Origin of the sequence: Pseudogemmobacter bohemicus (genome assembly GCF_003290025.1) — a bacterium.
Classification (GTDB): Bacteria; Pseudomonadota; Alphaproteobacteria; order Rhodobacterales; family Rhodobacteraceae; genus Pseudogemmobacter; species Pseudogemmobacter bohemicus.
In genome coordinates, this window is the sequence record NZ_QNHG01000002.1 from 943021 (window position 1) to 1025261 (window position 82241).

General features: G+C 63.7%; 74 protein-coding genes, 1 tRNA gene and 3 pseudogenes (1 of these 78 running past the window's edge). 23 read left to right on the top strand and 55 right to left on the bottom strand.

What is annotated here, in order from left to right; genetic code table 11:
• From DRF71_RS12430 to DRF71_RS12455, 6 genes are all read right to left on the bottom strand, one after another.
• Positions 1–69: the start of a transporter gene (locus DRF71_RS12430; RefSeq protein ID WP_232831480.1), read on the bottom strand. 702 nt of this gene lie to the left of the window's left edge; 69 of the gene's 771 nt are visible here — the first part of the coding sequence; the start codon lies at positions 67–69; its stop codon lies off the left edge, out of view.
• 138 nt (positions 70–207) lie between these two features.
• Positions 208–744 (bottom strand): flavin reductase family protein, encoded by a 537-nt coding sequence (locus DRF71_RS12435; protein WP_112310827.1) that lies wholly within the window; start codon positions 742–744, stop codon positions 208–210.
• A gap of 71 nt (positions 745–815) precedes the next feature.
• A complete protein-coding gene (locus tag DRF71_RS12440) occupies positions 816–1985 on the bottom strand; it encodes a p-hydroxyphenylacetate 3-hydroxylase oxygenase component (protein WP_112311301.1) in 1170 nt (389 codons plus the stop codon).
• A gap of 35 nt (positions 1986–2020) precedes the next feature.
• Complete coding sequence (locus DRF71_RS12445; protein ID WP_112310828.1) at positions 2021–2704, bottom strand: alpha/beta fold hydrolase; 684 nt, start codon at positions 2702–2704, stop codon at positions 2021–2023.
• Positions 2705–2833: 129 nt separating this feature from the next.
• A complete protein-coding gene (locus tag DRF71_RS12450) occupies positions 2834–3160 on the bottom strand; it encodes a nuclear transport factor 2 family protein (protein ID WP_232831481.1) in 327 nt (108 codons plus the stop codon).
• Between the two features lie 63 nt (positions 3161–3223).
• On the bottom strand, positions 3224–4138 hold the full coding sequence (locus tag DRF71_RS12455; protein ID WP_112310829.1) for a VOC family protein: 915 nt from the start codon (positions 4136–4138) through the stop codon (positions 3224–3226).
• Between the two features lie 605 nt (positions 4139–4743).
• Between DRF71_RS12455 and DRF71_RS12460 the strand changes: the two genes are divergently transcribed.
• On the top strand, positions 4744–5478 hold the full coding sequence (locus DRF71_RS12460) for a TetR/AcrR family transcriptional regulator (RefSeq protein ID WP_112310830.1): 735 nt from the start codon (positions 4744–4746) through the stop codon (positions 5476–5478).
• A gap of 17 nt (positions 5479–5495) precedes the next feature.
• Here the strand turns inward: DRF71_RS12460 and DRF71_RS12465 are convergent, their stop codons facing one another.
• The 7 genes from DRF71_RS12465 to DRF71_RS12490 all read right to left on the bottom strand — a co-directional run bounded on the left by DRF71_RS12465 (position 5496) and on the right by DRF71_RS12490 (position 9888).
• Entirely contained in the window at positions 5496–6569 is a 1074-nt protein-coding gene (locus DRF71_RS12465; RefSeq protein ID WP_157971060.1) for a glycosyltransferase, read from the bottom strand.
• Positions 6570–6642: 73 nt separating this feature from the next.
• Positions 6643–6918 carry a hypothetical protein gene (locus DRF71_RS12470; RefSeq protein ID WP_112310832.1) on the bottom strand — a complete coding sequence of 92 codons (276 nt, stop codon included), beginning with the start codon at positions 6916–6918 and terminating at the stop codon, positions 6643–6645.
• Entirely contained in the window at positions 6915–7616 is a 702-nt protein-coding gene (locus DRF71_RS12475; RefSeq protein WP_112310833.1) for a hypothetical protein, read from the bottom strand. Before DRF71_RS12475 ends, DRF71_RS12470 begins: the two co-directional genes overlap by 4 nt.
• Before the next feature lie 17 nt (positions 7617–7633).
• The gene (locus tag DRF71_RS12480; RefSeq protein ID WP_112310834.1) at positions 7634–9028 is read right to left on the bottom strand and encodes an APC family permease; all 1395 of its coding nucleotides are present in this window, start codon (positions 9026–9028) and stop codon (positions 7634–7636) included.
• A 4-nt stretch (positions 9029–9032) separates the two neighbouring features.
• Positions 9033–9206 carry a hypothetical protein gene (locus DRF71_RS28065; protein ID WP_198672190.1) on the bottom strand — a complete coding sequence of 58 codons (174 nt, stop codon included), beginning with the start codon at positions 9204–9206 and terminating at the stop codon, positions 9033–9035.
• Between the two features lie 9 nt (positions 9207–9215).
• Positions 9216–9593, bottom strand: coding sequence for a hypothetical protein (locus tag DRF71_RS12485; protein WP_112310835.1), 378 nt, complete (start codon positions 9591–9593; stop codon positions 9216–9218).
• Positions 9586–9888 carry a hypothetical protein gene (locus tag DRF71_RS12490; RefSeq protein ID WP_232831482.1) on the bottom strand — a complete coding sequence of 101 codons (303 nt, stop codon included), beginning with the start codon at positions 9886–9888 and terminating at the stop codon, positions 9586–9588. The genes DRF71_RS12485 and DRF71_RS12490 overlap by 8 nt, the downstream gene beginning before the upstream one ends.
• Positions 9889–10269: 381 nt before the next feature.
• Between DRF71_RS12490 and DRF71_RS12495 the strand changes: the two are divergent.
• A pseudogene (locus tag DRF71_RS12495) lies at positions 10270–10389 on the top strand (IS5/IS1182 family transposase); the annotation flags it as partial.
• On the opposite strand, the pseudogene DRF71_RS28630 reads toward DRF71_RS12495, so the two are convergent.
• Positions 10387–10572 (bottom strand): annotated as a pseudogene (locus DRF71_RS28630) (hypothetical protein); the annotation flags it as partial. The pseudogenes DRF71_RS12495 and DRF71_RS28630 sit on opposite strands and share 3 nt — an antisense overlap.
• Before the next feature lie 331 nt (positions 10573–10903).
• On the opposite strand from DRF71_RS28630, the gene DRF71_RS28075 reads away from it, so the two are divergent.
• The 3 genes from DRF71_RS28075 to DRF71_RS12510 are packed head-to-tail and all read left to right on the top strand — an operon-like array spanning position 10904 to position 12806.
• Complete coding sequence (locus tag DRF71_RS28075; protein ID WP_198672230.1) at positions 10904–11200, top strand: hypothetical protein; 297 nt, start codon at positions 10904–10906, stop codon at positions 11198–11200.
• Positions 11197–11604, top strand: a complete 408-nt coding sequence (locus tag DRF71_RS12505; protein ID WP_112310837.1) for a DUF6950 family protein — start codon at positions 11197–11199, stop codon at positions 11602–11604. The genes DRF71_RS28075 and DRF71_RS12505 overlap by 4 nt, the downstream gene beginning before the upstream one ends.
• Positions 11604–12806, top strand: coding sequence for a phage tail protein (locus tag DRF71_RS12510; RefSeq protein WP_157971061.1), 1203 nt, complete (start codon positions 11604–11606; stop codon positions 12804–12806). The genes DRF71_RS12505 and DRF71_RS12510 overlap by 1 nt, the downstream gene beginning before the upstream one ends.
• A 15-nt stretch (positions 12807–12821) precedes the next feature.
• Here DRF71_RS12510 and DRF71_RS29440 read toward each other — a convergent pair.
• A pseudogene (locus DRF71_RS29440) lies at positions 12822–13379 on the bottom strand (tyrosine-type recombinase/integrase); the annotation flags it as partial.
• Positions 13380–13633: 254 nt separating this feature from the next.
• A tRNA-Leu gene (locus tag DRF71_RS12525) sits at positions 13634–13718 on the bottom strand.
• A 196-nt stretch (positions 13719–13914) separates the two neighbouring features.
• On the opposite strand from DRF71_RS12525, the gene DRF71_RS12530 reads away from it, so the two are divergent.
• The 7 genes from DRF71_RS12530 to gltB all read left to right on the top strand — a co-directional run bounded on the left by DRF71_RS12530 (position 13915) and on the right by gltB (position 23817).
• Positions 13915–14901 (top strand): complex I NDUFA9 subunit family protein, encoded by a 987-nt coding sequence (locus DRF71_RS12530; RefSeq protein WP_112310840.1) that lies wholly within the window; start codon positions 13915–13917, stop codon positions 14899–14901.
• Position 14902: 1 nt separating this feature from the next.
• Positions 14903–15706 (top strand): undecaprenyl-diphosphate phosphatase, encoded by an 804-nt coding sequence (locus DRF71_RS12535; protein WP_112310841.1) that lies wholly within the window; start codon positions 14903–14905, stop codon positions 15704–15706.
• 161 nt (positions 15707–15867) lie between these two features.
• Entirely contained in the window at positions 15868–17307 is a 1440-nt protein-coding gene (locus DRF71_RS12540; RefSeq protein ID WP_112310842.1) for an NAD(P)-dependent oxidoreductase, read from the top strand.
• Positions 17308–17358: 51 nt separating this feature from the next.
• On the top strand, positions 17359–18108 hold the full coding sequence (locus DRF71_RS12545; RefSeq protein WP_112310843.1) for a hypothetical protein: 750 nt from the start codon (positions 17359–17361) through the stop codon (positions 18106–18108).
• The gene (locus tag DRF71_RS12550; RefSeq protein WP_112310844.1) at positions 18105–18845 is read left to right on the top strand and encodes a hypothetical protein; all 741 of its coding nucleotides are present in this window, start codon (positions 18105–18107) and stop codon (positions 18843–18845) included. Before DRF71_RS12545 ends, DRF71_RS12550 begins: the two co-directional genes overlap by 4 nt.
• On the top strand, positions 18835–19275 hold the full coding sequence (locus DRF71_RS12555) for a GFA family protein (protein WP_112310845.1): 441 nt from the start codon (positions 18835–18837) through the stop codon (positions 19273–19275). Before DRF71_RS12550 ends, DRF71_RS12555 begins: the two co-directional genes overlap by 11 nt.
• 3 nt (positions 19276–19278) lie before the next feature.
• Positions 19279–23817: a glutamate synthase large subunit gene (gene gltB, locus DRF71_RS12560; protein ID WP_112310846.1), complete on the top strand. Its 4539-nt coding sequence runs from the start codon at positions 19279–19281 to the stop codon at positions 23815–23817.
• 766 nt (positions 23818–24583) lie between these two features.
• On the opposite strand, the gene DRF71_RS12565 is transcribed toward gltB, so the two are convergent.
• The 4 genes from DRF71_RS12565 to DRF71_RS12580 form a co-directional block, all read right to left on the bottom strand.
• Positions 24584–25507: a GGDEF domain-containing protein gene (locus DRF71_RS12565; protein WP_112310847.1), complete on the bottom strand. Its 924-nt coding sequence runs from the start codon at positions 25505–25507 to the stop codon at positions 24584–24586.
• On the bottom strand, positions 25504–29700 hold the full coding sequence (locus tag DRF71_RS12570) for a response regulator (RefSeq protein WP_112310848.1): 4197 nt from the start codon (positions 29698–29700) through the stop codon (positions 25504–25506). The genes DRF71_RS12565 and DRF71_RS12570 overlap by 4 nt, the downstream gene beginning before the upstream one ends.
• Before the next feature lie 149 nt (positions 29701–29849).
• Entirely contained in the window at positions 29850–30809 is a 960-nt protein-coding gene (speB, locus tag DRF71_RS12575) for an agmatinase (protein WP_112310849.1), read from the bottom strand.
• Positions 30810–30819: 10 nt separating this feature from the next.
• Complete coding sequence (locus DRF71_RS12580; protein WP_112311303.1) at positions 30820–31281, bottom strand: GNAT family N-acetyltransferase; 462 nt, start codon at positions 31279–31281, stop codon at positions 30820–30822.
• A gap of 235 nt (positions 31282–31516) precedes the next feature.
• Here DRF71_RS12580 and DRF71_RS12585 point away from each other — a divergent pair, with 235 nt between their 5' ends.
• The gene (locus DRF71_RS12585) at positions 31517–33223 is read left to right on the top strand and encodes a calcium-binding protein (RefSeq protein ID WP_112310850.1); all 1707 of its coding nucleotides are present in this window, start codon (positions 31517–31519) and stop codon (positions 33221–33223) included.
• A 148-nt stretch (positions 33224–33371) separates the two neighbouring features.
• On the opposite strand, the gene DRF71_RS12590 is transcribed toward DRF71_RS12585, so the two are convergent.
• A complete protein-coding gene (locus DRF71_RS12590; RefSeq protein WP_157971062.1) occupies positions 33372–33761 on the bottom strand; it encodes a VanZ family protein in 390 nt (129 codons plus the stop codon).
• A gap of 283 nt (positions 33762–34044) precedes the next feature.
• Here DRF71_RS12590 and DRF71_RS12595 point away from each other — a divergent pair, with 283 nt between their 5' ends.
• Together DRF71_RS12595 and DRF71_RS12600 are read left to right on the top strand one after the other, a co-directional pair.
• The gene (locus DRF71_RS12595) at positions 34045–35328 is read left to right on the top strand and encodes an efflux RND transporter periplasmic adaptor subunit (RefSeq protein ID WP_157971063.1); all 1284 of its coding nucleotides are present in this window, start codon (positions 34045–34047) and stop codon (positions 35326–35328) included.
• A 3-nt stretch (positions 35329–35331) separates the two neighbouring features.
• Positions 35332–38448, top strand: a complete 3117-nt coding sequence (locus DRF71_RS12600) for an efflux RND transporter permease subunit (RefSeq protein ID WP_112310853.1) — start codon at positions 35332–35334, stop codon at positions 38446–38448.
• 21 nt (positions 38449–38469) lie between these two features.
• Here DRF71_RS12600 and DRF71_RS12605 read toward each other — a convergent pair whose 3' ends face one another.
• From DRF71_RS12605 to trpS, 8 genes are all read right to left on the bottom strand, one after another.
• The gene (locus DRF71_RS12605; protein WP_112310854.1) at positions 38470–40770 is read right to left on the bottom strand and encodes a heavy metal translocating P-type ATPase; all 2301 of its coding nucleotides are present in this window, start codon (positions 40768–40770) and stop codon (positions 38470–38472) included.
• 106 nt (positions 40771–40876) lie between these two features.
• The gene (locus DRF71_RS12610) at positions 40877–41218 is read right to left on the bottom strand and encodes a tRNA-binding protein (protein ID WP_112310855.1); all 342 of its coding nucleotides are present in this window, start codon (positions 41216–41218) and stop codon (positions 40877–40879) included.
• The gene (proC, locus tag DRF71_RS12615; protein WP_112310856.1) at positions 41215–42027 is read right to left on the bottom strand and encodes a pyrroline-5-carboxylate reductase; all 813 of its coding nucleotides are present in this window, start codon (positions 42025–42027) and stop codon (positions 41215–41217) included. The genes DRF71_RS12610 and proC overlap by 4 nt, the downstream gene beginning before the upstream one ends.
• 33 nt (positions 42028–42060) lie before the next feature.
• Positions 42061–42564 (bottom strand): type III secretion system chaperone family protein, encoded by a 504-nt coding sequence (locus DRF71_RS12620; protein WP_112310857.1) that lies wholly within the window; start codon positions 42562–42564, stop codon positions 42061–42063.
• Between the two features lie 217 nt (positions 42565–42781).
• On the bottom strand, positions 42782–43129 hold the full coding sequence (locus DRF71_RS12625) for a hypothetical protein (protein WP_112310858.1): 348 nt from the start codon (positions 43127–43129) through the stop codon (positions 42782–42784).
• On the bottom strand, positions 43110–44036 hold the full coding sequence (locus tag DRF71_RS12630; protein WP_112310859.1) for a hypothetical protein: 927 nt from the start codon (positions 44034–44036) through the stop codon (positions 43110–43112). Before DRF71_RS12630 ends, DRF71_RS12625 begins: the two co-directional genes overlap by 20 nt.
• Positions 44033–44443 (bottom strand): hypothetical protein, encoded by a 411-nt coding sequence (locus DRF71_RS12635; protein ID WP_112310860.1) that lies wholly within the window; start codon positions 44441–44443, stop codon positions 44033–44035. The genes DRF71_RS12630 and DRF71_RS12635 overlap by 4 nt, the downstream gene beginning before the upstream one ends.
• 152 nt (positions 44444–44595) lie before the next feature.
• The gene (gene trpS, locus DRF71_RS12640) at positions 44596–45642 is read right to left on the bottom strand and encodes a tryptophan--tRNA ligase (RefSeq protein ID WP_112310861.1); all 1047 of its coding nucleotides are present in this window, start codon (positions 45640–45642) and stop codon (positions 44596–44598) included.
• Positions 45643–45730: 88 nt separating this feature from the next.
• Between trpS and DRF71_RS12645 the strand changes: the two genes are divergently transcribed.
• Both DRF71_RS12645 and DRF71_RS12650 read left to right on the top strand, forming a co-directional pair.
• Positions 45731–46420 carry a rhomboid family intramembrane serine protease gene (locus tag DRF71_RS12645; protein WP_112310862.1) on the top strand — a complete coding sequence of 230 codons (690 nt, stop codon included), beginning with the start codon at positions 45731–45733 and terminating at the stop codon, positions 46418–46420.
• Positions 46421–46570: 150 nt separating this feature from the next.
• Entirely contained in the window at positions 46571–47416 is an 846-nt protein-coding gene (locus DRF71_RS12650; protein WP_112310863.1) for an EamA family transporter, read from the top strand.
• Between the two features lie 3 nt (positions 47417–47419).
• On the opposite strand, the gene murJ is transcribed toward DRF71_RS12650, so the two are convergent.
• Genes murJ through DRF71_RS12665 form a run of 3 tightly spaced genes read right to left on the bottom strand, consistent with a single transcriptional unit; the run spans position 47420 to position 53017 of the window.
• On the bottom strand, positions 47420–48970 hold the full coding sequence (gene murJ / locus DRF71_RS12655; RefSeq protein WP_112310864.1) for a murein biosynthesis integral membrane protein MurJ: 1551 nt from the start codon (positions 48968–48970) through the stop codon (positions 47420–47422).
• 38 nt (positions 48971–49008) lie between these two features.
• The gene (locus DRF71_RS12660; protein ID WP_232831526.1) at positions 49009–51795 is read right to left on the bottom strand and encodes a [protein-PII] uridylyltransferase; all 2787 of its coding nucleotides are present in this window, start codon (positions 51793–51795) and stop codon (positions 49009–49011) included.
• A gap of 46 nt (positions 51796–51841) precedes the next feature.
• Positions 51842–53017, bottom strand: a complete 1176-nt coding sequence (locus DRF71_RS12665; RefSeq protein ID WP_112310866.1) for a penicillin-binding protein activator — start codon at positions 53015–53017, stop codon at positions 51842–51844.
• Positions 53018–53118: 101 nt separating this feature from the next.
• On the opposite strand from DRF71_RS12665, the gene rsmI reads away from it, so the two are divergent.
• From rsmI to gshB, 3 genes are all read left to right on the top strand, one after another.
• A complete protein-coding gene (gene rsmI / locus DRF71_RS12670; protein ID WP_112310867.1) occupies positions 53119–54012 on the top strand; it encodes a 16S rRNA (cytidine(1402)-2'-O)-methyltransferase in 894 nt (297 codons plus the stop codon).
• Between the two features lie 76 nt (positions 54013–54088).
• Positions 54089–54448: a YraN family protein gene (locus tag DRF71_RS12675; RefSeq protein ID WP_232831484.1), complete on the top strand. Its 360-nt coding sequence runs from the start codon at positions 54089–54091 to the stop codon at positions 54446–54448.
• 84 nt (positions 54449–54532) lie between these two features.
• A complete protein-coding gene (gshB, locus tag DRF71_RS12680; RefSeq protein ID WP_112310869.1) occupies positions 54533–55477 on the top strand; it encodes a glutathione synthase in 945 nt (314 codons plus the stop codon).
• Between the two features lies 1 nt (position 55478).
• Here the strand turns inward: gshB and DRF71_RS12685 are convergent, their stop codons facing one another.
• The 4 genes from DRF71_RS12685 to cobU form a co-directional block, all read right to left on the bottom strand.
• Positions 55479–56984, bottom strand: a complete 1506-nt coding sequence (locus DRF71_RS12685) for a YifB family Mg chelatase-like AAA ATPase (RefSeq protein ID WP_112310870.1) — start codon at positions 56982–56984, stop codon at positions 55479–55481.
• A 107-nt stretch (positions 56985–57091) separates the two neighbouring features.
• Positions 57092–57973 carry a glutathione S-transferase N-terminal domain-containing protein gene (locus DRF71_RS12690; RefSeq protein WP_112310871.1) on the bottom strand — a complete coding sequence of 294 codons (882 nt, stop codon included), beginning with the start codon at positions 57971–57973 and terminating at the stop codon, positions 57092–57094.
• 73 nt (positions 57974–58046) lie between these two features.
• Positions 58047–58607 (bottom strand): histidine phosphatase family protein, encoded by a 561-nt coding sequence (locus DRF71_RS12695; protein WP_112310872.1) that lies wholly within the window; start codon positions 58605–58607, stop codon positions 58047–58049.
• The gene (gene cobU / locus DRF71_RS12700; RefSeq protein WP_112310873.1) at positions 58604–59158 is read right to left on the bottom strand and encodes a bifunctional adenosylcobinamide kinase/adenosylcobinamide-phosphate guanylyltransferase; all 555 of its coding nucleotides are present in this window, start codon (positions 59156–59158) and stop codon (positions 58604–58606) included. Before cobU ends, DRF71_RS12695 begins: the two co-directional genes overlap by 4 nt.
• A 97-nt stretch (positions 59159–59255) precedes the next feature.
• Between cobU and coaBC the strand changes: the two genes are divergently transcribed.
• On the top strand, positions 59256–60449 hold the full coding sequence (gene coaBC / locus DRF71_RS12705; protein ID WP_112310874.1) for a bifunctional phosphopantothenoylcysteine decarboxylase/phosphopantothenate--cysteine ligase CoaBC: 1194 nt from the start codon (positions 59256–59258) through the stop codon (positions 60447–60449).
• On the opposite strand, the gene DRF71_RS12710 is transcribed toward coaBC, so the two are convergent.
• From DRF71_RS12710 to DRF71_RS12755, 10 genes are all read right to left on the bottom strand, one after another.
• On the bottom strand, positions 60446–61267 hold the full coding sequence (locus DRF71_RS12710; protein ID WP_112310875.1) for an ABC transporter permease: 822 nt from the start codon (positions 61265–61267) through the stop codon (positions 60446–60448). The two genes, coaBC and DRF71_RS12710, sit on opposite strands and share 4 nt — an antisense overlap.
• Complete coding sequence (locus DRF71_RS12715; RefSeq protein WP_112310876.1) at positions 61264–62145, bottom strand: ABC transporter permease; 882 nt, start codon at positions 62143–62145, stop codon at positions 61264–61266. The genes DRF71_RS12710 and DRF71_RS12715 overlap by 4 nt, the downstream gene beginning before the upstream one ends.
• Positions 62138–63208: an ABC transporter ATP-binding protein gene (locus tag DRF71_RS12720; protein ID WP_112310877.1), complete on the bottom strand. Its 1071-nt coding sequence runs from the start codon at positions 63206–63208 to the stop codon at positions 62138–62140. Before DRF71_RS12720 ends, DRF71_RS12715 begins: the two co-directional genes overlap by 8 nt.
• Positions 63209–63284: 76 nt before the next feature.
• The gene (locus DRF71_RS12725) at positions 63285–64403 is read right to left on the bottom strand and encodes an extracellular solute-binding protein (protein WP_112310878.1); all 1119 of its coding nucleotides are present in this window, start codon (positions 64401–64403) and stop codon (positions 63285–63287) included.
• A gap of 663 nt (positions 64404–65066) precedes the next feature.
• The gene (gene mnhG, locus DRF71_RS12730; RefSeq protein WP_112310879.1) at positions 65067–65498 is read right to left on the bottom strand and encodes a monovalent cation/H(+) antiporter subunit G; all 432 of its coding nucleotides are present in this window, start codon (positions 65496–65498) and stop codon (positions 65067–65069) included.
• The gene (locus DRF71_RS12735; protein WP_112310880.1) at positions 65495–65776 is read right to left on the bottom strand and encodes a K+/H+ antiporter subunit F; all 282 of its coding nucleotides are present in this window, start codon (positions 65774–65776) and stop codon (positions 65495–65497) included. Before DRF71_RS12735 ends, mnhG begins: the two co-directional genes overlap by 4 nt.
• On the bottom strand, positions 65773–66264 hold the full coding sequence (locus DRF71_RS12740) for a Na+/H+ antiporter subunit E (RefSeq protein ID WP_112310881.1): 492 nt from the start codon (positions 66262–66264) through the stop codon (positions 65773–65775). The genes DRF71_RS12735 and DRF71_RS12740 overlap by 4 nt, the downstream gene beginning before the upstream one ends.
• Entirely contained in the window at positions 66261–67886 is a 1626-nt protein-coding gene (locus tag DRF71_RS12745) for a monovalent cation/H+ antiporter subunit D (RefSeq protein ID WP_232831485.1), read from the bottom strand. The genes DRF71_RS12740 and DRF71_RS12745 overlap by 4 nt, the downstream gene beginning before the upstream one ends.
• Positions 67886–68245: a Na+/H+ antiporter subunit C gene (locus DRF71_RS12750; RefSeq protein WP_112310883.1), complete on the bottom strand. Its 360-nt coding sequence runs from the start codon at positions 68243–68245 to the stop codon at positions 67886–67888. Before DRF71_RS12750 ends, DRF71_RS12745 begins: the two co-directional genes overlap by 1 nt.
• Positions 68245–71148 carry a monovalent cation/H+ antiporter subunit A gene (locus DRF71_RS12755; protein WP_112310884.1) on the bottom strand — a complete coding sequence of 968 codons (2904 nt, stop codon included), beginning with the start codon at positions 71146–71148 and terminating at the stop codon, positions 68245–68247. The genes DRF71_RS12750 and DRF71_RS12755 overlap by 1 nt, the downstream gene beginning before the upstream one ends.
• 457 nt (positions 71149–71605) lie before the next feature.
• Here DRF71_RS12755 and DRF71_RS12760 point away from each other — a divergent pair, with 457 nt between their 5' ends.
• Positions 71606–74275, top strand: a complete 2670-nt coding sequence (locus DRF71_RS12760; protein WP_112310885.1) for an HAD-IC family P-type ATPase — start codon at positions 71606–71608, stop codon at positions 74273–74275.
• Between the two features lie 104 nt (positions 74276–74379).
• On the opposite strand, the gene DRF71_RS12765 is transcribed toward DRF71_RS12760, so the two are convergent.
• From DRF71_RS12765 to DRF71_RS12795, 7 genes are all read right to left on the bottom strand, one after another.
• The gene (locus DRF71_RS12765) at positions 74380–74844 is read right to left on the bottom strand and encodes a PTS sugar transporter subunit IIA (protein WP_112310886.1); all 465 of its coding nucleotides are present in this window, start codon (positions 74842–74844) and stop codon (positions 74380–74382) included.
• A gap of 44 nt (positions 74845–74888) precedes the next feature.
• Entirely contained in the window at positions 74889–75464 is a 576-nt protein-coding gene (gene hpf, locus DRF71_RS12770) for a ribosome hibernation-promoting factor, HPF/YfiA family (protein WP_112310887.1), read from the bottom strand.
• Positions 75465–75721: 257 nt separating this feature from the next.
• Entirely contained in the window at positions 75722–76498 is a 777-nt protein-coding gene (gene lptB, locus DRF71_RS12775) for an LPS export ABC transporter ATP-binding protein (RefSeq protein WP_112310888.1), read from the bottom strand.
• Positions 76498–77004, bottom strand: a complete 507-nt coding sequence (locus DRF71_RS12780; RefSeq protein WP_112310889.1) for an LptA/OstA family protein — start codon at positions 77002–77004, stop codon at positions 76498–76500. The genes lptB and DRF71_RS12780 overlap by 1 nt, the downstream gene beginning before the upstream one ends.
• Positions 77001–77633, bottom strand: a complete 633-nt coding sequence (gene lptC, locus DRF71_RS12785; protein WP_112311304.1) for an LPS export ABC transporter periplasmic protein LptC — start codon at positions 77631–77633, stop codon at positions 77001–77003. Before lptC ends, DRF71_RS12780 begins: the two co-directional genes overlap by 4 nt.
• Before the next feature lie 13 nt (positions 77634–77646).
• Entirely contained in the window at positions 77647–78615 is a 969-nt protein-coding gene (locus tag DRF71_RS12790) for a KpsF/GutQ family sugar-phosphate isomerase (RefSeq protein ID WP_112310890.1), read from the bottom strand.
• Positions 78596–79210 (bottom strand): ribonuclease D, encoded by a 615-nt coding sequence (locus DRF71_RS12795; RefSeq protein ID WP_112311305.1) that lies wholly within the window; start codon positions 79208–79210, stop codon positions 78596–78598. Before DRF71_RS12795 ends, DRF71_RS12790 begins: the two co-directional genes overlap by 20 nt.
• Before the next feature lie 324 nt (positions 79211–79534).
• On the opposite strand from DRF71_RS12795, the gene DRF71_RS12800 reads away from it, so the two are divergent.
• Positions 79535–79756 carry a hypothetical protein gene (locus DRF71_RS12800; protein ID WP_112310891.1) on the top strand — a complete coding sequence of 74 codons (222 nt, stop codon included), beginning with the start codon at positions 79535–79537 and terminating at the stop codon, positions 79754–79756.
• A gap of 182 nt (positions 79757–79938) precedes the next feature.
• Here DRF71_RS12800 and DRF71_RS12805 read toward each other — a convergent pair whose 3' ends face one another.
• Both DRF71_RS12805 and DRF71_RS12810 read right to left on the bottom strand, forming a co-directional pair.
• Positions 79939–81357 (bottom strand): sulfotransferase family 2 domain-containing protein, encoded by a 1419-nt coding sequence (locus tag DRF71_RS12805; protein WP_112310892.1) that lies wholly within the window; start codon positions 81355–81357, stop codon positions 79939–79941.
• A gap of 6 nt (positions 81358–81363) precedes the next feature.
• Positions 81364–82241, bottom strand: an 878-nt coding sequence (locus tag DRF71_RS12810; protein WP_456300088.1) for a DUF5927 domain-containing protein, incomplete at its 5' end; no start/stop codon positions are given.

Sequence of the window (82241 nt, forward strand, 5' to 3'; positions counted from 1 at the left end):
GCCGACATGCAAAGTGTCAGAGCTCAGATGCTGAAAGTAGAACACCCCCAGCGTGGTGCCCAAAGGCATGATCGTATAATCGGCGGGGCCGACATCAATGGCCTCGCGCAGGCGTTGCCGCCAGCGCGAGGCCCGCCGCCAGCAGGCGGGTTGTCCGTCTCTTCATGGTTTCCTCCCTGGTATGAAGCGCGTTTTGTCAGATGCCTGTCAGCCGCGTGGCGGCTGGTCGGGATGGGGGCTGGCCAGCGCATAGGCGCCCTTGTGGAACAGAAGCGGCGCATGGCCCTCGGTTGCAAAGCTCAGCACCCGGCCGATCAGGATCCAGTGATCGCCGCCATCAAGGATCTGATGGCGTTCGTATTCGATCAGCCCGCAGGTGCCGGGCAAAAGCGGCGCGCCGCCGGCACCGGTGCCGGTCCCGATCCCGTGGAAACGGTCCTCGGCGGGGCGGGCAAAGCGCTGCGACAGCGCGATCTGGTCATGCGCCAGGATATTCACCGCGAAATGGCTTGCGGCCTCGAAGACCGCATAGCTGGACGAGGCTTTGATGATGCTCCACAGGATCAGCGGCGGGTCGAGCGAGAGCGCGCTGAAACTGTTGACCGTGACGCCGATGCGCCGGCCGCCCGCTGCCGCCGTCATCACGGTGACGCCGGTGGGGAAATGGCCAAGGGCAGTGCGGAAGGCGCGTGTATCGAAACCGGTCTCATCGGGCGGAGCCGGCGGGGTGAAGGCGGCGGTCATGTCTGTCTCCCGATTTCTGGGGGATGGGGCCGGCCGGTGATGGGCCGGACCCGGGAAAGAGGCGGGCAGGCTCAGAACAGCGCGGGGTCGGGTTCCAGCCCCATCAGGGCGCGGCCAAGGATCTGGGCGCAGATGTTGTAATCGGTATAGGCATGGGCGCCGGTCATATGGCTGTCGCGGAACAGGCGCTGCGCCTCGCTGTCATCGAACCAGGCTGTGCCGCCCGAGGCCGCGAAAAGCCGGTCGACCGCCTCGATGAAGATCCTGACCGCATAGGCCTGGTTGGTGCGCCAATACGCCATCTTTTCCGCATCCGGATAGACGCGGCGGGCGGCGTGGTCGCGCATGTCCTCCCAGGCCTTTTCCAGAAAAGCCCGGCCCGCCGCCACCTGATGCGCCGATTCCGCCAGCCGCATTGCCGCCGGGATGCTTTGCCCGACCTTTGCGCCGGTATAGGCGCGGACACGGCCCTGGGTGCGGGTCTTGTAAAGCTCGATCATCCGTTCCGCGATGCCGAGACTGACGGCGGCGAAGCAGCTGGCGAAGACATAGATAAAAGGCGTGAAATAGGTCTTGCTGTCAGGGTAAAGTGCCGCGCCGGCCGATTGCATCGACATCAGCGCAGGGACCGTTTCGATCCGGTGTTCGGGAACGAAGACGCGGTCGACCACGATGGTTTTCGACCCCGAGCCGCGCATGCCTTTGGCGAACCAGGTGTCGCGGATGGTGTAATCCCTGCGCGGCAACACGGCGAAGGAATAGGCCTTGCCCTGGGGTGTGGCGCGCAGAAAGCCAAGGATCGCCCATTGCGCATGGTCCGACCCGCTGGACCAGCCGAATTCGCCGGAAAATGTGATGCCGCCTTCGGTCTCTTCGGCGCGGCCATAAGGGGCGATGGAGCTGGAGGCCACCACATCGGGATCTGCCGCCCAAAGTTCGTCCTGCAGCTCTTTTGAACAGATCGCCAGCTGATGGCTGTGCTGCGCCAGCAAAGAGAACGCCCAAGCGGTCGAACCACAGGCGCCGGCAATCGCCGCGATGCAGTTTTCAAATTCCGGCACCGGCATTTCCAGCCCGCCATAGGCTTTCGGCTGGAAGGCACGATGCAGGCCGGTGGTCTTCAAAAGCGCGATATTCCCGGCCGGGACCATGCGGTTTTCCTCGGCGAGGCTCGCACGGGCGGCGATTTCGGGCAGGACGGCTTTGACGCGGTCAAGCATCGTCAGGGGCTGGTCAAGCATCATTACTCTCCTGTTGGTTTTGTTTTGGGGCTGGCTCAGGCGCGGGCGAGAAACGCGGTCGCGGCTTGCAAAAAGCGCGGATCCTCGGTCAGGCCGATATGGCCGGCGCCGTCGATCTGCAGATATTCAGCGCGGGGCATCGCGGCGCGCAGCCTGGTGTCGGGCATGGCGACAGTGTCGTCGCGACTGTTGACGATCAGCACCGGGGCGCGGGCCAGGGCCAGCCGCGCCTCGTCCAGCTGTGGATTGGCAGGGCGTTGCAGGATTGCGGCAAGGCATAGCGGGTCGCTCTGGCTTTTCGCGGCATAGGTCAGCAGCGCGGCGATGCCGGGCGCGGCGGGGGGCTTGCCGGCCAGTGCGACCAGCAGCGCCGGGCCTGCGGCTTCGGGCGCGAAGATATTGTCGCCAATGCCGCCCAGCACGAGGTGACCATTGGCCCGGGGCTTTCGTGCCTCCAGCTCCAAAAGCAGCTTGGCTCCAAGCGAGAAGCCGATGGCGCCATAAAGATCCGCAGGCAGGATCCGCGTAAGGTCCGAGGCCAGATCGGCGTAAGCCGCCGGATCATGCGCGCCGCCCGCCGGCCCATGGCCCGGCAGATCGACCGCAACTGGGGTGAAGCCCGCCGTTTCCAGCGCGCGCTCCCAGCCCGCCAGGGGCCAGGTCGCCTGGCCCGAGCCGCCCCAGCCATGCACCAGCGCAACCTTGCGCCCGCCGCTCATGCGCCCGTCCCCGAAGTTGCTCTGGTGGCGGAAGTCTGCGCGCGGGCGAGGTCGGGCGTGTCGGCACCGGCAAATATCCGCAGCCCCTCGACTCGGGCAAACCGCCATTCCCCGCCGGATTGCACGCAGTCAAACTTGAAATCGCACAGTGTCGACGGGGCACCCAGCGGTATCGGCCAGGCGCCATAGCCCGAGAACACCGTGATGGTGATCCGGACCAATGCGCGGCCCTCGCCGGAGTCGACGAGGCGCAGGTTGCTGCAAAGATGGCGGGTGGCGCTCGGCGAAGTAGCGGATCAGGGCATCCCTGCCCCGGGCTTCAAAGCTCCCGATCACCAGGGTGCCATCCGGCGTAAAGAAATCCGGGCCGGGGCTGTCGCTCTGTTCATCAATCACCGCCCAGAAACGGTGGATCAGATCGGCCAGCAGAATATGGGTGTCGGGCGTGATCGCCATTCTCTCCTCCCTTGATATGTCGTGCTGCCCGCCCCTCCTCCAAAGGACGGGCAGCGGGGCCGGTTACGAGCCGGTGGTCATAAAGGTCTCGGCCATCTCATAGCCCCAGCCGTTCATCACATCGGGCATCTGCTCGGGGCGGATATCGGTATAGAGCGGCGGCGTATCCGGCGCGAACTGCTCCATCCCCGAGGAGAATTCGTTGCGATTGCCAAAGGGATCAAAGGCATAGGCATAGTTGTTGGTGCCAAAGCCGGTCGATTTTCCGAGGCCCGCATTGTGCCGCCCCGGCCCGAATTCCCAGCGGTGGCCGGTATCCATCAACCGGTCCGAGAGGCGGAAGTAATGGTTGCCGTCCTCGGCCGCGAAGGCGACATGGTGCAGGCGGTCTTTCGGATTGACGCCGCGCATATAGGCGATGTCGTGGTCGTAATCGGAACCCCGCAGCCAGACGCCGCCCGGCTCGCCATTGACCGAGATGTTCAGCGAGGATTTGAAACCGATCTTCACGAGGAAATCACGCATCACCACGGGCGAAACCTCGCCCAGCAGATTGATATGATCCATGTCGCCCGGCGCATGGCTGCCGTCCGAGGCGAAATCGCTGATCCCGGCGCGGCGGGTTTTGGTGCCGGTGGCCAGCCGCATCCTATGGCCCGAGGGCAGGGCAAAGCACAAAGCTGCGCCCTCGCCGGGGCGGCTGTCGCCCGAGTGACGCTCATGCGCGACGCCCTCATCGGTCAGGATCCGGGCCACGCGGGTCAGGTCTTCCTCGTCATCGACGCCGAAGGTGAAATTGTCGACGCTGCGATTGCCCAGAACCAGCGTCAGATCGGCGGCATCGTCGCGACAGGCGAGGTGGATGCGCTTCTTGTCCTGCGACAGCACGTTCAGGCTGAGCACGTCACGATACCAGGTCAGTGCCTTTTCAAGATCGCTGACATAGATCGCGGCGTGGTCGATGCGGTTGATTGCCATGTGGTCCTCCCATTGGTCCAGGATGCGCGGCATCGGTCGGCGGCTGCCGGGCGGTCCGCGTTTGCGGTTGGCTGAAACCCGCGCGCCGACAGGATCCGGCGGCGTCAGGTTCTGGAAATCATTGAATTATCTGCGCGGACGGCGCAGGGTCGCGCCTCGCGGTGATGCTCTGTTCAGGGCAGAGCTATGTCCTGTCTTGCATTCCGGTGATCCTCCCCTTGCCAGTCCTCCCCGGCCGGCTTTCGTGCCGGAGGTTCGCCCCGGTGAATTCATATTGTGATTAAAGATCATTATGACAGTATGTCATTTTTGATCGTGCTGAAAAATGTGACACCGGGATGACGGGCCGGGGGCCATGACCGGCCAGCGGGAAGTGCCGGCGGCGGACGATGAAAGATATGTATTTCAAAGTGTTGTTTGCCCGGAGCCAGGGGCATCCGCCAGTTCCTTCCTGCGACGACCGGGGCCGCCACAGAGCCGCACCACGCGGGGAGTTCCGGTCACGCGCCGGGTCAATCGGCTGGGGGCGGCTGCCACGGCTCTGGCAATCGCCGGTGGTTCGGGTATCAGGTGGGGGCGATCAGACCGCTGATGCAGGAAGAAGAATGGCTCCGACCGGACCGCGCCGCGCTGCGGCGGGTACAACCCGATCCGTCAATCTGGAACGCCGTGCCGAGATCGGCGCCGAGCGGCGGGCGCGTTCGCGCAACGCGATCCTTGTCGCGGCCTGCCGGCTTTACGGCACTCAGGCCGGTCAGGCGACAAGGATCGAGGATATCTGTGGCGAGGCCGGCATCGCACGTGGCACCTTCTACAACCATTTCACCGATCTGGAACAGCTGCGCCATGAGCTGCTGGATGAGCTGACCCGCGAATTCGACCGCGCCGTCCATCTGACTTTCGACCAGCTTGAAGGGCCGGTCGAGCAGACCTCGGTTGCGGTGCGCTATTATCTGCATGCGGCGGCCAAGAACCCGGAATGGGGCTGGGCAATGGTGAATACCGGCACGCCCGGGCATATTTTCGGCAAGACGGTCTGGCAGAACTCTTATCTGACGCTGAAAGACGCGATTGATGCCGGCGCCTTCCGGCTGCGCGATGCAGCAACCGGGCGCGATATTCTGATGGGGACGATCAGCGCGGCGACCGTTTCGATTCTGCGCGGCGATATGTCGGAAGGCTATCCCGAGGAAATCGCAGAGCATATCCTGATGTCCTTCGGGTTGGGCGACTGCGCGGCAGAGGTTGTGAGCCGCCCGCTGCCGGTGCTGCCGGCGATTGCACATGAGATCATCGTGATCGCCAATATGCCGGCGCTTGGTGATATCGGGCGGGCGTAGCCGGACCCGGCCCGTGATCAGCCCGTGATCAGCCCGAAGAGATGCGCCGGCGCATTGGCGGCGCGCATCCGCGACAGCGCCTCCTCGCCCTCGTTCAGCCGGTTCAGCGCCTTCAGGCACATCAGATATTCGAAATCCATCCAATAGGCATAGATATCGAACCACAGGAACAGCCGCGTCCGCGCCGGCAGCGGGATCTTCAGCCCTTCACGCGCGAGGATCAGGGCCATTTCGCAGCGCCCCTCGGCCCGCAAGAGCTGCACCAGCTGGAACAGGCATTCGGCGCGGTCGGGGCAGACCTCATGGCCTTTCATAAAGGCCTGGATGGCGCCCTCGGTATCGCTGGTGCGGCGCAACTCGATCCCGAGACCCATCCAGGACAGGTAAATCTCATCTTTCCAGCCGCCAAGGTCGATCCGGCGGCGATACCAGTGGATCGCCTCATGCGGGGCGCCGGCATCGCGCCAGGAATTGGCGCAGTAAAAGGCATAGCGCGGCAGCAGATCGCGGTCGGCATCGGGCAGGTTCGCCACCGCTTTCGCCAGCATATTGGCGTCGCGCAGAAAGGTGACCGGATCGCGCGAGCGCGCGCCCGCTGATCGGCTGATCACCGCGTAATCGCCCGGGACATGCAGCACTTTCTCGGGCCCCGCGCCCCGAAAATACAGCCCCTCATGCACCACGCCGCGCCAGCGGTAACGGCCGTCATTCCTCAGGATCAGCTTGGTCGGGTAGGTGACGGCGCCGCGCTTCATGTTCAGGGTCAGCGAGTCGCAATCCTGCGGCATCCCGGGCAGCTTCCCCTCGAACCCGTCATCCGCATCAAAAATCAGCGCGAATTCGGCGCGGCCCTCGGCATCCTCAAGCGCATACTGGCGGTTGGCGCCGAAATTTTCCCAGTCGCGAAAGGCCAGCAATCCGGGGATGCCGCGCGCCGCGAAGAAATCGCGGATGATCTGCTGCGTCGCATCGCGTGAGCCGGTATCATGGATCACCCAGGTCGAAATCGTCACATGGTCGAGGATATTCGCCAGTGTCGCCGCGATGATTGGCGCTTCGTCGCGCACGATCATATTGAGACAGAGATCCATCCTCACCCCCTTGCCACCTGCGCCTGCTATAGCGCGGAACAGAGATGGGGCGAAGGGGCCTCGGATCCGGAGTTCAGGTGGCGCGCGCCTTGTGGGCGGCGATCTCATAACGGATGCGGGCGCGTTTATAGGCGTCGAAAATCGCCATGGCCCAGACGAAGAAGCCGCCGGCATAGCGCCCGACGAATGAGATATCCGGCCCGGCGGTGATCAGGGTGAAACCGCCGAGGAGGAAGATGAAGAAGAGAAAAATCAGCCCGCGCTGTGGCTCGCCATTCCAGACCTGGCCAGAGCCCGGGAGCACGATGGAAGAGGCCAGCACGATATAGGGATTGGGTGGGGTTTTCATGCGGTTTTCCCTGTGTTCTCTTGCCTGTTCTGCCACGCAGCCCCGGCGAGGATATCGGCGCGCAGATCGGCCAGCGCATCCAGAAGCGGCGCGAGGGTTTCGGGCTCCAGCGGCTCTTTCCCCATCTCGGCCTCGCGAAAGATAAGATAGCGGCCTCGCTCGGCCTCATCGGCGAAAAAGGTCAGACGCAGCCCCTCGGGCGCGAGGATCAGCTCTTTGATCCTGGGATCCTGCAACAGATGCAGGTGGCGAAACAGAAGATCGGCCTCGTCCGGCGACAGCGCGCGTTCGCTGCGCAGGCTGGCATCAAAGGGGAAATCCTGCGGCAGAATGGTCTGATGCGGCAATGCGTCAAAGGTGGAAAACGGCTCGACGCCTCTCGGGCGGACCATCAGGTCGATCCGCTGCGAGACCGGCAGCGCCCCGGGCTGGGTGATCAGCAGCCAGAGCGTGGGCAGCTTTCTCCAGGTCAGCGTGTCGGGGACCAGTTGCAGATCGGTCAGCACGCCGCCGATCTGGCCCGAGACCCGCGCAAAGCCCGTGGGCATCACCGCGCGCCTGAGCGCGGTCATATGCGGGGTGATCAGCTCAAAATACCCCTCGCGCCAGGCGCGACGTGCGCGGGTGGCGCGTGAAAGACGGAGGGCCAGGATGACCAGCCCTCCGCCAAGGATCAGGGCGATGATGCCCGCTTGCATCTCAATACCTGCCCAATTCAGTAACCCCGGGGTTTCGGCCAGGGCATGGTGAATTGCGCACCCCGGTTGACGAAACGATAGCGCCAGAAGTGGAACCACAGCGAGACGACGATATAGAAGGCGATCATCGCGACCAGCTGGGTGCCATAGCCAAGGAACACCGCGAAGAAGGTGATCCCGCACAGCCCGAGCAGCACATAGGCCGGCAGCGGGTGGAACGGGTGCTCATAGCCGCGCTTGATGGACTCGAGCGGCCATTTCTTGCGGAAGAGGATGATGTTCAGCGGCATGAACGTGTATTCCAGCAGCCCCGAGAGGATCGAGAAGGTGATCACCTGGTCGATCGGCGCCCCCAATGCGAAGATCAGCGCGATCGGCACCAGGAAGATGATCGCCCGATAGGGGGTGCGGTATCTCGGATGCACCGCCCCGAACCAGCCCGGCAGATAGCGGTCGCGGCCCATGGCGAACCAGGCGCGGCTTGCATCATTGATGCAGCCATTGGCCGAGGCCAGCGTCGCGAACAGCGTGCCGATCCCCAGAAGCACCATCAGGAAGGTCGATCCCGACAGTCGCGCTGCGTCAAACAGCGGCACCCCTGCCTGGCCCAGATATTCCCAGGGCATCAGACCGGAACTGACATACCAGGTCAGCGTTGCCGCAATCGCCAGCGTCATCACGCCCGCAAGTGTGCCGAAGGGCAGCGACCGCGCCGGCGAGCGCACCTCTTCGGCGGCCTGGGTCGTCCCTTCGATCCCGAGGTAATACCACAAGCCGAAATGCATCGCCGCCAGCACGCCAAGCCAGCCATAGGGCAGGGCAGCCGGGCCGCTCATCAGATCCTTATGCTGCAGCGGGCTGGTGGTGAAGATGCCCGAAGTCGCAAGGAACAGGATGATCACGGCGGTGAAGGCGATGGCGGTGATCACCAGGTTGAAGGTCAGCGTCGCCAGCACGCCGCGATAGTTCAGCCAGGCGAGGAACATGATCGCGAGGATGATGAAGGGCCGCTGGTCAAGCCCGCCCTCGTGGCCGGTCATCGTGGCGACGGTATCGACCAGAAAGCCCACCGTGATCGCATTCGCCGCCTCAAGCATCGTATAGGCGAAGACGAGGTAAAGCCCGACATTGAAGGCCATCAGCGGCCCGACGATATGTTTGGCCTGGGTATATTGGCCCCCGGCGGCGGCGACGGTCGAGGTGACCTCGGAATCGATCATCGCGACGCAGGTATAAAGAATGCCGGCGAACCAGCAGGCCATCAGAGCCGCATAGGCGCCACCTTTGCCAACGGCAAAGTTCCAGCCCATATATTCGCCCACAAGCACGATTCCGACCCCAAGCGCCCAGACATGGGCGGGGCCAAGCACGCGGGCAAGGCCGACATGTTCAGTCTGTTGTGCGTTTGCCATTCTCTCACCCCCGATGATGCTGTTCTTCGGTGAGCGCTTCGAGTTCGCCCTCGCGTGACGAGGTCAGGAACTCTTCGCTATAGGTGCTGTCGGTTTTGATCCAGTCGATCACGATGAACAGACCAAACAGCGCCGAGGCGGCCCAGGCCGCGTATTCCAGAAAATCCCACAGATCCATATGCTGCCCTCACTCGCCGAATTTTTCAGCGATAACGTCGCGGTATTCCTTTTCGGAAAACCGCAGCAGAATTGCGTAATAGCCCACGATGACCACGATCATCACGATCAGCGACGAGATCGAGAAAGAGTAGTCAAAGCGTGCCGTGATCAGCTCGGCTGCCGAAGCGGGGTCGCTGTAACCCAGTTTCTCCCATTGGCCGACCATGACCGGGTTCTGGCCAAGCGCCTCCCAGGTCGGGTTCTCGATGGCGACGGGCTCTTTCGAAGAGCCGGCCATGCCCATCCACAACGGGATGTAAAGCGCGCCAATCGCCATGATCAGCAGCACGATCACGTCGACGATCTGGCCGATCTTGCTTTGGACGGGGGCGGTGTATTTAGCCATTTTTCCGCCTCCGTTTCGCATCGCGTGCCTCATCAAGGAACTGGATATCCAGCCCATACATGAAATCCCGGTCTTCGCGGTAATGGCGCAGCATCGCCAGAATCGCCGCCGTGTTGAACAAGAGAACGATGGCGCCGCCGATCAGCAAAACCGTCCGCGCAGCACCCGAAGGTGCGAGCGACCAGGTGCCGATGGCGACAAAGATGATCGCAAACCACAATCCCAGAACGAAGGCCCAGGCCACGGCGACATCGCGCCGGTGCATGGTCTCGATCCGTTTCGTCAGATCTGACACGTTGCATCCCTCCCTGAGGCCCTGAAAAATGGATATTTCCGCGCCGGGCCCTGGCGTTTGTTTTCTGTGTTTGAAAACTTTTTCCCCACAGTGAGCGCGCGCTGCGACATTCTGTCAAGTTTCTTATGCGGGAAATTCAGGCTTTCTGCGCAGAAAACAGGCGTAATGAGAACTTTTGAAATCAGGCGGAATGCGCATGAACTCTGCATCAGCCTGGCACAGAATTCTTGTAAAATAGCATAATTTCAGATGAATATCGGAATGCCGCGATGCGGCAATCGAGGGTCGGCGCGCGACGGTCACCGTGCAATGCACCCGTGCCTGGGCTTTGTTGCGCTATGCCTTCGGCTCACGGAATCATGTTTGTGAGTCAGTGGCCCGATGAGCAACCCTGTCCCTGTTTTCCGAACACCGAACTGGTCGGGCGACAGTCGTGCCCTGAAGCGCCGTGGCGCGCTGATGGTGTGGCTCGTACCGGAGATGGGTCCGTCGGACAAATCAGCTGAGGGCGGAGGCTCGCTTTTCCGCCGGGCAGACTTGTCCCGGGGCTTCTGTGACGGGGATGCCGCCTGCGGTGAAGCCGTTCAGGACGGCAATGCGGGCCTGGAACTTTGCGACCTGACGGTCGAAGTCGCTGGAGGACAGGCGCTGGCCCGGCAGCCTGACGCGATGCATCCGGTCGTCGGGAAGACAGTCCACCGGATTTTTTCTGACCCTCCTCATATCTGGATCGTCGCGTCGCCGCAGGCGGGTTTGCGGCCACACGTGTCGGTGGGGAAGGCTTCCCGGGTCATGGCCGGATCGAGCCCGATCGTGAGCGAACCACAGCGCCTGAGCGCCTGGTTGCAGTTGGCCCGGTTCAGGCTCTTGTCGACCGGAGGTGCCGGTCTGCTCATGCTGCGGTATGATCTGCGTCTGGCGCCGGTCGAGGTGCATCGGGTGCTGACCGATCCGGTCTCGCATCTGGCCATCGCCGCGCCGGATCTGGAAAGGGGTGGTCGATGGGGCGCCCCGGGTGACGCCGGCAAAGGGTCTGGCAGGCGGGCGGATCACCATCACCGCCGCCTCGGCCGCCATGGCGCTGACGCGGGGCCTGCCGCAGCGCTATTCCGACGAGGCCATGCGCAAGCGCGGCGCCGATGACCGTCTGTTCCGCTATGCGGATGTGTCCGGAAAGGTGCCGGTCTATTGGGGCGAGGAGCGGTATGTGGCGTCAGACGCTGCCCCGGTCACCGGCGACTCGGGCTGGCTGGGCGGAGGAGGCCCCATCAGCAAAGGCGGCCGTGGCACCGGCGGAGGTCCCACGTCGTGACCCGGCATCCCGACTGGCGCGCGCGCCTGACCACTTTTATCGCAGACCATGCCCGGACCCCATACCGACCCGGACAGCATGACTGCATCCTTTTCGCGGGCGGCGCCCGGCTGGCCGTGCGCGGCGAGGATCTGACCGGGCCTTACATCGGGCGTTATGAAACCCTTGAAGAGGGGTTTAAACTCCTGCGAGCCCTTGGCCATGAAGATCATGTATCGGCCATCACCGGCGGGCTGGAGGAGATCCCGGTCGCTTATGCCCGGATCGGTGACCTGGTCGAGCTCGAGGGCGAAGACGGACTCGCCGCGATGGGTGTGGTCGGGGGTGAGCATATCTATGCGCTGACCCCGCGCGGCGCCGGCATCGTGCCCCTGACCTCTGCGCGGAGGGCCTGGCGGCAATGATGCGCTTCGCACTTCTTTGCCTCGCTTTTGCGCTGGTCGCAGGCCCGGCGCATGCCGGCCCGGGGGCCGTCGCCATTGGCGCAATCGTTAGGGCGATTACGACCTTTGCCGCAAAAGGCTGGTTCGCGGCCTTTCTTGTCCAGACCGGCGCCTCCATCGCGCTGTCGGTGGTGCCGGGCTGCACTTTGCAGCGGGTGATCATCGACGACAGATGGGCACCTTTGGGCGCGGAATCGCCGTCCGGCTGGGGGGGGGCGGTGGAGGGTCCCTATGCCGGCCATGCCTGGATCGATTATCGCGACGGCCGCCAGACCACGGCGCATCCGGGCTTTCTTTCGGCCTATGCTGCCGATCCTGACCGCCCCTGGTCTGCCGATATGGTCGGCCCTGGCACCTGCTACGCCACCACCTATTTTTTCTACAACCGCCAGTATTTCAACGGGCTGCCGCAGTTGCGCTTCGAGATGCTGGGCATCCCGGTCTATGACCCGCGTGCCGACAGTACGGTCGGAGGCTCCGGGCCGCAGCGCTGGAGCAATCCCGCCACCTGGACCCAGAGCGCCAATCTGGCGCTGCTGATCTACAATATCATGCGCGGCATCGATGTCGGCGCGGGCCTCCGCTGGGGCGGCGAATGCACCGCCGAAGATCTGCCGCCGGACAACGGGTTCGCGGCGATGAATGCCTGCGATCTTGCCATCCCGGACGGTGCCGGCGGCACGGTGCCGCAATATCGGGGCGGGATCGAAGTTGCGCTCGATGACGAACCGGCGGCGATCATCGAGGAGCTGCTGAAGGCGGCCTGCGCCCAGATGGCCGAGATCGGCGGCATCTGGAAGATCCGTGTCGGCGGGCCGGCGATGCCGACATATTTCCTGACAGATGACGATGTGCTGGTCAGCCAGGAACAGCAATTCGATCCGTTCCCTTCGCTCTCGGATACCTGGAACGGGATCTCCTGCACCTATCCCGACCCCGAAAGCCTCTGGGAATCGAAAAAGGCCCCGCCGCGCTATAATGCCACCTGGGAGGCGGAGGATGGCGGGCGGCGTCTCGTCGCCGATCTGCGCCTGCCGGCCTGTCCTTACCCCGAGCATGGTGCCGAACTCTTTCTCGTCGGTGATCGCGGCATGGTTCGTCGCGACCGGCGATGCGACCGCGCCCTGCAAGGGGGCCACAGGATCGACCTCGGCCTTCTCTGACCAGATGGCGAACCGGAAGAGGGCGCTGAGGGTGCTGCGGGTGCGCTTGGCGGTTTCCAGCTGCTTTTTCGCTTCCAGGCTGCGCAGGATTTCGAGGACGTCCGACGGTTTGATCTCCCGCACGGTCTTTCCGGTCAGCGCCGGGCCGGCGATGTCCCTGACTATCCATTCCTTCTTCGTGATAGTCCGCGCCGCGAGTGGAGGCTCCTTCCCCTTTAGCCATTCGAGGAAGTCCTCCCCCACGTCCTCGAAGCGCTCCGAGGCTTCTCGCTCGACGCTCCGGGCCTGCTCCCGGCGCATCTCGACCTTGGCCTCCCGCTTGGCGCCAGACGGATCGACGCCCGAGGCGATCTTTTCCTTCGCCTCTGATTGGGCCGATCTGGCAGCCGCGAGGGTGACCGAAGGATAGCGCCCTATGGTAAGGGTCTTCCGTTTGCCGCCGAAAGTATAGTCAAAACGCCACGTTTTGAGGCCCGTCGGAGATACGGCGAGATAGAGGCGATCCCGGTCGAATGTCTTGTAAGTCGCTTCACGGGGCTTCAATTGCCTGATTGTGATGTCTGTTAGTGTCATTGCGTGTCAGCTCGTAATTCAGCGTGTCATTCGATGGCTGTGCCCCGATTCTTGGGCAGCCTGCGACGAGGAGAGCGGGCGATAATTTTACCGCCGTTTTACCGCCGTTTTACCGCGCTTTCGGTTTGATTGGAGAAGAAACCGCATGACACGCGGCGACACACCATGACACAGAAAAACCCTGTGAAAACAAAACAGTGTCCCGCCCGTTTGACACGGGGAGACACGGTTTGACATGGTATGAAAGTAGTAAGTGGTGCCCAGAAGAGGACTCGAACCTCCACGCCTTGCGGCGCTGGTACCTGAAACCAGTGCGTCTACCAATTCCGCCATCTGGGCACGCTTCAGTGGGGGCGATTTAGCCCTGGGGCCAGGTGTTGTCAACACGGGCACTGGCGGAAAGTGCAAGATTTTTTGACAGGGATGTGAAAGGGTCTGGCCAGCCCGTGCCGCCCGGGGCTTTGGGCTTGCTGGCGGGGCGTCCCGGGGCTATGGAACGGGAGATGGACGCGAAGCCCGCAGGGGAGATTTCCGCATGAGCAAGCTGGTCACCATTTACGGCGGGTCGGGCTTTGTCGGCCGCTATATTGCCCGGCGCTTTGCCCGCCTCGGCTGGAGGGTCCGCGTCGCGGTGCGCCGCCCGAATGAGGCGATCTTCGTCAAACCCTACGGCGCTCCGGGCCAGGTCGAGCCCGTCCTGTGCAACATCCGCAACGAGGCCAGCGTGAAACGCGCGGCGCTTGGCGCGGATGCAGTGATCAATTGCGTCGGCACTTTCCGGCGCGGCGGCAAGAACAATTTCCAGGCCGTGCATGTCGACGGCGCCACCATCATCGCCCGCGCCGCGCGTGAGGCGGGGGTGGCAAAGCTGGTGCATATCTCGGCCATCGGCGCCAGCAAGGAAAGCGCCTCGCTTTACGGTCAGAGCAAGGCGGCGGGCGAAAAGGCTGCTCGCGAGGAGTTTCCGGCTGCAATCATCCTGCGCCCTTCGGTGATCTTCGGCACCGAGGATGAATTCTTCAATAAATTTGCCGGCATGGCGCAATTCGCGCCGATCCTGCCGATTGCCGGCGGCAAGACCCGTTTCCAGCCGGTCTGGGTGGATGATGTCGCGCTGGCCGCCGTCAATGCAGTGACCGGCGACGCGGAGGCCGGCATCTATGAACTCGGCGGACCCGAGGCGATGCCGCTCCGGGATCTGCTGCACCGGATGCTGCCGGTGATCCGGCGCCGCCGTCTGGTCCTGAACCTGCCCTCGGGCATCATGGCGCTGCCGGCTTTCGGTTTTGACATGGCCGAAACGCTGACCGGTGGTCTGATCGTCAACAGGATCGTCACCCGTGACCAGCTGAAGATGCTGCAATCCGATAATGTCGTGGCAGGGGATGCGCGTGGATTTTCCGATCTGGGGGTGACGCCTTCGGCTTTCGGGGCGGTGATCCCGGATTATCTCTGGCGCTTCCGGCCCTCGGGGCAATATGCCGCCATCAAGGATTCGGCAAAGAACCTGAAGAAGGTTTGAGATTTTGGACAATACGCTGATCGCCGCTTTTCTGGGTCTCCTGGAAGGGTTGACCGAGTTCATTCCGGTCTCATCGACCGGCCATCTGCTGTTGGCCGGGCATTTCCTGGGCTTTGACTCGCCGGGAAATACTTTCGAGGTTGTGATCCAGCTGGGGGCGATCCTGGCGCTGACCTCGGTTTTCGCGGTCAAGGTCGGACGGCTTTTCATGGATGCGCGCCATGACATGGCGGCGCGGCGCTCGATTGTGTCAGTAGCACTGGCCTTTTTGCCGGCGGTGCTGATCGGGCTGCTGGCGCATAGCTTCATCAAAACGGTGCTGTTTGAATCGCCGATGCTGATTTCGGTGATGCTGATCATCGGTGGCGTCATTCTGCTGGTGGTGGACCGCATCGCGCCGAAGCCGGAATATTTCGACGCGCTGAAGCTGCCCTTCGGCAAGTCGCTGGCGATCGGTTTCTGGCAGTGCCTCGCGATGATTCCGGGCGTTTCGCGCTCGGGGGCAACCATTGTGGGGGCGCTGATGATGAAGGTCGAAAAGCGCGCCGCGGCCGAGTTTTCCTTCCTCCTCAGCCTGCCAACCATGATGGCCGCCGTCTCTTATGATCTGTTCAAGAGCCGCAACGAGCTGGATTTCAGCGCTGTCTGGGATATCGCGGTCGGCTTTGCGGTGGCCTTTCTGGCGGCGGTTCTGGTGGTGAAATGGGTGCTCTCTTATGTCAGCCGCCACGGCTATGCGATCTTCGGCTGGTGGCGAATCATCGTGGGGACGGTGGCACTGATTGCTCTGCTGGCTGGCAAATAGGCGTGTTTGGAAACTTTGCTGACCTTGATTTTTGGTGAAACCAAAGTTTTTTCGCTGAAGGCTGGTGAAAACGTCATATAGGTCAGCATTGGTGACTTTTATTTGCCATCCCTCAGGGATAGGAAGGCGCACCCGGAACCCGATTTGAGGGAAGCGCAGCTATGGCCACGCAAAAGATGCTGAAATTTGTTTCGCTGGGCAAAGAGATGCCCGTGAAACGCGAAGCCTCGGACCGCAATCAGGATTTTGACGAGATCTACCGCGAATTCGCGGCGGAAAAGGCGGCGGAACAGGCCAGCCGCTGCTCGCAATGCGGCGTGCCTTATTGCCAGGCGCATTGCCCTCTGCACAACAACATCCCGGACTGGCTGCGTCTCACCGCCGAGGGCCGCCTGAAAGAGGCCTGGGAGATCAGCCAGGCCACCAATTCCTTCCCCGAGATCTGCGGTCGCATCTGCCCGCAGGACCGTCTTTGCGAGGGGAATTGCGTCATTGAACAATCCGGCCATGGCACCGTCACCATCGGCTCGGTCGAGAAATACATCACCGATACCGCATGGGAGGAAGGCTGGGTCCAGCCGGTCACCCCGCATAGCGAGCGCCCCGAGTCGGTCGGTATCATCGGCGCCGGCCCTGGCGGTCTTGCCGCCGCTGAAAGGCTGCGCCGCGCCGGTGTTCAGGTCACCGTCTATGACCGTTACGACCGCGCCGGCGGGCTGCTGACCTATGGCATCCCCGGCTTCAAGCTGGAAAAGCCGGTCGTCATGCGTCGGGTCGAACAGCTTGAGGCTTCGGGCGTCACCTTCGTGCTGAACTGCACCGTCGGCGTGGATCTGTCCTTTGACGAAATCCGCGCGCGCCATAATGCGGTGCTGATCGCCACCGGCGTCTACAAGATCCGCGAGATCGAGGCTCCGGGCTCGGGCGCCAGCGGCATTGTCAGGGCGCTGGACTATCTCACCGTGTCGAACCGGCTCTCTTTCGGCGACAGTGTGCCCGAATATGAGGATGGCAGCCTGAATGCAGCCGGCAAGCGCGTCGTCGTCATCGGCGGCGGCGATACCGCGATGGACTGTGTGCGGACCGCGATCCGCCAGGGCGCCACTTCGGTGAAATGCCTCTATCGCCGCGACCGCGCCAATATGCCGGGATCGCAGCGCGAGGTGCAGAACGCGGAAGAAGAGGGCGTCGAATTCGTCTGGCTCGCCGCGCCGAAGGGCTTCTCGGGCGGGTTGAGTGTCGAAGGCGTCATGGTGCAAAAGATGCGCCTCGGCGCGCCGGATGCCTCGGGTCGTCAATCGCCCGAGGTGATCGAGGGGGCCGATTATGTCGAGCCCGCCGATCTGGTGGTGCAGGCGCTTGGCTTCGAACCCGAAGCTCTGCCGAAGCTCTGGGGTGTTGACGCGCTGACGGTCACCCGCTGGGGCACGATCAAGGCCGATTTCCGTACCCATGCGACCACTATCCCCGGCGTCTATGCGGTAGGCGATATCGTGCGCGGTGCCAGCCTTGTCGTCTGGGCGATCCGTGATGGACGCGAGGCCGCCGATGCGATCATCGGGTCCTTCCTCCATTCCTCTGGCGCGGTCGCGGCAGAGTGAGCCTGCCCGACAGTGACCCTGCTCCAGTGTGATCCTGGCCGGAGAGTGACCATGTTCCGTATCGCCGCCCTGATGCTCACCTTAGCGGCAGTGCCTGCGCTGGCCGAGCAAAAGCCCTATGATGCTACGGCGCTTGCCACGCGGCTCTGGCCGCGTGATGCGAATTGCGCGCCAAAGCTCACCGTGCAGTTTTCGGATTGTACGGCCTCGACCTATTATCTCTGTCCTGGTCCGGGCGCTCCAGTGGGAGATCAGATGCTGCGCGCCGAGAGCAAGCTCGATGACGGTATCGCCCTTGCCTCGCTGACCACGCTGAATTTCGCGTTTCTTGCTGTGGTGGATGAAGGGCGTGATATCGTCGTCTGGGCCGGTGCCACCGCCGCGCCCGCGCCCGATCTTCAGGCCGCGCTGGACGGCAGCGCGCAGGAGTTTGCCGAGACTCTCTCGACCTATTACGACGATATGATCACGAAAACAGGGATCACGAACCGGCTGGAACGGGCCGGCGATGATGTGGAGATAGACGGCATCAGCTTTGCCCGTCTGACCCTGACCAGCCGCGCCGATGACGCGCCCGAGGGCGAATATAACAAGCTCGCCCTCTATTACAGCGCCGAACTGGGCTTCCCGATCAAGGGCGAAAGCGAAGACAGCTTTGCCGGCGAGGTCAGCCGAGACGACCTGATGCCGGTCAGCCTGATCTTGCCAGGCGAAGATGGCTTCGAAGTGAACGGCATTGTCACCGGATGCGAGGTAAGGTCGGGATCAGTCATTCCCGAATACGAGGTCTCACCGACATGAACCGCATTCTCTTCGCCACCCTGGCCGCCATTCTGACGGTTCCCGCCCTGACCGGCGCCGCTGCGGCCCGCACCTGGACCGCGCCCGAGGGCTGCGAGACCTTTATGACGGTGCAGGCCAAGGGCTGCCGGGTCTCGAATTACTATATCTGCACCGCCGATCCCGCAGGCGATCAGTGGCGGGCCGATTTCGACCAGGAGGGGCTGTTCTTCCGCTCGCGCATCAATTCCGAAACCGAATGGGTGGAAAGCATCAGCGAGGGCGAGGGCACGGTGCAATGGCTCGCCCCTGACCGCGCCGATCCGGCCTCATTCTCGGAACTGATCTCTTCGGGGATCGACACGTTCGAATTTTCGCTGACCCGCGATAACGGCTTTGATACCAAGGTGAACGGCTTTGACCGGCTGACCGGCCGCACCGTCACCATTGACGGCGTCACGCTGGAAGAGACCGAGTTCGAGGCGGCCGAGACCGATGCCGATGGCAATCAGGTGCGGCGCTCGCGTGGCAATGAATATATCTCGCGCGATATGCGCCTGTTCTTCTCCGGCCCTGGCCAGACCGATCTGGGCGATGGGCAATGGCTGCCGATTGATGGCGGCCCGATTGACTTCATCTTCCCCGGCGAGCCCGGCTTCGCCTCGCCCAGCCCGCTTTATGACTGCGATCCGCTGGTGACCGAAGCACCGGCGCTGCCTGGCACCGAGAGGCTTTGGAGGGCGCGTTATGGTGACTGAAGCAACTGGCCAATGCCTGTGCGGTGCGGTGCGGATCACCGTGTCGCATCCGCCGCAAGAGGTGAATGCCTGCCATTGCGGCATGTGCCGGCGCTGGACCGGGGTGGCGCTGGTCACCCTTGACGTGCCCGAGGCGAATATCCGCATCGAGGGCCGCAACGCGGTGCGCAGCTATGTCTCATCCGACTGGGCCGAGCGCTGCTTTTGCGGCCAGTGCGGGTCCTCGCTCTGGTATCGGCTGACTGCGCCCGCTGCGCCGCGCGATTATTACCTTGCGGCCGGCCTGATGGATGACCTGTCGGGCATGAGCCTTGCCAATGAGATTTATACCGATCACCGGCCAGGGGCTTTCGCCTTTGCCGGTCCGGCCAAACAGATCACGGAAGCCGAGTTTCTTGCGATGCTTCCGCCGCCAGCCCAAGAGGAGTGAGCCATGACGATCTATGATGAGACCTGGGTGAAAGCGGAAGAAGCAAAGCGCGCCTTTATGGGCGAGCACAGCCTCTACCGCGAGGATGACGAGCATTCCTCCTGTGGCGTGGGTCTGGTCGTGGCGGTTTCGGGCAAGCCTTCGCGCAAGGTGGTCCAGGCGGGGATCGACGCGCTCAAGGCGATCTGGCACCGCGGTGCGGTCGATGCTGACGGCAAAACCGGCGATGGCGCCGGTATCCATGTGCAGATCCCGGTCGATTTCTTCTATGACGTCGTGCGTCGCACCGGGCATGAGCCCGATCCGCAGAAATGGATCGCTGTTGGCCAGGTCTTCCTGCCGCGCACCGATTTTGCCGCGCAGGAGCGCTGCCGGACCATCGTGGAAACCGAAGTCCTGCGCATGGGCCATTACATCTATGGCTGGCGCCACGTTCCGGTCGATATCTCGGTTCTGGGCGAAAAGGCCAACGCCACCCGCCCCGAAATCGAACAGATCCTGATCCGCTGCGAAAAGGAAATCGACCGCGAGCAGTTCGAGCGCGAGCTTTACATCATCCGCCGCCGGATCGAGAAGGCGGTCACCGCCTCGGGGATCTATGGCTGCTATCTCTGTTCGCTGTCATGTCGCTCGGTGATCTATAAGGGGATGATGCTGGCCGAACAGGTCGCGGTCTTCTATCCGGACCTCCAGGACGAGCGTTTCGTCTCGGCTTTCGCGATCTACCACCAGCGCTATTCGACCAATACCTTCCCGCAATGGTGGCTGGCACAGCCCTTCCGCATGCTTGCCCATAACGGCGAGATCAACACGCTGAAGGGCAATGTCAACTGGATGAAATCGCACGAGATCCGGATGGCATCTTCGGCGTTTGGCGAGATGGCGGAAGACATCAAGCCGATCATCCCGGGCGGCACCTCGGATTCGGGTGCGCTGGATGCGGTGTTCGAGGTGATGGTGCGCTCGGGCCGTTCGGCGCCGATGGCCAAGACCATGCTTGTCCCCGAGGCCTGGTCGAAACAGACCGACACCATGCCCCAGGCCTGGGCGGATATGTATTCCTACTGCAACTCGGTGATCGAGCCCTGGGATGGCCCGGCGGCGCTGGCGATGACCGATGGCCGCTGGGTTTGCGGCGGGCTGGACCGCAACGGGCTTCGGCCCATGCGCTATGTCATCACCGGCGACGGGCTGCTGATCGCGGGATCGGAGGCCGGTATGGTGCCGGTCGATGAGCTGACCATCCGCGAAAAAGGCGCGCTTGGGCCGGGGCAGATGATCGCGGTCGATATGGCCGAGGGCAAGCTCTACCACGACACCGAGATGAAGAACAAACTCGCCTCGGCACAGCCCTATGGCGAATGGGTCGGCAAGATCACCCATCTCTCGATGGATATGGCCGAGCTGCCGGAACATGCGGTCTTTGCCGGGTCCGATCTGCGCAAGCGTCAGATCGCGGCAGGCTACTCGGTCGAGGATCTGGAGCAGGTCCTTGCGCCGATGGCCGAAGACGGTAAGGAAATGATCGCCTCTATGGGCGATGACACGCCGCCGGCGGTCTTGTCGAAAGTCTACCGGCCGCTGTCGCATTACTTCCGGCAGAATTTCAGCCAGGTGACCAACCCGCCCATCGACTCGCTTCGCGAGGGGCGGGTGATGTCGCTGAAAACCCGCTTCGGCAACCTGAAAAACGTGCTGGACGAGAACTCGGCCCAGACCGAGATCCTGGTGCTGGAGACGCCCTTCGTCGCCAATGGCGAATTCGACGCGATGGTGCGGCAGTTTGGCGAGCATGTCGCGTTCATCGACTGCACCTTCCCGGTTGGCCCGACGCTGAACGATCTGCAAAACGCGCTGGAGCGGATCCGCGCCGAGGCCGAAGACGCCGTGCGTTCTGGTGCTGGCCAGCTGATCCTGACCGATGAGCATCAGGGCGTGGACAAGGTCGGGATGCCGATGATCCTCGCGACCTCGGCCGTCCATAGCTGGCTGACCCGCAAGGGGCTGCGCACCTTCTGTTCGATCAATGTGCGTTCCGCCGAATGTATCGACCCGCATTACTTCGCGGTGCTGATCGGCTGCGGCGCGACCACGGTGAACCCCTATCTCGCGCAGGATTCCATTGCAGACCGCATCGGGCGCGGCCTGCTGGAAGGCACGCTGATCGAGGCGATGCGCAATTATCGCGACGCGATTGATGCGGGCCTGTTGAAGATCATGGCCAAGATGGGGATCTCGGTGATTTCCTCCTATCGCGGCGGCCTGAACTTCGAGGCCGTGGGTCTGTCGCGCGCCATGGTGGCCGAGTACTTCCCCGGTATGCACAGCCGTATCTCGGGGATTGGCCTGCACGGGATCGAGCAGAAGATCGAAGAGGTCCATGCCCGCGGCTGGCTGGGCGGCGCCGATGTGCTGCCGATTGGCGGCTTCTACAAGGCGCGGCGCTCGGGCGAGAAACACGCCTGGGAAGCACAGACCATGCATATGCTCCAGGCCGCCTGTGACCGCGCCAGCTATGATCTGTGGAAGACCTATTCGGCGGCGATGCGGTCGAACCCGCCGATCCATCTGCGCGACCTGCTGGATATCAAGACCTTGGGCAAGCCGGTGCCGATTGAAGAGGTCGAAAGCATCACCTCGATCCGCAAACGTTTCGTGACCCCGGGCATGTCGCTGGGCGCGCTGTCGCCCGAGGCGCATATGACGCTGAATATCGCAATGAACCGGATCGGCGCGAAGTCGGATTCCGGCGAAGGCGGCGAAGACCCGGCACATCAGCATCCGTTCCCGAATGGCGACAACCCCTGCGCCAAGATCAAGCAGGTGGCCTCCGGGCGCTTTGGCGTCACCGCAGAATATCTGAATGCCTGTGAAGAGCTTGAGATCAAGGTCGCTCAGGGCGCAAAACCCGGCGAGGGCGGCCAGCTGCCGGGGATGAAGGTCACCGAGCTGATCGCGCGGCTCAGGCATTCGACCAAAGGCGTGACGCTGATTTCGCCGCCGCCGCATCACGACATCTATTCGATCGAAGACCTCGCGCAGCTGATCTATGACCTGAAACAGATCAACCCGCGCTGTAAGGTGACGGTGAAGCTGGTTTCGGCCAGCGGTGTCGGCACGATTGCGGCGGGCGTGGCCAAGGCCAAGGCCGATGTCATTCTGGTCTCGGGCCATAATGGCGGCACCGGGGCCTCGCCCGGCACCTCGATCAAATATGCCGGTCTCCCGTGGGAGATGGGCCTGACCGAGGCGCATCAGGTCTTGTCGATGAACAACCTGCGTGAGCGGGTGACCTTGCGCACCGATGGCGGGCTGCGCACGGGCCGCGATGTGGTGATGGCGGCGATGATGGGCGCGGAAGAGTTCGGTATCGGCACCGCTGCGCTGATCGCGATGGGCTGCATCATGGTGCGCCAGTGCCAGTCAAACACCTGCCCGGTCGGCGTTTGCACACAAGATACCAAACTGCGGCAGAAGTTCACCGGCTCGGCGGATAAGGTGGTAAATCTCATCACCTTCTACGCGCAGGAAGTGCGGGAAATCCTCGCCTCCATCGGCGCGCGCAGCCTCGATGAGATCATCGGGCGGCCGGATCTGCTGGTCCAGGTGTCGCGCGGTGCGGCCAGCCTTGACGATCTTGACCTCAACCCGCTTTTGATCACGGTCGATGGCTCGTCCAAGATCACCTATGACCGCTCGAAGCCCCGCAATGCGGTGCCGGACACGCTGGATGCCGAGATCATCAAGGACGGCCACCGCTTCTTTGAAGATGGCGAGAAGATGCAGCTGTCTTACGCGGTGCGGAACACGTCCAGGACCATCGGTACGCGGGCCTCGTCGCATATCGTGCGCAAGTTCGGTATGCGCAACAATTTGCAGCATGACCATCTGACGGTGAAGCTGACCGGCAATGCCGGCCAGAGCCTTGGCGCTTTCGCGGTGAACGGGATCAAGATCGAGGTCCAGGGCGACGCGAATGACTATGTCGGCAAGGGGCTCTCGGGTGGCGTGATCGTGGTCAGGCCGCAAATGGCCAGCCCGCTGAAGGCCGAAGAGAACACCATTATCGGCAATACCGTGCTTTACGGCGCGACCGATGGCTTCCTCTTCGCCTCGGGACGCGCAGGAGAGCGCTTCGCGGTCCGGAACTCCGGCGCGAGCGTGGTGATCGAGGGCTGTGGATCGAACGGTTGCGAATATATGACCGGCGGTGTGGCGGTGATCCTTGGCACAATCGGTGCGAATTTCGGTGCCGGCATGACCGGGGGCATGGCCTATATCTACGATCCCGACGGGACTGCGGCCGATCTGGTCAACCCGGAAGGTCTGCTGACGAACAGCCTCGGCCACCCGCATTGGGAGGCGCAGCTGCGCGACCTGGTCGAGCGTCACCGCGCCGAAACCGGATCGCGCAAGGCGGAGCGGATTCTTGCGGATTGGGAGGTGGAGCGAAACAACTTCCTCCAGGTCTGCCCGAAAGAGATGCTGCCTCATCTGGCCCATCCGCTGACCAGTCTCGCGGATAAGGTTCCGGCCGAGTAACCGCCCCTGCAGCACGCGTTCCATCAGGTCAGGCAGGAAACGGCGGACGGGCGCCGGGCCGCCCAACATCCGCTGCTGCCTGAAAAACAGCTGGCACATATCCATGATGGGCGGTTGGCGTATTCCGGGATCACATCCGGGACGACCGCCATCCAGGGCGATGGCAGGGTGGTGGTTGGCAGCCAGTCACCGCAGCCACCTGGAAAGAGCGCGCGGCACAGGGCGCTGATCGCGGGCGATCACAAGACCTCGGTTCGGTCCAGGATGAATGCCGGCCGGCCTCCCTCAACCGGCCGGCAGGATGTCCGCGCGTGCGATTTCCAGTTGATGCATCTGAAAGCCCCCTGTTTGGTGGACGTCTTCTTCGCTCCCTTTACCGCAAGGCGGCGATGCTTGGGACGGGTGCTTTCATTGACGCCCTCAGGCGCGATGCCGTCGCACAGATCACCGGGCGGGGCTATCCTGTGGGCGCCGTTGGGGTGAGCAGGCAGTCGCTTTATGCCTGAAAGCGCGGCTTCGCGAAGACGGCAATGGGAGACAGGGGGGGAGCCAGGCGCACTTGTCCAACCCGAAACCGGCCACGATCAACCGAAAGAACTCTCGAAATGAACGAGGGACAACAAGGGGGGCAGGTCACGAGACGCGAAGGTGTCTGAGAAACTCGGGGCTGTTCAGTCTGGCCAGAGGGTGGAATGCGCCAGAGGTCGCGGTACTGAGGGGAGACCAGAGGCCGGGAACAGAGCTCAGGGCAGCCGGGGGCCAGCGTTCAGGCCCGCTCAACCAGGACGCGGTTGCGACCCGCTGCCTTGGCGCGGTAGAGCAGTTGATCTGCCAGCGCCAGGGCCTCGCGGGATTGGGCTGGCGACATTGCCGGCAGCACCACGCCGCCGCCGCTGACCGTCAGCCAGTTCGAAGTCGCAGAGCGTTCATGCGGGATCCGGGCATCTGAAATGTTCTGGCGGAAGGTGTCCATCACCTCTTCAAGATTGGCGCAGCCCGGCAGCAGCAAAACAAATTCCTCGCCGCCGTAGCGGGCCGCAAGATCGCCGCCTCGGCGCGCGAAACCGTGCAGCCTGGCCGCAACATCGCGCAGGGCCTCATCCCCTGCACCATGGCCATAGTGATCATTATATTGTTTAAAATGATCAACATCAAAGAGCGCGATTCCCAGCACATCGCCGGTCCGCATGGTCTGCCGGATTGCCCGCTCCATCGCCTCGTCAAAGCTGCGGCGGTTGGCGATGCCGGTCAGCCCGTCCAGCGATGCCAGCGCCTCAAGCTCGTTGCGTTGCCGCGCCAGCCGCAGATGCGCCATCACCCGCGCGCGGACAATGGCAGGACGGATCGGCTTGTGGACAAAATCGGCGGCCCCCAGCAGAAGCCCGCGTTCTTCATCGGCGGCATCCGACATGCCGGTGATGAAAATAACCGGCAGATTGCTGGTGTCCTCTGCCGCCCTGATCGCCCGCAACACATCATAGCCGTCCATGCCGGGCATCGAGACATCCAGCAAAACGAGGCTCACCGCCTCGCGCGAAAGGATTTCCAGCCCGGAAGCACCGTCCCGCGCCATCAGGACCCGGCAGTCGGGTTGCAGCAACTCGGCCAGGGCGACACGGTTCAGCCGGTCGTCATCGACGACCAGAACCGTTGCCACCGGGGGGGTGACCGGGAATGCTGCCACATTCATGTATCTGTTCCCCGCATTGCTGCGGCGAGAGCGTCACTGACCCCGCGCAATGTGGCGACAGCCGGCCCGAGCTCCAGATCCTCGAACTGTTCGAGGCCGAGTTTCACCTGTTCACGCAGCCGCGCCTCTGCAAGACCGTCCATCAGAACGCTCAACTGCGCCCGGGCGGCGAAATCGCCGGCGCCGACCAGCGGCAGAGCCGTCTCCAGCTGCTCCCACGCCTCTTGCAGCGACAGCGTGGCGGAAGTCGGCTGCGGCGCCCCCTCCATTTCAGCTGCGAGCTGGCGCAGGCCCGCGACGCATTCCGCCATCAGGCCGCTGAAACGATCAGACAGGGCCCGGACGCCGGCAATATCCCCCTGGCGCGCGGCACTTTCGATGGCGCCGGAAATACCGAACAGGCTGTCGGCCTCGACATAACCGACAACCCCCTTCACCCGATGGGAGAATTCGGCGATTTTTGCGATATCGGTCTCGATATTCATCTCTGCGAACCGTTCAGCCATATCCCCGAAGTCACGCAGAAAACCGTTGATGAATCGCAAAAGCCGGTCGCGCGACCCGCCAAAACGACGCAAAAGTTTAGTCAAATCCGCGCGATATTCGCCTTGCGGCGGCGCATAAACAGCCGTCAGGGCGACAGCAGAGCCATTGTCGCCCTGACGGCCATCGCCGGTAATCAGCGTGCAAAGAAGGCGGAACAGAGCCTGCTCATCAAGCGGTTTGGTCAGATGCGCCGTCATGCCGGCCTCAAGGCTTTCGCGGTGATCCTCGACCCTGGCCTGGGCGGTGAGAGCAATCACCGGCAGCGTTCTCCATTCCTCGTGACGGCGGATTTCGCGGATCGCCTCCAGCCCGTTCATCACCGGCATATGCACATCCATCAGCACCGCGTCAAAACGGTGCTCACGCATCCGGGCAATGGCCTCGAGTCCGTTTTCGGCGATCGAAACCTTCACCCCCACCAGGTCGAGAAACTCACCGGCAACCTCGCGGTTGAGGGCGTTGTCATCGACCACAAGCACCTCTTTCCCACCCAGAATCCTGCGCAGATCGGCGTTTTCCGTGATCTTCGGCTCGGGCGCGCGCTGGAAACCCTCGACCGGAGCGACCGAGAGCACCTCCATGAATGTGTTGAAGATCATCGAGCGCGTAACCGGTTTCAGCAGCACGCCCTGCAGCCCGATCCGCGTCGCCTCGGACATCACGAGCTGATGGCCATAGGCCGTCACCATCAGCACGGCCGGCATATTCACCAGATGCGCGTCGCTGCGGATGGCACGGGCGAGTTCCAGTCCGTCCATCCCCGGCATCCGCCAGTCAGAGAGCACGATATCAAAGGGCTCTTCCCCGGTCTGCGTGCGATGCAGCAGCCGCAAGGCCGCCTCACCACTGTCGACCGCCACCGATTCCATCCCGAAACTGTCAACGATATCGGCCAAAGCCATGCGTGCTGTTTCGTTATCATCAACAATCAACACGCGCCTTGTGTTGAGCCCGGCCGAGATCTGAACCAGGTTGCCCGCCGCGATTTCGGGGGCGGCGGGCTCAAGCTCGACGGTAAAGCAGAAGGTGCTGCCAGAGCCCGGCCGGCTTTCGACCCAGATCGTACCGCCCATCAGCTCGACGATGCGGCGGCTGATCGCCAGGCCCAGCCCGGTGCCGCCGAATTTGCGGGCGGTATCGCTGTCGCCCTGGGCGAAGGGGCGGAACAGCCCGTCGATCTGATCCTGGCTCAGGCCGATGCCGGTATCGCGCACGGTGAAGAACAGCTGATGAACGCCCGGAGGCGCCTCGGGCAGGGCGCAGATCGAGACAACCACATCGCCGTCAGAGGTGAATTTCACCGCATTGCTGACGAGATTGGTCAGCACCTGCGCCAGTCGCAGTGAGTCACCACGCCAGTGCTGTGCGGTGCCAGGGGCGACGACGAAGGTAAGCTCCAGCCCCTTTTCCTCGGCCCTGAGCGCGGTGACCGAGGATACCGATTCCAGCACGGATTCCAGCCGGAAGACAGACCGCTCCAGCACCATCCCGCCAGCCTCGATCTTGGAGAAGTCGAGGATGTCGTTGATGATTCCCAAAAGCACATTGGCGGAATCATTGATCTTGCCAAGATAGGCGCGTTGTTTCGGATCAAGCTGTGTCTGCAGCGCCAGCCGGGTCATGCCGATCACCGAGTTCATCGGCGTGCGGATCTCATGGCTCATGGTCGCGAGGAAGTCGCTTTTCGCACGTTCGGCGGCCTCGGCATCTTCCTTGGCCTGGCGGAGCGCTTCGGCCGCCCTGTGCGTCGGGGTCACATCGAGAATGATCCCGTCCCAGATCCGCCCTCCTTCGGCGGCGCGTGGGGCCGAGCGCACCTGGATCCAGACGATCTCACCATCGGGGCGGATCAGACGGAATTCGCATTCGAAATTGCTGCCCGAGAGGGTGGCGAGGCGCGAGGTCTCAAGATAGCGGGCGCGGTCATCGGGATGCACGGCTTCGACGAAGAGGGCGGGTTCTTCGATCAGTGCGTCATGGCTGATGCCGATCAGGCTTTCGATACCGGCGCTGACATAGGAGAAGCGCATCTCCTGCCGCGTTACCGCGCCCCCGGTCAGGCCGAGTTCGGGTGTCAGGAAATCGAGCCGGTAGATGGCGCCATTCGGCAGGCTGTCGGCAATGGCGGTCATCTGGGCGCGGGCCGCCTCGCGTTCGCTGACATCCTGGACGGTGCCGCTGAGCGCGATAACGGAGCCGTTCTCGTCCCGCATCACACCGCCACGGATCTCGGCGGCGAAAGCCCCACCGCCGGGCGCGAAATGCTGCACATCCACCGTATAGGGTTCGCCGGTTTCAATGCAGCGGCCAATCGCCTCGCCGACGCGGTTGAAATCGGCCTCGGACATCACGCGTTTCAGGTCTTCGACCGTGATGGTGTCTTTGGGCGAGAGGCCATTCATTTCGGCCATCATTTCGGAAAAGGTGAAGGTGCCGCTGGCCAGATCCAGCGTCCATGAGCCGATCCCGGCCAGTCGCTCGGCGCGCTCCATCGCGGTGAGGCTTTCGCGCGCCGCCGCCGCCGCCGCGCGGCTTTCGGCCAGCCGGTCGCGCATTTTGCTGTCGGCCAGTTCCAGGCTGTGGCGCAGCGTCTCGAATTCATAGATCCGGGCCTTGGGAATGCTGACCGGAACCTCATCAGGGTCGCCGCCGCCGCTTGCGATTCTGCCCGAGCGCTGCACCAGGTCATGGATGGGCTGCAAGAGACCGCGCACCAGGATCAGCGCCAGCACCAGCGCCACGGCGATTGTGCCGACCGAGACAAGGATCATCGAGCGGATCGGATGTTCCCAGCGGGCGTCGAAAGTGACCACCGGCTCGCCCACAACGGCCACCCAGCCCGGAGTGCCGGCGATTTTCTGGAAGGAAAACACGATGGTCCTCCCCTCCAGCGTGACGGCGCGAAAGCTGCCGCTGTCAGTGCCCAGTGCCATCAGCTGTTCCCAGTCGGGCACTTTGCGGCCCACCGAACGCTCGCCATCGGACGAACGCGCCAGCAGCCGCCCGGTACCATCGGTAATGGCGAGAACCGCGTTGCCTTCGCTGCTGGTTGCCTCGCTCAGCGAGCGCAGGAGGCGCGAGGGATGGTCGGTCACCGCCACCACATAAATCGGATCGTCATTGCCTGCGGCGCCGCCCTCTGCCGGCCCGGCGCCCGTTTCGGGATAGGCGAGGGCGACACGCAGCCGGTCACCCTCGAACCGTGGCGGCAGCAGGTTCGAGACCTGCATCCTGCCGCTCTCCGCCGCCTGCAGCACCAGACGGACAACCTCGGGCTCGTCGAAATCGGGGGCGATCAGCGCGCCGCCGGCATCGCGGCGCAGGGTGAACAGCTTATAGGCGCCCTCTTCATCCCGGCTGGGCAGAATGGCGACGTCCGGCGAAATCTCACCGCCCGACTGGCCCTGTTCGGTGCGGATTGCATGCAGCAGGCGCCCGGTGACGTTGATCTCGCTTTCTGTGGTGCCGGCCAGGATATGCGCGGTTTCCAGCAGTCGCTGTTCCGACAGGGTGCGAAAGGATTGCCCGACATTCAGCAGCGCCATGGCAACGACGCCCAGGGTCGGCAGCAACACGACCATCAGAATAGCGATGATCGACATTCTGAGAGGCGGGTGTTTCACCCAGTCGGGCAGCTGCAGGTTCATACTATCCGGATCCGGTAACCAAAGTCGGAGACTGTTCTCTCCTTATGATACAACCCTTTCCGATATGTGAAGCCGTTAAAACAACCGGAAATGACCGTCTGGCCCCTGACGGAGCCGGCGGTTGGCGCGGATGGCTGCATGACCTTACGTCAGCGGTTCATCCCGGCGGCGATCACGCAGAGCAGCTCGAACAGCACCGTCGCGCCGGTCAGCGCGGTCAGCCCGCCAATGTCGAAGGGCGGCGATACCTCGACCACATCGGCGCCCCGGATGGTCAGCCCGGCAAGGCCGCGGATCATTGCCTGGGCCTCGCGCGTGGTCAGGCCGCCGATTTCGGGTGTGCCGGTTCCGGGCGCCATCGCAGGGTCGATCCCGTCAATGTCAAAGGTCACATAGCAGGGGCTGACCCCCATGATGCGATGGATTTCCTCAACCACACCTTGCGGGCCAAGCCGGTCGGCCTCCTCGATATAGATGATGCGGATGCCCTGGTCTTTCGCCCATTGATGCTCATCCGCCGCATAGACCGAGCCGCGAATGCCGATCTGCACTATGCGCTTCGGATCCAGGATCCCCTCTTCGATGGCGCGGCGAAAGGGGGTGCCATGGGTGTAGAGATTGTCGCCGAAATAGCGGTCATTGGTGTCGGAATGGGCGTCGAACTGCACGAGGCCCAGCGGCCCTTCGCCCCGCGCCTTATGGATCGCACGCAGCACCGGCAGTGTCGTCAGATGGTCGCCGCCCACAGACAGAGGCAGCGCCCCTGCTGCGCAGATGGCGGCAATTCCGGCCTCGATCTGGTCGAGCGCCGCCATCAGGTCGATGGGCTGCACCTCGATATCGCCGACATCCGCCACCGAGACCAGCTCATAGGGGATCACGCCGGAAACATGATGCCCGCGCCGCATCAGGCTGGACTGGTTCCTGACCTCGCGCGGGCCGTGACGGGCGCCGGCGCGATTGGTGGTGCCGCCATCCCAGGGGATACCGACCAGCGCAATATCCAGCCCCTCGGGCGTGTCGGGCATGGGCAGCCGCATAAAGCTGGGGCGGCCGGCGAAACGCGGCACCCGCGCGGCATCGACGGGTTCATGCAGGATGCGGGGCATGGCTCTCTCCTTACAGCGCACGCGTCATATAAAGCGAATTCGGGTCATGCGTGTAATCGCCAAAGGCCTCGCATTCCGCGAAACCGGCCTTTTCATAGAGCCGCTTTGCCGGGGTAAAGATCGCCTCGCGCCCGGTCTCCAGCGAAAGCCTTCCATACCCATCCGCCTGAGCCGCCCCGATCAGATGCGCCAGCATCTGTGAGGAAAGCCCCCGGCCGCGCGCTTCGGCCAGAACATGCATGGATTTGATCTCGGCATGATCCGGAGTGATCCGTTTCAGCGCCCCCATCGCCAGCGGCTCCCTGGCCTCACGCAGCACGAAGAACCGCGCATCCGCCGCCGCCAGCGCCGATTTATCCATCATATAGATGCTCTCGGGCGGGGTCTGGGCGTGCATATCGGCGGTGTGGCGATCAAACAGCAGCGCCAGATCGGGGCGGAGCGGGTCTTCTTCGGTAATGGCGGCGGTCATGGAGGGCCCCTTTATCACCCCGATATGACTATCCTGGTCCTGCGGCGGGTCAAGGGATTGCAGCCGGATGCGGTTGCCCCGGTCTGCCGCAACACGCGCAGCCGGCGCGATCAGCACCTGACATGTCGGGAATTCCCTGAACAAACCGACTGCGGTGCCTGGTTTCAACGGCAACCAAATTTTCATCCCGACCAGCTATTCCGGTATTTCACAGTGATCTCCAGGAGAGATTTTTATGCCCCCGACCATTATCAGCATCGACGCCACCGTTTTCGGCCCCATCCACAGCTTTTTCGGCTCCGGCGATGAGCTGCAGATCGCGGCAGGAACGACCATTGTGACCACCAGTTCGGCCATCATGTGGTATGGCGGCGGTCTGAACCTTGCGACCATTTATGGCTCGCTCAGCTCGGGTGGCTCTGTGACTGTCCAGGGTAATGGCAGCAGCCTCACTATCGAAACGGGCGGGCAGCTCACCCTGACTAGCACCCAACAGCATACTGTCGCCCTGGCTGCCGGTGCCGGAGGCACGGTATTCAATCATGGTACAATTTCGGCGAGCGATACATTTGCAGCGGGATTGTATGATAATGGCCTGATGCTGAACACTGGGAGCATCACTGCGGCCGGAGCATTCGCAATCATTGCCTCAGCGAATGGCAGGCTGACCAATTCGGGAACCATTACCGCGACCGGATTTTCTGTCGCAATGCCCGACTATTACTCAGCCGGCATAATTATTCTGGGCGACCGTGCTACGTTCTACAACATGGCTGGCGGTGTTGTCCGGGCGAACAATTCGCTGGGCGTGGGCGTTGAAATCCTCGCTTTCAGCGGAAACACCATCCAGAACCATGGCAGGATCGTTTCGGATGGCAATGCCGGAGTTGACCTGAGCAATGTATACAACTGGTCGGGGGCCAGTAATCTTCTCAATCGGGGCGAGATCATCGGCGGCAACGGCATTTCCTACCATGGCAGCCAGTTCGCTGATCTCGTTACCAATCGGGGCAGTATGACCGGCGATGTGACCATGGGGTCAGGCAATGACACCATCGACAACCGCGCCGGCACCATTACCGGTGATCTGTATGGCGGTGCGGGCGATGATTATTACATCGGACATCTCGGCACGACCGTGACCGGCACCGTTTTTGGTGGCGCAGGCAATGATACGCTCTTTGGAGGCGACAATGCCGACCGGCTTGAGGGTGAAGATGATAATGACCTGATCCAGGGCGGCGGCGGCGACGATTCTCTCTTTGGCGGCGCGGGTGCGGATACGCTGGCGGGCCAGGCCGGCAATGACGGGTTTTATGGCGGATCCGGCAATGATCTGATGTCGGGCGGGGCCGGTTCTGACACGCTTGATGGCGGTGTCGACAATGACACGCTTCTCGGCAATGAAGGCAATGACGCGCTCTATGGCGGCGATGGCAATGACAACCTCGCGGGCCATGACGGGGATGACCTGATCAATGGCGGCACAGGCAATGATCTGCTCACGGGCGGGGCAGGGAATGACACGCTTTCGGGCGGGGAAGGCTATGATCTTCTTTACGGCCAGGACGGCGATGATGTGCTGAATGGCGGTGGTGGCGGGGACCGGCTTTACGGTGGCGCCGGTGCGGATCTCTTCGACTTCGACGATGCCGCTGCAACGCCGGCAAGCGTGAGCGGCCGGGCCTGGATCATGGATTTCACCCCGGGGGAGGATCGGATCGACCTGTCGCAGATCGACGCCGACAGTGTCAGTGACGGTCATCAGTCCTTCACCTATATCGCCACCGCTGCCTTCTCGGGCATTGCGGGCGAGCTGCGCTATGACCGCGCGACCTGGCTGGTGACCGGTGATACCGACGGGGATGGGGTTGCGGATTTCTCTATCGTGCTGGCCCATGGTCCGATGGGTGTGACGGCGGCAGATTTCATCCTCGTCTGAGCGCTGTGACCCGGCAGAGCCTCACCCTCCGGGCGCAGAGCCCGTGCATCGCCTGTGCCGAAACCATCCGGTGTTGCGAAGGCGCGTGGGGCTGAGGATGCAGGAGGCAGCCGGAAAAGTGCAGTTCCGCCGCTTCGTGTCGGGCTCTTCACCGGATGGGAGCCTCGGCCGGAGCAGCGTCAGATCGGCGGCGGATCAGACGGGATGCAAGCTGATGCACCAGCAGCGCGCTTACACTGCCCGCCAGCACGCCAAGACTGCCCGCGATGAAATCGCCAAACTCGCGGGAGCGGCCGACATAGGGCTGGATCAGCTCGATCAGCCCGCCATAGACCATAAGGATCAGTGCCACCGGCACGATCCAGCCAGCCCGCAACAGGGTGATCAGCGCCGCCACCAGGGCAAAGGCCCCGAAATGCTGCATCTTGTCAGAGCCAGGCGCCGCCGGCAGCGCTCCGGTCGGCAGCAGGGTGCCGATGCCAATGGCAACACATAACAACGCGGCGATGATGAGAGTGAGGAGGGATCGCGAGGACATTCGCCGTTTATCGGGCGGCATCGGCGCGAAGTCCATCACAGCGGCAGTGGTTCACGCCGGATTTACCACTCCTGCGCCAGGTTTTGCTGGCGGGATGCGAAAAGTCACGAAACAGTGCCACAAGCTCGGGCAAATCAGCGCCGTGGGACTTCCTTACGGTGGAATTTCCTTACGGCGGTGGCGGCGGAAATCGCTGCGACTGACGTGTCAGACCATGGGTCCTGCTGTGGATCTGCATGATAACAAGAGCCGAACGGGCAGAATACAGGCCGGAGAATACCCGATGCTGACACCCTTGCGACAAGCCGGACCTTTCCGAATATCGCCGCGTCTGGCGCGTTTTCTTGACGCGCCATCAGTCGCTTTGCGGGCGCTTGCCCTGGCCGCTCTGGTTGTGACCACCGTTCCGGCGGGGGCTCAGGAGGCCGGACAAGAGGCCGGGCAGGGCGCACCCGTCGGCTATCAGGGCGCACCCGTCGGCTATATGGTGCTCGAGACCACATCGGTGCCGGTACAGCAGGTGCTGACCGGGCGGGCGGTTGCCCGCAGCGCGACGCAGCTCAGGCCAAGGGTCGGGGGCGAAATTACCGGCATTCTCTACACGCCCGGCGCCAGGGTCGAGGCCGGGACGCCGCTTTTCGCCATTGATCCTCTGACCTACCGCGCGGCGCTGGCTTCCGCAGAGGCGAGCCTCGCCCGGGCCTCGGCCGATCTGAAAGCGGCGGAAACCAGCTATGGAAGGGTCTCGGCGCTGCGGGGGTCTTCGGCCAGCCAGGCGGCGCTGGATCTCGCGGAGACCGATCTCCTGAAAGCCCAGGCGGGCTTTGCCGAGGCCGAATCCGGCGTGGATCTCGCCCGCGCCCAGCTGGACTGGACGACGATCCGCGCGCCCATCACCGGGATTGTCGGCGTGGCCCAGGTCTCTGTGGGCGATCTGGTGACCCAGGGCCAGGCCCAGGCGCTGGCCGAGATTGTGCAGGTCGATCCGGTGCTGGTCGATCTGTCGGAACCCTATCAGACCCGCCTCGCCATAGAGGCCCGCGCCGAAAGGGGCGAGATCGCGCTGATCCCGCCCGAGCTGGTTCTGGTGCTGGATGGCGGGCGGCGTATCGGCGGTGAGGCGGTGCTGCTCTCTTCGGCGGCGACAGTGTCCTCGTCGACCGGCACCCGCACGCTGCGGTTCGAGATCGCCAATCCCGGCGGCATGATCGCGCCGGGCATGTTCCTCCAGGCCGAGCTGACGCTGGCGCGCCAGCAGGCGATCCTGGTGCCGCAGCGCGCCACACAGCGCGAGCGGGACGGCAGGCTTTCGGCCTGGATCGCGCTCGATGGCAAATCCGTCAAACGCTATCTGAGCGAGACCGGCACCTGGGGATCGTCCTGGATCATCCAGACCGGGCTGGAGCCGGGTGACTGGCTGCTGCTGGACGGCATCAATTCCATGCGCGAGGGCAGGGCGATCAGCCCGGTCGCGGTGACCATCGACGAGGCGGGGGTGGTGCGCGACCTGCCACCGGCGGCTGAACCGGCCGCCGACCCTGCGCTGGCTGGCGGCGCGGGCAACTGATCCATGGCACAATTCTTCATCACCCGCCCGGTTTTCGCCTGGGTTCTCGCGATCATCACCATGCTGTTTGGCGGCTGGTCGGTCTGGAACCTGCCTGTCGAGCAATATCCCGATATCGCGCCGATCCGCATCAGCGTGACCGCGACCTATCCCGGCGCCTCGGCCGAGGCGACCGAGAATTCGGTCACTTCGGTGATCGAGGACGCGATGACCGGCCTCGACGGGTTGCTCTTTATGACCTCCAGCTCTTCGGCCAGCGGGCGTGCCCGGGTCGAGCTGGTCTTCAACGATACCGTCACCGCCGATCAGGCGCAGAACCAGGTGCAGAACAAGGTCGGGCTGGCGGAATCGGCGCTGCCGCTGGTGGTGCGCGAACGCGGCACCGAGGTCGAGCGCGCCGGCGAAAGCTCGCTGATGGTGGGGGCGCTGGTCTCCCCCGACAACCGCTATTCGACGCTGCAACTGGGCGATCTGACGACGCAGATGATCGAGGATGCGGTGCTGCGCATTGACGGCGTCGGCTCGATCGAAAGTTTCTCTTCGGGCTATGCGATGAGGGTCTGGCTGGATCCGATGAAGATGGCCGAATTCCAGATCACGCCGGGTGACGTGACGGCGGCGATTGCCGATCAGAACTCGACCGTCTCGGTCGGTGCGCTTGGCGCCGATCCGGCGGTGCCGGGGCAGCAGCTGACGGTGGCGCTGTCTTCGCAAACGCAGCTTTCCGGCGTCGATCAGTTTGCGCAGATCCGCCTGCGCGTCGAAGAGGGCGGCGGCGAGGTGCTTTTGGGCGATGTTGCCAGCATCGAGATCGGGCAGACCAGCTATGGACGCTCGGCTCTGTTCAACGGCGCCAATGCGGCGGGGTTTTCCGTGACGCTGGCCACCGGTGCCAATGCGGTCGAGACCGCGAAGCGGGTGCGCGAGACGCTTTCCGGGCTGCAATCGGCTTTGCCGGAAGGGGTAGAGGTCGCCTATCCCTTTGACACCTCTCCGTTTATCGAGGAGTCCATCCAGACCGTCTGGCAGACACTGGCCGAGGCGGTGGCGCTGGTCTTCATCGTTATCCTGATCTTCCTGCAAAGCTGGCGCGCGACGGTGATCCCGGTGATCGCGATTCCGGTGGTGCTGTTGGGTACGTTCGGGGTGTTGTCCCTGCTGGGCTATTCGATCAACACGCTGACCATGTTCGCCATGGTGCTGGCGATTGGTCTGCTGGTCGATGATGCCATCGTGGTGGTGGAAAATGTCGAAAGCCAGCTGGAGCATGAGCCGGGGCTGGATGCGGTGACCGCGACGCGGCGCTCGATGGCGCAGATTTCCTCGGCGCTGGTGGGGATCGTGCTGGTGCTGTCATCGGTCTTCCTGCCGATGGCCTTCATGTCGGGATCGACCGGGGTGATCTATCGGCAATTCTCGATCACCATCATCTCGGCCATGGTGCTGTCGCTGGCGGTGGCGCTGATCCTGTCGCCGGCCATGTGCGCGGCGCTGTTGAAACCGCGCGCGCAGGGCGGCGGCAACTGGTTCGCGCGGCAGTTCAACCGTGGCATGGGGGCGGTTACGCGCGGCTATGGCGCCACGGCAGGGCTGGCGATGCGCTGGCCTTTCCTTGTGCTGGTGCTTTTGGGCGCAATCAGCTGGGGCTCGTTCCAGATGTTCCGCCAGCTGCCGTCATCCTTCGTTCCGCAAGAGGATCAGGGCGTGATGATGGTGCAGCTGCGCCTCGCCGAGGGGTCGACCTCGGCCCAGACCCGCGCGGTGACCGAAGAGGTCGTCGCCTGGCTGCAGGAGGAAGAAGGCGCCACGGTCGATACCGTGATGACCGCGCTTGGTTTCGTCTGGGGTGGCGGCGGGCCGAATACGGCGATGCTTTACATCCGGCTCAAACCCTTTGCCGAGCGTCCGGGCCTTTCCGCCGCGCGGCTGGAGCGGGTGGCGAATGCGTATTTTGATGGGCATCGCGCCGGCAATATCACCTTCTCTCAGCCGCCCGCGATCCAGGGCGTCGGCAGTTCGGCCGGCATTGCCTTCTACCTGATCGACCAGGCCGGTCAGGGCCAGGCGGCGCTGGAAGAGGCGGCGCTGCAACTGGCGACGCGGGCGCAGGAGCAGGGCCTCGCCTCGGGCTTTCGCGGCCATGAGCCGAGCCGCCGCCCCGCTTTGCGTCTTGACGTTGACCAAAGCCGCGCCCGCGCCATGGGCCTGACCGTGTCCGAGGTCAATGCCATGCTGTCGGTGATCTTCTCGGGACGCGAGGTGAATGACTTTGAATTGGGGGCCGAGCTGCGCCCGGTGATCGTCCAGGGCGCCGCTGCCTGGCGGATGCAGCCCGAAGATGTCACCATCTGGCATGCGAGGAACCGCTCGGGCGAGATGGTGCCCTTTGCCAGTTTTATGACCCAGACCTGGTCGGAAAACTCGCCGACGCTGAACCGCTATGGCGGCACAAGGGCGATTTCGATCTCGGCCAATCCGGGAGAGGGCATCTCGACCGGGGCGGCGATGGACGGGCTTGAGGCGCTGCTCGCCGATTTTCCGGGCTATTCCATCGCCTGGACCGGGCTCTCCTATCAGGAGCGGCTGGCGGGCAATCAGGCGCCCTTGTTGTTTGCCATGTCGGCGCTGGTGGTGTTCCTGTCGCTGGCCGCGCTCTATGAAAGCTGGTCGGTGCCCTTCTCGGTGATGCTGGCGGTGCCGGTCGGGATCCTTGGCGCGCTGCTGGCGGCCTGGGGCTTTGCGCAATCGAACGATGTCTATTTCAAGGTCGGCCTGCTGACGACCATCGGGCTTGCGGCGCGGAATGCGATTCTGATCGTCGAATTTGCCGAGGCGCGACGAAAACAGGGGGTAGAGCTGATGGTGGCCACCCGCTCCGCCGCCGAGGCGCGGCTCCGGCCGATCCTGATGACCTCGTTTGCCTTCGCGCTGGGGGTGCTGCCGCTGGCGCTGGCCAATGGCGCCGGGGCGGCGGCGCAACATGCGATCGGGATCGGTGTGCTGGGCGGTATGGTTGCCTCGACGGTGATCGCGCTCTTCATGGTGCCGGCGCTTTATGTGCTGGTGATGCGGCTGACCGGGCGGAAGGCGGGTGCAACCCCGCCCCATGCCGCGCCGTGAACCGGCGCGGCGGGCAGGGTTTCAGCCCTCTTTCCCGGGGTCATAGGCCAGCAGTCTCAGCGCGTTCAGCGTCACCAGCACCGTCGCGCCGGTATCGGCAAGAATGGCGATCCAGAGCCCGGTGATCCCCAGAACCGAGGTCACCAGGAACACCGCCTTCAGCCCAAGCGCGAGTGTGATGTTCTGCCGGATATTCGCCATGGTGGTGCGCGACAGCCGGATCAGCGCGGGAATGTCCGTCACCCGGTCGCGCAGGATGGCGGCATCCGCCGTCTCCAGCGCCACATCGGTGCCCGAGCCCATCGCGACGCCAACCCCCGCCTGTTTCAGCGCCGGCGCGTCATTGATGCCGTCGCCGATCATCATTACGCCGCCATCCGCCCCCATCTCGCGGATCACCGAAAGCTTGTCCTCGGGCATCATCTGCGCCCGGAACTCCATCCCGAGGCCACCTGCAATGGCGGCCGCAGTGCGGGGATTGTCGCCGGTGAGGATGATGGGCGTGATCCCCATGGCCCTGACCTGCCGCATCGCGTCTGCGGCGTCCTCGCGCGGCTCGTCGCGCATGGCGATCAGGCCGAGGGGGCGGGTCTCGTAATACACCGCCACCACGGTTTTCCCTTCGGCTTCCAGCCGGCCGGCATGGTCATTCAGGCCTGCGTCGATGCCGCCAGCCGACAGCGCGTGATGGGGCGAGGAGACCCAGGCCTTTGCCTCGCCATCAGGGCCTGCCACCAGTGCCTCGACGCCCTTGCCGACAATCGCCCTTGCCTCACGCGCGGGCAGCGGGGTGATGCCTGCCGCCTGCACCCGGTCCAGCACGGCGCGGGCCAGCGGATGCGAGGATCCGGTTTCCACCGCGCCGGCCACTGCCAGCAACTGGGCTTCATCTGCCCCGGGCGCTACGACCAGATCGGTGACAACGGGCTTGCCACGGGTCAGGGTGCCGGTCTTGTCAAAGGCGATGCGGCTGACGGTTGCCGCCGCCTCGATCACCGCGCCCCCCTTCAAAAGCAGCCCCTTTTTCGCACCGGAAGACAAAGACGAGGCGATGGAGGCGGGGACCGAGATCACCAGTGCGCAGGGACAACCGATCAGCAAAAGTGCGAGGCCACGATAGATCCAGGTGTCCCAGTCCCCCCCTGCGAACAGCGGCGGGATCAGGATCACCAGTATGGAAAGAACGACAATGGCCGGCATGTAAAACCGCGAGAAGCGGTCGATGAACCGCTCGGTCGGCGCGCGCGCCTCTTCCGCCTCTTCGACAAGGCGGATGATGCGGGCGATGGTATTGTCCGAGGCCTCGCGGCTGACCGCGACCCGCAGGACGGCTTCGGTATTGATCGAGCCGGCGAAGACCGGATCGCCCTCGCTTTTGGTGATGGGAACGCTTTCGCCGGTCACCGGGCTTTCATCAATGCCGCTGGTTCCCGAAAGGATGGAGCCATCCGCCGGGATGCGATCACCGGGGCGGACCAGCACGGTCTGGCCGATTGCCAGCTCTGCCACCGGCACCTCGCGTGTGGTGCCGCCCGTTTCCAGAAGCGCGGTCTTCGGCACGAGGTTCGCCAGCGCCCTTATGCCGTCGCGGGCCTTGTTGGCGGCAACGCCTTCCAGCATCTCGCCCACCGCAAAGAGGAACACAACCAGCGCCGCCTCTTCCGCCGCGCCGATGAACAGCGCGCCGATGGCGGCGATGGTCATCAGGCTCTCGATGGTGAAGGGCTGGCCCATGCGCAGCGCCTCATAAGCGCGTTTCGTGACCGGGGCGACGCCGATCACACAGGCGGCAAGAAAGGCCCAATAGCCATATTCGGCCGAGGTCAGCAGCTCGAACACCCAGGCCAGCGCCAGCAGGATGCCGGTAAAGATCACCAGCCGCCCCTTGCCGGTCAGATACCAGGCCTTGCCGCGATCGGCCGGATTGTCGTGGGAATGGACGTGACCGGGGGCGCCATGGCCTGAGTCAGAACCGCCGCTGGCCGCCACCCCCGGTGTGCGGCCCCGCATGTCAGCCGCAGGTCCGGCATGGTCGTGTCCTGCATGATCATGTCCCGCATGATCATTGGCCGCGCGCGCCCCGCCCGGTTTACCCGCGCCCTTGCCCGGGCTGATCTCAAAGCCCAGCCGGCGCACCACCGCCTCGATATCCTCCGGCCTGGCGCCGCCCTCGCTGAGCGTCGCCGTAAGCCTTTCGCTGATCAGCGCGACCTTCACATCGCTGACGCCCGGCAGCTTTTGGACCGCCTTTGTCACCTTCACCGTACAGGAGGCGCAATCCATGCCCCCCACCTGCCATTCGCGCCTGTTCGTCTCTTGCATCACCAATCCTCCGCATTCCGAACCCGCATGACAGGGGTCAGAGCGCTTTCTTCATCGAATCGGGTGTATTTCCTCCAGTCACTAGAGGTGCAAGCGGTTTGTGCGGTCAGAACATCCGGCCGGCCAGCGGCACGTCATGGCCCGGAGACAACAGCACGACCTCGCCCTCCGCATCGGGAACGCCCAATACCAGCACTTCCGAGCGCACCGGCCCGATCTGGCGTGGCGGGAAATTCACCACGGCCAGCACCTGGTGGCCGATCAGCTGATCAATCGTGTAGTGTTTCGTGATTTGCGCCGAAGAGCGTTTCACACCGATGTCAGGCCCGAAATCGACGCGCAGCTTAAAGGCGGGCTTGCGGGCCTCGGGGAAAGGTTCGGCCTCGATGATGCGGCCGACGCGGATATCCACCTTCGCGAAATCGTCATAGCTGATCGGGTCGCTCATTTGCCCAACTCCCTGCCGCGATCGGCTGCCGCTTTGACCGCCCGTTTCAAAAGCGCGGGGAAGCCGGTTTCCCGCTCCATCAGCACCGCCAGCGCCGCAGCGGTGGTGCCGCCGGGCGAGGTGACATTGACCCGCAACTGTTCTGCGCTGTCGGTTGAACGATGCGCCAGCTCCCCCGAGCCGGTGACGGTCGCCCGCGCCAGTTTCATCGCGATGTCAGGGCTGAGGCCCTCGGCCTCGCCCGCCGCCGCCAGTGCCTCGATCAGGTGGAAAACATAGGCCGGACCCGAGCCGGATACGGCTGTCACCGCGTCGATCTGCGCCTCATTCTCCAGCTCGACCACCTCGCCCACCGCCTGCATCAACAGCCGCGCCTGGGCCAGCTGACTGGCCGAGGCATGCGCATTGCCGACAAGACCCGAGATGCCGCGCCCGACCATGGCGGGGGTGTTCGGCATCACCCGCACAATCGGCGTCTGTGCGCCAAGCACCTGTTCCAGCGTCTGAATCGTGGTGCCGGCGGCAATCGAGATGAACAATGTCGGCCCATTGCCCAGAGCCGTCAGGCCCGGCAGCGCCGCACCCATCATCTGCGGCTTGACCGCGAGAATGGCGATCCCGGCCCGGTCGGGTACGCCCTTGTTCAGATGCACGCCGGTCGATTGCAGCCAGTCGGAAGGGCGCGGTTCAATCACCCAGACAGAGCCAGCCGGCACGCCGAAATCCAGCCAGCCCTTCAGCAAAGCCGATCCCATCTTGCCGCAACCCAGCAGCAAAAGCCCGTGTTCGATAGTGATATAAGCTGACATAGCCTCGCCTTCCCGTCGCATCAGGGGGCGAGGTTAGGCGCGGCCGTAAGCCTCTGCAATGGCGACTTTCATGGCATCCGCCGGCTTGCGCCCGCCCCAGAGCGTCAGCTGGAAGGCGGGGTAAAACCGCTCGGCCGCCAGCACGGCAGAAGAGATCAGCCGGTCGATCTGTTCCGGCCCCGCCACCTGGCCGCCGGCGAGGCACAGGCCATAGCGCCAGACCATCAGCTTTTGCTCGTCCCACCAGGTAAAGCCGCCGGTCCAGACCATGTCATTGCAGCGGTTGATCAGCTCGTAGAGTTCCGCCATGCGCCCCTCGGGGGGCTCCATCTCGAATGTGCAGATCAGGCGCAGCGTCTCATCCTGGTCGGACCAGGCGAGCGTCAGCGAATAGGTGCGCCATTGCCCCTCGACCGCCATGGCGATCTGGTCATCGGTCACGCGGTCGAATTCCCAGGCATTGCTGGTGGCCAGCGTCTCGACGATGTCGATGGGGTGGATCTCATCCGAGAGGAGATAATCTTCGGAAAGTGACATGCCTGGCCTCATCATGGCGCCTCTGGCCTGTGGATAACCACCAGAAGCTGGGGAATCGGCAAGGTTGTGCGGATTTATCCACAGTCCCCACCAGATATTGATTTTATCCTGATTCGTTCCGCGAATCATGTAAAGCGGTTTGTTGTGGAGGACCCTGTGGAAAACCGGGATTTCCACAGGAATTTTCGCTGATTGCCCCAGCCTGGCCGAATGCGGGTCAGGTGCCGGGCCTGGATCGCCTCCGGGCCCGGCGGCGCGGATGGAAGAAGCCGTCGCTGTTGCCCGGGGAATAGTAAAGCAGCCCGGCCTCCACGCAGTCCGCGCCCATGTGTTTTATGAATATGGGGCGGAAGATGGCCCTGAATTTCTCAAAGACCTCTGCCTGGCTTTCGGGGTCATAGCCATCGGCGATCAGCAGCCAGTCGGTGAATTGCTCTGCGGTTACCGGGCCGGATTCGGGCAGGAAATCGGTGACATGCACGAAGGTCCCGGTATGGCCAGAGCCGCAAAAACCGTATTTGGCGCAGACCTCACAGGCCAGTCGGTCAAATCCTGTCTTTTTCATGGGGGATAGCCGCAATGGCGCGGCAGGTTGTTGGTACAGTTCGATCATGGGAGAGGCGGATTGCGGGGTAAATGGCAAATACTGGCTTTATCGGGAAAAAGAACCCCCGCGCGGTTTCTGCGCGGGGGCCGGAACGGGCAGGTGGCGCGCAGAACGGCCCGGCAGGGGATACCGCCCATTCCTGGCGCATTGGGGGACAGGACCCGAACCTGCACAGACCCTGACGGCAAAGGGATTCAGGTTTATGAAACAGCGCGGTCAGCGCGCCGTTTTCCGCAGGCCCTTTCGCAAGGCGGCGAAGAAAAGCGTCTTCACCCCCCCCGATCAGCCCAGCGAACAGTCCCAGGGTCAGCGCTGTCAGAAAGCTGACAAGCCCTGCAATCACCCCGATCACCTCATCCCCCCAGCGAAGCGTTGCCTTCATAAAACGGGATTTCCCCAGCACCGCCATCGCGGCGATGCTGCACATTCCCATCCGCTCGGCGGCAATCGCGATGCGGCTGGACTCGGCCGGGCCGTCCACGAAGCGCATCATGTGAAGCGTGCCCCTCGCGCCGAGCCTCGCGTTCATACGGCCAAGATCGGAGGAAACCGCGAGGAAGGGGCGGAAGACCCCGGGACGCAGGATCCGTCCCTGATCGCTCAGGGTGTCGAATTTCGCGACCTCGTTCCAGCGGATTCCCCGGCGCGCCGCATCGGTCAGGATACCGATCAGCCGGGGCGACAGCAGGGTCAGTTTACGGGCAAGTTTCAGCACCGAGGCGCCGATCTTGATCGTATAGGAGGTTCCCCCCGTCGCCACCGTGGCCGCAGTCGAGCCGAGGCCGATGACGGAAAGGCCGGCTGAAAAGTAGTCCACCTCTTCGCCACGCGCCCAGTCCAGACCGGCAGTGCTCAGGTCGATCACATCGCCGAAGAGACCGGAGCGGAACAGATCAGCGCATGGTTGAGCGAACAGGCGTCGCTGCCAAACGTGCATTTCGCGCAGCCTTCACCCCAGACGAGCCATCCGTTGTCTTCCTCGCGGAGGGTGTTTATCCGCGGGTTCAGATCATCGGGCAGCGCGATCCCCCGGCTCTCGGCCAGATCCTCCAGCGCCTCGATTGCGATCCGGTTGTGGTCCTCCTCGTCAAGCAACGCAGCGATCCGCGCTGCAATGCTTTCCGGGGTGGCCGCCCGCTCTGTGGCCAGTTCACGCCTTGCAGCATAGTGGCCGGCTGCGGCCCCGAGCACTGGCTTCGCCAGCGGGTTTTGCAGCACCTGCCAGCCCGCCCGGAGAAAGGTCGAGAATGAGGCAAGGGCAAGGAGGGTCAAAGCCAGCCGGGGAGGCGCGGGAGTGAGGACATGAAATCGCTCCGGGCCTCTGTGGCCAGAAAACCCTGTGGCCTGCAAACCCTGTGGCCTCAAAACCCTGTGGCGGGCAACTCCTGTGGCAGGGGGTCTCCCTGCCACATTCTGCGGCTGGCTCAGCGGCCGATCATGCCGACGATCTCTTTCGTTTTCGCAAGGATCGGGCTGGCAATGGCATCTGCGCGTGCGGCACCCTCGCCAAGGATGCGGTCGATCTCGGCCGGGTCCTGCATATAGCGGTTCATCGCCTCGGTGATCGGCGAGAGCTTCGCCACCGCAAGATCCGCCAGCCGCGGCTTGAAGGTGCCGAATTGCGCGCCGGCGAATTCCCGGATCACCGTCTCGGCGCTGACGCCCTCCAGCGCGGCATAGATATTGACGAGATTGCGCGCCTCGGGCCGGTCCTTCAGCCCGTCCAGCCCGTCCAGCGTGTCGGGCAGTGGGTTCGGATCGGTGGTCGCCTTGCGGATCTTTTTCGCGATGGTGTCGGCATCGTCGGTCAGATTGATGCGGCTGGCATCCGAGGGATCGGATTTCGACATCTTTTTCGTGCCGTCGCGCAAGGACATCACGCGGGTGGCCGACCCTTCGATCAGCGGTTCGGTGATCGGAAAGAAATCCACCCCGTAATCATGGTTGAACTTGGCAGCGATGTCGCGGGTCAGCTCAAGATGTTGTTTCTGATCCTCGCCCACCGGCACCTGGGTCGTGTGGTAAAGCAGGATATCGGCCGCCATCAGCGAGGGATATGCCAGGAGACCCAGCGAGGAATTCTCGGCATTCTTGCCGGCGGTTTTATCCTTGAACTGGGTCATCCGATACATCCAGCCGATGCGGGCAACGCAGTTGAGGATCCAGGCCAGTTCGGCATGGCCGGAAACCTGGCTCTGGTTGAAGATGATCGAGCGCGCCGGGTCGATCCCGCTTGCCAGATAGGCCGCCGTGATCTCTCGCGTCTGATGGCGCAGCTTTTCGGGATCCTGCCAGACGGTGATCGCATGCATATCGACGACGCAGTAGATCGTCTCGATCCCCTCATCCTGCTTCTCGGCAAAGCGCTTCAGCGCGCCGAGGTAATTCCCCAGCGTCATGCCGCCCGAGGGCTGGATGCCGGAAAAGATCCTGGGCGTGAAGCCTGGATTGGCGGCAGCTTGCGAGGCCATGATGCGCTCCGTCTGGAAAAACTGACCTGCACGGCGTAAGCCTTCGCAGAAGGGGCGTCAACATCGCGCCCGGAAGGATGCCGTGACAATGTATGATACCGACCCGAATGCCAGTCCGCTGAACCGGCTGCCCTGGATCGTCTGGGCGCTGGCGCTGCCGATGATCGCGGCAGAGATCGTTCTGGGCCTTGCGGAGGCGGGGGTGATCGGTGGCCCGAATGGCATTGGCTGGCGCCAGAGCGCGATCATGGATTACGCGGTGGCGCGCAATGTTTCGGCCTATCTCTGGATCAACCAGGTCTGGGACGAGCTGGCTTTGCGGTTTGGCGCCTTTGCCTTCATCCATCAAAGCACCACCAGCGCGCTGTTTGCCGTGGTTCTGCTGCTGGCACTTGGCAAGATGGTGGGCGAGGTCTTCCGCTGGTGGGCGGTCGCGCTGGTGTTTTTCGGGTCCAGCTGGGCCGGGGCCCTCGCCTTCATCTGGCTGGTGCCTTACGACAATTACCCGCTGATCGGCGCCTATAGCGGCGTTTACGGGCTGATCGGGGCGTTTACCTTCCTGCTTTGGGTGCAGCTGATCGGGTCGGGGTCAAACGGCTACCGCGCCTTCACGCTGATCGGGATGCTGCTGTTTGTGCAGCTGATCTTCGGCGTGCTGTTCGGCGGCGGCTATGAATGGATCGCCGAGATCGCGGGCTTTGTCACCGGTTTCGCGCTGTCTTTCCTGGTCAGCCCGGGCGGCTGGGCGCGGCTCCGTGCGCGTTTGCGGACAAGATGATGCGCGCAAGATGAATGGCCGGCGCGTTTGCGCGCGAGCCAGACCCCGATGGTGCGCGGCGGGCCTGGCGGCTGCGCGCCCCGGTCGGTTGCGCCAATGCAGGGGATCGGCGACAGAAAGGCGAGACTTTCAGCGCCACAGGACAGAACCATGATCGGGCCAAGGGCCGGAGCCGCCATCTGCACCATTCTCTGGGGCTTCAGTTATCTGCTGGCCGGGCGCTGGCTGCCGCCGAATCCGGAAATGGCCGGCGCGGTGCGGGCGCTTGGCGGTGCGGCGTTCCTGTTCCTGCTGAGCCGCGAGCTGCCTCCGGCCAATTGGTGGGGCAGGCTGATCGTGCTGGGGACGCTGAATGTCGGGCTGTTCTTCGGGTTGTTCTTTATCGGCGCGATGCGGCTGCAAGGCGGTGTGGCGGCGGTGTTCCAGGCGCTTGGCCCGGTTTTCGTGCTGTTGCTGGCATGGGCGATCCTGAAGCGGCGCCCGAGCGGGCTGCAATTCTTTGCGGTGATCCTTGGCCTTGCCGGCGTTGCCATGGTGGTGCTGAAAGACGGCGCCGCGATTGACGGGATCGGGGTTGCGGCGATGCTGGGCTGCGTGCTGGCGCTCTCGCTTGGCGGTGTGATGCTCAGCCGCTGGGGCAGCCCGGGGATCAGCATCACCGCGTTCACCGCCTGGCAATTGCTGATCGGCGGGGTAGAGCTGACCCTCGTGGCCCTGGTCATCGGCGATTTCCAGGGGCCGATATCCGGGCTGAACATCTTCGCCTTCGTGATCCTTGCAATCGTGCTGACCGGGATCCCGTTCCTGCTGTGGTTTCGCGGTATCGAGGCGGCGGGGGCGGTCGCCATCATGCCGCTGATCCTGCTTACGCCGGTGACGGCGCTGGTGGTGGATGCCACCTTGCTGCAGATCATGCCCAAACCGCTGCAGGTCCTGGGCGTGGTGGTGGTGATTGCCTCGCTGATGATCAACCAGCGCGCCATCGCGGCGCGCTGAGGATCAGGCCCGCTTGCCGCGCCGCAGCGAGGATTTCAGATCAGCAAGGCTCATGGCGCCGGTGAGCGTCGCGGCGAGGAAGTAGCTCGCCATCCCCGCCAGCACCAGCACCAGCAACATCGGCGTCCGCGTGCCCTTTGCGGTAACCGCATCGCCCATAAGCCACAAAAGCCCAAGCAGCACCGCCCCCATCACCAGCGCGGCCAGGAGAATCCGGGGCAGGCGGCTGCGGAAACGGTCGTCGAGGCTGGCCGAGACCCCCATGCTGCGCGCGCCGAGCCAGAGTTGTGCTGCCATGATCCAGGCCGAGGCCGAGGTTGCAATCGCAGCGGCAAGGAAGCCGATAAAGGGCATCAGCGCCACCGCGACAACCAGGTTCACCAGCATCGAGATCACCGCATAATTGAAGGGGCGGCGGGTGTCGTGGCGGGCATAGAATTGCGGCTGCAAGACCTTGTGCAACACGAAGGCCGGCAGTCCGGCGCCGTAAACCGCAAGCGCCAGTGCGGTATTGTCGGCGGCATGGGCGCTATAGGCGCCGCGCTCAAAAATCACGCCGATAATGGGGCGCGCGATCACGATCAGCGCCACTGCGGCCGGGATGGTCAGCAAAAGCGCAAATTCCGCCCCGCGTGAAAAGCTGAACCGCGCGCCCTCGGCATCCGAGGCACGCAGGCGGCGCGACAGTTCCGGCAGCAGGACGACCCCGATCGCGATCCCCACCACGCCCAGCGGCAGCTGGTAAAGCCGGTCGGCATTGTAGAGCCAGGTCATGGCGCCGTCGGTATAGCTTGCCACCCGGCGGCCGACCACGAGATTGACCTGCACCACCCCCCCCGCCAGCGCTGCCGGCGCGGCGATGATGGCAAGGCGCTTCAGTTCAGGCGTCCATTTCGGCAGCTGAAAGGGCAGCGAGAAGCCCAGCCGTTTCAGCGCGAACCAGACGGCGACCAGCTGCAACACGCCGGAAATCGAGATCGCCCAGGCCAGGGTCACGCCCATATCCCAGCCGAACCGGCGGGCAAGGATCATGCCGGCGATCATCGTCAGCGACAAAAGCGCGGTGACCGCCGAGGTTGCCAGGAACCGCCCCATCGAGTTCAGCACGCCGGAAAGCAGCGCGGTCAGCGAGATGAAGAGGATATAGGGAAAGGCGATCCGCCCATAGGTGATCGCCAGATCAAAGCGGGTATCCACCTCGAAGCCAGCCGCCAGGATCCAGACCAGCACCGGCATCGCCACGATACAGACCGCCGAGAACACCGCGAGAAAGGCCGCCATGCTCCAGAACGCGTCGCGCGCAAAGCCATTGGCATCCTCGCCGGCCTCAAGCTTTTTGGCATACATCGGCACGAAGGCCATGTTGAAGGCGCCCTCGGCGAAGAGGCGGCGGAACATATTCGGCAGCGACTGCGCCGCAATCAGCGCCTGGCTGACCGGCCCGTCACCCAGATAGGCTGACATGAACATATCGCGCACCAGCCCCGCGACGCGCGAAATCAGCGTCCAGAAGCCTACGGTGAGGAACCCCGCCACCAGCCGGATCGGTTTCATTTCGGGATCTGCTCCTCGCGCCTGCGATCTGTTCTCGTTCAGCCCTGGGCCTGTGCCCGTTCTGCGCCGTCGGAAATCGCCTGGCGCAGCTTTTTCTCCAGCGCTTCCTGGCGCCGTTTTTCGTGCAGTTTCAGCCCGAACGTGTCTTTGACATAGAATGTATCGACCACCTGGGCGCCGTAAGTCGCGATCACCGCCGAAACGATAGAGATGTTGTTATTCGCCAGCGTCCGGGTCAGATCATACAGCAGGCCCGGGCGGTCACGGGTATCCACCTCGATGATCGTGTAGATATCCGAGCCTTCGTTATCTATCGTGATATGGGTGGGGAAGCGGAATTCGCGCTCGCGCCGTTTCACCTTGTCGCGATCTTTCAGCGCCTCGCGGGCAACGACCTGGCCGCGCAGGGTCTTTTCGATCATCTGCCGCAGCCGGGGCAGGCGCGACAATTCGTAAGGATGGCCCTCGGCGTCCTGGACCCAGAACACCGCCGTGGCATAGCCGTCCTTTGACGTATAGGTGCGGGCATCGACCACATTGGCGCCGACCAGGGCCAGCGCGCCGGCGAGCCGCGAGAAAATGCCCGGGTGATCGGCCAGCGCGAAACAGGCGCGGGTGGCGTCGCGGCTGATATCGGGTTCCAGATCAATGCGGATCTCGTCATCGCCGATGCCCAGCAAAAGCCGTGCAAAGACAGCCTGAGTCGACGTCTCCAGCCCCTGCCAGTATTGCGGATAATGGCGCTGTGTCTCGGTGCGCAGGTCTTTGGCATCCCAGTCGGGCAACGCCTCGCGCAAAGCGCGCTTCGCCTCATCGGCGCGGTTCTCGCGGTTGACGGTTTCCAGCCCGGCCTCCAGCGCCTCGGCTGTGGCCTGGTGCAGCTGCCTGAGCAGCATCGCCTTCCAGTTATTCCAGGTATTGGGCCCGACGCCCCGGATATCGCAGACCGTCAGCACGGTCAGCAGATCAAGCCGCTTGCGGGTTTTCACCGCCTTGGCAAAGTCCCTCACAGTGCGCGGATCGCCGATATCGCGCTTTTGCGCCATGTCGGACATCAGAAGATGCCAGCGCACCAGCCATTCGACCGTCTCGCATTCCTCGTCATTCAGCCCCAGCCGCGGCGCCACCCGTCGCGCGATCTGGGCGCCAAGGATCGAGTGATCCTCGGGCCGCCCCTTGCCGATGTCATGCAGCAAAAGCGCGACGTAAAGCACCTTGCGGTTCACGCCGGCCTTGAGGATTTCCGACGACAGCGGCAGTTCTTCGATCAGCTCTTCCCGCTCGATCTGCGCGAGCGTCGAGATGCACTGGATGATATGCTCGTCCACCGTATAGGAGTGGTAGACGTTGAACTGCATCATCGCGACGATCGGCTCGAATTCGGGGATAAAGGCCGAAAGGACGCCCAGCTCGTTCATCCGCCGCAGGCTGCGTTCCGGATTGCCGTGTTTCAGAAGCAGGTCGAGGAAGATCCGCGCCGCCTCGGGGTCTTCGCGCATCTCGTCGTCGATCAGCGAGAGGTTTGCGGTCACGAGGCGCATGACATTGGGGTGCAAGAGATAGCCGGTGCGCAGCCCTTCCTCAAAGACCCGCAAGAGGTTCAGCTTGTCTTTCAGGAAGTCCGCCGGGTTGACCACGTCGATCCGGCCCTGAACGAGACGATACCCCGGACGCACCCGCTTGGTCATCTTGAAAAGGCCCTTCAGCGAGGCCTCGCGCTTGGCATGCCGCGCCTCAAGCCCGGTCAGGAAGATGCGGGTCAGCTCGCCCACCCGGGTGGCGTGGCGGAAGTAATCCTGCATGAAGATCTCGACCGCCCGGCGCCCGCCGGCATCCTTATAGCCCATGCGAAGGGCGACCTCGGGTTGCAAATCAAAGGTCAGCTGATCCGAGGGGCGGGCGGTGATGTAATGCAGATGGCAGCGCACCACCCAGAGGAAATCCTCGGCGGCGCGGAAGGTCTCATATTCCTCGCGGGTGAAGAGGCCGGCATTGACGAGGCCCGCCGCTTTCTGGACGCGGTGCAGATACTTGCCGATCCAGTACAGGGTCTGGAGATCGCGCAAGCCCCCCTTGCCCTCTTTGACATTGGGTTCCAGCACATAGCGCTGGCCGCCCTGGCGCCGGTGGCGCTCGGCGCGCTCCTGAAGTTTCGCCTCGATGAATTCCGGGCCGGTCTTGCGGAAGAGTTCCGACCAGAGCTTTTCGGCAAGATCTGCGGCCAGCACCTCATCGCCGGTGATGAAGCGCTTTTCCACCATGGCGGTGCGGATGGTGATGTCTTCGCGCGCCAGCCGGATGCAGTCGCGGATGGTGCGGACGGCATGGCCGACCTTCAGCTTCAGATCCCAGAGCATGTAGAGCATGCTCTCGACCACGCATTCCGCCCAGGGCGTGGTCTTCATCGGCGTCAGAAACAAGAGGTCGATATCGGAATGCGGCGCCATTTCCGCGCGACCATAGCCGCCGACCGCCAGAATCGCGAGCCGTTCGGCATCGGTCGGCAGCAATACCGGATGCAGCTTTTGCGCGATGGTGAAAGCGATGATCACCAGTTGATCGGTCAGCCAGGCCTGGGCCGAGATCAGCGGCCGCGCCTCGGTCGGATGGTCGCGGAAGGCTGCCGCCAGCGCGGCATTGGCGCGGGTTTTCGCGGCCGCCATATGGCTGACCGCAATTGCACGGCTGCTTTTGCCGTCAAACCCGGCGGGAAGCTCCGCGAGGATCGCCGCCGTCACCGCCTTCGTGTCGATGATCGCCTCCTCGGGCAGCAAAAGCGGAATGGCAGCCGGGACAAACCCGGCTGCCTTGTCTGTCTCTGGGATTTTGGCCGTGCCTGCGCCCTGTCCCGCCCGCTTGCGCGGACCGGGATCAGAGCCCGGCGCCGGAGAAGCTGCGGGGAGCAGGGTCAATCACGACCACCTGATTGTTGCGGATTTCAGCGACAGCGAGGCCGCGTTCATTGCTGCCATTGGCACGCAGCCGGAAAATGCCCGAGACGCCGACAAAGCCCGCATTCTGGGTCAGCGAGCCGGTCGAGAGGTCATTCCCTTGCCGTGCCAGCGCGCCGATGGCGGCGATCCCGTCATAGGCGAGGCCGGCAATCGGATGCGGGGCCGTGCCATAAGAGGCCTGATACCGGCTCTGGAACTGGGCATAGAGATTGGGATCCGGCAGGGTGAACCAGCCGCCCTGGACGCCCGGCAGGCCCAGGGTCTGCGCCGGCACATCCCAGCGGGTCAGGCCAAGAAATTTTGCGGCATTGCGGTCCAGCCCGCTGTCGATCAGCAGCTGGCTCAGAAGCGGCAGCGCACCGGCTGTATCGGCGGTCAGGAACAGCGCGGCTGCCCCGGTTTCGCGCGCGGTGGCGACGATGCCGGGGGCGGCGGAAGACACGCCCTGCTGGCTGAAATCATAAGAGGAAACCGCGACGACGGTGCCGCCCGAGGCCGAGATGCCACGCTGGATCGCGCGCTTGCCGGCCTCGCCTGCGGTGTTCCTTTCATGCACGATCATGATGCGGCCCCGGCCCTGTTTCACGGCGTAAGAGGCCATGCGGCGGGCGGCATTGTCGAAGGTCGGGCCAAGGACGAAGACATTGCCGCCGGCGATATCGACATTGTTCGAAAAGGCGAGGACGTTAATCCCTTTGCCGGCCATGGCGACGCCGGCGGCATTGGCCTCCTGGGCGAAGACCGGGCCGAGGATGATCTCGGCGCCTTCGCTGGCGGCCTGGATGGCGGCGGCCGAAGCCTGAGACGGGTTGCCGCCGGTCTGATAGACACGCAGGTCGATTTTGACGCCGGAGAGATCTGCGGCGGCGAGGCGCGCGGCATTCGTAAGGCTGTCGGCAAGGATCTGGTCACTGGCCTGGCCAGAGCCGCCGGGAACCAGCAAAGCCACCTGGACCGGTTTCGAGCGATCGGCCTTGCCCGGTGTGCCCCCGCCACCGCCCCCTTGCGGAACGCAGGCGGCGGCAAAGAGCGCGAAGAAGACAAAAAGGAACCGGCCCAGGGACTTGCGGGCCATACGGAATGCGGACAACATCAGGTCTCCTCACGCGGGAACAGCCCCCCTGACCGGGGTGCGGCGACAGTGCAGAGGTTAGTTGTTTCCAGGATCGAAGTAAACGCGGGCGGAAGGAAGAGATGGTGGGAAGTTCGGAAAATTCTTCCCGCTGGCGGCCCTCCGCCGGTCGGATCGAGCCAGGTTTGCATATGGTTGCCACTCCGATCGGGGCGGCGCGCGATATCACGCTCCGGGCGCTGGATGTGCTGGCGGGGGCGGATGTGCTGGCGGCCGAGGATACGCGGACGCTCAGGCATCTGATGGAGATCCATGGCATCGCGCTGGAGGGACGACCGCTGATCGCGGTGCATGACCATAACGAGAAAGGCATAGCTGCCAGGATCACCGGCCTGCTGGCCGGGGGGAAATCGGTCGCCTATGCCTCGGAGGCCGGGACACCCCTGATCTCGGATCCGGGCTTTGGCCTTGCGCGGGCGGCGGTCGGGGCGGGGGCGAAGGTGCTGGCGGCGCCCGGCGCCTCGGCGCTCCTGGCGGCGCTGACTGTCGCGGGCCTCCCGACGGACCGCTTCCTTTTCGCTGGCTTCCCCCCGACTGCGGCGGGGGAAAGACAGCGTTTTCTGGCTGGCGCGACGCGCGGCGACGCGACACTGGTGCTTTACGAATCGCCCCGCCGCATCCGCAAGACCCTGGCGGAGCTGATTGAAATCTGTGGCCCGGATCGTCTGGTCGCCCTATGTCGCGAACTGACCAAGAAACATGAGGAAGTGCTGCGCGGCAGTCTCCCGGAGGTGCTGGCTTGTCTTGGCGATCAGGACCCAAAAGGCGAAATTGTGCTGGTTGTGGATCGCGGCCCGCCGGAACTGGCCGGGCCGGAAACCATCGCGGCAGCGCTTGATCTGGCACTGGAAAGCATGCGCGTTAAGGAAGCCGCAGCATTTGTAGCGCAATCTCTTAATGTGCCGCGCCGCGAAGTCTATCAGATGGCCCTCGCGCGCAGCCGCAAACCGGATTGATGCGGGGAAACCGATGCCTCTCGATTTTGCTTCAGATGATTTCGCCCCGGCCATCAGTGCAAGGGCAAGACGGGGATTGCGCAGCCATCTTACCGGTCAGGCTGCCGAAGATGCCGTCGCGCGCAACTATGAAATGCGCGGCTACCGGATTCTCGCCAGACGGTGGCGCGGCGCCGCAGGTGAGGTGGATATCATTGCTGGCAAGGGTGACGATCTCGCAATCATCGAGGTCAAAAGTGCAAAAAACCATGACGTTGCAGCGGGGTATTTCGGCCGCGCGCAACAATGCAGGCTGGGGGCCTGCGCCGAGGAATATCTTTACGATACCCACCTGGCGGGGCGCGATCCGATGACAATCGTGGATATGCGCTTTGATCTGGCCCTGGTCGATGGTCTGGGTCGCATCGACATAGCGGAGGCCGCGTTTTTTCTCTGACCCCGGAAGGGCGGGCGATCAGAGACGGGTTTGCATCGGCTGCCACCTTGCGGCATCAAAGGGGCAGAACAGCCGGAGCATGTTATGGCACTCAAGGTCGCCCTTCAGATGGACCCGATCGGATCGGTGAATATCGACGCCGATTCCACTTTCCGAATCGCTCTTGAGGCGCAGAGCCGGGGGCACAGGCTGTTTTTCTACACGCCGGACCGGCTGGCCTTTGTTGAAGGCCGGGTAATGGCGCGCGGCCAATGGATCGAACTGCGCCGGGAAAAGGGGAATCACATCAGTTTCGGCCCGGAGACGGAGGTTGATCTTGCCGATTTCGATGTGGTCTGGCTGCGGCAGGATCCGCCTTTTGATATGGGCTATATCACCACGACGCATCTGCTCGACCTGATTCAGCCAAAAACCCTCGTGGTCAATGACCCGTTCTGGGTGCGCAATTTCCCTGAGAAGCTCCTCGTGTTGCGTTTCCCCGACCTCACGCCCCCGACCGCCATCGCGCGCGATCTGGAAACGATTCGCGCCTTCAAGGCCCGTCATGGCGATATCATCCTTAAGCCGCTTTACGGCAATGGCGGTGCCGGTGTGTTCCGTCTGGACGAGAATGACCGCAATCTTTCCTCGCTTTACGAACTCTTCACCTCGATGTCGCGCGAGCCGATGATCGTGCAGAAATTCCTTCCCGCCGTCGCAAAAGGCGACAAGCGGGTGATTCTGGTCGATGGTGAGCCGGTCGGTGCCATCAACCGGGTGCCGCAGGCGGGGGAGACGCGATCGAACATGCATGTCGGCGGGCGACCGGAGAAAATCGGTCTCAGCCCGCGCGACCTTGAGATCTGCCGCCGCATCGGCCCGACCCTGCGCGAGCATGGCCAGATCTTTGTCGGTATCGACGTGATCGGCGACTGGCTGACCGAGATCAACGTGACCTCCCCCACCGGCATCCAGGAGCTTGAGCGCTTCGACGGCACCAATACCGCCGAACGCATCTGGCAGGTGATCGAGGCGAAGCGGGCCGGCTGAGCTATCCGAGCGCGCCGGGGGTGAGCCGGTAAGAGGCCGCCTCGGCAATATGGTTGCGGCGCACTGCGTCGCTGCCATCCAGATCGGCAATTGAGCGCGCCACCCGCAGCAGCCGGTGATAGCCGCGCGCCGAAAGTCCCATCCGTTCGGCCAGCAGCCCGATCAGGGCGCGGCCTTCGGCATCGGGGCTGGCAAAACGTTCCAGCGCCTCGCCGGCGAGGTCGGCATTGGTCCGGCCCTCCTGTCCCAGCCGGTCCGACTGGATCTTTCGCGCGCGCAGCACCCGGGCCGCAACCACGGCCGAGCTTTCGCCATTCGCCCGCAGGTCGAGATCGGTGAAGGTGACCGGCGGCATCTCGATTCGCAGGTCGATGCGGTCCATCAGCGGGCCGGAGATCCGCCCGAGGTAATCCGCCCCGCAAACCGGTACCCGGGCGCAGGCGCGGGAGGGATCGGTCAGATAGCCGCAGCGGCAGGGATTGGCGGCGGCGACCAGCTGGAACCGGCTTGGATAGCGGATATGGGCATTGGCGCGGGCGACCGAGACTTCCCCCGTCTCGATGGGTTGGCGCAGCACTTCCAGCACGCTGCGCGAAAATTCGGGTAATTCGTCCAGAAACAGCACGCCGTTATGGGCCAGGCTGATTTCACCGGGTCTGGCACCACGCCCGCCGCCCGCCATAGCCGCCATCGAAGCGGTGTGATGCGGGGTGCGAAAGGGGCGCTCGCGCGAGATGCCACCGCTCAGCAACCCGGCCAGCGAATGGATCATTGAGGTTTCCAGCGCCTCGGCCGGGCTCAGATCGGGCAAGAGACCCGGCAGCCGGGCGGCCAGCATGCTCTTCCCCGAGCCCGGCGTGCCGGTCATCAACAGGTGATGCCGCCCGACGGCGGCGATTTCCAGCGCGCGTTTGGCGCGCTCCTGCCCTTTTACCTCGCGCAGGTCGGGGGCCGGGGCACTGCGGCGGACCTCGCCGGCGCGGGGTGGCGCGAGCACCGCCTGGCCGGTGAAATGGCGCACGACATCGGCCAGCGACGCGGCGGCGATCACCTCGGTTGCGCCGACCCAGGCGGCCTCGGCTCCCGAGCCGAGCGGGCAGAGCAGCGCGCAATCCTCCTCGGCGGCGGCAAGCGCCGCCGGCAGGGCGCCGGCAACCGGCAGCAGCCTTCCGTCCAGCGACAATTCGCCAAGCGCCAGCACCCGCGCCACCTCGTCGCGCGGCAGGATGTCAATCGCGGCCAGCAGCGCCAGCGCGATTGGCAGGTCGAAATGACTGCCCTCTTTCGGCAGATCCGCCGGTGAGAGGTTGATGGTGATGCGGCGGTTCGGCAGCGCGATGGACAGGGATTGCAGCGCGCTGCGCACCCTTTCGCGCGACTCACTCACGGCCTTGTCGGCCATACCGACCAGGCTGAATGCCGCAGCCCCGCCCTGGATCGCGCATTGCACCTCGACCAGACGCGCCTCAACCCCTTCAAAAGCCACGCTATAGGCACTGGCGATCATGCGCGCTCCCCTTGCCGGTCGGGGCCCAGCCTGCGCGAAAACTGGTTAGCGAAAGGTTAACGCCTGAGGTCTGACATCCGGTTGCGTGGGGCGCCGAACAGCGACGCTCAGGCTGCACCGCCCCGGAACAGCGCCATGAAAGCGGGCCAGGCCTCGGGATCGGCCACCGTCTTGTCGCGACAGAAGGGATTGCAAAACCCGAAGCGCCGGCCGGCGATCTCCAGCACATCGGTGACCGGCTTGCCGGAATAGGGGCAGGCGCGGTTTTCGGCCTCGGTGCCAGAGACGGCTTTTGCGGCCAGCGGCACCGGACCGGGCCAGTCGCGGCGCGGAAAATCGCGGCGGTAGACCGGCTGATCGGCACCCTCTGCAAGGCCCATCGCCCGCCAGCGCCGGAACGAGGGATGCGCCAGATGTGCGTTGACATAAGCACTGGCCGCGGCGCCGACTGGCAGATTATACCCTGCGATCCGCGCCGCAACCGGGGCGAAAAACACATCCGCGACCGAGTAGTCGCCGCAAAACCATGGGCCGCGCCCGCCGCAGACCTGGCGGGCATGATCCCAGATCACCTCAAGCCGGGCGAGGTCGCGCAAAACCGCTTCGGGCGGCGCGGCATCCTGATAAGAGACGCGCAGGTTCATCGGGCAGTAATCGCGCAGCGCGCCGAAACCGGCATGCATCTCGGCCGCCAGCATCCGTGCGGTGGCGCGACGGGCGGGATCGGCGGGCCAGAGCCCGGCGTCAGGGTGGCGGCTGGCCAGTTCCTCGGCAATGGCGAGACTTTCCGAAACCACGGTTCCTTCGGGCATCCGTGCGGTTGGTGCGGTGCGGGCGGGGGCGAAATCGGCCAGCAGGCGCGGCAGTTCATCACTGTAAAGACGGGCGCGCTGCAGCGAGACGGGCAGGCCGAAGGCATCGAATAAAAGCCAGCCGCGCAGCGACCAGCTGGAATAGGAACGGTCGCCGATCACCAGATTGTAAGTCATCTCGGGTCTCCTTCGCGATGCAGCCTGGAGGTGGCGGCCAGCGAAGGGAAACACTGATTTGTGCGGGATTTCATCACGGAATGTGATTGATCCGATGGACAAGGCCCGGGGCAAGGCCGATCCGGGTCACTGAAAGATTGTCGATCTTATGCGACAGAACCTCGGCCGCAGAAAACCCGCCTGCGACCTGAACCGCTGCCAGAATGGCGCCGAAATGGGCGACGATGATCATCTCATCGGCCTGTTGCGACAGCCGGTTCAGCACGGTGCCGATGCGGGTGGTCAGGTCATCCCAGCTTTCGCCGCCGGGCGCGCGGATGGGGCCGGGCTCTTCCCAGAAGGCGTGGATCAGGGCGGCGTCGGAGGCCTCGGCCTCGGCCCAGGTTTTCATTTCCCAGGCGCCGAAATGGATCTCGCGCAGGTCCGGCTCATGCGGCAGGCGCCGGCGGGGCGCCAGGCAATCGGCGGTGCAGATGGCGCGCGACAGATCCGAGGACACCACCGGCACATTCGGCAGATGCGCGTTCAGCCGCGCGATCTGCGCATGATCCGACAGATCGGCGGGGATATCGGTCCAGCCAACCATCGCCTTCGCATGGGTCGGGCCATGGCGCACCAGCCAGAAGCGGCTCATGCCATCCCCCCCTCCGGCAGATCTTCGGGCAGAGCGCCCTTCAGTGCCAGCGGCAGCCCGCACATCACCGCGACGACCAGCCCGGCCTCGCGCGCGAGGCGCTGGTTCAGCCGCCCTTGTTCATCGCGAAACCGCCTGGACAGCGCGTCACCGGGCACGATGCCCTGGCCCACCTCATTCGTCACCATAATCACCGGGCCTCTGGCGGCTGCGAGTGCGATCAGCAGCACCTCTGTTTCCTGTGCCAGATCGTTCTCCGCCAGCAGATGGTTGGTCAGCCACAAGGTCGCACAATCGAACAGCGTCACGCTGCCCACGGGCGCGGCGGCGACGGCGGGGGCGGCATCGAAGGGCGTCTCGAAGGTCTCCCATTCGGGGCCGCGGTCTTCGCGATGCTGGCGGATACGCGCGGCCATCTCGGCGTCAAAGGCCTGGGCGGTGGCGATATAGCGCCGTGTCAGGCCTGAGCCGAAGGCCAGACGCTCGGCAAAGGCGGATTTGCCGGAACGGGCGCCGCCGGTGATCAGGGTGAGGGGAGGAAGCTCTATCATGGCGCGACTATAGCGCGGGTCTCCCGGACTGCCAGCGGGGGTGATTGAGTTCCGGCACCGCGCACCGTAAGTTTTCAACCGGAACAGGGGGCGCATCATGCTGGCCGGAAAACGCATTCTTCTGATCGTGGGCGGTGGCATCGCCGCCTATAAGGCGCTGGAGCTGGTGCGGCTTTTGAAAAAATCGGGCGCTTCGGTTACGCCGGTGCTGACGAAAGCCGGGGCGGAATTCGTGACGCCCCTGTCCCTGTCGGCGCTGGCCGGGGAGCGGCATTATCAGGACCTGTTCGATCTGACCGATGAGGCCGAGATGGGCCATATTCAGCTGTCCCGCGCCGCCGATCTGCTGGTGGTGGTGCCGGCGACCGCCGATCTGATGGCGAAGATGGCCACCGGGCGGGCGGATGATCTGGCCTCGACCGTGCTGCTGGCGACCGACAAGCGGGTGCTGATCGCACCGGCGATGAATGTGCGGATGTGGCACCACCCGGCGACGCAGCGCAACCTTGCGACTTTGCAGGGGGATGGTGTGCTGGTGGTTGGTCCGGATCAGGGCGAGATGGCTTGCGGCGAATTCGGTGCCGGCCGGCTGGCAGAGCCCGGGGTGATTTTTGCGGCAATTGAGGCGGCTTTGGGCGGCGGGCCGCTGGCGGGGAAACATGTGCTGGTGACCTCGGGCCCGACGCATGAGCCGATTGACCCGGTGCGCTATATCGCGAACCGCTCGTCAGGCGCGCAGGGGGCGGCGATTGCGGCGGCGCTGCGCGATCTGGGGGCCAGGGTGACCTTTGTGACCGGGCCGGCGACTGTGCCGCCGCCCCAGGGGGTGGATGTGGTCCGTGTCGAGACGGCGGCGCAGATGGCGCTCGCGGTGAAGGCGGGCCTGCCCGCCGATGCGGCGGTGATGGCGGCGGCAGTCGCGGATTGGCGCGTCTCCAACCAGGGCGCGCAAAAGATTAAGAAGGATACCTCCGGCCGCTTGCCTGCGCTGAAATTTGCCGAGAATGAGGATATTCTGGCGGGCGTCTCCAGGGGATCGCCACGCCCGCGCCTGGTGGTCGGCTTTGCCGCCGAGACCACCAATGTGGTGGAACACGCCACCGCGAAACGGCTCAGGAAAGGGTGTGACTGGATCGTGGCGAATGATGTCTCGCCAGCGACCGGGATCATGGGCGGGACCGAGAATGCCGTCGTGCTGATCTCGGACCAGGGGGCCGAGACCTGGCCCCGTATGCCAAAGGACCAGGTCGCGCGGCGGCTGGCGGAACGCATCGCCGCCGCGCTGGCTTAACCCTCTTTGCGGCGGCGATTGAGCTCCATCACCAGCGCGGTCACCAGCGTCAGCGCGATCAGGATCAGCGCCAGCGCATTCACCGCCGGCGTCAGCCCGGTGCGCACCTTCGTCGCGATATAGACCGTCAGCGGCGTATCGGTGCCGCGCACGAACAGCGTCGTGTTATAGTTTTCAAAGGATTGCAGGAAGGCGATGAACCCCGCCGCGATCAGTGCCGGTTTCAGGAAGGGCAGCAGGATCCGGCGGAAGATCAGCCCTTTCGAGGCGCCAAGGCCAAGCGCGGCTTCCTCCTGGGTGCGGTCGAACCTTTGCAGCCGCGCGACCACCATCAGCATGACGTAAGCGGTGATAAAGGTCGCCTGGGCCAGCACGATCAGGAAGGTGCCGCCCGCAATCCCGGCCTGGCGCCAGAGGATCAGCGTGGCGATGCCGATGGCGACACCGGGCGTCAGCAGGGGCGACACCATCACCGCGTAGAAAATCCCCCGCGCCCGCGCGTTCAGGCTGGTAAGGAACAAAGCCGCCGCCGTGCCGACCGGCAGCGCGAATGCCACGACCGCAAGGCCGATTCCGAGCGAAAGCCACAAAGCCTTCCACATGGCGGCATCGTTCCACAGCTCCTGGAACCAGCCCAGCGTCGTGCCAAGCCAGGGCGTCACGGTCGGAAATTTCGAGGTGTTGAAGGTCGCTGCCGACATGATGACCAGTGGCAGGAACAGATAGGCCAGGAACAGTGTCAGATAGGCTGCGAACAGCAGTTTCGGCAAAGCGCGCGACAGGCGGTCGAGGGGCGTGACAGGACGGGGTTTGCTCATTTTGCGACATCCGCCAGATTGACCCGGAACAGCTTCAGCGTGACCATGACGACCGCCATGCACAGAACCAGCAGGATCAGCGCATAGGCCGCGCCCCGGTTCCAGTTTCCGCCCTCGAAGAACCAGTTATAGATGATTTCGGTGAACCAGCGGCTGCCGGGAGATCCCAGCAGCGCCGGCGCCACATAAGACCCTGCCGCCAGCATGAAGGTGAAGACGCAGCCCGTCGCAATCCCGGCCTTGGCATGCGGGATCACGATGCGCCAGTGGATGCGGAGGCCCGACGCGCCAAGGTTCTTCGCCGCCTCAAGTTGCGCCGTTTCCAGCGTCGAGATCGAATTGTAGATCGGGAAGAGCATGAAGAGGATATAGGCGTAGACCATCCCCGCCAGCACGCCGAAATCGCCCTGCCAGCGCACCGGTGCGTCGATCAGGCCGAGTCCCAGCAGGAAGGCGTTCAGCGGCCCGTTGAAAGAGAGAATGATGAACCAGGCCAGCGTGCGCAAAACCTCGTTGATCCAGAACGGGATGATCAGCAGGGTCAGCATGGCGCGGGCGCCGCGCAGGGACGCCACTTTGGCCATCCAGAAGGCCAGCGGATAGGTGATCGCCAGCGTCGCCAGCATGACGAGCGCCGATCCCCAGACGGTTTTCAGAAAGATCGACCGGTGGACGCTGTCGCCGAAAAGCGCGGTGTAATTAGAGACGGTATAGACGTCTTTCGGCCCGCCGATATCCGCCGGGAAGAGGTTCGGCTTCAGCGAGAAATTCAGCATCATCAGATTGGGCGCCAGCACCATGCCGATGATCCACAAAGCCACGAGCGCAAGGAAGAACCCGCCCAGACCCGGGCCGAACCGTCTGATCATTTCACGCATCGGCCAGCACCAGGGCTTCCTGCGGGGCAAAGCTCAGCCAGATCTGTTCGCCGGGCTGCGGGGCGTCGGCCAGATTGCGGTTCGGGATGGTCGCCAGCAGCTCTTGCCCATGGTCCGAGACCGCGCGCAGGATCGCAACCGCCCCCTCATATTCCAGCGAGACCGCTTTCGCGCTGAGGCTGTTCGGCATCTCGATCCGGCTCAGGGACATGGATTCAGGGCGGATGAAGATGGTGGCCCTGCCGCCATCCTCCAGCCCCAGCCCGGTGCGGCCGGTAAAGCGGCCCGCCGTGGTGGCGATGGTGGCTAGACCGGCCTCCAGCCCGCGTAACGTGCCGGTGAGATCATTGGTTTCGCCGACGAAACGGGCGGTGAAGGGCGTGGCGGGATTGGCGTATAGCTCTTGCGGGGTGGCAATCTGCTGCAGGATGCCGGCGCTCATCACCGCGACACGGTCCGACATCGCCAGCGCCTCGGACTGGTCATGGGTGATATAGATGAAGGTGACACCGGTGCGCTTTTGCAAAGCGCGCAACTCGGCCCGCATATGCTGGCGGAGTTTCAGGTCCAGCGCGGAAAGCGGCTCATCAAGCAGCAGAACCTGCGGCTCCACCGCCAGCGCGCGGGCGATGGCGACCCGCTGGCGCTGACCGCCCGAAAGCTCATGCACCATGCGGTCGCCGTAACCCGGCAGCGCGATCAGATCGAGCAGCTCTTCCGCGCGTTTGCGGCGCTGCGCTTTGGCGACGCCGCGCGCCTCAAGACCAAAGGCGATATTCTCCCAGACCGGCATCAGCGGGAAAAGTGCGAGCGACTGGAAGATCATCGCGGTCGGGCGGCGGTCGGCCGGGATGCCGGCCATATCCTTGTCACCGATCCGGACGCGGCCCTTTGTCGGCTCGGTAAAGCCTGCGATCAGGCGCAGCAGGGTGGTCTTGCCACAGCCCGAGGGGCCAAGGATCGAAAAGAACTCCCCCCCGGCGATATGGGCCGAGAAGTGGTGAACCGCCTTCACATCGCCGAAAGCCTGTTCAACGTCGATCAGCTCGACCGAATGCGACATGGGGGTCTCACAGTATTGGAGCAACGGGAAACTGCGGCGCGGGGAGGCGCGCCGCAGCGGGTTTTCAGCCGGCAGGTCAGGCCGAAAGGAACTTGTCCTGGTATTCGTTGCGCAGGCTCACATACCAGTTTTCCTGGATCGGCCACCACCACAGTTTCTCCAGCGCATCGCCCGGATAGGCGGCTGCGAAGAAGGCTTTCGAGGCATCCGACAGATACGCTTCGGCGCCCACGGCGGTCGAGTTGATCGAGGTGTGGTTGGCGTAAAGCGCGCCGGCTTCCGGCGTCAGCATGAAGTTCAGGAAGGCATAGGCCTGGTCGATATTCACGGCACCGGTCGGGATCGAGATCCCTTCCATCCAGGCCAGCGCGCCCTCTTTCGGAGCGACGAAGCCGACGGGCAGGCCTTCTTTCGCCAAAGTCGCGGCCGAGCTGTCCCAGGTCTGGCCGATTTTGGCGCCATTGGTGCGGAAGGCACCCTGGGCTTCGTTCTCATTCGACCAGAACTGGATGATATTGCCTTTGCGGGCAATGGCTTCGGCAAGGATCACGTCGAAATTGGCCTTCATAATCGCTTCGTCTTTGTAGCTGTCGAGGAAGGGATGCGGCAGCTTGCCTTCCTGCTCCATCCACAGCGCCAGGCCAACAAGACCCGAATGGCCGCGAACGGTGGCCTTGCCAGCCGATTCCGGCTTCCAGATATCGCCGTAAGAGGCGGTGCCATAGGTCAGCGGATTGTCATTGGTGTCGAAAGCCAGCGCCTCGGTGCCCCAGTCGGTCGGAACCTGGTAGCGCTTGCCGTCAACCACGGCGCCCAGCACTTCCGAGGATTTCGCGGCCGAGGGCAGGCACTTGTCCCAGTCGACCTTCGAATCGTCGATTTCTTTCAGCAGGCCGAATTCGACATAGTTCGGAACGCGGTCCACAGCCGGCCAGATGATGTCATAGCCGGTGCCGTTCGAAGCGCGCATCTGGTTCAGAAGCTCGTCATTGGTGCCATAGGGCGTGTAGACCGCCTTGATGCCGGTGGCTTTCTCGAAAGCGGCCAGCAGGTCGTCCGAGATATAGCCCGCCCAGGCAAAGACATTGACCGTACCCGAGGACCCCTGGGCGAGGGCGCCACGCGACACCAGCGGTGCCGCGAGCGAGGCGACGGCGGCGCCCCGGACGAATGAACGACGGTTGATGAGAGTCATTGCGACGATCTCCGCTTGGCCCGCCCTGGCCGGGATTGGCCGGGGCCGGGTCTGGTGTCAGATGCCGCCTGCCTAGTGTGCCTTTGTATCGGCGGCATAACTGTAAGGTTTCAAAGATGTGACGGTATCTGGCCGCAAGAGGCGGGCCGGGTGGGGGAAAGGGATGGGCTTGTCGGCATTTCCGACAAAATCGCTTTACCAAGAACACCCAAGTAAAATAGTCAACTATTTGAATCCATTCAATTTTTTATTGACGGATGCGATTTTTCGGTTTAGAACGATTCTCAACGATAGCAAGCCAGCCGTTAGCCAAAGCGCCAGGGTCAGCCAGCTCTCGACAGAATTCCCGCCAGCAAGATGACGGCAGCGCGCCAGGGCAGCTTATCGCCACCCGGCCAGCCACCAGGATCGTCCAGTCAGTCGGAAAGATACGGCTCCGGCCTCCACGCAAGCGATGACCGCATTCGATGGTCATGCCAGCCAGGCAGCCAAACCCTCCCGCCAGTTTCGCAGCAGGCAGCAAACAGCCACCCGCGCCACGCAGCAAGGCCAGACAGTTTCGGATCTTCCGTATCACAATGCAGAAGGGCAGCCGCTGACGGGGCTGCCCTTTGTCATTTGTGGCTGCAACCGGCGCTCAGCCCTCGCCGTCTGCCTTCTCTGTCAACCTTCTCCGGGGGCCTCGGCCGGATCGGCAAAGGCGGTCTCGCCCTCGGGAGGCGAGACGGGGCCGATCGGCACGTCTGACCGCTCCACCGCGCCGGGGATGCCGGGGGTGCCCTCGATCCGGTCGCGGTGCAGTGCGGCGCGGCCAAGGAACATCAGCGTCACCGGCGTGGTGACCATCAGGAAGATCCCGATCACCAGCTCGTGCAGAACCGCCCGGCCTTCCGTCCAGCTGACAAGGATCATCGAGGCCAGCAGGATCCCCGCCGCGCCCCATGAGGTGCCCAGCGTCGGCGCATGAAGGCGGTCGTAAAAGCTTTGCAGCCGTGCCAGCCCGATGGCGCCCAAAAGCGTCAGCGTCGCCCCCAGAACCAGGAAGAAGGCTACCGGAATCGCGATCCAGGCGGGGAGCGTTTCGAGATAGGTCATTCGATCACCTCGCCCCGGATCAGGAATTTCGCCAGCGACACGGTTGCGACAAAGCCCAGAACCCCGATCACCATCGCGGCCTCGAAAAAGAACGGCGAGCCGACGCGGATGCCGGTCACCACAAACAAGAGCATCGCGGTGACATAGAAGGTATCCAGCCCCAGCACCCGGTCCTGGGCGCGCGGCCCGTAAAGCAGGCGAAAGCCCCCCAGGCAGGCGGCCAGCGCCAGGGCGATCTGGGCATAGCTCAGTGCGGCGGACATGATGAAAGCGCTCATCTCGGGAAGGCCTCCAGCAAGAGGGTCTCATAGCGAATGGCGATCAGCTTCACCCAGTCATCGGTCTCGATCATGTCGAAGACATGCAGCAAAAGCGTGCCGGTCTCTTCGTCATATTCCACCCAGGCGGTGCCCGGTGTCGCGGTGACGATCATCGAGAGCAGCGCCAGCGGTGCCGGGTCGCGCAGTTGCAGCGGGATCTCGACAAAGCCCGAGCGCCGCTTGCCATGTTGTCCGCCCGTCAGGATCAGCCGGGCCACCGCGTAGTTTGACCGGATGATGTCGAGGCCGACGATGAAGAAGAGTTTCACCAGTGACTTCGGGGATCGCACCTTTACCCGCTCCGGCTCGATGGCGGCGAAAGCGCGCGAGGCGAGGGCGGCCACTACAGCGCCAAGGATCAGATGGCCCAGCGAGAAGCTGGTCAGCAAAAGCCACACGAGCGTCAGCGCGGCGGTCAGCAGCGGATGCGGGAAGAGCCGGGTCATTCGTCCTCCTCTGTCCCGATGGTCTGGCGGGACGAGAAAACGCCGACGGAATAGATCAGCGGGTCATGCAGAGCGCGCGAGGTGGCGTCGGTATAGCGCAGCACGGAATCGCCCCGCACCGTGATGGCGGCGATGAAGAGGACCAGCAGGATAACCGGCGCGAATTCCATCGCCAGCACCTTGGGCGGTTTCGAATCCGAGGCCCAGAAAGTCTGGATCCCGATCCGCACCAGACCGAGGATGGTTGCAAAGCCCGAGATCATCAGGACGGCCAGGAAGGTCCAGGTCAGATAAGGCGGCAAGCCGCCAACACCCAGCATCCCCGACAGGATCGCCACCTTGCCGATAAAGCCCGACAAGGGCGGCAGCCCTGCCAGCACCAGCAGACAGACGCCGAAACTGAGGCCGAGAATGGTCATGGTGCCGGGAATGGCAAGGCCGACCTCTTCGTCCTCGTCCTCGTCTTTCTCCAGCCCGTAAGCATCGGCGGTCAGCGCCAGCATGGCGGCGATTCCGCCTTCCTCGCGGCTCATCGGTTCAATGAGCAGGAAGAGTGTCGCCGTCGCCAGAGTCGAGGACACCATGTAGTAAAGCGCGCCCGAGAGCATCGACGTGCCGCCCCCCGACAGGGCAAGGCCGATCACCGCGATCACCGTGCCCGAGGAAATCAGCACAAGATGCGCCGCCATGCGGCCAAGGCTCTGGCTGCCCAACACGCCCAGCATCCCGAAAACCATGGTGGCCATGCCGCCCCAGATCAGCACCTCGGCGCCAAACCCGGCCGAAGCCCCGGCGCCAAGGCCGAAGAACAGCATGGAAAGGCGCAGGATCACATAGACCCCCACCTTGGTCATCACCGAAAACATCGCGGCAACCGGCGCGGCAGAGGCCATATAGGTGATCGGCAACCAGAAGGACAAAGGCCAGAGCCCCGCCTTCACCAGGAAGGCCATCCCCATGATAGCGGCGCCGGCATGGAACAGAGGCCGCTCGGATTCGGGGATATTCACCACCATCTGCGACAGATGCGCCATCGAAAGCGTGCCGGTAACGCCATAGATCAGTGCGACCCCGATCAGGAAGAACAAAGATCCCGCAAGGTTCATCGCGATGTAATGGATCCCGGCGCGCACCTTCACCTGGCCGGAGCCATGCAGCAAAAGCCCGTAAGACGCCGCCAGCAGCACTTCGAAAAACACGAAAAGATTGAAAAGGTCACCGGTCAGGAACGCGCCATTCAGCCCCATCAGCAGGAACTGGAACATCGAGTTGAAATGCTGGCCCTGTTTGTGCCAGTTCGCCCCGGCATAGATCATCGTCGGGATCGCCAGCAGCGAAACCAGCAAGAGCATCAGCGCCGACAGGCGATCCAGCACCAGGATGATGCCAAACGGCACCGCCCAGTCGCCCAGGAGGTAAAAGCTGATCTCATTGCCACCCGACAGGGGCGAACCTTTGGAGCGGTTCAGAAGCTCGATCGCGACGAACAACAGCGCGATGGTCGCGCCGATCGAGATGCCCAGCTTCGCCTTCCGCTGGCTCTCATCATAAAGCAGCATCAGGGCGCCCGCGATCAGCGGGATCAGAATCGGGGCAATGATCAGGTGTTCAGTCGCAAGCATCATTTGGTCTCACCGCTCCGGTAGGGTTCGCGGCCATCGACATGGTCGGTGCCGGTCAGACCCTTGGAGGCGATCATCACCACCAGAAACAGCGCCGTGGTGGCGAAGCTGATCACGATGGCAGTCAGCACCAGCGCCTGGGGCAGCGGGTCGGCATATTCGGCGGCGTTGACCCAGCCGCCCTTTGGCATGATCGCGGGCTTGCCGATGGTCAGGCGCCCCATCGAGAAGATGAAGATATTGACCGCGTAGGACAAAAGGATCAGCCCGACGATAACCTGAAAGGTACGCGGCCGCAGCAAGAGCCAGATGCCCGATCCGGCGAAGACGCCGATGGCGGCGGAAAGCACGATTTCCATCAGGCGGCTCCTTTCTGCTTCGTGGCTTTTTCTTCGGCCTTTTCCTCTTCCAGCTCCCGCAGACGCGCGGCGCGCAGGGACTGGTGGGCAATCGCGATCAGCAAGAGCACGGTCGCACCGACGACGGCGAGGAAGACGCCAAGGTCAAAGAGCATTGCAGTTGCCATCGGAACTTTGCCGATCAGCGGAATGTCGAGATAGCGGGCATGGGCGGTCAGGAACGGATAGCCAAAGAGCCAGGCGCCGATCCCGGTCGCGGTCGCAATCAACAGGCCAATACCCATCCAGCGGATCGGCAGGATGATGATCCGCGCCTCGATCCAGCGCACATTCGAGCCGATATATTGCAGCAAGAGACCAATCGCGACGGTAACGCCCGCCGAGAAGCCACCCCCCGGCAGGTCATGGCCGCGGAGGAACAGATAGGCCGCGATCACCAGGGTGACCGGGAACATCCAGCGCATGATCACCGAAGGAATCAGTATGAAATTCTCAAGCCGGTCAGCGGCATAGCCCTGTTGCTGCTCGGGCGCGCTGATCGACTCCGATCCGGGGCGGAAACGGCGCAGGAGCGCATAGACCGTCAGGCCGACAATCGCCAGAACCGTGATTTCGCCGTAAGTATCAAAAGCACGGAAATCGACGAGGATCACGTTGACGGTATTGGTGCCGCCACCCTCGTAATAGGCGTTCCTGAGGAACCAGTCGCCGATATTCGGCACCAGGGGCCGGGTCATCACCACCCAGGCCAGCGCCGCCAGACCGCCGCCGCCAATCGCTGCGATGATCAGGTCGCGTCCGCGCCGCGCCTTGGCGATCAGCAGATCGTCGCCCGCAATCTCCTCGCGCCGCTTCGGCAGCCAGCGCAGCCCCAGCAGCAGAAGAACCGTCGTCACGATTTCAACCACCAGCTGCGTCACCGCGAGATCCGGCGCCGAGAACCAGGCGAAGGTGACGCAGGTGATCAGCCCGGCGCCGCCCAGCAGCACAAGGGCCGCGAACCGGTGATATTTCGCCTGCCAGGCCGCCCCGATGGCACAGGCGCCTCCAACCAGCCACATGATGGCGAAGGCCGGGTTAAGGTCATTCCCGATCCGCTTCTCTGCCGGGGCAAGCCCGCCCCAGATCGCGACGGCAGCGGCGCAAATCCCAAGGACAACCAGCAGCCTCAGCTGAGTCTGCAGACGCTCGGTCCCGAACAGTCGGTGCAGCGCGCGCGGCCAGACCCAGGTCAGCCGCAGCAAAAGCCATTCATAGACCTTCTGCGCCCGGATGCGGTAGAGGACCGGCGGGCCTTCGGGTCCGGCATTGATCCGGCCCCGCGCGGTGACCCAGAGCGCCGTGCCGGCGGCCAGCGCGAAGAGGCTGATCATCAGGGGCGTGTTGAAGCCGTGCCAGATCGCCACACGGGCCACGGCCATATCTGGCCCCAGCACCGCGCGGCCCGCGACATTCAGGATCGGGTCCGCAAGCCAGGGCAGAACCCCGATGATCACACAGACCGCCACCAGCAGCTCGACCGGAAAGCGCATCCAGTGCTTCGGCTCATGCACATGTTCATTGGGCAGATTCTGGGCCTCGGGGCCGAAGAAAACCTCCATCACCAGCCGCAGCGAATAGGCGACCGAGAAGACCGAGGCGAAAGCGGCGATCCAGGGCAGGGCATTGTCCAGTATATTGCCGCCATGCGAGGCAATGGTCTCGGCCAGGAACATCTCTTTCGAGATGAACCCGTTCAAAAGCGGCACCCCCGCCATCGCGGCGGATGCAATAACCGTGAGAACAAAGGTAACCGGCAGCGCCTTTCTGAGACCCGAGAGTTTGCGCAGATCGCGGGTCCCGGTCTCATGGTCGATGATGCCGGCGGTCATAAACAAAGACGCCTTGAAGGCCGCGTGGTTTACGATGTGGAAAATGGCGGCGATGATCGCGGCCTCGCTCCCCATTCCTGCAAGCGCGGTGATCAGGCCCAGATGGCTGATCGTGGAATAGGCCAGCATGCCCTTCAGATCATGGCGGAACAGCGCGATCACCGCGCCAAGCGTGAAGGTCAGCATCCCGATGCCGCCGACCAGCCAGAACCACAGATCGGTGGCCCCCAGCGAGGGCTGGAAGCGGATCAGCAGGAAGACCCCCATCTTCACCATGGTGGCGGAGTGCAGATAGGCCGAAACCGGCGTCGGCGCCGCCATGGCACCCGGCAGCCAGAAATGGAACGGAAACTGCGCCGATTTGGTGAAGGCGCCGATCAGGAACAAGACCAGCACCAGCGGGTAAAGCGCGTGATTGCGGATGATCTCACCCGAGCGCAGCACCAGATCCAGGTCATAGCCGCCGACGATCTGGCCCAGCACCAGCATGGCGACTGTCAGCGCGACACCGCCCCCTGCCGTCACGATCAGCGCCATTCGGGCGCCGTCGCGGGCCGACTGGCTTTGGTGCCAGTAGCCGATCAGCAGGAAGGACATGATCGAGGTCAGCTCCCAGAACACCACGAGCATCAGGATATTCCCGGACAGGAGCATCCCGACCATTGCGCCGGTGAAAGCCATCAGAAAGCTGTAAAACCGGGGCACCGGATCGGTTTTCGCCAGGTAGAATCGCGCATAGATCACCACCAGAATGCCGATCGACAGCACGATGAAGGTGAACATCCAGGCGAAACCATCCATCCGGAAATTCAGGTTGATCGACAGGATCGGCAGCCAGCGCACCAGGCTGCGCACCACCTCATCCTCCGAGACCTGCGGATAAAGCGTGATCAGGATCACAAGCCCCCCGGCCAGCGAGAGGCCGGAAACCCAGGCCGCCGCGCCATGCGAATTCACCGGCAGCGTGGCCGCAGCAATCGCGGCCAGAAACGGCAGCAACACGAGAATGAGGATCAGGTTCTGCTCGATCATTCTGTTGCCGTCTCTCCTTTCATGCCCCTTCAGCGCGCTCCGAAACACCACGGGCCGCGACCGCGTCGGGTCGGCTGTGGCCACTCCCCTGTCATGGCTGACAGGTCTCGGATCGTTTCCGGGGGAAGCTGTTTCCAAAATGGGAGATAGAGGCCCTGGATTACAACCCCATAACAGCCAAATTCAGCGAGAAAAGGTCACCTTTTCCATGGTTTCCCGGCCCGGGGACGGCCATGGGTCAGGAGATTGTTACCCAGGGTGACCAGGATTGCACCAGGATGTGATCAGGGGTGCCTTGCCTGGCGGGGTGGCTCGCTGGCCCGATCCTCCGGTGCCGCAGTTCTGATCAGGATCAAAGACAGGGTGGGTTTCTCCCGCCAGGGTTGAATCTTGCGCGAATTGCCGGTCGGGCAGGGCGGCAGGCAGAGACAGCAACACAGCGAAAGGGCAGGTCTTCATGGCGGCAGAGGCAGCAAGGGCGCATCGCGCGCCGGCAGAGGAGCCCGATGTGCAGGCGGCCCATTCTCAGGCGGCGGTCGCAGTGCTGACCGCGCTGCAAAGCGGGCCCTCAGGGCTTGACCCTGCCGAGGCGCGGCGCCGGCTGGAGCGTTTCGGCCCCAATGCCCTGGCCCAGAGCCGGCGGCGTGGTCACCTCGCCCGGCTGCTGTCGCAATTCAGCAATGCCCTGATCTGGTTCATGCTGACCGGAGCGTTGGCGGCGCTTTTGCTGGGGCATCTGGTCGATGCGGGGGTGATCCTTGCGGTGGTGCTGGTCAATGCCGTCGTTGGCTATCTGCAGGAGGGCAAGGCCGAAGAGGCGCTGAACGCCGTCCGCGCCATGATCTCGCCCCAGGCGGCGGTGCTGCGGGCCGGCACCCGCCATGCGGTCCCGGCGGAAGAGATCGTGCCCGGCGATATCGTGCTGATCGAGGCGGGCGACCGGGTGCCGGCCGATCTGCGCCTGACTGAGGCCAGTCATCTGACCATAGACGAGGCGATCCTGACCGGGGAATCGCTCAACAGCGAAAAGGCCACCGCGCCGGTTGCCGCCGATGCTCCGCCCGGCGACCGGCATTCCATGGCGTTTTCCGGCACACTGGTCGCGACGGGCCACGGGCAGGGCGTGGTGGTCGCAACCGGAGCCGCGACCCAGATCGGCCATATCAGCGGGCTCCTGGCGGCGGTCGACACGCTGGAGACGCCGCTTCTGCGCCAGATCAACGGCTTTGGCCGGCGCTTTTCCGGCTTTGCCTTTGCGGCGGCGCTGATCCTGTTTCTCTTCGCGGTCACGCTGCGGGGCTTTGCGTGGGATGAGGCGCTGATGGCGGTGGTGGCGCTGGCGGTGGGGCTGGTGCCCGAGGGCCTGCCGGCGGTGATCACCATCACCCTCGCGATCGGTGTGCGCCGCATGGCGGCCCGTCACGCGGTGATCCGGCAATTGCCGGCGGTCGAGACGCTGGGGGCGACCTCGGTGATCTGTTCGGACAAGACCGGGACCCTGACCCGCAACGAGATGACGGTGCGCCGGCTGGTGACGGCTGACGCCAGCCAGTTGACAGAGGGTGCCGGCTATGATCCCGGCAAGCACCGGATCGAGGCCAGCGGCGTGGCGCGCGATCTGATCCTGTGCGGCTTGCTGTGCAATGACGCGGTGCTGCACCCGGGCACCTGGCGGGTCGGTGGCGATCCGATGGAGGGCGCGCTGCTGACGCTGGCGCTGAAAGCCGGGCTGGAGCCGCAGGCCGAACGCGCCGCTGCGCCGCGCCTCGGCCTGATCCCGTTTGACGCGCGTCATCGCTTGATGGCGAGCCTTCACGATCTGCCGGGCCGGGGGCGGGTGATCCTGGTCAAAGGCGCGCCCGAGCGGCTGCTGGCGCTCTGCGATGAGCCACCTGACAGCCCCTGGACCGCCCGGATCGAGGCCGCCGCCGCCGAGGGCGAAAGGGTGCTTGGTTTCGCGATCAAAGCGGTGCCGACCGGGACCGATGCGATCGGCTTTGCCGATCTGGAAAGCGGGCTCGGTTTCCTCGGCCTTGCCGGTTTTATTGACCCACCGCGCGACGAGGCGAAACAGGCCATTGCCGAATGTCGCAGCGCGGGCATCGCCGTGAAGATGATCACCGGCGACCATGGCGCAACCGCGCGCGCCATTGCGCGTCAGCTGGATCTTGCCGATCAGCCGGTGGTGATGACCGGCCAGGAGCTTGACAGCATCCCCGGGGCGGATTTCTCCGAAACGGTCCGGCGCACGGATGTCTTCGCCCGTACCTCGCCCGAACATAAGCTGCGCATCGTCCAGTCACTGCAATCGCTGGGCCGGGTGGTGGCGATGACCGGTGACGGGGTGAATGACGCGCCGGCGCTGAAACAGGCGGATGTCGGCATCAGTATGGGGATCAAGGGCACCGAGGCCGCGAAAGAAGCCTCGGCCATGGTGCTGATGGATGATAATTTCGCCTCGGTGGTGGCGGCGGTGCATGAGGGCCGCACCGTGCATGACAATATCCGCAAGGTGATCGGCTGGACGCTGCCCACCAATGGCGGCGAGGCGCTGGCGGTGGCGCTGGCAATCCTGTTCGGTTTCGCGATGCCGATGACGCCGGTGCAGATCCTTTGGATCAACCTGATCCTCGCAGGAACCCTGGGCCTTGCCCTCGCCTTCGAGCCACCCGAGCCCGGGGTGATGCGCCGCCCGCCGCGCAGGCCCGATCAGGGGCTGCTGACGCCCTTCCTGATCTGGAGGATCTTCTTTGTCTCAGGTCTCTTCACGCTGTTCTCACTGAGCCTGTTTTTCTGGGCACAGGGCCAGGGGCACGATCTGGAAACCGCCCGCACCATGGTGGTCAATCTGCTGGTGGTTCTGGAGATATTTTACCTGTTCAATGTCAGATACCTGCATATGACCTCCTTCACCATGACAGGGGTGAAAGGCACCGGCCCGGTCCTGGCGGCGGTCGCCGTGGTGATCCTGGCCCAACTTGCCTTCACCTATATGCCGCTGATGCAGGGGGTCTTCGGCTCACGACCGCTGAGCTTCGCAGACGGGCTGCTGATCATCGCACTGGGAGTGATTTCTCTGGTGATTCTTGAAATCGAGAAACATCTGCTGCGGGATCGCTTTGGCTGATGGCAGAAAGTTTGAGTATTTAAGTCAAGAGGAAGTCAGCTTCCTTCCTCTTGATGAAAATACTCTGGGGGTCCGGGGGTGAAACCCCGGCCGGGGGCGGCGATTCACGCTTCCTGCGTGCTGCGTGCTTCGATCAGGATCGCATGCAGCTTGGCCGGATCGGTGTTCGAGCGCAGTTTCGACACCACGCTCTGGTCGCGCATGGTGCGGCTGACCAGCGCCAGCGCCTTCAGATGGTCGACGCCGGAATCTTTCGGCGCCAGCAGACAAAAGATCAGGTCGACCGGCTGGCGGTCGACAGAATCATAATCGAGCGGCTTTTCCAGCCGGATGAAGATGCCGGCGATGCGGTCGAGTTCCTCGATCCGCGCATGGGGCAAAGCGATGCCATGCCCCACGCCGGTCGGACCCAGCGTCTCACGTTCCTGCAACCCGTCCACCGCCGGATCGGCGGGTATTCCCCAGGCCGATTGCGCAATTTCCCCCAACTCCTGGAAGAGACGTTTCTTCGAAGTGAACTGGCCGACCACGCGGACGGCTGAGGGGACGAGAAGACTGGAAAGTTCCATGAGAAAGCAGAAATCCTGTGGTCATGCAGGGGGGCGTCAGCCCGTCACCTGCTGTTGCGAGGGTCAATCCAGCCGATGTTGCCGTCTTCACGGCGATACACCACGTTCACGCCCCCATGGCCTTCGTTTCTGAACACGAGCATCTTCTGCCCCGCCAGTTCCATCTGCATCACGGCCTCGCCGACGGTGATCGAAGGGATCTTCGTCTCCATCTCGGCAACCACGACCGGCGCAAGTGTCTCTGGCTCGGCATCCTCGTATTCCTCGGATGGGGCGAGGATATAGGACGAGGCCGCGCCGAATTCAACCGGGGCCTTGCGATCAGCGTGATGGTTGCGCAACCGACGCTTGTAGCGGCGCACCTGCTTGTCCAGCCGCTCGCGGCAGCTTTCAAAGGCGGCATAGATTTCCGCAGCATTGCCTTTGGCCGAAACATTCAGCCCGGTGGCGAGATGGATCGTCGTCTCGCAGACGGATTCATGGGCGGCGCGCGAAAAAACCACCATGCAATCGGTGGCACGCTGCGCATATTTTTCGATCAACTCGCCGATTTCGGCTTTGACATGGGTGGTCAGGGCCTCCCCGATGTCGATCTGTTTGCCGCTGATCTGGTAGCGCATGATATCTCCTCTGCTTTCTGGGCCGGGTCGGTGAACATGCGGTCACGAAACCCGGGTCTTCAAAGACATGTCGGCTGTGGGGTCGTCTTTCCGATCTGGATATGGAGGGGAGAAACCGCAAGATGGCGGGGCCTGTTACGGCCGCCCTGACCTCTCTCACGGTGGGCAATGCTTGCGCTCATATGACCATTTGGTGACAGCGCGCGCGGCCTGTCAACAGAATCGGTGCGAACCCGGTGTCGCACCGCCCAAATGGTTCAGACCATACGAAAATTCTCGCCGAGATAGACGCGCCGGACGGTCTCGTCCTTAACGATTTCGTCGGTGGTGCCGGACATCAGGACCTTGCCGTCATGCAGGATATAGGCGCGATCGATGATGCTCAGGGTCTCGCGGACGTTATGGTCGGTGATCAGCACGCCGATGCCGCGCGATTTCAGGTCCTGGACCAGATGGCGGATCTCATTCACTGCAATCGGGTCGACGCCCGCGAAGGGCTCGTCAAGCAGCAGATATTTCGGATCTGCAGCGAGGCAGCGCGCGATTTCGACCCGCCGGCGCTCGCCCCCCGACAGCGCCAGGGCGGGCGCCTGACGCAGATGGGTGATCGAGAATTCCGACAGGAGTTCCTCCAGCCGCTCGCGCCGTTTATGGCGGTCGGGATGGGCGATTTCCAGCACGGCAAGAATATTGTCCTCGACCGAAAGGCCGCGGAAGATCGAGACTTCCTGCGGCAGATAGCCGATCCCCAGCCGCGCCCGGCGATACATCGGCAAAGGCGTCACATCGCGCCCGTCGATCAGTACCTGACCGCCTTCGGGGGTGATCAGCCCGGCGATGGAATAGAAACATGTCGTTTTCCCCGAGCCGTTGGGGCCCAGCAGCGCCACAACCTCGCCCCGCCGCAGATCCATCGTCACATCGCGGATAACCGGTCGTTTCTTGTAACTTTTCCTCAGGTTGCGGATTTGCAGCCCCGAAGGCGCCGCCTCTGCTGCTTTCGCCTCAGTCTTCACATTATCGGCGAGAACCATCAGTTGGCGCCCGGCAGGAAGGTGGTCGAGACGCCCCCCTCCATCACCCCGGTGCCGGATTTCATCCGGATCGTCAGCTTTTGCCCGGAAAGCGCGCTTGCGCCTTGTGTCAGCAGCACATCGCCGGTCATCACCACGAGGCCGGTGTCGATCTCATAGACCGCCTCACGCGATTCGGCGGCATCCTTCGCGCTGGCGATGGTTACGCCGCCGGTCGCATACAGGCGGCGAATCGCCCGGCTGTCGGCGGCGTATTCAACCCGCACCTCGGCCGCCGTCAGGCGCATTTCGCCCTGGCCCACCAGCACATTGCCGGTAAACACCGCCGAACCATCGGCATTGTTCACCGAGAGCGTATCGGCCTTGATCTCGACCGGCAGGCTTGTGTCCTGGGTCATGGGGCCAAAGGAAATCGTGGCCTCCTGCGCGGATACGGGCTGCACAAAGGCAGGCGGTACAGCCAGCGCAAGCAGCAGCGACAGCAAGAGGCGGGCAATCGGTGTCATGGCATATCCGTTTCGCGGCCTGATCCGCCCGGTTCATATACCAGCTTTACCGAGCCCGAGAAAACCAGAAGATAAGGAGAGGCGCCGCCGCTGTTACCCTGATGCGTCAGGGTGAAGCTGTCGGCGTCGATGGTAACCTGCGGGCCGGTGGCGGTGACCGCGCTTTCGCTCGCCGCGCCCGAGCGATCCAGCGCCGTATTCAGCCGGTCGGTCACCACGCGGTAGCCCGAGGAGGTCTCGATCTCGACCCCGCCCGACAGCCTCAGCTGATCGGAGCCGGTATCAAGTTCGGCATCAAGGGCGCGGATATCGGTGCTGCCGCCCCCTGGCATGTCGAGGCGCACCACCACATCGCTGGCGCCGGCGGTGCGGGTGCCATTGGCGGGGCGCGCGGCGCTGGCGGTCATGGTGATCGCGGTGCCGTCCGACGTGGTGCCGGCATAGGTGGGCGCCGTCATTCTCGGGTCGCGGGCGAGGTCCTCGACATCGACCTCGGCATAGCGGATGGCGGCATTCGGGTCGATGCGGTCTGCCAGCAGGAACAGCGTCGACAGCAGCGCCAGCGCCGAAAGCGGCAGCGCCACTTTCAGCCAGCCGACCAGCCGGGAATGTCGGTCGATCCTCGGCATCCGTCCTCCGGTTTCAGGCCAGGCCCGCGCGCAGGCAGTCATGGATATGCAGGATTCCCTCGGCCAGCCCGGTTGAGCCGGCGACCATCAGACAGGTGATCTTGCGTTCATTCATCACGGCCAGCGCCTCGACGGCCAGGGTCTCGGGCGCGACGGTCAGGGGGTTTGTGGTCATCACCTCGGCGGCGCTGAGGGTCAACAGCCCCTCCATATGCCGCCTGAGGTCGCCATCGGTGATGATCCCCTGCAAGTGGCGATCCGCGCCGCCAACCCCGACCACCCCGAATCCGGCGCGGGTCATAGCGATCAGCGCCTCGGGCATGCCGGTGCCGGGGGCGATCAGTGGCGGCTCGCGGTGCATAAGATCGCGCACCCTGAGCAGCTTCGCCCCCAGCTTGCCCCCGGGATGGAAGGTGCGGAAATGTTCGGGGGTGAACTGGCGGTGTTCCATCAATGCGATCGCCAGAGCATCGCCAAGCGCCAGTGTCATCGTGGTCGAGGTGGTCGGCACGATGCCGGTCTCGCAGGCCTCGGGCACCGTGGGCAAAAGGAGTGCCACATCGGCCTCGCGCAGAAGGGTCGATCCCTCGCGGCCCGCGATGCCGATCAGCGGAATGCCAAAGCGGCGGGCATGGGCCAGCATATCGGCCAGTTCAGGCGTCTCACCGGAATTCGACAGCATCAGGATGACATCGCCCGGCGCGATCATGCCCAGATCGCCATGGCTGGCCTCTGCCGGATGCACGAATTGCGCCGGGGTGCCGGTCGAGGCGAAGGTGGCGGCCAGTTTCTTGCCGATATGGCCGGATTTCCCCATGCCCGAGACGACGACCCGGCCCCGCGCCTGCAGGATCAGCGCCACCGCATCGCTGAAGCTTTGCCCGAGGCAGCCCGCAAGCGTCTCAAGCGCCCCGGCCTCGCGGCGGATCACCCGCTGGCCGGTGGCCAGCAGGGCGGCGGGGTCAATGGTGGAAGATGTCATTCAGGTCATCCCAGCCCAAAAGATCCAACTCGGCCCTGACCGGCAGAAAGGCGAAGAGCTTTTCCGCCAGGGTCAGCCGGTCCTCGCGGATCAGCTTTTCCTCAAGCGCCGCTTTCAGCCGGTGCAGGTAAAGCACATCCGAGGCGGCATATTCCTTTTGCGCCTCGGTCAGGGTTTCTGAACCCCAGTCAGAGGTCTGCTGCTGTTTCGAGACATCGACGCCCACCAGATCGGCAAGCAGATATTTCAGCCCATGCCGGTCGGTATAGGTGCGGATCAGTTTCGAGGCGATCTTGGTGCACCAGACCGGCGCGGTGGTGACGCCGAAAGCGCGCTTCATCGCGGCAATGTCGAAACGGCCGAAATGGAAGAGCTTCAGCACCGCCGGATCGGTCAGCAGCCGTTCGAGATTGGGCGCAGATGTCTGGCCGCGCGCGATCTGCACCAGATGCGCATCGCCCTTGCCATCCGAGAGCTGCACGACACAAAGCCGGTCGCGGCGCGGGTCAAGGCCCATGGTTTCGGTATCAATGGCGACAACCGCGCCAAGGTCGAGCCCGTCGGGCAGGTCATGTCGATGCAGATGGATGGCCAATTGGATCACTCTCGGACTTATGCCTGACCGGAATTAATCATCCCCCCGGCGCGGGTCAACTGCGGCAATCCTTTTGGCGGGCGTCGCAGGGGGCGCTGCCCCCGCCTCCTGCGGAGGCCCCCCGGGATATTTAAGGACAGATGAATGCCGATTTCATCTGTCTCTCAATATCCCCGCCGGAAAGGGCTGAGGCTTGCATTTAAATAATTGAAATATATAAATATTTATGGATTTCAAGGTTCCTGCTGTGCTCCAGTGCTGTGTGACAGCTGATGCACAGGGGTTCTGACTGACGGGGAAAGTTTTGCCAGGAGGGGTTCCGCGTTGCCTGCGCTTTTGCTTCTCAGCGATCCGCAGACCAGCGGCGGGCAACCGGTCGCCTGCGCCCCCGAAAGCCTTGATGCGGCGGGGGATCCGCTTCATGCGCGGCTCGGAAACCATATCCCGCGCCAGCATCGACCGCGTGGTATCCAGGGCCGCGAGATCGACCTGATCCGGCCCGGCGGCCTGCAACCGGGCGGTGGCTTCCCGCGCCGGAACAGATGAATATGTTTCCTCATTTCACCCCCATCGGGAGCGGAGAAAGGTCTCGCCGGCATTATGTGTGACACAACTGTGCACCAGCTTGCGGCAATTCGATACGACAAGATGCTGATATAAAACTAAAACTTCACAACAACCTCTAAACATCCCCGCCGGAGGCTTCCCCGGAGGCAAGAGGCGCAGCGTCACGCCTGCCAGCGGCTGAAACCAAAGGCGCTGTAATCGCGGGGCCAGGCCTCCTGGGCGGCGGTATCCAGCTCTTCGCTCCAGACAGAAGCCAATGCGCGGGCCTGTTCAGGATCCGGGGTGAAGGGCGGCGCGGTGAAACCGAGTTCAGAGGACAGCCAGCCAAGACCGGAAGCGAGGCGCTCTTCGCGGAGGATCAGGTCGGGGCTGCGCAGCCCGGCAAAGCCCTGCAGGACCGCGTTCTGGCTGGCCCAATGCGGATCGACGCGCTGGCCGGTCTGACCGTTCACCGAAAGCTTCGCGTAGCGCAGAAAGGCGAGGAAGGCGGCGCGATGCTGGTCCGGATCGGCGAATCCCTCACCTTTCGGCGGCAAATCGGCCCCATGCGCCCGCATCAGCGCATTGCGGTGGTCTTTCAGACGGCCGGAAACGATCAGGTCGAGAAAGGCCGTATGGGCACGCAACAGGGGGTGGCGCAGCACCGTGAAGGCAAGGTTTCCCGGATGGGTCTGCTCCCAGTTCCGCAGCGATTTGCGGGTGAAATCGCCAGTCACATCGCCGAGCGCCTCCAGCCAGGCGCTGACCTGCGGCACGGGGCCACCTTTGATCGGCATGTAAAGCAGCCTGGCCCGGTCTGATCCGATAAAGGACGGCACGCCCGCGCTGCGTCTGGGCTCGAAATTCGGGGTGCGCGCCAGGTTGAACCGGTCAAGCCGCGCCAGCGCCTGTTCCATGTCACCAGGATTGCGCACCTTGTCGGAAAGCGCGCCGGGATTTTGCTTGACCAGAGAATTGTCCACCGCCTCAAGCCGGGAGCTGACCCCGAGCCAGGCCGCCAGCCCGTTCAGGACGGCGACATCGCTGATATCCTCATAATCAATATAGAAGGCGGTCTGCCCCGAGACCTGCAGCATATGCATGAGCCGGATCTGGAAATCCTGCACGGTTTCCAGATGCTCCTCAAACCCGGACGCATTGAATTCCGCCTGGGCGGTTTTCAGGTTCTTCACATTTGACAGCCGCCATTGATCGGTCTCGCGCGCGATCTGCCAGGAGATATAGCTCTCCAGAGGATTGCGCGTCAGGATGATCTTGGCGCAGGCAGCATCCTCCATCACGGCGGGCAGGATGCGGGCATCGTGATCGTGGAAATAGCGAAACCCCGAAAGGCCCGGGGTCTGCTCATGCATGGCGCGAAGGAGGCCCAGCGGGTCCTTTTCGCGCGCCTCCATATCATGGCCAAAGGCCTCGTGGCGTTTCGGGCCGCCGATGAAATTCGGATTGAACATCTCGCCAAGGCAGCGGACGCCGTTCAGCGCATTCAGATTGGCCTCAAGGAAATTCGAGCCGGTGCGCATCTCGGCCAGCATGACGAATGAGGTGAAACGCGGCAAAGCCGCAGCCCTTGCATCGCTCATCGCCGGTCACTTCACCAGATAGGGGCGCGGGCGGCGATTGCCGGGGCCGGGGATCTCGCCGCCGGCGGGGAAATCGCCCATCAGCTCGGGCTTCATGCCCTGATTGCGCAGGTTTTGCAGGAACTGGCCGAAACCGGTCAGATCCCTGAGGCGTGGCACCTCGGTCAGGCGCCGGAGCGAGCGCGGGCTGATTTCATCAACGATCATTTGCAGCGGTTCCATTGGGTTCTCGACGAATTCCGCGAGAGTCCAGACCCGCACCCGCGCCTTGACATCGGGCGCGCGCAAGAGGGTCAGCATTTCGGCCTCAATGCGCTGAAGCCGGGCCGCTTCGGCCCTGATCTCGCTGAAATTCAGGTTTGACTGGAACAAGGGAACCGAGAAAGCGCCGGAGATGACCGAAATCTGCGCATGGGGATCGCCGGTGATGAAGGGGATGATTTTCTGATTGTCGCGCGGGCCGAACTGGAAACACTGCCGCTCGCCGCGGGTGTTCCAGACGAGGCTGGTCAGAAAGCTGCGCGGGTTGTAATCGCGCAGTTTTGCGGAATTGCTGAGGGATCCGTTATAGATCGCCTCGCCGCCGGCGAATTCGACGCGTTCGGGCGCAAAGAGATGGCCATGCACCCGGGTGCCCGAGACCCGCGAGAGCCAGGTGTCGAAATCCTCGAACAGCTCGGCAAAGCCCTCGAAGATCGAATAGGCGGCGGCGGTGCGCCCGTTTGCCAGTTCGCGATTGGGAAAGCGCGACTGCATGTAAAGACCGGCACGGCCCAGGGTACGGCGCTCGACCGCCTTGGCGAAGAGGCGGTCGATCTTGCCGGGATTGGGTTCGGCCCGGGGCTGGCTGGCGGCGTCCGGATGCAGGAACGTGTTGTAAACCC

Excerpts from the sequence above, each read along its gene's own strand:
- DRF71_RS12460 (WP_112310830.1), top strand. The coding sequence starts at position 4,744 with ATGGCTCCGACCGGACCGCGCCGCGCTGCGGCGGGTACAACCCGATCC.
- DRF71_RS12715 (WP_112310876.1), bottom strand. The coding sequence starts at position 62,145 with ATGCGTGAAATGATCAGACGGTTCGGCCCGGGTCTGGGCGGGTTCTTC.
- DRF71_RS12625 (WP_112310858.1), bottom strand. The coding sequence starts at position 43,129 with ATGAAAAAGACAGGATTTGACCGACTGGCCTGTGAGGTCTGCGCCAAA.
- DRF71_RS12690 (WP_112310871.1), bottom strand. The coding sequence starts at position 57,973 with ATGACTTACAATCTGGTGATCGGCGACCGTTCCTATTCCAGCTGGTCG.
- DRF71_RS12610 (WP_112310855.1), bottom strand. The coding sequence starts at position 41,218 with ATGAGCGACCCGATCAGCTATGACGATTTCGCGAAGGTGGATATCCGC.
- gltB (WP_112310846.1), top strand. The coding sequence starts at position 19,279 with ATGACGATCTATGATGAGACCTGGGTGAAAGCGGAAGAAGCAAAGCGC.
- DRF71_RS12580 (WP_112311303.1), bottom strand. The coding sequence starts at position 31,281 with ATGACCGCCGCCATTACCGAAGAAGACCCGCTCCGCCCCGATCTGGCG.
- mnhG (WP_112310879.1), bottom strand. The coding sequence starts at position 65,498 with ATGACCTATCTCGAAACGCTCCCCGCCTGGATCGCGATTCCGGTAGCC.
- DRF71_RS12620 (WP_112310857.1), bottom strand. The coding sequence starts at position 42,564 with ATGTCACTTTCCGAAGATTATCTCCTCTCGGATGAGATCCACCCCATC.
- DRF71_RS12695 (WP_112310872.1), bottom strand. The coding sequence starts at position 58,607 with ATGAGCCGCTTCTGGCTGGTGCGCCATGGCCCGACCCATGCGAAGGCG.
- DRF71_RS12565 (WP_112310847.1), bottom strand. The coding sequence starts at position 25,507 with ATGAATGTGGCAGCATTCCCGGTCACCCCCCCGGTGGCAACGGTTCTG.
- hpf (WP_112310887.1), bottom strand. The coding sequence starts at position 75,464 with ATGCGCTACCAGATCAGCGGCAAACAGATCGACATCGGGGAGGCCCTG.
- DRF71_RS12485 (WP_112310835.1), bottom strand. The coding sequence starts at position 9,593 with ATGGCTAAATACACCGCCCCCGTCCAAAGCAAGATCGGCCAGATCGTC.
- speB (WP_112310849.1), bottom strand. The coding sequence starts at position 30,809 with ATGCCCCGCATCCTGCATGAACCCGTCGATGCCGCGCGGGTGCCGCGT.
- DRF71_RS12805 (WP_112310892.1), bottom strand. The coding sequence starts at position 81,357 with ATGAGCGATGCAAGGGCTGCGGCTTTGCCGCGTTTCACCTCATTCGTC.
- DRF71_RS12750 (WP_112310883.1), bottom strand. The coding sequence starts at position 68,245 with ATGGAAATCGTGCTTTCCGCCGCCATCGGCGTCTTCGCCGGATCGGGC.
- DRF71_RS12685 (WP_112310870.1), bottom strand. The coding sequence starts at position 56,984 with ATGATCGCCAGTGCCTATAGCGTGGCTTTTGAAGGGGTTGAGGCGCGT.
- DRF71_RS12790 (WP_112310890.1), bottom strand. The coding sequence starts at position 78,615 with ATGACATCTTCCACCATTGACCCCGCCGCCCTGCTGGCCACCGGCCAG.
- DRF71_RS12440 (WP_112311301.1), bottom strand. The coding sequence starts at position 1,985 with ATGCTTGACCAGCCCCTGACGATGCTTGACCGCGTCAAAGCCGTCCTG.
- DRF71_RS12555 (WP_112310845.1), top strand. The coding sequence starts at position 18,835 with ATGGTGACTGAAGCAACTGGCCAATGCCTGTGCGGTGCGGTGCGGATC.
- DRF71_RS12465 (WP_157971060.1), bottom strand. The coding sequence starts at position 6,569 with ATGGATCTCTGTCTCAATATGATCGTGCGCGACGAAGCGCCAATCATC.
- DRF71_RS12645 (WP_112310862.1), top strand. The coding sequence starts at position 45,731 with ATGTATGATACCGACCCGAATGCCAGTCCGCTGAACCGGCTGCCCTGG.
- DRF71_RS12445 (WP_112310828.1), bottom strand. The coding sequence starts at position 2,704 with ATGAGCGGCGGGCGCAAGGTTGCGCTGGTGCATGGCTGGGGCGGCTCG.
- DRF71_RS12755 (WP_112310884.1), bottom strand. The coding sequence starts at position 71,148 with ATGATCGAGCAGAACCTGATCCTCATTCTCGTGTTGCTGCCGTTTCTG.
- DRF71_RS12590 (WP_157971062.1), bottom strand. The coding sequence starts at position 33,761 with ATGTCCTCGCGATCCCTCCTCACTCTCATCATCGCCGCGTTGTTATGT.
- DRF71_RS12720 (WP_112310877.1), bottom strand. The coding sequence starts at position 63,208 with ATGTCGCATTCGGTCGAGCTGATCGACGTTGAACAGGCTTTCGGCGAT.
- proC (WP_112310856.1), bottom strand. The coding sequence starts at position 42,027 with ATGTCAGCTTATATCACTATCGAACACGGGCTTTTGCTGCTGGGTTGC.
- DRF71_RS12545 (WP_112310843.1), top strand. The coding sequence starts at position 17,359 with ATGTTCCGTATCGCCGCCCTGATGCTCACCTTAGCGGCAGTGCCTGCG.
- DRF71_RS12475 (WP_112310833.1), bottom strand. The coding sequence starts at position 7,616 with ATGCAAGCGGGCATCATCGCCCTGATCCTTGGCGGAGGGCTGGTCATC.
- DRF71_RS12665 (WP_112310866.1), bottom strand. The coding sequence starts at position 53,017 with ATGTTGTCCGCATTCCGTATGGCCCGCAAGTCCCTGGGCCGGTTCCTT.
- lptC (WP_112311304.1), bottom strand. The coding sequence starts at position 77,633 with ATGCCGAGGATCGACCGACATTCCCGGCTGGTCGGCTGGCTGAAAGTG.
- DRF71_RS12765 (WP_112310886.1), bottom strand. The coding sequence starts at position 74,844 with ATGGAACTTTCCAGTCTTCTCGTCCCCTCAGCCGTCCGCGTGGTCGGC.
- lptB (WP_112310888.1), bottom strand. The coding sequence starts at position 76,498 with ATGGTTCTCGCCGATAATGTGAAGACTGAGGCGAAAGCAGCAGAGGCG.
- DRF71_RS12595 (WP_157971063.1), top strand. The coding sequence starts at position 34,045 with ATGCTGACACCCTTGCGACAAGCCGGACCTTTCCGAATATCGCCGCGT.
- DRF71_RS12510 (WP_157971061.1), top strand. The coding sequence starts at position 11,604 with ATGCGCTTCGCACTTCTTTGCCTCGCTTTTGCGCTGGTCGCAGGCCCG.
- DRF71_RS12600 (WP_112310853.1), top strand. The coding sequence starts at position 35,332 with ATGGCACAATTCTTCATCACCCGCCCGGTTTTCGCCTGGGTTCTCGCG.
- DRF71_RS12585 (WP_112310850.1), top strand. The coding sequence starts at position 31,517 with ATGCCCCCGACCATTATCAGCATCGACGCCACCGTTTTCGGCCCCATC.
- coaBC (WP_112310874.1), top strand. The coding sequence starts at position 59,256 with ATGCTGGCCGGAAAACGCATTCTTCTGATCGTGGGCGGTGGCATCGCC.
- trpS (WP_112310861.1), bottom strand. The coding sequence starts at position 45,642 with ATGGCCTCGCAAGCTGCCGCCAATCCAGGCTTCACGCCCAGGATCTTT.
- gshB (WP_112310869.1), top strand. The coding sequence starts at position 54,533 with ATGGCACTCAAGGTCGCCCTTCAGATGGACCCGATCGGATCGGTGAAT.
- DRF71_RS12780 (WP_112310889.1), bottom strand. The coding sequence starts at position 77,004 with ATGACACCGATTGCCCGCCTCTTGCTGTCGCTGCTGCTTGCGCTGGCT.
- DRF71_RS12550 (WP_112310844.1), top strand. The coding sequence starts at position 18,105 with ATGAACCGCATTCTCTTCGCCACCCTGGCCGCCATTCTGACGGTTCCC.
- rsmI (WP_112310867.1), top strand. The coding sequence starts at position 53,119 with ATGGTGGGAAGTTCGGAAAATTCTTCCCGCTGGCGGCCCTCCGCCGGT.
- DRF71_RS12530 (WP_112310840.1), top strand. The coding sequence starts at position 13,915 with ATGAGCAAGCTGGTCACCATTTACGGCGGGTCGGGCTTTGTCGGCCGC.
- DRF71_RS12455 (WP_112310829.1), bottom strand. The coding sequence starts at position 4,138 with ATGGCAATCAACCGCATCGACCACGCCGCGATCTATGTCAGCGATCTT.
- DRF71_RS28065 (WP_198672190.1), bottom strand. The coding sequence starts at position 9,206 with ATGGATCTGTGGGATTTTCTGGAATACGCGGCCTGGGCCGCCTCGGCG.
- DRF71_RS12605 (WP_112310854.1), bottom strand. The coding sequence starts at position 40,770 with ATGCAAGAGACGAACAGGCGCGAATGGCAGGTGGGGGGCATGGATTGC.
- DRF71_RS12760 (WP_112310885.1), top strand. The coding sequence starts at position 71,606 with ATGGCGGCAGAGGCAGCAAGGGCGCATCGCGCGCCGGCAGAGGAGCCC.
- DRF71_RS12735 (WP_112310880.1), bottom strand. The coding sequence starts at position 65,776 with ATGAGCGCTTTCATCATGTCCGCCGCACTGAGCTATGCCCAGATCGCC.
- DRF71_RS12740 (WP_112310881.1), bottom strand. The coding sequence starts at position 66,264 with ATGACCCGGCTCTTCCCGCATCCGCTGCTGACCGCCGCGCTGACGCTC.
- murJ (WP_112310864.1), bottom strand. The coding sequence starts at position 48,970 with ATGAAACCGATCCGGCTGGTGGCGGGGTTCCTCACCGTAGGCTTCTGG.
- DRF71_RS12725 (WP_112310878.1), bottom strand. The coding sequence starts at position 64,403 with ATGACTCTCATCAACCGTCGTTCATTCGTCCGGGGCGCCGCCGTCGCC.
- cobU (WP_112310873.1), bottom strand. The coding sequence starts at position 59,158 with ATGATAGAGCTTCCTCCCCTCACCCTGATCACCGGCGGCGCCCGTTCC.
- DRF71_RS12450 (WP_232831481.1), bottom strand. The coding sequence starts at position 3,160 with ATGGCGATCACGCCCGACACCCATATTCTGCTGGCCGATCTGATCCAC.
- DRF71_RS12570 (WP_112310848.1), bottom strand. The coding sequence starts at position 29,700 with ATGAACCTGCAGCTGCCCGACTGGGTGAAACACCCGCCTCTCAGAATG.
- DRF71_RS12470 (WP_112310832.1), bottom strand. The coding sequence starts at position 6,918 with ATGAAAACCCCACCCAATCCCTATATCGTGCTGGCCTCTTCCATCGTG.
- DRF71_RS12540 (WP_112310842.1), top strand. The coding sequence starts at position 15,868 with ATGGCCACGCAAAAGATGCTGAAATTTGTTTCGCTGGGCAAAGAGATG.
- DRF71_RS12710 (WP_112310875.1), bottom strand. The coding sequence starts at position 61,267 with ATGAGCAAACCCCGTCCTGTCACGCCCCTCGACCGCCTGTCGCGCGCT.
- DRF71_RS12435 (WP_112310827.1), bottom strand. The coding sequence starts at position 744 with ATGACCGCCGCCTTCACCCCGCCGGCTCCGCCCGATGAGACCGGTTTC.
- DRF71_RS12745 (WP_232831485.1), bottom strand. The coding sequence starts at position 67,886 with ATGCTTGCGACTGAACACCTGATCATTGCCCCGATTCTGATCCCGCTG.
- DRF71_RS12650 (WP_112310863.1), top strand. The coding sequence starts at position 46,571 with ATGATCGGGCCAAGGGCCGGAGCCGCCATCTGCACCATTCTCTGGGGC.
- DRF71_RS12480 (WP_112310834.1), bottom strand. The coding sequence starts at position 9,028 with ATGGCAAACGCACAACAGACTGAACATGTCGGCCTTGCCCGCGTGCTT.